At 70.3% G+C, this 102,262-nt stretch carries 87 protein-coding genes, 1 rRNA gene and 1 pseudogene; 52 read left to right on the top strand and 37 right to left on the bottom strand.

Annotation, left to right across the window (positions count from 1 at the left end):
* The 7 genes from rrf to IEY56_RS23950 form a co-directional block, all read left to right on the top strand.
* Window positions 1–70: ribosomal RNA gene (rrf, locus tag IEY56_RS29220) — 5S ribosomal RNA — on the top strand; the annotation flags it as partial.
* Window positions 71–145: 75 nt separating this feature from the next.
* Entirely contained in the window at window positions 146–799 is a 654-nt protein-coding gene (locus IEY56_RS23925; RefSeq protein WP_189039344.1) for an HAD family hydrolase, read from the top strand.
* Between the two features lie 47 nt (window positions 800–846).
* Window positions 847–2,028, top strand: coding sequence for an acetoin utilization protein AcuC (locus tag IEY56_RS23930; protein ID WP_189039345.1), 1,182 nt, complete (start codon window positions 847–849; stop codon window positions 2,026–2,028).
* A gap of 751 nt (window positions 2,029–2,779) precedes the next feature.
* On the top strand, window positions 2,780–2,989 hold the full coding sequence (locus IEY56_RS23935; RefSeq protein ID WP_158677109.1) for a helix-turn-helix domain-containing protein: 210 nt from the start codon (window positions 2,780–2,782) through the stop codon (window positions 2,987–2,989).
* A gap of 152 nt (window positions 2,990–3,141) precedes the next feature.
* Window positions 3,142–3,240, top strand: coding sequence for a 30S ribosomal protein bS22 (locus tag IEY56_RS23940; RefSeq protein WP_003948845.1), 99 nt, complete (start codon window positions 3,142–3,144; stop codon window positions 3,238–3,240).
* Between the two features lie 233 nt (window positions 3,241–3,473).
* On the top strand, window positions 3,474–4,562 hold the full coding sequence (locus IEY56_RS23945; RefSeq protein ID WP_189039417.1) for an NAD-dependent epimerase/dehydratase family protein: 1,089 nt from the start codon (window positions 3,474–3,476) through the stop codon (window positions 4,560–4,562).
* Window positions 4,555–5,631 (top strand): lysophospholipid acyltransferase family protein, encoded by a 1,077-nt coding sequence (locus tag IEY56_RS23950; RefSeq protein WP_189039346.1) that lies wholly within the window; start codon window positions 4,555–4,557, stop codon window positions 5,629–5,631. The genes IEY56_RS23945 and IEY56_RS23950 overlap by 8 nt, the downstream gene beginning before the upstream one ends.
* Window positions 5,632–5,803: 172 nt before the next feature.
* Here IEY56_RS23950 and IEY56_RS23955 read toward each other — a convergent pair whose 3' ends face one another.
* From IEY56_RS23955 to IEY56_RS23965, 3 genes are all read right to left on the bottom strand, one after another.
* Window positions 5,804–7,108, bottom strand: a complete 1,305-nt coding sequence (locus IEY56_RS23955; protein ID WP_189039347.1) for a DUF5667 domain-containing protein — start codon at window positions 7,106–7,108, stop codon at window positions 5,804–5,806.
* A gap of 301 nt (window positions 7,109–7,409) precedes the next feature.
* Window positions 7,410–8,276: an ECF subfamily RNA polymerase sigma factor, BldN family gene (locus IEY56_RS23960; protein ID WP_189039348.1), complete on the bottom strand. Its 867-nt coding sequence runs from the start codon at window positions 8,274–8,276 to the stop codon at window positions 7,410–7,412.
* A gap of 422 nt (window positions 8,277–8,698) precedes the next feature.
* On the bottom strand, window positions 8,699–9,655 hold the full coding sequence (locus IEY56_RS23965) for an HAD family hydrolase (protein ID WP_189039349.1): 957 nt from the start codon (window positions 9,653–9,655) through the stop codon (window positions 8,699–8,701).
* Window positions 9,656–9,934: 279 nt separating this feature from the next.
* Between IEY56_RS23965 and IEY56_RS23970 the strand changes: the two genes are divergently transcribed.
* The 6 genes from IEY56_RS23970 to hemB all read left to right on the top strand — a co-directional run bounded on the left by IEY56_RS23970 (window position 9,935) and on the right by hemB (window position 16,511).
* The gene (locus IEY56_RS23970) at window positions 9,935–10,171 is read left to right on the top strand and encodes a glutaredoxin family protein (protein ID WP_189039350.1); all 237 of its coding nucleotides are present in this window, start codon (window positions 9,935–9,937) and stop codon (window positions 10,169–10,171) included.
* A gap of 240 nt (window positions 10,172–10,411) precedes the next feature.
* Entirely contained in the window at window positions 10,412–11,194 is a 783-nt protein-coding gene (locus IEY56_RS23975; protein WP_189039351.1) for a redox-sensing transcriptional repressor Rex, read from the top strand.
* Complete coding sequence (locus IEY56_RS23980; protein WP_189039352.1) at window positions 11,191–12,696, top strand: glutamyl-tRNA reductase; 1,506 nt, start codon at window positions 11,191–11,193, stop codon at window positions 12,694–12,696. The genes IEY56_RS23975 and IEY56_RS23980 overlap by 4 nt, the downstream gene beginning before the upstream one ends.
* Window positions 12,697–12,853: 157 nt before the next feature.
* Window positions 12,854–13,855, top strand: a complete 1,002-nt coding sequence (gene hemC / locus IEY56_RS23985; protein WP_189039353.1) for a hydroxymethylbilane synthase — start codon at window positions 12,854–12,856, stop codon at window positions 13,853–13,855.
* Window positions 13,852–15,513, top strand: coding sequence for a bifunctional uroporphyrinogen-III C-methyltransferase/uroporphyrinogen-III synthase (locus IEY56_RS23990; RefSeq protein ID WP_189039354.1), 1,662 nt, complete (start codon window positions 13,852–13,854; stop codon window positions 15,511–15,513). The genes hemC and IEY56_RS23990 overlap by 4 nt, the downstream gene beginning before the upstream one ends.
* On the top strand, window positions 15,510–16,511 hold the full coding sequence (hemB, locus tag IEY56_RS23995; protein ID WP_268241344.1) for a porphobilinogen synthase: 1,002 nt from the start codon (window positions 15,510–15,512) through the stop codon (window positions 16,509–16,511). Before IEY56_RS23990 ends, hemB begins: the two co-directional genes overlap by 4 nt.
* A gap of 84 nt (window positions 16,512–16,595) precedes the next feature.
* On the opposite strand, the gene IEY56_RS24000 is transcribed toward hemB, so the two are convergent.
* From IEY56_RS24000 to argS, 4 genes are all read right to left on the bottom strand, one after another.
* Window positions 16,596–17,399 (bottom strand): SAM-dependent methyltransferase, encoded by an 804-nt coding sequence (locus IEY56_RS24000; protein WP_189039355.1) that lies wholly within the window; start codon window positions 17,397–17,399, stop codon window positions 16,596–16,598.
* Window positions 17,400–17,677: 278 nt separating this feature from the next.
* Window positions 17,678–18,358 (bottom strand): nucleoside/nucleotide kinase family protein, encoded by a 681-nt coding sequence (locus IEY56_RS24005; RefSeq protein WP_189039356.1) that lies wholly within the window; start codon window positions 18,356–18,358, stop codon window positions 17,678–17,680.
* 16 nt (window positions 18,359–18,374) lie between these two features.
* The gene (locus IEY56_RS24010; RefSeq protein WP_189039357.1) at window positions 18,375–19,844 is read right to left on the bottom strand and encodes an FAD-binding protein; all 1,470 of its coding nucleotides are present in this window, start codon (window positions 19,842–19,844) and stop codon (window positions 18,375–18,377) included.
* A gap of 261 nt (window positions 19,845–20,105) precedes the next feature.
* A complete protein-coding gene (gene argS, locus IEY56_RS24015) occupies window positions 20,106–21,881 on the bottom strand; it encodes an arginine--tRNA ligase (protein ID WP_189039358.1) in 1,776 nt (591 codons plus the stop codon).
* Between the two features lie 167 nt (window positions 21,882–22,048).
* On the opposite strand from argS, the gene lysS reads away from it, so the two are divergent.
* Window positions 22,049–23,797 (top strand): lysine--tRNA ligase, encoded by a 1,749-nt coding sequence (gene lysS, locus IEY56_RS24020; RefSeq protein WP_189039359.1) that lies wholly within the window; start codon window positions 22,049–22,051, stop codon window positions 23,795–23,797.
* Window positions 23,798–23,922: 125 nt separating this feature from the next.
* On the opposite strand, the gene IEY56_RS24025 is transcribed toward lysS, so the two are convergent.
* The 3 genes from IEY56_RS24025 to IEY56_RS24035 form a co-directional block, all read right to left on the bottom strand.
* Window positions 23,923–25,473, bottom strand: a complete 1,551-nt coding sequence (locus IEY56_RS24025) for a DUF2637 domain-containing protein (RefSeq protein ID WP_189039419.1) — start codon at window positions 25,471–25,473, stop codon at window positions 23,923–23,925.
* 109 nt (window positions 25,474–25,582) lie between these two features.
* A complete protein-coding gene (locus IEY56_RS24030; RefSeq protein ID WP_189039360.1) occupies window positions 25,583–26,287 on the bottom strand; it encodes a DUF3558 domain-containing protein in 705 nt (234 codons plus the stop codon).
* 36 nt (window positions 26,288–26,323) lie between these two features.
* A complete protein-coding gene (locus IEY56_RS24035) occupies window positions 26,324–27,292 on the bottom strand; it encodes a hypothetical protein (protein ID WP_189039361.1) in 969 nt (322 codons plus the stop codon).
* A gap of 313 nt (window positions 27,293–27,605) precedes the next feature.
* Between IEY56_RS24035 and IEY56_RS24040 the strand changes: the two genes are divergently transcribed.
* Window positions 27,606–28,799 (top strand): RtcB family protein, encoded by a 1,194-nt coding sequence (locus IEY56_RS24040; RefSeq protein ID WP_189039362.1) that lies wholly within the window; start codon window positions 27,606–27,608, stop codon window positions 28,797–28,799.
* Window positions 28,800–28,897: 98 nt separating this feature from the next.
* Here IEY56_RS24040 and IEY56_RS24045 read toward each other — a convergent pair whose 3' ends face one another.
* From IEY56_RS24045 to IEY56_RS24060, 4 genes are all read right to left on the bottom strand, one after another.
* On the bottom strand, window positions 28,898–29,659 hold the full coding sequence (locus IEY56_RS24045) for an SDR family NAD(P)-dependent oxidoreductase (protein WP_189039363.1): 762 nt from the start codon (window positions 29,657–29,659) through the stop codon (window positions 28,898–28,900).
* A gap of 134 nt (window positions 29,660–29,793) precedes the next feature.
* Complete coding sequence (locus IEY56_RS24050) at window positions 29,794–30,480, bottom strand: TetR/AcrR family transcriptional regulator (RefSeq protein WP_189039364.1); 687 nt, start codon at window positions 30,478–30,480, stop codon at window positions 29,794–29,796.
* 431 nt (window positions 30,481–30,911) lie between these two features.
* Window positions 30,912–31,247, bottom strand: a complete 336-nt coding sequence (locus tag IEY56_RS24055) for a YnfA family protein (RefSeq protein ID WP_189039365.1) — start codon at window positions 31,245–31,247, stop codon at window positions 30,912–30,914.
* Between the two features lie 9 nt (window positions 31,248–31,256).
* Window positions 31,257–32,840 (bottom strand): FAD-dependent monooxygenase, encoded by a 1,584-nt coding sequence (locus IEY56_RS24060; protein ID WP_189039366.1) that lies wholly within the window; start codon window positions 32,838–32,840, stop codon window positions 31,257–31,259.
* A gap of 100 nt (window positions 32,841–32,940) precedes the next feature.
* Between IEY56_RS24060 and IEY56_RS24065 the strand changes: the two genes are divergently transcribed.
* Both IEY56_RS24065 and IEY56_RS24070 read left to right on the top strand, forming a co-directional pair.
* On the top strand, window positions 32,941–33,579 hold the full coding sequence (locus IEY56_RS24065; protein ID WP_189039367.1) for a TetR/AcrR family transcriptional regulator: 639 nt from the start codon (window positions 32,941–32,943) through the stop codon (window positions 33,577–33,579).
* Between the two features lie 175 nt (window positions 33,580–33,754).
* Complete coding sequence (locus IEY56_RS24070) at window positions 33,755–34,192, top strand: SRPBCC family protein (protein ID WP_045866825.1); 438 nt, start codon at window positions 33,755–33,757, stop codon at window positions 34,190–34,192.
* 211 nt (window positions 34,193–34,403) lie between these two features.
* Here IEY56_RS24070 and IEY56_RS24075 read toward each other — a convergent pair whose 3' ends face one another.
* Window positions 34,404–34,958: a hypothetical protein gene (locus IEY56_RS24075; RefSeq protein WP_189039368.1), complete on the bottom strand. Its 555-nt coding sequence runs from the start codon at window positions 34,956–34,958 to the stop codon at window positions 34,404–34,406.
* 192 nt (window positions 34,959–35,150) lie between these two features.
* Between IEY56_RS24075 and hemL the strand changes: the two genes are divergently transcribed.
* From hemL to ccsB, 6 genes are all read left to right on the top strand, one after another.
* Window positions 35,151–36,467 (top strand): glutamate-1-semialdehyde 2,1-aminomutase, encoded by a 1,317-nt coding sequence (gene hemL / locus IEY56_RS24080; RefSeq protein WP_189039369.1) that lies wholly within the window; start codon window positions 35,151–35,153, stop codon window positions 36,465–36,467.
* Window positions 36,468–36,571: 104 nt separating this feature from the next.
* Window positions 36,572–37,216 (top strand): histidine phosphatase family protein, encoded by a 645-nt coding sequence (locus tag IEY56_RS24085; protein ID WP_229712164.1) that lies wholly within the window; start codon window positions 36,572–36,574, stop codon window positions 37,214–37,216.
* 192 nt (window positions 37,217–37,408) lie between these two features.
* A complete protein-coding gene (locus IEY56_RS24090) occupies window positions 37,409–38,011 on the top strand; it encodes a TlpA family protein disulfide reductase (RefSeq protein ID WP_189039371.1) in 603 nt (200 codons plus the stop codon).
* A 37-nt stretch (window positions 38,012–38,048) separates the two neighbouring features.
* The gene (locus IEY56_RS24095; protein WP_189039420.1) at window positions 38,049–38,825 is read left to right on the top strand and encodes a cytochrome c biogenesis CcdA family protein; all 777 of its coding nucleotides are present in this window, start codon (window positions 38,049–38,051) and stop codon (window positions 38,823–38,825) included.
* Window positions 38,826–38,828: 3 nt separating this feature from the next.
* On the top strand, window positions 38,829–40,766 hold the full coding sequence (gene resB, locus IEY56_RS24100) for a cytochrome c biogenesis protein ResB (RefSeq protein ID WP_189039372.1): 1,938 nt from the start codon (window positions 38,829–38,831) through the stop codon (window positions 40,764–40,766).
* Complete coding sequence (gene ccsB, locus IEY56_RS24105; protein ID WP_189039373.1) at window positions 40,763–41,857, top strand: c-type cytochrome biogenesis protein CcsB; 1,095 nt, start codon at window positions 40,763–40,765, stop codon at window positions 41,855–41,857. Before resB ends, ccsB begins: the two co-directional genes overlap by 4 nt.
* Before the next feature lie 86 nt (window positions 41,858–41,943).
* Here the strand turns inward: ccsB and IEY56_RS29130 are convergent, their stop codons facing one another.
* Complete coding sequence (locus IEY56_RS29130) at window positions 41,944–42,495, bottom strand: PLD nuclease N-terminal domain-containing protein (RefSeq protein ID WP_373292178.1); 552 nt, start codon at window positions 42,493–42,495, stop codon at window positions 41,944–41,946.
* Window positions 42,496–42,657: 162 nt separating this feature from the next.
* Between IEY56_RS29130 and IEY56_RS24115 the strand changes: the two genes are divergently transcribed.
* Window positions 42,658–44,109 (top strand): menaquinone biosynthesis decarboxylase, encoded by a 1,452-nt coding sequence (locus IEY56_RS24115; protein ID WP_189039374.1) that lies wholly within the window; start codon window positions 42,658–42,660, stop codon window positions 44,107–44,109.
* A complete protein-coding gene (mqnP, locus tag IEY56_RS24120) occupies window positions 44,106–45,062 on the top strand; it encodes a menaquinone biosynthesis prenyltransferase MqnP (protein WP_189039375.1) in 957 nt (318 codons plus the stop codon). The genes IEY56_RS24115 and mqnP overlap by 4 nt, the downstream gene beginning before the upstream one ends.
* A gap of 101 nt (window positions 45,063–45,163) precedes the next feature.
* On the opposite strand, the gene IEY56_RS24125 is transcribed toward mqnP, so the two are convergent.
* The 3 genes from IEY56_RS24125 to IEY56_RS24135 form a co-directional block, all read right to left on the bottom strand.
* Window positions 45,164–45,796, bottom strand: coding sequence for a rhomboid family intramembrane serine protease (locus IEY56_RS24125; RefSeq protein WP_189039376.1), 633 nt, complete (start codon window positions 45,794–45,796; stop codon window positions 45,164–45,166).
* A 91-nt stretch (window positions 45,797–45,887) separates the two neighbouring features.
* The gene (locus IEY56_RS24130; RefSeq protein WP_189039377.1) at window positions 45,888–47,159 is read right to left on the bottom strand and encodes a hypothetical protein; all 1,272 of its coding nucleotides are present in this window, start codon (window positions 47,157–47,159) and stop codon (window positions 45,888–45,890) included.
* Between the two features lie 145 nt (window positions 47,160–47,304).
* A complete protein-coding gene (locus IEY56_RS24135) occupies window positions 47,305–47,976 on the bottom strand; it encodes a UbiX family flavin prenyltransferase (RefSeq protein WP_189039378.1) in 672 nt (223 codons plus the stop codon).
* Between the two features lie 323 nt (window positions 47,977–48,299).
* Here IEY56_RS24135 and IEY56_RS24140 point away from each other — a divergent pair, with 323 nt between their 5' ends.
* The 3 genes from IEY56_RS24140 to IEY56_RS24150 all read left to right on the top strand — a co-directional run bounded on the left by IEY56_RS24140 (window position 48,300) and on the right by IEY56_RS24150 (window position 50,742).
* Complete coding sequence (locus IEY56_RS24140; RefSeq protein ID WP_189039379.1) at window positions 48,300–48,755, top strand: Lrp/AsnC family transcriptional regulator; 456 nt, start codon at window positions 48,300–48,302, stop codon at window positions 48,753–48,755.
* Window positions 48,756–48,840: 85 nt separating this feature from the next.
* Window positions 48,841–50,007 (top strand): aminofutalosine synthase MqnE, encoded by a 1,167-nt coding sequence (mqnE, locus tag IEY56_RS24145; RefSeq protein ID WP_189039380.1) that lies wholly within the window; start codon window positions 48,841–48,843, stop codon window positions 50,005–50,007.
* A 48-nt stretch (window positions 50,008–50,055) separates the two neighbouring features.
* Entirely contained in the window at window positions 50,056–50,742 is a 687-nt protein-coding gene (locus IEY56_RS24150) for a UdgX family uracil-DNA binding protein (protein WP_189039381.1), read from the top strand.
* 70 nt (window positions 50,743–50,812) lie between these two features.
* Here IEY56_RS24150 and IEY56_RS24155 read toward each other — a convergent pair whose 3' ends face one another.
* The gene (locus IEY56_RS24155) at window positions 50,813–52,105 is read right to left on the bottom strand and encodes an NAD(P)-binding domain-containing protein (RefSeq protein WP_189039382.1); all 1,293 of its coding nucleotides are present in this window, start codon (window positions 52,103–52,105) and stop codon (window positions 50,813–50,815) included.
* Window positions 52,090–53,496, bottom strand: coding sequence for a carboxylate--amine ligase (locus IEY56_RS24160; protein WP_189039383.1), 1,407 nt, complete (start codon window positions 53,494–53,496; stop codon window positions 52,090–52,092). The genes IEY56_RS24155 and IEY56_RS24160 overlap by 16 nt, the downstream gene beginning before the upstream one ends.
* 144 nt (window positions 53,497–53,640) lie before the next feature.
* On the opposite strand from IEY56_RS24160, the gene IEY56_RS24165 reads away from it, so the two are divergent.
* Complete coding sequence (locus tag IEY56_RS24165) at window positions 53,641–54,867, top strand: glycoside hydrolase family 26 protein (protein ID WP_189039384.1); 1,227 nt, start codon at window positions 53,641–53,643, stop codon at window positions 54,865–54,867.
* Window positions 54,868–54,890: 23 nt separating this feature from the next.
* On the opposite strand, the gene IEY56_RS24170 is transcribed toward IEY56_RS24165, so the two are convergent.
* The 9 genes from IEY56_RS24170 to IEY56_RS24210 all read right to left on the bottom strand — a co-directional run bounded on the left by IEY56_RS24170 (window position 54,891) and on the right by IEY56_RS24210 (window position 67,381).
* Complete coding sequence (locus IEY56_RS24170; protein ID WP_189039385.1) at window positions 54,891–56,144, bottom strand: GNAT family N-acetyltransferase; 1,254 nt, start codon at window positions 56,142–56,144, stop codon at window positions 54,891–54,893.
* A complete protein-coding gene (locus IEY56_RS24175) occupies window positions 56,141–57,772 on the bottom strand; it encodes a hypothetical protein (RefSeq protein ID WP_189039386.1) in 1,632 nt (543 codons plus the stop codon). Before IEY56_RS24175 ends, IEY56_RS24170 begins: the two co-directional genes overlap by 4 nt.
* Before the next feature lie 8 nt (window positions 57,773–57,780).
* Window positions 57,781–58,986, bottom strand: coding sequence for a glycosyltransferase (locus IEY56_RS24180; RefSeq protein WP_189039387.1), 1,206 nt, complete (start codon window positions 58,984–58,986; stop codon window positions 57,781–57,783).
* Window positions 58,983–59,834 (bottom strand): polysaccharide deacetylase family protein, encoded by an 852-nt coding sequence (locus IEY56_RS24185; RefSeq protein WP_229712166.1) that lies wholly within the window; start codon window positions 59,832–59,834, stop codon window positions 58,983–58,985. The genes IEY56_RS24180 and IEY56_RS24185 overlap by 4 nt, the downstream gene beginning before the upstream one ends.
* 109 nt (window positions 59,835–59,943) lie before the next feature.
* Window positions 59,944–61,791 carry a lipid II flippase MurJ gene (locus tag IEY56_RS24190; RefSeq protein WP_189039388.1) on the bottom strand — a complete coding sequence of 616 codons (1,848 nt, stop codon included), beginning with the start codon at window positions 61,789–61,791 and terminating at the stop codon, window positions 59,944–59,946.
* A complete protein-coding gene (locus tag IEY56_RS24195) occupies window positions 61,788–63,119 on the bottom strand; it encodes an O-antigen ligase family protein (RefSeq protein WP_229712159.1) in 1,332 nt (443 codons plus the stop codon). The genes IEY56_RS24190 and IEY56_RS24195 overlap by 4 nt, the downstream gene beginning before the upstream one ends.
* A gap of 251 nt (window positions 63,120–63,370) precedes the next feature.
* Complete coding sequence (locus IEY56_RS24200) at window positions 63,371–64,978, bottom strand: sugar transferase (protein WP_189039389.1); 1,608 nt, start codon at window positions 64,976–64,978, stop codon at window positions 63,371–63,373.
* Window positions 64,975–66,174: a glycosyltransferase gene (locus IEY56_RS24205; RefSeq protein WP_229712160.1), complete on the bottom strand. Its 1,200-nt coding sequence runs from the start codon at window positions 66,172–66,174 to the stop codon at window positions 64,975–64,977. The genes IEY56_RS24200 and IEY56_RS24205 overlap by 4 nt, the downstream gene beginning before the upstream one ends.
* 73 nt (window positions 66,175–66,247) lie before the next feature.
* Window positions 66,248–67,381: a DUF3344 domain-containing protein gene (locus tag IEY56_RS24210; RefSeq protein ID WP_189039390.1), complete on the bottom strand. Its 1,134-nt coding sequence runs from the start codon at window positions 67,379–67,381 to the stop codon at window positions 66,248–66,250.
* Between the two features lie 176 nt (window positions 67,382–67,557).
* Here IEY56_RS24210 and IEY56_RS24215 point away from each other — a divergent pair, with 176 nt between their 5' ends.
* The 4 genes from IEY56_RS24215 (at window position 67,558) to IEY56_RS24230 (ending at window position 71,174) form a co-directional block, all read left to right on the top strand.
* Entirely contained in the window at window positions 67,558–68,082 is a 525-nt protein-coding gene (locus IEY56_RS24215) for a GNAT family N-acetyltransferase (protein ID WP_189039391.1), read from the top strand.
* 164 nt (window positions 68,083–68,246) lie between these two features.
* A complete protein-coding gene (locus IEY56_RS24220; protein WP_268241345.1) occupies window positions 68,247–68,537 on the top strand; it encodes a DUF4229 domain-containing protein in 291 nt (96 codons plus the stop codon).
* A 187-nt stretch (window positions 68,538–68,724) separates the two neighbouring features.
* Entirely contained in the window at window positions 68,725–70,077 is a 1,353-nt protein-coding gene (locus tag IEY56_RS24225) for a dicarboxylate/amino acid:cation symporter (RefSeq protein ID WP_189039392.1), read from the top strand.
* A 176-nt stretch (window positions 70,078–70,253) separates the two neighbouring features.
* The gene (locus IEY56_RS24230) at window positions 70,254–71,174 is read left to right on the top strand and encodes an aminoglycoside phosphotransferase family protein (protein ID WP_189039393.1); all 921 of its coding nucleotides are present in this window, start codon (window positions 70,254–70,256) and stop codon (window positions 71,172–71,174) included.
* Window positions 71,175–71,181: 7 nt separating this feature from the next.
* On the opposite strand, the gene IEY56_RS24235 is transcribed toward IEY56_RS24230, so the two are convergent.
* Window positions 71,182–72,555: an NsdA family TPR-like regulatory protein gene (locus tag IEY56_RS24235; protein ID WP_189039394.1), complete on the bottom strand. Its 1,374-nt coding sequence runs from the start codon at window positions 72,553–72,555 to the stop codon at window positions 71,182–71,184.
* Between the two features lie 219 nt (window positions 72,556–72,774).
* Between IEY56_RS24235 and IEY56_RS24240 the strand changes: the two genes are divergently transcribed.
* The 3 genes from IEY56_RS24240 to IEY56_RS24245 all read left to right on the top strand — a co-directional run bounded on the left by IEY56_RS24240 (window position 72,775) and on the right by IEY56_RS24245 (window position 74,655).
* Complete coding sequence (locus tag IEY56_RS24240; RefSeq protein WP_189039395.1) at window positions 72,775–73,314, top strand: ATP-binding protein; 540 nt, start codon at window positions 72,775–72,777, stop codon at window positions 73,312–73,314.
* Between the two features lie 411 nt (window positions 73,315–73,725).
* Window positions 73,726–73,944 (top strand): DUF7848 domain-containing protein, encoded by a 219-nt coding sequence (locus tag IEY56_RS29225; protein WP_444544896.1) that lies wholly within the window; start codon window positions 73,726–73,728, stop codon window positions 73,942–73,944.
* A gap of 417 nt (window positions 73,945–74,361) precedes the next feature.
* Window positions 74,362–74,655 (top strand): hypothetical protein, encoded by a 294-nt coding sequence (locus IEY56_RS24245; protein ID WP_189039396.1) that lies wholly within the window; start codon window positions 74,362–74,364, stop codon window positions 74,653–74,655.
* Window positions 74,656–74,667: 12 nt separating this feature from the next.
* On the opposite strand, the gene IEY56_RS24250 is transcribed toward IEY56_RS24245, so the two are convergent.
* Window positions 74,668–76,017, bottom strand: coding sequence for an SNIPE associated domain-containing protein (locus tag IEY56_RS24250; RefSeq protein ID WP_229712161.1), 1,350 nt, complete (start codon window positions 76,015–76,017; stop codon window positions 74,668–74,670).
* Between the two features lie 687 nt (window positions 76,018–76,704).
* Here IEY56_RS24250 and IEY56_RS24255 point away from each other — a divergent pair.
* Window positions 76,705–77,496 (top strand): protein NO VEIN domain-containing protein, encoded by a 792-nt coding sequence (locus IEY56_RS24255; protein WP_229712162.1) that lies wholly within the window; start codon window positions 76,705–76,707, stop codon window positions 77,494–77,496.
* 86 nt (window positions 77,497–77,582) lie between these two features.
* Window positions 77,583–79,436 (top strand): DUF2075 domain-containing protein, encoded by a 1,854-nt coding sequence (locus tag IEY56_RS24260; protein ID WP_229712163.1) that lies wholly within the window; start codon window positions 77,583–77,585, stop codon window positions 79,434–79,436.
* A 3-nt stretch (window positions 79,437–79,439) separates the two neighbouring features.
* Here the strand turns inward: IEY56_RS24260 and kilB are convergent, their stop codons facing one another.
* Complete coding sequence (kilB, locus tag IEY56_RS24265) at window positions 79,440–79,955, bottom strand: plasmid transfer protein KilB (RefSeq protein WP_189039400.1); 516 nt, start codon at window positions 79,953–79,955, stop codon at window positions 79,440–79,442.
* A 285-nt stretch (window positions 79,956–80,240) separates the two neighbouring features.
* Window positions 80,241–80,372 (bottom strand): hypothetical protein, encoded by a 132-nt coding sequence (locus tag IEY56_RS28905; RefSeq protein ID WP_268241346.1) that lies wholly within the window; start codon window positions 80,370–80,372, stop codon window positions 80,241–80,243.
* A gap of 442 nt (window positions 80,373–80,814) precedes the next feature.
* Here IEY56_RS28905 and IEY56_RS24270 point away from each other — a divergent pair, with 442 nt between their 5' ends.
* Together IEY56_RS24270 and IEY56_RS24275 are read left to right on the top strand one after the other, a co-directional pair.
* Window positions 80,815–81,333 carry a hypothetical protein gene (locus IEY56_RS24270; RefSeq protein WP_189039401.1) on the top strand — a complete coding sequence of 173 codons (519 nt, stop codon included), beginning with the start codon at window positions 80,815–80,817 and terminating at the stop codon, window positions 81,331–81,333.
* A gap of 547 nt (window positions 81,334–81,880) precedes the next feature.
* Entirely contained in the window at window positions 81,881–83,539 is a 1,659-nt protein-coding gene (locus IEY56_RS24275) for a P-loop ATPase, Sll1717 family (RefSeq protein ID WP_189039402.1), read from the top strand.
* 1,212 nt (window positions 83,540–84,751) lie between these two features.
* On the opposite strand, the gene IEY56_RS24280 is transcribed toward IEY56_RS24275, so the two are convergent.
* Complete coding sequence (locus tag IEY56_RS24280; RefSeq protein WP_189039403.1) at window positions 84,752–85,528, bottom strand: GntR family transcriptional regulator; 777 nt, start codon at window positions 85,526–85,528, stop codon at window positions 84,752–84,754.
* A gap of 190 nt (window positions 85,529–85,718) precedes the next feature.
* On the opposite strand from IEY56_RS24280, the gene IEY56_RS24285 reads away from it, so the two are divergent.
* The 4 genes from IEY56_RS24285 (at window position 85,719) to IEY56_RS24300 (ending at window position 89,271) form a co-directional block, all read left to right on the top strand.
* Window positions 85,719–86,066 (top strand): SCO3933 family regulatory protein, encoded by a 348-nt coding sequence (locus IEY56_RS24285; protein WP_189039404.1) that lies wholly within the window; start codon window positions 85,719–85,721, stop codon window positions 86,064–86,066.
* Entirely contained in the window at window positions 86,066–87,373 is a 1,308-nt protein-coding gene (locus tag IEY56_RS24290; protein ID WP_189039405.1) for an FtsK/SpoIIIE domain-containing protein, read from the top strand. The genes IEY56_RS24285 and IEY56_RS24290 overlap by 1 nt, the downstream gene beginning before the upstream one ends.
* Window positions 87,370–87,558 carry a hypothetical protein gene (locus IEY56_RS24295; RefSeq protein WP_189039406.1) on the top strand — a complete coding sequence of 63 codons (189 nt, stop codon included), beginning with the start codon at window positions 87,370–87,372 and terminating at the stop codon, window positions 87,556–87,558. Before IEY56_RS24290 ends, IEY56_RS24295 begins: the two co-directional genes overlap by 4 nt.
* Window positions 87,559–87,861: 303 nt before the next feature.
* Window positions 87,862–89,271, top strand: a complete 1,410-nt coding sequence (locus tag IEY56_RS24300; protein WP_189039407.1) for a replication initiator — start codon at window positions 87,862–87,864, stop codon at window positions 89,269–89,271.
* Between the two features lie 129 nt (window positions 89,272–89,400).
* Here the strand turns inward: IEY56_RS24300 and IEY56_RS24305 are convergent, their stop codons facing one another.
* Window positions 89,401–90,837 carry a recombinase family protein gene (locus tag IEY56_RS24305; protein ID WP_189039408.1) on the bottom strand — a complete coding sequence of 479 codons (1,437 nt, stop codon included), beginning with the start codon at window positions 90,835–90,837 and terminating at the stop codon, window positions 89,401–89,403.
* Window positions 90,838–90,886: 49 nt separating this feature from the next.
* Here IEY56_RS24305 and IEY56_RS24310 point away from each other — a divergent pair.
* The 7 genes and pseudogenes from IEY56_RS24310 to IEY56_RS24340 all read left to right on the top strand — a co-directional run.
* Window positions 90,887–91,073 (top strand): annotated as a pseudogene (locus IEY56_RS24310) (dicarboxylate/amino acid:cation symporter); the annotation flags it as partial.
* Between the two features lie 874 nt (window positions 91,074–91,947).
* The gene (locus IEY56_RS24315) at window positions 91,948–92,967 is read left to right on the top strand and encodes an ArsR/SmtB family transcription factor (protein WP_189039409.1); all 1,020 of its coding nucleotides are present in this window, start codon (window positions 91,948–91,950) and stop codon (window positions 92,965–92,967) included.
* 268 nt (window positions 92,968–93,235) lie between these two features.
* Window positions 93,236–94,162 (top strand): hypothetical protein, encoded by a 927-nt coding sequence (locus tag IEY56_RS24320; RefSeq protein WP_189039410.1) that lies wholly within the window; start codon window positions 93,236–93,238, stop codon window positions 94,160–94,162.
* Between the two features lie 113 nt (window positions 94,163–94,275).
* Window positions 94,276–94,752 carry a hypothetical protein gene (locus IEY56_RS24325; RefSeq protein WP_189039411.1) on the top strand — a complete coding sequence of 159 codons (477 nt, stop codon included), beginning with the start codon at window positions 94,276–94,278 and terminating at the stop codon, window positions 94,750–94,752.
* Window positions 94,753–95,215: 463 nt separating this feature from the next.
* On the top strand, window positions 95,216–97,057 hold the full coding sequence (locus IEY56_RS24330; protein ID WP_189039412.1) for a sugar-binding protein: 1,842 nt from the start codon (window positions 95,216–95,218) through the stop codon (window positions 97,055–97,057).
* Window positions 97,058–97,466: 409 nt separating this feature from the next.
* The gene (locus IEY56_RS24335) at window positions 97,467–97,832 is read left to right on the top strand and encodes a PadR family transcriptional regulator (RefSeq protein WP_189039413.1); all 366 of its coding nucleotides are present in this window, start codon (window positions 97,467–97,469) and stop codon (window positions 97,830–97,832) included.
* The gene (locus tag IEY56_RS24340) at window positions 97,829–99,202 is read left to right on the top strand and encodes a permease prefix domain 1-containing protein (RefSeq protein WP_189039414.1); all 1,374 of its coding nucleotides are present in this window, start codon (window positions 97,829–97,831) and stop codon (window positions 99,200–99,202) included. The genes IEY56_RS24335 and IEY56_RS24340 overlap by 4 nt, the downstream gene beginning before the upstream one ends.
* 85 nt (window positions 99,203–99,287) lie before the next feature.
* Here IEY56_RS24340 and IEY56_RS24345 read toward each other — a convergent pair whose 3' ends face one another.
* Window positions 99,288–99,953, bottom strand: a complete 666-nt coding sequence (locus IEY56_RS24345) for a snapalysin family zinc-dependent metalloprotease (RefSeq protein WP_189039415.1) — start codon at window positions 99,951–99,953, stop codon at window positions 99,288–99,290.
* Window positions 99,954–100,976: 1,023 nt separating this feature from the next.
* On the opposite strand from IEY56_RS24345, the gene IEY56_RS24350 reads away from it, so the two are divergent.
* Complete coding sequence (locus tag IEY56_RS24350) at window positions 100,977–102,188, top strand: PucR family transcriptional regulator (protein ID WP_189039416.1); 1,212 nt, start codon at window positions 100,977–100,979, stop codon at window positions 102,186–102,188.
* Window positions 102,189–102,262 lie beyond the last annotated feature (74 nt).

The following is a 102,262-nucleotide window of genomic DNA, read 5'->3' on the forward strand; positions in this document are numbered from 1 at the left end:
GGAAGCTAAGCCTTACAGCGCCGATGGTACTGCATGCGGGAGCGTGTGGGAGAGTAGGACACCGCCGAACTAACATTAAAAATAGCCCCGTTGACGGATAACCCCGCCAACGGGGCTATTTTCATGCCCGCGTACAGTTGCCGGCATGGGCAGGTACGACATGGTCGTCTTCGACAACGACGGTGTGCTGGTGGACAGCGAGCCGATCTCCAATCGAGTTCTCGCGGCCTGTCTGACGGAATCGGGACACCCCACCACGTACGAGGACTCGATCCGCGACTACATGGGTGCCGCTCTGCATCGCGTGCACGACGTCGTGTTGGAGCGGTCCGGTAAGCGCCTCCCCGACGACTTCGACGACACCTTCCACGCCCGTGTCTTCGCCGCCTTCCAGCGGGAGCTGCTGCCGGTGCCGGGCGTCCCTGAGTTGCTGGCGAAGCTGGACGCGGAGGGACAGCCGTTCTGCGTCGCGTCGTCGGGGAGTCACGAGCGGATCCGCGTCACGCTGAGGAAGACCGGCCTGTACGAACACTTCGGTGAGCAGCGCATTTTCAGCTCGCAGGACGTGGGACGGGGAAAGCCCGCTCCGGACCTCTTCCTTCACGCCGCCGATGTGATGGGCGTACCCCCCGAGCGGTGTGCCGTGGTCGAGGACAGCCCGCTGGGGGTGCGTGCTGCCCTCGCCGCCGGTATGGATGTCTACGCCTTTGCCGCGATGACTCCCCGCGATCGGCTCACCGCTGCCGGTGCGGGTGTGATCTTCGAGGACATGGGCGAGTTGACCCCGCTGCTGGCGTAGAGCCGGGCAGCTTCGGTGCCTGCCGCGGCCCCCGGTACGGTGGCGGGATGAGCGGTGGCGCGCAGTTGATGTGGGACGAGGCAGTCACGGGGTACGACTTCGGTCGCGGGCACCCGATGGATCCGATTCGTCTCGCCTTGACGATGCGGCTCGTCGAGGCGTTCGGGCTCGACGACTTGAAGGACCTGAAGGTCGTCGCGGCCAAGCCGGCGGGCGATTCGACCTTGCGGCTCGTACACCGTCAGGACTACATCGACGCGGTGCGCAGGCTGTCGGCCGACCCCTCGGCTGCGGACGGCGAGTACGGGCTGGGCACGCCGGACGATCCCGCGTTCGCCGGTATGCACGAGGCGTCCGCGCTCATCGCGGGACAGTCCGTGGCTGCTGCCGAAGCGGTCTGGCGCGGCGAGGTGAAGCACGGCGTGAACTTCGCCGGCGGACTGCACCACGCGATGCACGCCTCTGCCGCGGGGTTCTGCATCTACAACGACGCCGCGCTCGCCATCGCACGTCTGCTGGAACAGGGCGCCGAGCGCGTGGCGTACGTCGACATCGACGTCCACCACGGTGACGGCGTCCAGGACGCGTTCTGGAACGACCCCCGTGTGCTGACGATCTCGCTGCACGAGCACCCCCGGCTGCTCTTCCCCGGGACGGGCTGGCCCGAGGAGAGCGGCGGCCCCGAGGCCGAGGGCGGCGCGGTGAACCTCGCCCTCCCCGGCGGGACGGGCGACGAGGGCTGGCTGCGTGCCCTGCACTCCGTGGTCCCCCAGCTCCTCGCGGAGTTCCGGCCTCAGGTGCTCGTGACCCAGCACGGCGCGGACACGCACTTCGAGGACCCTCTCGCGCATCTCGCCGTCAGCGTGGACGCCCAGCGCATCGCAGCGGAGTCGCTTCACGGCTGGGCCCACGAGTTCTCGGACGGGCGGTGGCTCGCCCTGGGTGGCGGCGGCTACGCGGTGGTCGACGTCGTACCGCGGACGTGGACGCACCTGGTCGCGATCGCCGCGGGCGCCTCGTTGCCGCCGGAGACCGAAGTGCCCGATGAGTGGCGGCAGTTGGTGTACGCGAAGACGGGAAGCCCGGACTCTCCCCGCAGGATGACCGACGGACGCGAGATCGCCGTACGCAAGTGGGAGGAGACGGGGTACGACCCCGCCGACCCGCTCGACCAGGCGGTCCGCGCCACACGTAACGCCGCTTTCCCCGCGCGCGGGATGATGCCCTGACCGGTCCGGGTCGGAGGGACGCCTGACGGGGGAGACCGGTCGGGTGCGTCCAACAGGCCTCGCGTGTCCGGCAGTCGGCTCCCCCTCGTGAGGGACAGAGGCCCGTGCGGCCGGGGTGATCCGGAGGTCCGGAGCCAGTGCACCCGAGCCGACTCCTGGATCTCTACGCCTCATTCGTCCCAGGGTCCTCGTCGGTGTCGTGCACTTCCCTCACATCAGCGCAGTGGAGACGTGTCGACATAACGACCCGGTTCGGCGTACGCCATCTCATCCCCGCGGAGACCCCAGGGGTCGTGTCGACTCCCGGCGCCGGCGCGCGTTCTCCCCGTCGTGCGCCGGTAGTTCACGCCTCTTCATGGGGTCGCTTCGGGAAGATGCGGAGCAACGTGAGGACGGTGTACCGACCGTCGCCGCGACGGTGCCGGTGTCGCGTCCAACGGGTCTGCGCAGCAGGTCAGTTGGGTAGGCATAGGCGCAGGGCCTCCTGGACGCGCGGTGCTCCGTCGGCGGCGATGGGCGCGTAGGAGGGCTCGCGGCGGTGCTCGCCCATGACGCTGCGCGGTCTGCCTACTACCGTCCGCAGACGCGCTATGTACTCAATCGGGCCCGTCTGTCACAGTAGGAGGCCGATCGCTACTCCTCTTCCCCACTTGCATCACCCGCCCCTAATCTGGGGAGGAGCGCGCATGCGAGCGGGAGTCGCCGGAAGGGGAAGCCGGTGACCGACATGTGCGGAAGGTTCAGGTGTGACATGGCTGCTGGCAAGGGACCTCTCAACGAGGTCAACTTTCTGACCGTGGCGGAAGTCGCCTCGGTGATGCGAGTGTCCAAGATGACCGTGTACCGGCTGGTGCACAGCGGTCATCTGCCGGCGATCCGGGTGGGAAGGTCATTCCGGGTCCCAGAGCAGGCCGTCCATGAATACCTCCAGGAGTCGTACGTGGGGGTGGAGACCGCCTGACGGTCGCCCGCTGACACCACCCTCGGATTACGAGCTGCCCCCCGCGGCGGGTAGGCTGAACCTCATGTAGGTCGTGTGGGCTCGGACGCCCCGCGCCGAGTGAAGGCAGTTCCCTCCGCGTCGGCGGGGATGATTTGTGAGCGAGGGTAGTCGTGGGCTCTGTTATCAAGAAGCGGCGTAAGCGGATGGCCAAGAAGAAGCACCGCAAGCTCCTCAAGCGCACGCGTGTTCAGCGTCGCAACAAGAAGTGAGCGAGCGCCGGGTACGTAAGGGACCGCCGTTCTGCCGCCCGCACCGAGTTGTGCGGGACGGCAGGGCGGCGGTTTCGTGTGTGCGGTCCCCCTTCTCCCGCGGTTTCGCCGAGGTAGATGCCGTGCGGACCGGTTTCGGGCGCGGGAGCGAGGACAGGCGGTAGACGGACGGCGCGGCCGCGTCGTCGAGCCGCGGTACGGACCGGCCGTGTGCGTGCGGCATGGGAGGAATCTTGGGCAGGGTCGTGCTCGTCACCGGGGTCGCCCGCCAGCTCGGCGGCCGCTTCGCCCGGCGGGTCCAGCGCGAGCCCGACGTGGACCGCGTCGTGGGCGTGGACGTGCTGCAGCCCGCGGACGACCTGGGCGGTGCGCAGTTCGTCCGTGCGGACATCCGGCAGCCGGAGATCGGCAGGGTGCTGGCGGAGTACGGTGTCGACACCGTCGTGCACATGGACATCCACGGCAGCCCCCTCGCCGTGCCGGGGAGCGGCAACCGCAGCTCGGTGAAGGAAACCAACGTCATAGGGACGATGCAGCTGCTCGGCGCCTGCCAGAAGGCGCCCTCGGTGCGGCGGCTCGTCGTGAAGTCGACGACCAGCGTGTACGGCGGGGCGCCACGGGACCCGGCGCTCTTCGACGAGTCCACTCCCGCCAAGTCCCTGCCCAGCGGCGGCTTCTCGAAGGACGCCATGGAGGTCGAGGGATACGTACGGGGGTTCGCCCGGCGCCGCCCCGACGTGTCGGTGACCGTGCTGCGGTTCGCGCACGTGCTCGGCCCGTCGGCCGACTCTCCCCTCGCTGCCTACTTCGCGCTGCCGGTACTGCCGACGGTGCTGGGTTACGACCCCCGTCTGCAGTTCGTGCACGAGGAGGACGCCGTCGAGGTGCTGCGGCTCGCGGCCCGCGAACCGCGGCGGGGCACCCTCAACGCGGGGACCTTCAACATCGCCGGGGACGGCACTCTGCTGCTCTCCCAGTGCGCGCGGCGGCTCGGCCGGCCGACGGTGCCGCTGCTGCTCCCCGCGATCCGCTGGGGCAGGTCGCTGCTGCAGACGGTCGGGGCGACCGACTTCTCGCCGGAGCAGGTGCGGCTGCTGACCCATGGGCGGGTCGTACGTACGGTGCAGATGCGCGAAGTGCTCGGCTTCGCACCGCGGTACACGACGGCGGAGACGCTGGAGGCCTTCAGCCGCAGCAAGGGCCCCGGCCTGCTGCCGCCCGAGACTCTCGCGCGTACGGTCGACAGGCTGGCGGGGCTGGTCCGTCCCGGGCCCGCGGGGGACGGGGAGCGAGAAGGCGAGGAGGCCGGAAGGCATGGGTGAGGCGAAGGTCATCCCGTTCGGCTCGCCGGACGACGGCTCCGGATCCGGCCGCCGCGGCAACAGGCAGGGCGGGCACGGGAATCCGGGCGGCAACGGCGCGTCCGCTTCAGGCGCCGGCGGGCACGCGCCCGGGCAGGCGGCGGCCGCCTCCGGTGCGGACGCCTCCGGCGCGGACGATCCCGGTACGGATGGCCCGGGTGAGCAGGCCGGGGTCCCGGGGCAGGGCGGCGGGAGCTGGGAGCAGAAGGTGGCCCAGGGCCTCGCGTTCCTGCGCCGGCGGGTGACGGGGGAGTACGAGGTCGACGACTTCGGGTACGACCCGGAGCTCACCGACCAGGTGCTGATGTCGCTGCTGCGCCCGCTGTACGAGAAGTACTTCCGCGTCGAGATGCGGGGAGTGGAGAACATCCCGGACGACGGTTCGGCCCTGGTCGTCTCGAACCACTCCGGCACCCTGCCCATGGACGGGCTGATGCTGCAGGTCGCCGTCCACGACAACCACCCAGCGCAGCGCCATCTGCGCCTGCTGGCCGCGGACTTGGTGTTCATGCTGCCGGTGGTCAACTCCATCGCCCGCAAGGCCGGACACACTCTGGCGTGCGCGGAGGACGCGGAGGCGCTGCTGGGCAGGGGCGAGGTCGTCGGGGTCATGCCCGAGGGCTTCAAGGGCCTTGGCAAGCCCTTCTCGGACCGCTACAAGCTGCAGCGGTTCGGGCGGGGAGGGTTCGTCTCGACCGCGCTGCGGGCGGGGGCGCCCATCGTGCCGTGCTCCATCGTCGGGGCTGAGGAGATCTACCCGATGGTGGGCAATTCCCGTACGCTCGCTCGCCTCTTGGGCTTCCCGTACTTCCCCGTCACGCCGACCTTCCCCTGGCTGGGGCCGCTGGGCGCCGTTCCGTTGCCGACGAAGTGGACGATCCAGTTCGGTGAGCCGATCGAGACGGACGGATATCCGGCGGGGTCGGCCGACGACCCGATGCTGATGTTCAACCTCACGGACCAAATCCGGGAGACGATCCAGCACACGCTCTACAAGCTCCTGGTGCAGCGCAGGTCCGTCTTCTTCTAGGTCTGGAACTGACGGACGGGCCCCGTCCACGCCGTGGGCGGTGCTCGCGGGCACGGTACGGGGCAGCGAGCGGCCGAGAGAGCGGGGTGAGACAGAGTGAGGCAGAGCGAAGGCCCCTCCCGTACCCGGCGCGTACGTCCGGGCATACGGGAGGGGCCTCCGCTTCGCGAGTTCAGTCGTCCGCCGACAGGTTCCGCAGGTCGGGGAGGACGTCCGGGACGATGGGCGGAAGGGTCACCTCCGAGCCCGGGAACGGGCGCCCGTCCTCGCCGGAGCCCGGACGGTGGGGATCGCCCTGCTGGTTCTCCTCCGGGTCCAGGAGGCCGCCGCCGCCGATGAGCCCGCCCGTGTGCGGCGTCGAACCGGACGGTGAGGGGGAGTCGCTCTCCGTGCCGTCCCGCTCGCCGTCGTTGTCGGAGCCGGAAGAGGAGCGCGGCTCGGGCGACTCGCCCTTTTCCTCACGGTCCGAACCGCCCTTCCGGGGGGTGCGCGGGGCGTCGAGCGCGGGGTCGGTGAGGAGCCCGCGGATCGGCTCGATGTCGTCGTCCATGGCAGCGAGGACGGAGTTGACCTCGTCACGCACGTCCGAGAGCTGAGGCGGCAGCCGGTCCTTCATGCGGGCCCAGCTCGCCCCGTGGTCGGCGCGGAAGGAGGAGAGCGAGCGCATCGGCTCGATGCTGCCGTCCCGGGCGTACGCGGCGTTGAGCGCCCTGTGGCCGTCGGCCGCCTCGTTGCGCATGCCCGACAGGGCGCGGCGCACTTCGGCGAGCGACTCGTAGTCCAACTCGGCGCCGCCCCTTGCCCGTTCCATGAGCCGGCGGGCCTCCTGCATACGCGTCGAGGCATGGGCGAGGTGGACGTCGCCTCGTTCCGCCTCGTCGTCGGCCATGTCCAGGCGGAGGTCCTCCATGCCGCGCTTGAAGCCGTACAGCGAGTCGCCCGGAAGGGCGTCGCTGCTCGCGGCGGCGACGCCGCCCAGAGCGGAGGCCGCCACACCGACACCGAGCCCGCTCGCCGCGAGTCCCTTGGTCAGCCGGGAGCGCGGACGGAGCCTGCCCACGGGGCCGGGAGCGCGGTGCGCCCCCTTCCTGCCGCGGCCGTCGCGCTGCTCGGGGACCTGGCGGGCGCGTGCCTCCGGTGAGGCGAACTCGGCCTCCATGGCGGCCATCAACTGCGCCCGCTGGACGGTCTTCACCTCCGGGTCCAGCGCCGGCCGCGGCAACTCCGCGAGCTGCCCGGCGACCTGCAGGAGGTCGGTGTGCCCGGGATCGCCCGCGCTTTCGCACGGGGTGCCGGTTTCACCTCCGCCGTTCTCGCTCCCGCCCGTCCGGGGCGGAGGTTCAGGGGCGGGCCGAAAGACACGTGCGCCCCCGTCTTCCGCCGTTCGGTCGGCCGCCGCCGCCTCTTCGAGCTCCTGCTCGTCCAGGGCATCGGCGAAGGCGGTTGCCCGCCTGCTCGTTGCTACGGAACCGATCACGGGCGGCACCTCCTCTCGTCAGCACGGTCCACTCCCCGGCACGGTCGGAAGGTCTTCGGCAAAACCGCTCGTCTTCACTCGGAAGGGTGAGTGACTACTTGCGCGCCACGGTTGCGGGGAGTCTGCAACTCCCACAACGAGCCGCAAGCCAGTCGGGTTACGGACTCACGATGATGTGACCGCACGCGTCCCAGGAGTGACTGAACGTCACTGAACTGCCGCTGCCGGCAAGGCCGTTGCAGCGGCAGTTCAGAGTTCGTGCCCGGGGTCGGTCAGCGTTCCCGCGAGAGGCGGTGCCGGGTCAGCGGGCGTCCTGCGGGAGCAGGCGCGCGAGGGTGCGGACAGCCCTGTACTGCAGGGTCTTGATGGCTCCCTCGTTCTTGCCCATGGCGCGTGCCGTCTCGGCGACGGAGAGGCCCTGCAGGAACCGGAGCGTCACGCACTCCTGCTGCTGCGGGTTGAGCCGGCGTACGGCCTCCAGCAGCGCGGCGTTGGAGAGCGACTCCAGGACGGAGTCCTCGGGGCTCCGCTCGACCTCGTTGGCGTCGAGCATCTCCCCGGTGGTCACCTCCAGCCGGAACCGGCTGGACTTGAAGTGGTCGGCGACGAGGTTGCGCGCGATGGTGACCAGCCACGCGCCGAAGTCGCGGCCCTGCCAGGTGAAGGTCCCGATCCGCCGCAGCGCCCGCAGGAACGTCTCGCTCGTGAGGTCCTCGGCTGTCGCCTTGCCGCCGACGCGGTAGTAGATGTAGCGGTACACGGTGTCGCTGTACTGGTCGTAGAGGCGGCCGAAGGCCTCGGACTCCCCTGACTGCGCGCGCTCCACCAGCTCCATCATCCGGCGGCTGTCGGTGTCGCTCGCTGCCGGACGTGCCCGGCGTGCGGTCGAGGTGCCCGCGCCCCCGGAGGCTCCGCCGCGGGTGCGTCTGCCGATGTTCCCGGCGGGGGCCGCGGCTGCGGTGGACTGTGCCGCGCTCGCGGGGGCCGCGGCGGCCGGGGAACGGTTGCCCAGCGCGTGGCGACGGCCGGCGGGGACGGGCGCGGCCATGGCGAAGGCGGGGACGGCGTACGTGTGGGGGACGAGTGTGCGTAGCCGGCCGACAGCGGCAACGACCGTGCTGCGCAGCGTAGCCAGGCCCGAGGCGTCAACCCCGACGTGTGGGTACACGGGACTCCCAGAGGCAGAGCTTCCATCACGTGCAGTACGGAACCGTTCGACCCGGATTGGGGCGTGTGGGTACCGATTGCGTCTGAGGAGAATAACGCTTCGTACAGACAGTGCTACGCCTAGTTGCTGAAATCGCCGGTTCAGTCGGTTGTGTTACGCATTGGTGCCCGGTCGGGCACCGACTGTGATCGGTTCTCGGACCGCTTCCTGTCCGCAACTTGTCGTTTGGGTGACGTCTTGTGCTCGAACGTCCGAAGCGTGACTGGCGGGAGCGGGGGCCGGGCGGGATGCGTGAATTGCCTCATCGCCCGGGCGCGCAGCGTGAGTTCAGCGGGCGGGGGGAGCGGCACCGAGGGGCGGAGAAGCGGCGCGACAGGGGGAGTCAGGGCCTGCAACGGCCGTGGACGAGGCCCCAGTGGTGCTCAGCGCCGCCGTCGCTGGATGGCGACCGCGGCGACGGCGCCGCCCGCCACCGCGCCGACTCCGGCCGCCGCGGGGATGCCTGCCTTGGCCGCCTTGCGTGCGGTGCGGTAATCCCGCAGTCGCCAGCCCATTTCGCGGGCGTGACCGCGAAGCCGGCTGTCAGGATTGATCGCATATGGATAGCCGACGAGCGAGAGCATCGGTATGTCGTTCGCCGAATCGCTGTAGGCGGCGCACCTGTCCAGCTCCAGGTCTTCCGCGGCGGCGAGCGCCCGTACGGCCTCCGCCTTGGCCGGGCCGTGCAGCGGCTCTCCGACGAGCCTGCCGGTGTACACGCCGTCGACGGACTCCGCGACGGTGCCCAGTGCGCCCGTCAGGCCCAGGCGCCGGGCGATGATCGTCGCGGTCTCGACGGGAGCGGCCGTGACGAGCCAGACCTTCTGGCCGGCGTCGAGGTGCGCCTGGGCGAGGGCGCGGGTGCCGGGCCAGATGCGGCCGGCCATGTACTCGTCGTAGATCTCCTCGCCGATGGCGGTGAGTTCGCTGACGCTGTGGCCCTCGACGATGGACAGAGCGCTGGAGCGGACGTCCTCCATGTGGCCCGGGTTCTCGCTGCCGGCCACCCGGAACCAGGCCTGCTGCCAGGCGAACCGGGCGAGTTCGCGCTTCTCGAAGAAGTCCCGCTTGTAGAGGCCCCTGCCGAAGTGGAAGAGGGCCGCGCCCTGCATGACCGTGTTGTCGAGGTCGAAGAAGGCGGCCGCGCGGGTGTCTCCGACGACGGGGAAGACCTCCTCCCCGGGCCCGGCGGCGGCCAGTTCGCGGCCGACCTGCTCCAGCTCCTTCTTCCGGGCGGCCTCCGCCGAAGCCTCGCCCGCCAGCACGCTGCGCGCGGTCGCCGAACGGCTGCGGTGCGCGAGCCAGGCCCAGGCGCGTCGGGGTGAGGGGCGGGAGAGCATGCCTTGAGGATATCCACCGGATGCGCCGGTCCTGTTACGGCAGGGTGTCCGGTTGTGGGCGATCGGGAACACGGCCGGGACGTGCCTGCCGCATCGGAGTGCCGGGCTCGTGGAGGGCCAACTCGGCGGCCCGGCCCGGGTGTCGGGCTCCTGCGCTGGTCGGTGCGTCGACGTGGTGCGGGGGCGGCGTGGCCGCGGGTGTGTCCGGAGGCGCGGATGCCGGATGTGAAGCGGGACGGACATGCAGTGTGGTGCCCGCGAAGCGTGACAATGGTGCGCATGAGGACTGTCACGCTGATCGGGAAGCCCGGATGCCATCTGTGCGACGTCGCACGGGACGTGATCGTCCGGGTCTGCGAGGAGACCGGGGCCGCCTGGGAGGAGAAGGACATCAACCAGGACGAGGAGCTGTACCGGAAGTACTGGGAGCAGATCCCCGTCGTGCTGGTGGACGGTGCGCAGCACGACTTCTGGCGCGTCGACCCGGACCGGCTGCGGAAGGCCCTGGCGGGCTGAGCCGCGGCGTCCGGCGGCGGCGCCGCGCGACCGGTCCGGAGCCCCGTCCGTCACGGGCGGTGCACGAGGAGTGGTGCGTGGTGCTGTCGTGGCGTGTGGCGCCGGTCACGTTGAACGGACAAATCGGGCACCAGCTTTGTGCACGCGTTCACAAAGGCATAGCCTGGTTCGCGATGGAGCGGTCCGGGCGCGTACCCGGCGAAGGACCGCTCACCGCTTCGCGCAACCGGCAGGAGCACCGTGGCAACTGGCCGAAACCACCGACCGGCGACGAGCCGGAGCCGAGGAATCCCCGAGGCCACCGTCGCCCGGCTACCGCTGTATCTGAGGGCGCTCACGGCACTGTCGGAGCGCTCGGTGCCCACGGTCTCCTCCGAGGAGCTGGCGGCCGCCGCCGGGGTCAACTCCGCCAAGCTCCGCAAGGACTTCTCCTACCTCGGCTCGTACGGCACCCGCGGCGTCGGGTACGACGTGGAGTACCTCGTCTACCAGATCTCCCGTGAGCTGGGGCTGACGCAGGACTGGCCCGTCGTCATCGTCGGTATCGGCAACCTCGGCGCCGCGCTCGCCAACTACGGGGGCTTCGCTTCCCGCGGCTTCCGCGTGGCCGCGCTCATAGACGCCGACCCCACGCTGGCCGGCCGCACCGTCGCGGGCATCGAGGTCGAACACGCCGACGGCCTCGAGCAGATCATCGCCGACAACGGCGTCTCCATCGGCGTCATCGCCACCCCCGCGGGGTCCGCGCAGCAGGTGTGCGACCGGCTCGTGGCCGCGGGCGTCACGTCGATCCTCAACTTCGCGCCCACCGTCCTGTCCGTGCCCGAGGGCGTGGACGTACGCAAGGTCGACCTCTCCATCGAGCTCCAGATCCTCGCCTTCCACGAGCAGCGGAAGGCCGGCGAGGAGGCTCCCGAGGAGGAGGAGACCGCGCCTCCGGCGGCTCCGCCCGCCGCCGCCGTCACCAAGAAGCGCTCCGAGCCCGGACCAGACGGGGACGTCCCCGCCGTGATGCCCGCATGAGTCTGCTGGTCGTCGGATTGAGCCACCGCAGCGCGCCGGTGAGCGTGCTGGAGCGGGCCGTGCTCGCCCCGCAGGTGCGAGGGAAGCTGCTGCAGGAGGCGATGAGCGCCGAGCCCGCGGCGGAGGCGGCGGTGCTCTCCACGTGCAACCGCATCGAGCTGTACGCCGACGTGGACAAGTTCCACGCCGGCGTCGCCGAACTCTCGACCCTGCTCGCCCAGCACAGCGGCGTCGGACTGGACGAGCTGACCCCGCACCTGTACGTGCACTACGAGGACCGGGCGGTCCACCATCTGTTCTCCGTGGCCTGCGGCCTGGACTCGATGGTCGTCGGCGAGGGGCAGATCCTCGGCCAGATCAAGGAGGCGCTGGCCCTCGCGCAGGATCAGCACACCGCGGGGCGGCTCCTGAACGACCTGTTCCAGCAGGCCCTCCGGACGGGGAAGCGCGCGCACAGCGAGACGGGCATCGACAAGGCCGGCCAGTCGCTGGTCACGTTCGGCCTCGAACAGCTCGCCGGTTCCATGCCGGTCGAGGAGTGGGTGCGCGGGAAGCGGGCCCTGGTGATCGGCGCGGGTTCGATGTCCTCCCTGGCCGCCACGACGCTCGCGCGCGCGGGTGTCGCCGAACTGGTGATCGCCAACAGGACGCTGGACCGCGCGGAACGGCTCGCCACAGGCCTCACGTCCGGGCTCGCCGCGGGCGCGGCACCGGCCGCGGCCCTCAGTGGCGGCGACGGCCCCCGCGCGCACGCCCTGCCCATGGACGGGATCACGGCGGAGCTGCCCCGCGCGGACGTCGTCGTCTCCTGCACCGGGGCGACCGGGCTCGTCCTGACGCTCGACGCGGTGCGCGAGGCGCTCGCGCGGCGGGCGGAGAAGTCCTCGCAGGAGCCCTCCGAACCAATGGCCCTGCTCGACCTGGCGATGCCGCGCGACATCGACGCGGCCCTGCACCGCTCGGAGCCGGGCGGAGTACGCCTCGTCGACATCGAGTCGCTGGCCGAGGCGGCCGCGGACGCGCCGCTCGCCGCCGACGTGGACGCCGTACGCGGCATCGTCGGCGAGGAGGTCGCGGCCTTCGGGGCCGCGCAGCGGGCGGCGACGATCACACCGACCGTCGTGGCCCTGCGCACGATGGCCGCCGATGTCGTCGCCTCGGAGATGGCCCGGCTCGAAGGACGGCTGCAGGGGCTGGACGACAAGCAACGCGCGGAGATCACCCAGACGGTGCGCCGCGTCGTGGACAAACTGCTGCACGCCCCGACGGTGCGCGTGAAGGAGCTGGCGGGGGAGCCCGGCGGTGCGGGCTACGCCGACGCGCTGCGCGAGCTCTTCGACCTCGATCCGCAGGCGGTCGCCGCGGTCAGCAGCAGTCCCGCGCCCGGGTCCGCGCCGAAGGGCGTCCCAGGGCCGGCCGGACCGCCGGAGCGCACGCCGCAGCACGCCCCGGAACGTTCGCAGGAACGTCTTCCGGACCCGACGACGGGCGGCCGGCCATGAACGGGCGGACGGCCGTGAGCGAGGCCCTCGTGGAGAGAGGCGGGCGTCATCAACCGGCCCGGCACGGGCCGGGCGGGGGCCGTCCCCGCGGGGCCGGGCAAGTCAACGAAGGACGCGTCCCGCGCGGCAGCGCGGACGGGCACGACGAGGTGAGCGCATGACCCACACGCCAGAAGCACCGGCCCTCCGGCTGGGCACACGGCGCAGCAAGCTCGCCATGGCCCAGTCCGGCCTCGTGGCCGAGCAGGTGCGCCGGGTGACGGGGCGTCCCGTCGAACTGGTCGAGATCACGACGTACGGAGACACCAGCAGGGAGCATCTGGCCCAGATCGGAGGCACCGGCGTCTTCGTCGCCGCGCTGCGCGAGGCGCTGCTGCGCGGCGAGATCGACTTCGCGGTGCACTCGCTGAAGGACCTGCCGACAGCGCCGCACGACGATCTGCTCATCGCGGCGATCCCACCGCGTGCGGACGCCCGCGACGTGCTCATCGCCCGCGACGGGCTGGACTTCGAGCAGCTCGTGCGCTCGTCGCGCACCGCCGGGAAGGCCGCGACCGTAGGCACGGGCTCGCCCCGCCGGATGGCGCAGCTCAACGCCTGGGCGCTGTCTCTGGGAGGCCGGGTCGAGACGGTGCCCATCCGGGGGAATATCGACACGCGCATCGGGTATGTGCGCTCAGGCGAACTCGACGCAGTGGTGCTGGCAGCCGCCGGGATGGAGCGCACGGGCCGTCTCGACGAGGTCACCGAACTGCTCAGCCCCGACGCTGTACTGCCCGCCCCCGGCCAGGGGGCACTGGCCGTCGAGTGCGCGTCCGCCAACGCGTATCTGGCTGTCCAGCTCGCCGAGCTCGACGACCCGTCCACACGGGCCGCCGTGACCGCTGAGCGAACCCTGCTCGCCGCCCTGGAGGCCGGCTGCAGCGCGCCTGTGGGCGCGCTCGCCGACCTGCGGGGCGACGGGCAGGCTGTCACCGAAATGCGCCTGCGTGGCGTCGTCGGAACCACCGACGGCGAGACGCTGGTGCAGCTGTCCACCACCGGTCCCGTACCGGCATCCGACGACGGCACGACGGTCCCGCAGAACATGGGCCGTGAACTCGCCGACGAGATGCTCGCCAAGGGTGCGGCCGGTCTGATGGGGGAGCGAGCACTTTGAGCCCCACCACTGCCCATAATTCGACAACTCAGCACCTCTACGGTGCACACGGACACGTCACCTTCCTCGGTGCCGGGCCCGGAGATCCGGGTCTGCTGACGCTGCGCGCCGTCGAGGCACTCGCGCACGCCGATGTGCTTGTGGCCGACCCCCAGGTGTACGACGTCGTCCGCACCCACGCTCGGGCAGGGGTGGACACGCCGCTTCGAGATGCTGACGACGCGTCAACTCCCGCCGCGCCCGCGGGCGGTGCAGCAGATCTTGCCATGGCTGCCGCACGCGCGGGAAAGCGGGTGGTGCGTGCGGTCACCGGTGATCCGGGGCTCGACGCCGACGCCGCGAGGGAGATGCTGGCGTGCGCGGGGGAGGGCATCCCCTTCGAGGTGGTGCCGGGTATCGCGACCGCCGTGGGCGTCCCCGCGTACGCGGGTGTGCCCCTCCGGAACGGCCAGGGCACCGACGTCCGTTTCATCGACGCGCGTACAGCGGACGACAGATGCTGGACGGAGGTCGGGGCGAGCGACGCCACGGTGGTCGTCTCGACCACGCTGGAGTCCGTCGTCTCCGTCTCGGGTGATCTGGTCTCCGGCGGCCGCAAGCCGGAGACGTCGCTGACGGTCACCGCCGCCGGCACCACGACCCGGCAGCGCACCTGGACGGCGACGCTCGGCACCATCGGACAGGTGCTGAAGTCCGCGAAGGTCCTCCCGTCCTCCGACGGCGCTCAGCCGGTGATAGCCGTGGTCGGGGAGCACAGCACGGCGGCGGAGCGTCCCCAGCTGGCGTGGTTCGAGTCCAAGCCGCTCTTCGGCTGGCAGGTCCTCGTACCGCGTACGAAGGAGCAGGCCGAGTCGCTCTCCGACCAGCTGCGCAGCTACGGCGCGGTGCCGGCCGAGGTGCCGACGATCGCCGTCGAACCGCCGCGCACGCCGCAGCAGATGGAGCGGGCCGTGAAGGGCCTGGTGACGGGGCGGTACGAGTGGATCGCCTTCACCTCCGTCAACGCGGTGAAGGCCGTGCGGGAGAAGTTCGAGGAGTACGGCCTGGACGCCCGCGCCTTCGCCGGGATCAAGGTCGCGGCGGTCGGCGAGCAGACCGCCAGGGCGCTCGTCGAGTTCGGCGTGAAGCCCGACCTGGTGCCGAGCGGTGAGCAGTCGGCAGCCGGGCTGCTGGACGACTGGCCGCCCTACGACCCGGTCTTCGACCCCATCGACCGCGTCTTCCTGCCGCGGGCCGACATCGCGACGGAGACCCTCGTGGCCGGGCTCATCGAGCTGGGCTGGGAGGTCGACGACGTCACCGCCTACCGCACGGTGCGGGCCTCGCCGCCCCCGGCGGAGACGCGCGAGGCCATCAAGGGCGGCGGTTTCGACGCGGTGCTGTTCACCTCGTCCTCGACGGTGCGGAACCTCGTCGGCATCGCGGGCAAGCCGCACAACGTCACGGTGATCGCCTGTATCGGGCCCGCCACCGCCAAGACGGCGGAGGAGCACGGCCTGCGGGTCGACGTCATGTCCCCCGAGCCGTCGGTGCACAAGCTGGCGGAGGCGCTGGCGGACTTCGGCGCCAAGCGGCGCGCGGAGGCAGTCGCGGCGGGCGACCCGGTGAAGCGGCCGAGCGAGAAGCGCCCGGCCCGGAGGAGGGCACGTACATCTTGAGCAGTGAGCGTTCCCTGGCGGGCGGCTTCCCCGGCGCACGTCCCCGCAGGCTGCGTACGACGCCGGCCATGCGCCGCATGGTCGCCGAGCACCGGGTCCACCCGGCCGACCTGATCCTTCCCGTCTTCGTGCGGGACGGCATCAGCGAGCCGGTTCCGGTCTCCTCGATGCCGGGCGTCGTGCAGCACACGCGGGAATCGCTGAAGGAGACCGCCGCCGAGGCCGTGCGGGCGGGCCTGGGCGGGATCATGATCTTCGGGGTGCCGAAGGACGAGGACAAGGACGCGGTCGGCAGCTGCGGCACCGATCCCGAGGGCATCCTGCAGGTCGCGCTGCGGGACGTGCGCTCCGAGGTCGGCGACGACATCGTCGTGATGTCGGACCTGTGCCTGGACGAGACCACCGACCACGGCCACTGCGGCGTGCTCGACGCGGACGGCAGGGTGGACAACGACGCGACGCTGGAGCGGTACGCGGAGATGGCGCGCGTCCAGGCGGAAGCCGGTGCCCACGTGCTGGGTGCCAGCGGCATGATGGACGGCCAGGTCGCTCACGCGCGCAGGGCGCTGGACGCGGCGGGCCACGAGGACGTGTCGGTCTTCGGCTACACCGCGAAGTACGCCTCCGCCTTCTACGGGCCGTTCCGTGAGGCCGTCGGCTCGTCGCTCCAGGGCGACCGCCGGACGTACCAGCAGGACCCCGCCAACTCCCGCGAGTCGCTGCGCGAACTGTCGCTCGACCTCGCCGAGGGCGCGGACATGGTCATGGTCAAGCCGGGCCTGCCGTACCTGGACGTGCTGCGGGACTTCGCCGAGCGGGTCGACGTGCCGCTGGGCGTCTACCACATCTCCGGTGAGTACGCGATGGTCGAGGCGGCCGCGCGGAACGGCTGGATCGACCGGGACGCGGCGATGATGGAGACCCTGACCAGCTTCAAGCGCGCGGGCGCGGACCTGATTCTGACGTACTGGGCGCTGGAGGCGGGGCGCAAGCTCTGACCGGTCCCGTTGCCGTTGCGGCGGCGACCGGGGGCGGGGCGGGCCGCAGGTGCGGCGCCCCCCGCCCGCGTTCCGCCGCCGGCCTCAGGACTTGCGGCCGATGCCCGCGTAGAAGAAGGCGTCGGCGTCGGTGATGCCGGAGTCCCCGTCGGGGCGCCAGCGGTGCGTCGACGTCAGACCGGGTTCGATCAGCTCCGTGCCGTCGAAGAAGCGCTCGATCTCCGCCCTGCTGCGGATCTGCGCGGGCGTGCCGCTCTGCCGGTAGACCGCGACGGCGTCGTGGGCCGCGGGGTTGAAGTCCGGTGTCGCGTGCGAGAGGACGAGGAAGCTGCCGGGCGCGAGCCGCTCCACCATGGACCGGACGATCTCGTACGGCCCGTACTCGTCCGGCAGGAAGTGCGTCACGGCGAGCAGCGACAGGGCCACGGGCTCGTCCAGGTCGACGGTGGCGCGCAGCCGGGGCGCTTCGAGGACGTCGTCGTGGCGCAGGTCGGCGTGGACGTAGGCGGTGCGTCCCCGCGGGTGGCTGAGGGTCAGCGCGTCGGTGTACTCCAGCACCGTCGGGTCGTTGTCGGCGTAGACCACGCGCGCCTCGGGCGTGATCTCCTGGGCGACCTGGTGCAGGTTGGGCGACGTCGGGATGCCGGTGCCGACGTCGATGAACTGCCGCACTCCGTACTCGGCGGCGAGGGTGCGCGTGGCCCGGTGCATGAAGTCGCGGTTCGCGCGGGCGCCGGTGACGATGAAGGGGAAGACCTCCTTCACCTTCTCCGCGGCCTCCTGGTCGACGGGGTACCAGTCCTTGCCGCCGAGGTAGTAGTCGTACATCCGGGCCGAGTGCGCTCGGCTGGTGTCGATCGGGGGAGGCTGTGCGCCGGAACCGGTCATGGTCGCTCTTCCGTTCCTCGTCTTCCGCCGGCCGTGCGGTCCGCTCGACCGGGCGGGCGCGGCTGTTCGGCCCGTCGGGCGTCAACATGCCTTCAGGGCGGGCCAGTTGAACGTACCAAGGAGGGTGCGGCAGCTCGCCGCCCGCACGGGAGCCCTCACGTGATCGCCGCTTTTCGGGCGCGAATCCCGCGCCGGCCGTCAGGCGGCGTGCCCGGCGGGGTGCCCGAGGCGTACGGGACGTATGCGGTGCCCGTGGCGCGCGGGGTGCACGGCGGCGCTCACGCGCCCGTGTCGTTCTCCGTCCCGGGAACGGGCTCGCCTGGACCGAGTTCCACGACGAGGTCGGCGGCGTCCCGGCACGGCGCGATCCGCCGGGCGTTGGCCTCGTCGGAGCGGTGTACCCAGCTCTCGGCCTCCGCACGGCTCTTGCCGTACCGCACGTGGCGGTCGACCAGCCTGCGCAGACGTACGCCCTCGGCCGGGCCGACCCACCAGCACGTGTCCAGCATCGCCCGTACGGGCCGCCACTCCGGCTCGTCCAGCAGCAGGTAGTTCCCCTCGGTGACGACGAGTGGCACGTCCGGCCACACCGGCAGCGAGCCCGCGACGGGCTGCTCCAGTTCGCGGTCGAACGCCGGGGCGTAGACGGTCTCGTCGCCCTGGCTCCGCAGCCGGCGCAGCAGAGCGGCGTAGCCGTGCGCGTCGAACGTCTCCGGGGCGCCCTTGCGGTCGAGCAGCCCGAGGCGGCGCAGTTCGACGTCGGCGAGGTGGAAGCCGTCCATCGGGACGTGAACGGCCCGGGCGGGGCCGAGCGCCTCGGTGAGCGAGGCGGCGATCGTGGACTTGCCCGCGCCCGGCGGCCCCGCGATCCCGAGGATGCGGCGGCCGCCGGCGCCGGCGAACTGCTGCGCCCGCGCGAGCAGCTCGCCGAACCGGTGCGCGGTTTCGCGGCGTGTCACGGCAGTCCGAAGGCGGTCAGAAGACGCCCTGGCCGGGAGTGAGGATGCCGGACGGGTCGTAGCGGTGGCGGGCCGCCTTGAGCGCGGGGAACGCGGGGCCGAAGTGGTCGCGCCAGTCGGCCCGGTCGAAGGGGACGGAGCCCACCGGGTACTGCTTTCCGCCCGCGTCGCGCACCTGCTCGTACGCCGCGCGGTTGTCGGCGAGCAGGCGCTTCACGGTGGCCGGGTCGCCGGGCGGACCGGTGCGCAGCACGGCCAGCAGGTACGGCACCGGGTCGGAGGGCATCCGCAGCAGCGGCGTGCGCAGCACCTTCCGGCGCAGCGGGTAGAGCAGGACGACGCCGCTCGACCCGATGTCCTCGGGGCGGAGGTCCCCGAGGATGTCCGAGGCCAGCGCTTCGACGGAGGAGGAGGGGAGCAGGAGGTTGAGCCAGGGGTGCGGGTCGTCCCAGACGCCGGACTCCTTCTGCTCCTCGACGGAGGGAGCGAGCCTGTCGAGGAAGGTGTAGTAGTCGAGCGTCTCGGCGGTCATGCCCGCCTGCTCGAACCGCAGGCCCCACAGCAGCTCGCCGTCGTCGGGTTCCGGGCCGGCGGGCGGGCCGTACGCGACGGCTTCCAGCACGTGGACGCGGAAGGCGCCCGTCTCGTCGGGGAAGACGAGGCCCTCGACGTAGTCGAACCTCCCGTCGGTGACCAGCCGCCGCTGGTCCTCCAGGTACGTTCCCAGCTCCGCGTACGGCAGCTGGAAGTGCCGCACGGTCTCCGGCGCGCGTACGAGGCGGATCGTCGCGCTGACGACGATCGCGCACTGGCCGAGGCCGGCCCGTACGGCGTCGAACAGGTCCGCGTGCCGGGCCGGCGAGCAGCGGACCAGCTCACCCGCGCCGGTGACGACCTGGAGCTCGGTGACGTTGTCGGTCTGGGCGCCGTGCTGGTGCGTCTGGCCGCCGAGGCCGCCCACCGAGAGGGTGCCGCCGACGGAGAGCTCGAGGTAGTCGGTGAAGACCGGAGGCGTGAGGCCGTGCCGCAGCGTGGACTTGGCGACGCTGCTCCAGCGGGCGCCGGCGCCCACCGTCACGGTGCGATCGTGGACGTCGCCGATGTGGTCCAGCGGGGTCGTCTCGACGACGAGGCCGCCCTCGACCTGTGCCTGGCCGAACGTCGTGTGCCCCTGCCCGCGCGGGGCGACGGGGATGCCGTGGCTGCGGCAGAAACGCACCATCACCACGATGTCCCGGACCGAACCGGGACGTAGGACGGCGGCGGGCCTGCGGTGGACGATGTGCCCGAAGTCCTCGGCTGCGGCGTCACGTGACGCGTCGTCGGTGAGCAACGACCCGTCCAGCGGCGGGACTTCGTGGAAGGGGGAGCGGGAGGCGGCCGGCCGCTCCGTCGCCCACGCCCTGGCTGCGGGGTCGAATCCGACGACGGCGGCTGCCGTGGCCAGGCCGTACAGTGCGGTCCGTCTGGTGGGTTCCGGGCGCATGCGTGTCCTCCTGGGGCCGGCGGGTGATGGAGTCTCAGGCGGTGGATGCTACTTGCAAGCACCTGCGCCGGGCTCGCGGTCGGGCGGGCCGGCCCCCGGGAGGGTGAGCGGCGGGCGAGATTCCGGGACGCCGTGCGGTGCCGCCCAGGCCCCGCGAAGCGGCGCCGGGCTGTGCTGCCGCACCGTCAGCCGGAACCACCGCACTGTCCGGACGGGATCCACCGCACTGTCCGGCCGGAGCCGCCGCCCGGCCGGAGCCGCTCAGAGCCGCTCGGGCGTGCGGATTCCCAGCAGCGTCATGCCCTCGCGGAGGGTGCGGGCCGTCAGGTCGCAGAGGAAGAGGCGGTTCTCGGCGGTCTGCTGCGAATCGGCCTTCAGCACAGGGCAGTTCTCGTAGAACGGGCCGAAGAGCGTGGCCAGTTCGTACAGGTACGCCGCGAGCTTGTGCGGTTCGTAGTTCTCCGCGACGGCCGTGAGGGTGTCGCCGAACTCGTCGAGGTGCAGAGCGAGGGCGCGCTCGGCGGGCTCCAGCGTCAGCATCGGATGCACCTGCGGCCGCAGCTCTCCCGCCCGGCGGAAGATGGACCGCACCCGCGCGTACGCGTACTGCAGGTAGACGCTGGTGTCGCCCTGGAGGGAGACCATCCGGTCGAGGTCGAAGACGTAGTCGCGCGTCATCGAGTTCGACAGGTCGGCGTACTTCACGGCGCCGATGCCGACCTGGGCGGCCCGCTCCTGGATCTCCTCCTCGGTGAGGTCCTGCGCCTTCTCCCGCACGACGACGGCCGCGCGCTGCTTCGCCTCGTCCAGCAGGTCCACCAGGCGCACGCTCTCGCCCTCGCGGGTCTTGAACGGCTTGCCGTCCTTGCCGAGGACCGTGCCGAACGCGAGCTGCCGCGCCGCGCCCTCGGGGAGCCAGCCCGCCCGCCGGGCCGTCTCGAAGACCATGCGGAAGTGCAGCGCCTGCCGGGCGTCCACGACGTAGAGAATGGTGTCCGCCTGGAGCTCGCCCACCCGGTCGCGGATGGCGGCGAGGTCGGTCGCGGCGTATCCGAAGCCGCCGTTGGACTTCTGGACGATCAGCGGGGTCGGAGTGCCGTCGGGGCCCTTGACGTCGTCGAAGAAGACGCAGAGGGCGCCCTCGGAGCGCACGGCCACGCCCGAGGACTCCAGGTCCTTCACGACCTGCTGGAGGTCGTCGTTGTAGGCGCTCTCGCCGACGATGTCCTTGTCGAGGATCTCCACGTCCAGGTCTTCGTAGACGGCCTGGAAGTACGTCTTGGACTCGTCGACGATCTTGTGCCAGAGGGCGAGGGTCTCCTCGTCGCCGGCCTGCAGGGCGACGACGCGGTCGCGCGCCCGCGTCTTGAACTCCTCGTCGGAGTCGAACAGCGAGCGCGAGTCCTTGTACAGCCGGTTGAGGCGGGCCATGGCGGCCTCGCCCTCGTCCCGCCCGTCCGCGGCGTCCGACGCGTGGTCCAGCTCGTGCGGGTGCTCGATCAGGTACTGGATGAGCATGCCGAACTGGGTGCCCCAGTCGCCGATGTGGTGGCGCCGGATCACCGTCTCGCCCCGGTGTTCGAGGATCTTGGTGACGGCGTCGCCGATGACGGTCGAGCGCAGATGGCCGACGTGCATCTCCTTGGCCACGTTCGGCTGCGAGTAGTCGATCACCGTGACGCCGGGGGACTCCGCGTACGGCACGCCCAGCCGCTCGTCGTCGGAGCGGGCCGCGAGGTTGCGCAGGACGGCCGCGTCGGAGACGACGATGTTGAGGAAGCCCGGACCGGAGACCTCGACCGAGGCGATCTCCTCGTTGGCCGGGATGCTCTCCACGACGGTGCCCGCGAGCTCACGCGGGTTGGTCTTGAGGCGTTTGGAGAGCGCCAGCATGCCGTTGGCCTGGAAGTCGGCCCTGTCGCTACGTCGCAGCATCGGGTCCAGCCAGTCGGCGGGGGTCTCCTGCGGCACTGATGCCGACAGGGCCTCCGCGAGGCACTGGTGGAGCGTGGCGGCGAGCGAAGGGACCGAGGCCATGTGTGCGAGCCGTTCCGTACGTGGGTGGCTGGGTCAGCAGGCCCGAGTATCCCACGCACCGGCAGGGCCGGGCACACGAGTATCCCAGGGGCGGGCGGCACCCCGGCAGTGGGAGAATGGGCCCCGCAGACACGCCTCACCGGAGCAGAGAGAAGGAAGTGCCGGAAGTGGATCGCACCACCAGCGAGACCGACTGGGTCTCCCGTATCGCGGATGACGTCGTCGCCGAAGCGGAGCGTCGTGCGCCCGGGAAAGCAGTGGTCTGCGCCTCCGGGCTCTCCCCCTCCGGCCCCATCCACCTGGGCAACCTGCGCGAGGTGATGGTCCCGCACCTGGTCGCCGACGAGATCAAGTGTCGCGGCGTGGAGTGCGAGCACATCATCTCCTGGGACGACTACGACAGGTTCCGCAAGGTCCCCGCCGGCGTCGAGGGCGTCGACGAGTCCTGGAACGAGCACATCGGCAAGCCCCTCACCTCCGTGCCCGCCCCGCCCGGGAGCCCGCACGAGAGCTGGGCCGCGCACTTCAGGTCCGCGATGGAGGAGTCCCTCGCCCAGCTCGGCGTCGAGTATCGCGGCATCAGCCAGACCGCGAAGTACACGGCGGGCGCCTACCGCGAGCAGATCCTCTTCGCGATGCGCGAACGCGAGCGCATCGACGCCGTGCTGGAGCGGTACCGGACGCTGGACAAGGCCGCGTCGGGCGGCAAGAAGCAGCAGCAGAAGAAGAAGCAGGGCGAGCCGGACGCCGCCGAGCTGGAGGCCGCCGAGGGTTCGGGCGCCGCATCGGAGGACGACGGCTCGGGCGCCGGCGGCGGGGCGTACTACCCGTACAAGCCGTACTGCACGGCCTGCCTGCGGGACACCACCACGGTCACGGCGTACGACGACGCGACGACCGAGCTGACCTACAGCTGCCAGTGCGGGCACAGCGAGACCGTCCGGCTGGAGGAGTTCGACCACGGCAAGCTCGTCTGGAAGGTCGACTGGCCGATGCGGTGGGCGTACGAGGGAGTGGTGTTCGAGCCGAGCGGCGTCGACCACCAGTCGCCGGGCTCGTCGTTCGTCGTCGGCGGCCAGCTCGTCAAGGAGATCTTCGACGCCGAGCAGCCCATCGGGCCCATGTACGCGTTCGTCGGCATCAGCGGCATGGCCAAGATGTCGTCCTCGAAGGGCGGCGTACCCACGCCCGCCGACGCGCTGGAGATCATGGAGGCGCCGCTGCTGCGCTGGCTGTACGCGCGCCGCCGTCCCAACCAGTCGTTCAAGGTGGCCTTCGACCAGGAGGTCCAGCGCATGTACGACGAGTGGGACGCCCTGGAGCGGAAGCTCGCGGCCGGCCAGGCCCAGCCCGCGGACGCCGCCGCACATCTGCGGGCGTCCACCACCGCCGCGGGGCCGCTGCCCTCGACGCCGCGTCCGCTTCCGTACCGGACCCTCGCCTCCGTCGTGGACATCACGGCGGGGAACGACGAGCAGACGCTGCGCATCCTCAGCGAGCTGGACCCGGAGCGTCCCGTCAGCGCGCTGGACGAGGTGCGGCCGCGGCTCGACCGCGCCCAGCGCTGGATCACCACGCAGGTGCCCGCGGAGCAGCGCACCCGCGTGCGGGAAGAGCCGGACACCGCGCTGCTGGAGTCGCTCGACGACGAGCAGCGCGAGTCGCTGCGGCTGCTGCTGGACGGCCTGGACGACCACTGGTCGCTGGAGGGCCTCACGCAGCTCGTGTACGGCGTCCCGAAGGTGCAGGCCGGTATCGAGCCGGACGCCAAGCCGACGCCCGAACTCAAGGTGGCGCAGCGGTCGTTCTTCGCGCTGCTCTACAAGCTGCTCGTCGGGCGTGACACCGGCCCGCGGCTGCCGACGCTGCTGCTGGCCGTGGGGTCGGACAGGGTGCGCAAGCTGCTCGGGGCGTGACTCCCCACGGGGTGTGATGCCGGGGCGGTGCCGGGGAGACCGTGCGAGCGGGCGGCCCGGCGTTCCTCCGGCCGCGCACGAGCCTGTGTCGCGGCGGGGGCCGGCGGGGGCCCGGGGCGGGCGCGTCAGCCCGCGAGGCCCATCTCGGTGTTGTAGCGCTCCCGGAACTCCCGCATGTACGAGCGGAGGTAGCTCTCGCTCAGCAGCGATCCGTCGGCGTTCGTGACGCCGTGCCGCTCGTGCAGGGCGCGGGAGAGCTGGCGCGCGTTGGGGAAGCTCGCCTGCGAGGCGACGAACTGCCGGTAGGCGTTGAAGTAGAACTCGTCGCGCGGCACCCCGTCGGGTATGCCGACGGGCTCGGTGTCCTCCGGCAGGGAGCCGGACGCCGGGGCGGCGGGCGCCTGTTCGCCGGGCTGCCGCTCCGGCGCCAGGTCGTAGTCGTAGTCGAACTCCTGCTGCGCCTGCTCCGCCGCCCGGGCCTGCTGCTGGGACGGAGGCGCTGGCGCGGGCTCGACGAACAGCTGCTGCTCTTCGGCGCGTTGCGGGGGCAGATAGGCGGGCCCGCCGTTGACGGGTGCGTTCGAGTTGCCCAGCGCGCGTCGGCGGCCGGGGCCCACGGGCACGGTCACCTGCGGGTTCGGGGGCTGCGCCTCGGCGTACGTGTACGCGGGGGCCTGCTCCTGCGCCGCGGCCGGTGCGGGCTCCGGTACGGCCCCGGGGACAGGTTCGCCGGCCGCGACTCCGGCCTCCCGCGCCGGCGGTCTGCGGGGCGGCGCCTGCGGCGCAGGGTCGGCGGCCGCCTCGCCCACGTGGTCGGCCTCCGCGGCGAACTGCCTGTCGCCTACGGCCTGTTCATGCTGCACGGCGGCGGGCGGCTCCGCCGCGCGCGAGGGTGCTCCGGCCGCTCCCGCGGTGAGTTCCGGACGCCGCCGCTCCTGCTCCGCCCGCTCGCGTAGGGCCCCTGCACCGCCGGCCGCCGCCGGGCGGGCCGCCACGGCGGGCGCGTCGATGCCGGCCGCCGCGAGGCCCTGCGGCCCGGTCTCCGACAGCGGTACGCCGTAGCGCGCGAGCTTCAGCGGCATCAGGGACTCGACGGGGGCCTTGCGCCGCCAGCTGCGTCCGAACCGCGCCTGCAGCCTGGCCTCGTAGACGAGGCGGTCCTGCTCCATGCGGATCACTTCGTCGTAGCTGCGCAGCTCCCACAGCTTCATCCGGCGCCACAGCCGGAACGTCGAGGGGAACGCCAGCAGCCAGCGCGAGACGCGCACGCCCTCCATGTGCCTGTCGGCCGTGATGTCGGCGATCCGCCCGATCGCGTGCCGGGCGGCCTCGACGGAGACGACGAACAGGACGGGGATCACCGCGTGCATCCCGACGCCGAGCGCGTCGGGCCAGGCGGCGGCGCCGTTGAAGGCGATCGTCGCGGCGGTCAGCAGCCACGCGGTCTGGCGCAGCAGCGGGAAGGGGATGCGGATCCACGTCAGCAGCAGATCCAGGGCGAGCAGGACGACGATGCCCGCATCGATGCCGATGGGGAAGAAGGGGGCGAACGCGCCGAAGCCCTTCTTCTCGGCGAGGTCGCGCACGGCCGCGAACGAACCGGCGAAGCCGATCGCGGCGATCGTCACGGCACCGATGACGACCACCGCGACCAATATGCGGTGTGTACGAGTCAGTTGTACGGCCTGCACTGGAGTTGTCCCCCACCCTCGGAAACCGGCGCGGCGCACCAGACTGGCACACGCGTCAAGTCCCCGCCGCACGGAGTACGGCGGGGCCGCGGCGTCACTTCAGGGACGCGACCGCTTCCTTGGCCGCCGTCTCGGCGTTCTTCTCCAGGTCGCCGGCCTTGGGGAGCTTGGCGTCCTCGAACCCGGCGCCCGAGTAGTCGACGGAGACGACGACGTTCGCCTCGCGCACCACGAGCCGCTGCTCGCGGAAGGCCTCGGACTTCTCGCCGTCCTTCTTGTCGACCTCGTAACTGACGGCCGTCGCCTGCTCCCCGATGCCCTTGACCGGCTCGGTCTTGAGGTCCTTGTTGCCCTTGTCGGTCTTGAGACCGTCGACCTGCTGCTGGACGAAGGCGGTGGCGAGCTTGTCGCCGGAACCGCGGGAGGCGTCCGAGTCGAAACGCTTGAGGGAGACGGTCAGCTGCCGGTAGTCGAACTTGTCGAGGCCGCTCCACAGGCAGCTTCCCGAGTCCTGGGTGTTGCCCGTGCCGATGCGCTTGCCCGAGGCGTTGTCCGTCTTCGGCGTCAGCTTCTTCACCGTGTCCTTGGAGAGCGTCTTGCACGCGTCCGGCAGCTCCTTGAACTTCACGGGAGCCGCGCTGGGCGACTTCTCGCCCTGCTCGGAGGAGGCCGGCTCCCCTCCGGAGTCGGAGGAGCAGCCCGCGACGAGGAGGGCCGGAAGAACGAGGGCCGCGCAGGCGAGCGTACGGGCGGAACGCGTGGCGCTTCGCGATGAGGTTCGCTGAGCTGTACGGGGCATGGTTCCTTCGCTTCCAGTCAGTCTGCGTCTGCGTCGTCAGTTGTCGTCGAAGTCCGCGGCGAGCTCTTCCGCGACGCTGCGGGCCTTCTCCTGCAACTCGGCGCTGTCCGGGGTGCGCCGCTTGTCGGTCAGCCACTGGTCGTAGGTGACCGTGGCGATCACGTTGGCGCTCCGGAAGACGAGCGTAATGTCCCGGTGGACTCCCGAGTCACCGGTGTCCAATTGGTCGTCGATGTAGGCGTTGTCGCCGATATCGTCGAGTGTCCGCGGGGAAAGGTCCGCGTCAGAGGAGGGGGAGGGGTCGTCGCCCGGCTCCTCGGACGCGTCGGAACCGCCGCCGCTGTCGGATTTCTCACCCTCGCCGCCGGGGTCGCCGCCGCCTTCGCCGCCGCCCTTGCCGTCCGAGCCGGAGTCCGCGGCCTCGCTTCCGCCGTCCTCGCCGGAGCCGCTCTTCTCGCTCTCGCCGGCGGGGTCGCCGCCCTCGCCGCCTTCCTCGTCGGCCGGGGGCTCGCTCTCGGTGGGGATCTCCGCCTGGCCGGCGCGCTCGTCGTAGAGCAGCTGCGCCTGCTCGTCGTCGCTGACCGCCGGGTCGTAGGAGACGACGCGCTCGAAGTCGACGGTGAGGTGGCGGGTGGCCAGGCTGTTCGTGCTCTTCCAGCGGCAGCCGGCGCGGCGGTCGGTGTCGTACGTGGCGATCGGCTGCCCCTCATACGGCGATTTCCCGTCGCCGCTCGCCGTCCCCTTGCCGGGGGCGCTGCTGCCCTGCGTGGAGTCCTCGGCGTCCGGGAGGAGCTTCTTGAGGGTGCCCAGGCCGACGGCTCCGCAGGGCTCCGGGAGCGTGCGGTACCTGCCGGGCGGGGCCGAGGACTCGGGGGCTCCGGAGCTGCCCGCCTTGGTGTCCTCGCCGCCTTCGTCCTCCGGGGAGCCCGTGCAGGCCGTGAGCCCGCCGGAGAGCATGACGGCCAGCGCGACGCCGGTGAGGTACGTCCTAGCCCTCCGCTGCACTGTCCTGCCTCCTGGTCCGGCACTGCCGTCGGTGATGGTTGCTTCGTCCTGGAATGCCGGCCGCCCGCCACGGGTGGGGCCGGCGGGCTCCTGCGGGCGGCGCCGGCCGTCCGGGGGCCCGGCCGGAGGGGCCGGTGGCGCTGCGTCGCCGGAAAAGCGTTGTCGCCGTGGCGGGGCCACGGAACACAATGTCTATCGCACGCACGGCTCGGCCGTCCGGTCGGCCGGTGCTTATGTTGCGCAAAGTCCTCTTTTTCCTTTTTCTGGGCTTGATGCGCTTGTCTTTGCTTCGTCCACGGGGGAGTTGAGTGAGATGTCCTACACCGAGGTAGCCGGCGCGCGGGTGCCCATCCGGATGTGGGCCGACCCGGCGACCGTGGAGGCCGGGGCGATGCAGCAGCTGCACAACGTGTCCACGCTGCCGTGGATCCAGGGCCTCGCGGTGATGCCGGACGTCCACTACGGCAAGGGCGCGACGGTCGGCTCCGTCATCGCGATGAACGGCGCGGTCTGCCCGGCCGCGGTCGGCGTCGACATCGGCTGCGGTATGTCCGCGGTGAGGACCTCCCTCACGGCGAACGACCTGCCGGGCGACCTGTCCCGGTTCCGCTCGAAGATCGAGCAGGCGATCCCCGTGGGCCGCGGCATGCACGGCGAGCCCGTGGACCCGGGCCGTCTGCACGGCTACCCGACCGCGGGCTGGGCGGACTTCTGGAAGCGGTTCGACGGCATCGCGGAGGACGTGAGGTTCCGCCGGGAGCGGGCCGTGAAGCAGATGGGCACCCTCGGATCGGGCAACCACTTCGTGGAGGTGTGCACCGACACCGAGGGCGCGGTGTGGCTGATGCTGCACTCCGGGTCCCGGAACATCGGCAAGGAGCTCGCCGACCACCACATCGGTGTCGCGCAGAAGCTCCCGCACAACCAGGACCTGATCGACCGGGACCTGGCCGTCTTCGTCGCGGACACCCCGCAGATGGCGGCGTACCGGCAGGACCTCTTCTGGGCGCAGGAGTACGCGAAGCACAACCGCGCCGTCATGATGGGGCTGCTGAAGGACGTCGTCCGCAAGGAGTTCAAGAAGGCGAAGCCCGCGTTCGAGTCCGAGATCTCCTGCCACCACAACTACGTAGCGGAGGAGCGGTACGGAGGGCTGGACCTGCTGGTGACCCGCAAGGGCGCCATCCGGGCGGGCTCCGGCGAGTACGGCATCATCCCCGGCTCGATGGGGACCGGGTCCTACATCGTGAAGGGGCTCGGCAACGACGCGTCGTTCCAGTCCGCTTCGCACGGTGCGGGCCGGAGGATGAGCCGCAACGCAGCGCGCAAGCGCTACTCCGCCAAGGACCTGGAGGAGCAGACGCGGGGCGTGGAGTGCCGCAAGGACTCCGGGGTCGTCGACGAGATCCCGGGCGCGTACAAGCCCATCGAGCAGGTCATCGACCGGCAGCGCGACCTCGTGGAGGTCGTCGCGAAGCTGAAGCAGGTCGTCTGCGTCAAGGGGTGAGGGGCGGACGGGACGGCCCCCGGCTGTGTGCGCCGGGGGCCGCCTCCGCGACTTCTGCGGCTTCCCGAACCTCCGCGGCGGCGCGGGGCCGCCAGGCGTCAACGCTCCCGGTGCACCTTGGAGTTGGACGCCTGGGCGCGGGGACGCACGACGAGCAGGTCGACGTTCACGTGCGGCGGGCGCGTGACCGTCCACGCGATGGTGTCCGCGACGTCCTCCGCGGTGAGCGGCTCGGCCACCCCCTCGTAGACCTTGGCGGCCCGCTCGGCGTCTCCGCGGAAGCGGGTGAGCGCGAACTCGTCCGTCTTCACCATGCCCGGGGCGATCTCGATGACGCGCACCGGCTTCCCGCACAGCTCCAGGCGCAGCGTCTCCGCGAGCACGTGGGCGCCGTGCTTGGCCGCGACGTAACCGCCGCCGCCTTCGTACGTGGCGTGCCCGGCCGTGGAGGAGACCACCACGACCGTGCCGTCGCCCGAGGGGGATCCGGTCAGGGCGGGCAGCAGCGCCTGGGTGAGGTGGAGTACGCCGAGGACGTTGACCTCGTACATCGTGCGCCAGTCGGCCGGGTCGGCCGTGGCGACGGGGTCGGTGCCCAGGGCGCCGCCGGCGTTGTTGATCAGGACGTCGCAGCGGTCGAGTCCGGCGGCGAAGGCGTCGACCGCCGCTCTGTCGGTGACGTCCAGCGGGGCTGCGACGGCTTCGTGGCCCGCGCCGGTCAGCTCCTCGGCGAGGGCGTCGATCCGGTCGCGCCGCCGGGCGGTCAGGACGACCCGGTAGCCCGCTTCGGCGAGCTGGCGTGCGGTGGCGGCGCCGATACCGCTGCTGGCGCCGCTGATGACAGCAGTGCGGTTGGTCATGGCTGAAGGCTACGTGCGCTGTCCAGAGGGGCCAGGGGAGGAGCGGCCCAGGGGCGACGGGCAGCGGGGGACGGCACGGCGTGTGGGCGGGCGGCGAAACGGCCACGCCTCTGCCGAGCGGAGGCCGCGGGCGCTCAGCGGGCGGTGAGGACGCCCTCGACCACGGCCCGCAGGCCGGACGTGAAGGCGTCCTCGGCGGTCAGCGAGGTCCAGCGGTTCCCGACGCGGGCCAGGTGGGGGAACTTCTCGGGGTCGAGTCCGCCGAACACCCGCTCCCGGTACGTCGTGCGGTCGTGATCCGCGCGGCGCTTGGCGGCCGTCGCCCGGACGACCATCTCCCCGGCGGTGTAGTACCAGATCGTGCGGTACCCGTGCACGGCCTGCTCCAGGGTCAGCCCGCACTCGACCAGGCTGCCCACGATCTGCTCGACGTGCCACAGAGCGGACGTGGACATAAGGTCGTCGGCCGTCAGCACCTCCACGATCCAGGGGCATCCGGCCAGCGCCTCATGGATCGCGGCCGCGCAGACAGTGACCTTCTCGCGTGGGTCGGCGGGCAGTTCGGGACGGCGCAGCGTCCGCGTGGCGTAGTCGTCCAGCAGCAGGACGAGCAGCTCTTCCTTGTTGCGCACGTGGTGGTACAGCGCCATCGGGGTGGTGCCGACCTCGGTGGCGAGGCGGCGCATGGTCAGCCGGTCCACGCCTTCCTCGTCCACGATCCGGCGGGCGGTTTCGACGACTTGTCCGAGTGAGATGCGAGGGGGCCGGCCCCGGGCCTTTCGCGGTGCGGGCGGCTGGGACGGCTGGAACGGCTGGGGCATGGCCCCATCATCACGCAGGACTCGACAGCGCTGACCTCTCTCGCCCGTTGTCTTCCTGAAAAAGAATCGAGAGGTGGACCGGACCGATCCGGGCGGCGACCGCCGTCGCGGAGTTCGTCCTCGTCCTGGACATCTCGGTACGCGATCTCGTCCTGCCCGCGATCCGCGCCCCGCTGGGCCTCGCACCGCCGACCTGGCGTGGGCCGTGCACCAACACGCCCTGACCTTCGCCGGATCCCCGCTGCTCGGCGGGGACGCACGCGAACAGCGCGGCCGCCGCCGGGTGATCGTGCTCGGCCGCGGGGTCTCGGGTTGCGCTTCCCGGTCGGCGGACTCGCCCGGCAGCCCCGGCAGTCGAGCCCCGTCAGGGCCGGACCGCACGGACCGTGACGCAACGTTCGCTGATACAGCCGCCCGAGGAGGCGCGGCCGTCAGTGACCGCGCGGCGCGTACATGATCACGGCCACCCCGGCGAGGCAGATGAGGGCACCGGTCACGTCCCACCGGTCGGGGCGGAAGCCGTCCACGACCATGCCCCAGACCAGCGAGCCCGCGACGAAGACGCCCCCGTACGCCGCGAGGATCCGGCCGAAGTCCGCGTCGGGCTGCAGCGTGGCGACCAGACCGTAGAGCCCCAGGGCGACGACGCCCGCCCCGATCCACGCCCACCCGCGGTGCTCGCGGACGCCTTGCCAGACGAGCCAGGCGCCGCCGATCTCCAGGAGTGCGGCGAGAGCGAACAGGGCGATGGAGCGGCCGACAAGCATGGCCGCAGGCTACGCGGCACGCGGCGCCGTGGCACCCGCCCACTGCCGCAGAGCGCGCCGCAGGCCCTCCGCGTCCGGTGTGTCGCTTGCCCAGGCGATGTATCCGTCGGGCCGTATCAGCAACGTCTGGGTTCGCTTCCCGCTGCTTCCGCACGCCGACTGGACGTGTACGAGGCGCTCTTCGTCGGCCGCTTCCGGGCAGGACGCGGCGCCTGCCGGTGTGACCAGCACGAACTTGCCCTCCCGCAGAGCCTCGTAGAGCCGTTCGCGACCCGGCACGGGTTCGAGCGCGAGGTCGGGAGCGCGCTTGCCGACGAGGGGGTGGGAGCCGCGCGGAGACGGGTAAGAGACGCCGATGCCGGAGACGGTACGCACGGCGCGCCGGCCCAACGGGCGCACCCTGGTGAGGAGTTCGGCGCCGGCTGCGCGCAGGGCGCGCAGCGCCGGGGTGCGGGTGAGGGCGAGCCGGATGATGGCTCCGCTGGCCCGCAGCGCCTGCTTGCCGACCGGGTGGCGCTCCCTGTGGTAGCTGTCGAGCAGTTCGGGGGAAGCCCGGCCGTGCAGCACCGCGGAGAGTTTCCAGCTGAGGTTCGCCGCGTCCTGCAGCCCCGTGTTCATCCCCATGCCTCCGGCGGGGGAATGGACGTGTGCGGCGTCCCCGGCGAGGAGTACCCGGCCCACGCGGTAGCGCGGCACCTGGCGTTCGTCGCTGTGGAAGCGGGAGACCCACCGGGCGCCGTGCATCCCGAAGTCGGAGCCGAGCGCCCGGCGGGTGAAGTCGCGGACCTCGTCGAGATCCGCGGGCTCGCTGTCCGGGAGCTGCCGCTTCCGGTTCCATCCGCCCACGCGGTACCAGCCGTCGCCGAAGCCGGCGACCAGGGCGAACGCGTCGCCGACGGCGTTGAACAGGAAGGGTTCCAGCGGGGGTTCGGCCAGCCGGACGTCGGCGAGCACGATGGAGCGGATGACGGACCTGCCGGGGAAGGGGAGCCCGAGCGCCGAGCGGACAGTGCTGCGCACTCCGTCGCAGCCGACCAGGTAGGAGGCGCGCAGCGTGCCCGTGGAAACGGCAGGGGCGGCGACGCTCTCCGATCCCGGCCCTTCCGACCCGCCCGGCTCATCCGGCGCTTCCCGCACCGCGACGTCCACCTCGACGCCCGTCCCGTCCTGGCGGAGACCCGTGACCTCGGTGCCGTACAGGAAGTCCGCCCCCGCCTCGCGGGCCCGCCGCTCCAGCAGCCGCTCGACCTCGAACTGGCCGACGACGAGGATGTACGGATAGCGGCTCGGCAGCGTCGTCGGATCGAGCACCGCGCGCCCGAAGACCCCGAGCCCCTCCGCGTGGGCGCCCCGCTCGGCCAGTTCGTCGCCCAGGCCGCGGGCGTCGAGCTGTTCCAGGGTGCGGGCGTGCACCACCAGGGCCCGGGTGAGGTTGCTGATGCCCGCTTCGCGCTTCTCGACGACCGTCACCGTGTGGCCGGCCGCCGCGAGATCGCCGGCGGTCAGCAGGCCGGCGGGGCCCGCGCCCACGACGATCACGTCCGCCGCCCCCGGCGTGCCGTCCGCCTGAACCTGTGCACTGCTGCGAGCCATGGCGCCTCCCCGAATGCCAACGCTTGTTGGTCAACGCTTGTTGGCAACGTTAGGGACCTCGCCCTGGCCTGTCAACACGCGTTGGCCTACAGTCGTTGGCATGGACGCTCAGAAGTCAGCCGAGGGCAACGCGCGTGCGGACGCGGACGCGGCGGGGAACGTCGCCGCCGCCGGGGCGGCCGGCCGGCACCGCCGCTCGGAGGCGACGAGGGCCGCCATCCTCGAGGCCGCCCGCGACCGCTTCGCCGCCGACGGCTACGAGCGCGCGACGATCAGGGCCATAGCGCGTGACGCGGGGATCGACCCTTCGATGGTGATGCGCTACTACGGCAACAAGGAGGGCCTGTTCGCCGCCGCGTCCGAGATCGACCTGCGGCTGCCCGACCTCAGCGGCACCCCGCGGGAGGAGGCCGGAGTCCGGCTCGTACGCCACTTCCTCGACCGGTGGGAGGGCGACGAGACGCTGAACGCGCTCCTGCGCGTCAGCGTCACCAACGCCGTCGGCGGCGAACGCCTGCAGGCCGTCTTCCGCGACCAGGTGGCTCCCGTGGTCGCCGCCGTGTGCCCCGACCCGGCGCAGGCTCCCACCCGTGCCGCCCTGCTCGCCTCCCAGGTCCTGGGGATGGCCCTGACGCGGTACGTGCTGAAGCTGCCTCCGGCGGCCGCCCTCGGCCACGAGGAGATCGTCGCGTGGCTCGCACCGTCCGTGCAGCGCTACCTCACAGCCGAACAGCCGTGAATCGAGCGGCCGTTGCGGAGCTCTCCCCGCCTGACGGCCCGCCTCCGCACCCGTGGCCGGACGGCATGCGGCACGGAGCCGCGCCACCGTCGCCCGGGTTCCGATGAGTTGACCTGGAACGCGTGGGTACCCGGGAGGCCACGGACGCAATTCCAGCTGATGAGAGGTGTCATACGTGTCGTCCTCCCTCGTAGAGACCGTGGATGTCGAAGCCCCCGTCGGCGTGACATGGGCCCTGTGGCACGACGTGGCGGAGTGGCCGAAGTTCCTGCGGCACGTGAAGGACGTCGTACGCATCGACGACCGCTCCTTCTCGTGGTGGCTCGATCTCCCGGGAGCGGACAAGAGCTTCACGGCCGAGATCACCGAACTCGTCCCGCAGGAGCGCATCGCGTGGAAGACGACGGACGGCGTCGAGCACGCCGGGGTCGTCACCTTCCACCGCCTCAGCGACACGTCGAGCAGGGTGACGCTGCAGATCGAGTACAACCCGCAGGGGTTCGTGGAGCGGCTGGGCGCGCTCACCAACCTCGACTCCGCGCTGACCAATTACGACCTGGGCGAGTTCAAGCACAAGGCGGAGTCCGCCGCGGGCAACACCGCGAAGCTCTGAACCCGCAGCCGTGGCCGCGTACTCCGGAGGCCCCGCGGCTCCCGCGCGCCCTCAGCGCGGTGCGGCGGAAGCACGGGCAGCACAAAGCCCGCGTGGCGGCGGTACGCCCCGAACGGGGGCGCCGTCACGCGGGCCGGAGTACGCGGCGCGGGCCGCCTGTCGGGGCCGCGGCGGCGGGCGGGTCGGCGCGGGACCGGGCAGTGCGGCGGGCTCAGGGCCAGACCAGGCAGTACGGCTGGTGCCCCGCCATGTGCAGGCGGTCGGAGAAGTCCTGCCACTCGTGCAGGAGTTGGTACACGTTGTAGGCGTCCTGGGGGCCGGAGCGGTCCGGGACGGTCGACCAGATGAAGGCGGCCGCGCCGACCGACTCCTCGCCGATGCCGCGCAGCGGGTCGACCACGGTCATCGGAAGCTTCACGACCGCGTAGTCCGGGTGCAGCACGACGAGTTCGAGCGGAGGCACCCGGTGCAGCGGTATGCCCTCGATCCCGGTGAGCACCATGGCGGCCATCGTCTCCGGCTTGATCTTGGTGAACATGCCGTGGCCCAACTCGTCGCCGCCGAGCTCCTCCGGGCGCATGGAGACGGGCACCCGTGCGGCAGTCGCGCCGTCCGGGGCGCCGAAGTACTTGTAGGTCACCCCCACTCGGCCGCCACCCTTGCTGCTTCCAATGTCCTTCGCCACCGCGTCTCTTCTGTGGCGTCCCCTTGCGCGCTCCGGACCGAGGTCCCCGGTGCCCTCGCCCAGTCCTCCACCGCGCTGCATGTCACCACCCGACCACTCGCGGCTACCGCCGCGCAACCCGATCATCGTGTCAGAGACCTCCCCGCCTCACGGGTCGTGAAACGCCCCGCAGCGTCCGGGTAATCCCCGCGTTACCCGGCCCGTACCGCTCGGACCGCCCATCCCGCACGTACCTCCCGGTGGGACGCCGTTCGGCCGGGACGCTCTGACACCATGGCCCTCGTGACTTACTCGTACGAGGCCCCAGTATCGCAGTCGCTCTTCGACCGTGCCGCCGCTGTGACACCAGGAGGCGTGAACTCTCCGGTGCGCGCTTTCCGCGCCGTGGGCGGTACGCCCCGGTTCATGGTGTCCGGCGCCGGTCCGTACCTCATCGATGCGGACGGGAGGGAGTACGTCGACCTCGTCTGCTCGTGGGGGCCGATGATTCTGGGTCACTCTCATCCCGAGGTGATCGCGGCCGTTCAGGAAGCGGTGGCGCGCGGCACCTCTTTCGGCACGCCCGGCGAGGACGAGGTGCGGCTCGCGGAGGAGATCACCGACCGCATCGAGCCGGTGGAGCAGGTGCGTCTCGTCTCGTCCGGCACGGAGGCGACGATGTCGGCGATCCGGCTGGCACGCGGCTACACCGGGCGCGCGAAGGTGGTGAAGTTCGCCGGCTGCTACCACGGGCACGTGGACGCGCTGCTGGCGTCGGCCGGTTCGGGCGTCGCCACGTTCGGGCTCCCCGACACCCCCGGGGTGACCGGTGCGCAGGCCGGCGAGACGATCGTCCTGCCGTACAACGACATCGAGGCCGTGCGTGCGGCGTTCGCCGCGCAGCCCGACGAGATCGCGTGCGTCATCACCGAGGCGGCCCCCGGAAACATGGGCGTGGTGCCGCCGCTTCCCGGGTTCAACGCCCAACTGAAGGAACTCTGCGGGCAGTACGGCGCGCTCTACGTCTCCGACGAGGTGATGACGGGCTTCCGCGTGGGCAGGCAGGGCTGGTACGGCATCGACGGAGTGGCCCCCGACCTGATGACGTTCGGGAAGGTGATGGGCGGCGGCTTCCCGGCCGCGGCCTTCGGCGGGCGGCGCGACGTGATGGACCACCTCGCCCCTTCGGGCCCCGTCTACCAGGCGGGAACGCTGTCGGGGAACCCGGTCGCGACCGCCGCCGGCGTCGCACAGCTGCGGCTGCTCGACGACGCGGCGTACGCGGCGGTGGACACCGCGTCCGGGCAGTTGCGCGACGCCGTCACGGGCGCGCTCGAAAAGGCGGGCGTCGCACACCGGTTGCAGGTCGCGGGCAACATGTTCTCGGTGTTCTTCACCGATTCGCCGGTCACGGACTACGAAGGGGCCAGGTCCCAGGAGGCCTTCCGCTTCACGGCGTTCTTCCACTCGATGCTCGCGCAGGGGGTCTACCTGCCCCCGTCCGCCTTCGAGTCGTGGTTCGTCTCGACCGCGCACGACGACGGAGCGCTGGAGCGGGTGGCCGACGCGCTGCCCGCTGCCGCACGAGCCGCAGCGGAGGCGACGGCATGAGCACAGAGGGCAGAAGAGCCGGGGAGGCACGTCCCGGCGACGAGGCGCGGGGAGCCGCCCGCCCGCGGGCGGGAGACGAGGGGACCGTCACCGTGGTGCACGTGATGCGCCACGGCGAGGTGGAGAACCCCACCGGCATCCTGTACGGGCGGCTCCCCGGCTATCACCTGTCCGAACTGGGCCGCCGGATGGCCGACCGGGTGGCCGAGCATCTGGCGGGACGCGACATCACGCATGTCGTCGCCTCCCCTCTGGAGCGGGCGCAGGAGACGGCCGAGCCGATCGCCAAGGCGCACGGTCTGGACGTCTCCACGGACGGGGACCTGATCGAGGCCGACAACGTCTTCCAGGGCCGGACGGTCGGCGTGGGGGACGGCGCCCTGCGGAGGCCCGCGAACTGGAGGCACCTGTTCAACCCCTTCCGGCCTTCCTGGGGGGAGTCGTACGTGCACCAGGTCGTGCGGATGCGTGCCGCGATCGACGCGGCACGCGACGCGGCGCGGGGGCACGAGGCGGTCTGCGTCAGCCACCAGCTTCCGATCTGGACGCTGCGCAGCTTCGTCGAGCGGCGCAGGCTCTGGCACGATCCGCGCCGCCGCCAGTGCACCCTGGCCTCGCTGACCTCCTTCACCTTCAACGGGGACAAGATCGTCTCCGTCGGCTACACGGAGCCGGCGCGCGACCTGGTGCCGCCGCACCTCCGCGCGGGAGCGCGGGGAGGGAAGGGCGGCGGGGGCCGGGGAGCCTGAGCCGCCGCTGCGCCGCACACGCCGCGGCCCCGGGAACGCACCGGGGCGCTTGCACGGACGGCGCCCGACGTCGTGCGTGCGGGGGTGCCGGACGTCGTGCGGGCGGGCCTCCGCGTACCGGCCGAGCAGGCCGTGCGCACCGGAGACGGGGGCCGGGAAAGATCCCTTCGAGAGCCATGCGAAACTTTTCACATGAGTAGGATCCGCACCTTCCGCCGACGCTCCGCCCCGCTGGTCGCCACGGTCGTGGCGGGTGTGGCCGTGCTCGCCGGGTGCGGTGATGGAGAGACCGGATCGTCGTCCGGCGACAAGAACTTCGTGGAGGGCACCGGCCAGATCACCAAGGTGCCCGGCGGTGAGCGGCAGGCGGCCCCGGACCTCTCCGGCAAGGGCGTCGACGGCGAGCGGCTGGACCTCTCCGACTACAAGGGGAAGGTCGTCGTACTCAACGTCTGGGGCTCCTGGTGCAAGCCCTGCCGCGACGAGGCGCCGAACCTCGCCAAGGTCGCGCGGGAGACCGACGACGAGGACGTCCAGTTCCTCGGCATCAACACCCGCGATCTGGACCGCGCCAACGCGAAGGCCTTCGAGCGCAACTACGAGGTCGACTACCCGAGTTTCTACGACCCCAGCGGCAAGCTGATCCTCCGCTTCCCCCGCGGCAGCCTCTCCCCGCAGGCCATTCCGTCGACGCTGATCCTCGACCGCGACGGCAAGATCGCCGTCCGGGCGCTCAAGGAGCTCAGCGAGCGGGAGCTGCGCTCCGCGCTCGACCCGCTGACGGCGGAGAAGTGACCGCGGCATGAGCGAGTTCGCCGAAGCCGCCGCCCAGATGACGGCGGCCGCCGCCGGCCCGGGCGGGGTGAACCACACCGTCCTGAGCGGTGCGCTGCTGCTGGCGGTTCCGATCGCGGTGCTCGGCGGTCTGGTCTCCTTCTTCTCCCCGTGCGTCCTGCCGCTCGTCCCCGGCTACCTCAGCTACGTCACGGGGGTCAGCGGCACGGACCTCGCGCAGGCGCGCCGCGGCCGGATGCTTCTGGGCGCGGGTCTCTTCGTGCTCGGTTTCACCGCCGTCTTCGTCTCGGGCGGTGCCCTCTTCGGAGGCTTCGGGGCGACCCTGCAGGAGCACCGGACGGTGATCTCCCGGGTGCTGGGGGCGCTGACGATCCTGCTGGGCCTGGCGTTCATGGGAGCGCTCGGCCCGCTGTCGCGCTTCACGTCCCGCGAGTTCCGCATCCACCGCAGGCCGGCTGTCGGCCTCGCGGGGGCGCCGATGCTCGGCGTGCTCTTCGGCATCGGCTGGACGCCCTGCATCGGGCCGACGCTCGCCGCGGTGCAGACCCTCGCCTTCAACGAGGCCAGCGCCGGACGCGGCGCCCTGCTGACCGTGGCGTACTGCGTCGGCCTCGGCGTCCCCTTCGTCGTCGCGGCCATCGCCTTCCGCCGGACGCTCGGCGCCTTCGGCTGGGTGAAGCGGCACTACGCGTGGGTGATGAGGACGGGCGGGGCGATGCTGGTCGTCGTCGGGCTGCTGCTCGTCACGGGGGCCTGGGACCGGATCGTGTACGACCTGCAAGTCTGGTCGTCCGACTACACCGTGGGAATCTGAGCTATGCGTACGACGTCCACCGACTCCGGCGACAGCGGTGCCTCCGGGCACGGCGGCGGCGACGCCGCGGACACGGCCGGGGACGAGACCCGGCTGGCGCGCGAGGCCGCCTCGCAGCTCGATCAGCTGGACGAGCAGTCGCAGCGTTCGACGCTCTCGACAGCTCCCGGCGAGGACAGGCTCAACGTCCCCTCCATGAGCGCCCTCGGCTGGGCCCGCTGGATCTGGCGGCAGCTGACCTCGATGCGCGTCGCCCTGATCCTGCTCTTCCTGCTCTCCCTTGCCGCGATCCCCGGCTCGGTCATCCCGCAGACCGACGTCGACAGCGTCAAGGTCGAGGAGTTCAAGCAGAAGCACGACGTCATCTCGCCCGTCTACGAGAAGCTGCAGCTCTTCGACGTCTACACCTCGGTGTGGTTCTCCGCGATCTACATCCTGCTGTTCGTCTCGCTGGCCGGCTGCATCGTGCCGCGCACCTGGCAGTTCGTGGGCCAGCTGCGGGGGAGGCCGCCGCGTGCGCCGCGGCGCCTGCACCGGATGCCGGCCTACACGACCTGGCACACCGGAGCCGAGCCGGACGCCGTGCTGGGCAGGGCCTCGAAGCTGCTGGGGAAGCGGCGCTTCCGGGTGCAGCGCGACGGTGACGCCGTCGCCTCGGAGAAGGGCTACCTGCGCGAAGCGGGCAACCTCGTCTTCCACGTCGCGCTCATCGTGCTGCTGCTGGCGTTCGCGGCCGGGCAGCTGTGGAAGTCCGAGGGCGGCAAGCTGATCATCCAGGGCGACGGCTTCTCCAACACCCTGACGCAGTACGACGACTTCAAGTCCGGCTCCCTCTTCGACACCAGCGACCTGGACTCGTTCGGCTTCACCCTCGACCGCTTCCACGCCACGTACGAGGAGAGCGGTCCGGAGAAGGGCACCGCCCGCGACTTCCGCGCCGACGTCTCGTACTGGAAGGGGGCGGACGGCAAGGAGCGGCAGAGCACGATCGAGGTGAACCATCCGCTGGAGGCGGGCGACACCAAGGTCTACCTGAACGGCAACGGCTACGCGCCCGTGGTCTCCGTCAAGGACGGCGAGGGCAGGACGGCCTACCGGGGGCCCGTCCCGTTCCTGCCGCAGGACGGGAACCTGACGTCGTCGGGGGTCGTGAAGGTCACCGACTACCGCAACGCGAAGGGGTTTAAGGACCAGCTCGGCTTCCAGGGCTTCTTCGTGCCGACCTTCGGCGGCTCGGGCTCCGGCTCGATGTTCTCGCAGTCCCCTTCGCTGAAGTACCCGGTGCTCTTCCTCACCGCCTACCACGGCGAACTCGGGTACGAGAGCGTCTACCAGCTCGACACCGAGCCCATGAAGCAGTTCAAGGGGAAGGACGGGAGGCCGCTCGCGAAGAAGATCCTCCCGGGCGAGTCCATGAAACTCCCGGACGGGAAGGCCTCGCTGAAGTTCGAGGGCGTACGGAAGTGGGCCCAGTTCCAGATCGTCCATCAGGTCGGCAACGGCTGGGCGCTGGGCGGTGCGATCGCCGCGATCGCCGGGCTCGCCGGTTCGCTGTTCGTCCAGCGGCGCCGCGTGTGGGTGCGAGCGGTCGCGGGGCCGGACGGCCGTACCGTCGTGGAGATGGCCGGGCTCGGCCGCAGCGAGTCCGCGAGGCTCCCCGAGGAGCTGGGCGACCTGGCGTTCGCCCTGCAGTCCGACGCCCCTCCGGTGCACGAAGACGACGCGACAGACGCCGCACCGGACGCCGCTGAGGACGCCGACGCCGCGGGCGCCGGCGAGACCGAGAAGACCGAAGACGCCGACGGCACCGGCACCGGGGGAGCGGACCAGAGCCCCGCTCCTGAGGTTCCCCCGTCCCGCGCCCCGACCCCGCCCGGCAAGACCACCCAAGACAGCCCCCAGGACGGCGCCGAAGCCTCGCCGCGAGGAGAACGCCAGTGAACATCGCTGCCGCAACCAACGAGAGTCTCGCCGAGATCAGCAACTACCTGATCTATTCGGCGATGGCCGTGTACACGCTCGCCTTCGGCGCGCATATCGCCGAGTGGGTCTTCGGCAGCCGCAGCAAGGTCGCACGCACGGCCGCGGCGCTGAGCGGCAAGGGCGAGAAGGAGAGCGGGGACGCCGCCGCGCCCGCGGTCAAGGTGCGCGAGGGCGGGAGCACTTCGGTGCTGGAGCGCCCCAAGGTCGTCGTACGCTCCTCGGCGGGCCGCCGCGGCGACCTCCCGGACGGCCCCGGCGCCGCGGGCGGTGACGAGCAGGGCGACCTGTACGGCCGGATCGCCGTCTCCCTGACGACGCTGGCCTTCCTGCTGCACGTGGCGGGCGTGCTCGCTCGCGCGCTGTCCGTGCAGCGTGCCCCCTGGGGCAACATGTACGAGTTCTCGACAGCCTTCTCGATGGTCGCCGTCGGCGGCTACCTCGGGTTCCTCGTCGCGAAGAAGAACGTCCGGTGGATCGGCCTGCCGCTGGTCACGACGGTCCTGCTCGACCTCGGGCTGGCCGTCACCGTGCTCTACACCGAGAGCGACCAGCTCGTGCCCGCGCTCCACTCCTACTGGCTGTGGATCCACGTCTCGCTGGCCATCTGCTGCGGCGCGCTGTTCTACCTCGGCTTCGTGGCGACGGTGCTCTACCTCTTCCGGGACCGCTACGAGGTGAAGCTGATGGACGGGGGCAAGCCCGGCGGCTTCGCCACGTCCGTCCTGGAGCGGCTGCCGTCCTCGACGTCGCTGGACAAGTTCGCGTACCGCATCAACGCCGCCGTCTTCCCCGTGTGGACGTTCACGATCGTCGCCGGCGCGATCTGGGCGGGCGACGCCTGGGGGCGCTACTGGGGCTGGGACCCGAAGGAGGTCTGGTCCTTCATCACGTGGGTCGCGTACGCGTGTTACCTGCACGCCCGCGCCACCGCGGGCTGGAAGGGCCGGAAGGCCGCCTACCTGGCGCTGCTGGCCTTCGCGTGCTTCCTCTTCAACTACTACGGCGTGAACATCATCTTCAACGGCAAGCACAGCTACGGCGGGGTCTGATCCGCGCGGCCCGTCCGGGCCGTCGGCCGCCTCACTCCCGCCCGCCGTCGTGCCGCGTCAGCCGCCGCGCGCCCCGGCGGGTGGGCTCAGCGGGCCTGAGGCGGCTCGTCCGAACCGTTGTCCCGCTGCCGTGCTTCCTCTTCGCGGCGGTGCAGCTCCGCCTCCTGCCGCGTCGGCTCGGCGGGCGCGCCGTCGCCTGAGGGGCCGCCTTCCGCCGGCGCGGAACCCGCGGCGGGCTCGGCGTTCTTGCCGCGCTCGCCGCCCTCGGCCCCGGCGTCCGGACCGGTCTCGAGCGGACGGTCGGCCTCCGCGCCGTCCTCGTCGCGCTGCTCACCGTCGGACCGCGGATCGTCGGAAGGCGTCCCGTCCTTGAGCGACTTCAGGAACTCCGGGTTGTCGTCCGGGGCGACCCACCGCCGCTCGTCGGGGCGGGTGGCGCCGTAGGGGGCGTTCCGGCGGGGGCGTCCGACCGCGAACCAGGCGATCGGGCCGAGCAGCACCTGGCCGAAGAGCAGGATGATGAGGACCCACGCCACCTTCGGCAGCTTGCGGACCTCTTTCTCCGGTGTGTTCAGGCAGTCGATGAAGGCGTAGATCCACACCGCCAGGACGAGGATGAACGGCAGGTACCTCAGCATGTGTGACGCCCCCTAGGCGAGCTGACTCGGCGCGGCGGGCCAGTAGTGCGGTTGGCGCGGTTCGCGTTGCGGTTCACGTACGTAGGCCAAGCGTAACGGGGAGCTGCGCGGCCCCGGGGGCGGGCGGCGAAGGCCGCGGGGCCATACCCGATACTGGAGCGCATGGCTTACGACGATCTCCGCTCGCTGCTGCGGGCGCTGGAGCGGGACCGGGACCTCAAGCGCATCAAGGCCGAGGTGGATCCGTACCTCGAAGTGGGGGAGATCGTCGACCGGGTGCAGAAGGCTGGGGGCCCGGCGCTGCTCTTCGAGAACGTCAAGGGTTCGCCGCTGCCGCTCGCGATGAACGTCTTCGGGACGGACCGCCGCCTGCTGAAGGCGCTCGGGCTGCGCTCCTACGACGAGATCAGCGAGAAGATCGGCGGACTGCTGAAGCCCGAACTCCCCCAGGGGTTCGTGGGGATGCGCGAGGCGTTCGGGAAGCTCGGCGCCATGGCGCACGTACCGCCGAAGAAGGTCAAGGACGGTCCCGTGCACGACGTGGTCGTGCAGGGCGACGACGTGGACCTGGACCAGCTGCCCGCCCTGTTCACGTGGCCGGAGGACGGCGGCTCCTTCTTCAACCTCGGCCTGACGCACACGAAGCACCCGGAGACGGGCGTACGCAACCTCGGCCTCTACCGGCTCCAGCGGCACGACCGCCGCACCATCGGCATGCACTGGCAGATCCACAAGGACAGCCGCAACCACTACCAGGTCGCTGCCCGGCGCGGTGAGAAGCTGCCCGTCGCCATCGCCTTCGGCTGCCCGCCCGCCGTGACGTACGCCGCGACGGCGCCGCTGCCGGGCGACATCGACGAGTACCTGTTCGCGGGGTTCACCCAGGGCAAGCGCGTCGAGATGGTCGACTGCAAGACCGTGCCGCTGCAGGTGCCGGCGAACGCGGAAGTGGTCCTGGAAGGCTGGCTGGAGCCGGGGGAGATGCGCCCGGAGGGTCCGTTCGGAGACCACACCGGTTTCTACACGCCGCAGGAGGACTTCCCCGCGCTGACGATCGACTGTGTGACGATGCGGAAGCGCCCCGTCTTCCAGTCGATCGTCGTGGGACGGCCGCCGACGGAGGACGGGCCGCTCGGCCGGGCCACGGAGCGGTTCTTCCTGCCGCTCTTCAAGATCATCGTTCCGGACGTCGTGGACTACCACCTCCCCGAGGCGGGCGGGTTCCACAACTGCATGATCGTCTCGATCGACAAGAAGTACCCCAAGCACGCACAGAAGGTCATGCACGCGATCTGGGGCGCGCACATGCTCTCCCTGGAGAAGCTGATCATCGTCGTGGACGCCGGGTGTGACGTACGCGACCTCCACGAAGTCGCGTGGCGGGCGCTCGGGAACGTCGACTACTCGCGTGACCTGACCGTCGTCGAAGGACCGGTCGACCACCTCGACCACGCCTCCTACCAGCAGTTCTGGGGCGGCAAGGCGGGCATCGACGCCACCGCGAAGCTGCCCGAGGAGGGCTACACCCGCGACGGCGGCTGGCCGCAGATGATCGAGTCCGACCCGCGGATCGCCGAACGCGTCACCGCGCGCTGGAAGGAGTACGGCCTGTGAGCGGCGAAGCAGTCGCGGGCGGCGGCGCAGCGGGACACGGGGAGACCGCCCGGCCCGCGTCCGCGGGGAGCCCGCACCCGCAGGGCGGCGTACGGGCGTTCCTGCGCCTGGTGATGATCGAGCACTCCGTCTTCGCGCTGCCCTTCGCCTATATCGCCGCGCTCACCGCGATGTTCGGGGAGAGCGGAGCCGTTCAGTGGCGCGAGCTGCTGCTCGTCACCGTCGCGATGGTCGGGCTGCGCACCTTCGCCATGGCCGCCAACCGGATCATCGACCGCGAGATCGACGCCCGGAACCCTCGCACGGCCGGACGCGAACTCGTCACCGGCGCACTGTCGGTCCGCTCGGCGTGGGCGGGCGCCCTCGTCGCGGTCGTCGTCTTCCTCGGGGCGTGTGCCCTGCTCAACCCGCTCTGCCTCGTGCTGGCTCCGGCGGCCGTGCTCCCGATGGTCGTCTATCCGTACGGGAAGCGCTTCACCGACTTCCCGCACGCCATCCTCGGACTCGCGCAGGCCATCGGCCCGGTCGGCGCGTGGATCGCGGTGACCGGCGCCTGGTCCTGGGACGCGGTGGTGCTCGGGCTCGCGGTCGGCGTGTGGATCGGCGGCTTCGACCTGATCTTCGGCTGCCAGGACGTCGCGGCCGACCGCGCCCACGGGGTGCGCTCCGTGCCCGCCCGCTTCGGGATCGCGGGGGCGCTGTACGGGGCGCGCGTCAGCCACGTCGTCACGGTGCTGCTGCTGTTCTGGTTCGGCTGGCTCACCGGCGCGGGGGCGTTCTACTGGCTGGGGCTGGCGATCGTGGCCGGCGCCTTCGTCTATGAGCACTCCATCGTCAAGCCCGGTGACCTGTCCCGCCTCAACCGGGCCTTCTTCAGCGTCAACGGCTTCATCGGCATCGCGCTGTTCGTGTGCGCGCTGCTCGACCTCGCCGTCCGCGGGCTGGGCGTCTGACGGCCGGACGCCCCGCGCCTCCCGTGCCCCGCGCCTCCCGTGCCCGGTGCCGACGGCCCGGCGTCAGTGCCCGGCGTCGTTCAGCGCGGAGGAGACGGCCGTCAGTGCCAGGCGGGCTTGGCCCCGCCGGGCGCGCGCCGGGAGGACGTGAGGAAGGCGGCCACGATCCCGCCGACCAGCCCGAACAGGTGCCCCTGCCAGGAGATGCCGCCGTCGGTGGGCAGCACACCCCAGAGGATCGAGCCGTACAGGACGGCGACGACACCGCCCAGCGCCACGTCGGTGATGCGGCGGTCCACGAAACCGCGCACCAGCAGGTAGCCGAAGAGGCCGAAGATCAGGCCCGACGCCCCCGCCGTGTTGCTCGCCGGCGGGGCCACCAGCCACACGCCCACCCCGCTGACCACGATGATCGTCAAGGCGACGGCGAGGAACCTCGCCGTCCCGCGCAGCGCGGCGAGGAAGCCGAGGACGAGCAGCGGCAGCGTGTTCGCCACGAGATGGCCGAAGCCGAAGTGCATGAACGCGGCCGGCACGACGTCGACCAGTTCGCCCTGCTGGCGCGGAACGATCCCGAAGGTGTCCAGAGCGTGACCGGACGCGTAGTCGACCGCCTCCAGCACCCACAGCAGCGCGACCCAGGCCAGTATGAGCTTGGCCGCCGTCCTGGCGCCCCCGCTCGTGACCTTGCCGCTGCTGGTGCTGTCGGTGCCGGACCCTGATCCGTACGCCATCGAGTCTCCCCTTGAGAAGAGTGGGCGGAGCCGATGCCTTTGCAGTGGGAACGTGGCAGACGGCGCGCGTGTTCCGTACTTCAGGATGGCGTCAGAAATGCTCCGTGCCCAGGGCGCCGTACATCAGCGCCGCTACGAGGTCCTGCGGCTCGAGCTCCTTCGTCCCGCCGGGTGCGGTCACGGGCACGGCGTCGCCGCCGCTGAACTCCACGCGCATCGGCAGGCTCCTGCCGGTGCCGGTGAACTGGTCGAGGTCGAGCGTGAGCGTCGTCAGCTGGCCGCGGCGGATGTCGAGGTCGGCGGTGACGTCGCGGTCCGGCACGCGGTCCGGGTCGATCTCCGCTCCCAGCGGCTTCAGCGCCGAGACGAGGTCGTCGGCGGCCTTGTCACCCGGAAGCGTGAGCCGGACGCGCTCGGCTCCGTCGTGCTCGCCACGGTCGGAGAATTCGGCGTGCTCGCGCAGCAGTTCCTGCACTCCCGTCACGAACTCCCGCTGGGACTGCCCATCGAGCGCGGAACCGATGGTCACCGCGTCACGGATCTCGCGGGTGCGCCGGGCCTGCTCGCTCTTCCGCTCGGCCTCCGCCCTCTCCGCGTCCTCGCCCCGCCGGGCCTTCCCCGACTTCTCGCCGTCCCCGCCGTCGTCGTCCCCGGCCTTGCCGTCCGGACTCTCCGCGTCCCCGGACTGCTTCTTCTCGCTCTCCGTCCGGTTCTTCTCCCGGTCGGCGTCGAGCGACGCGCGGGCCGCGAGCATCTCGGCGGTACGGGCGAAGTCGTCGAACGCCTCCGGATCCACCCGCACCCATTCGCCGTCGAGGGCGTCCTTGGCCGCGCCGAGCGTGGACGGCAGATCGTCCGTGAGCCCGACGATCTCCGACGCCGTGCGGCGGGCCTTCGCGGAGCCGTCCGCCTGGCGCACCAGCGAGCGCAGGCTCACGCGCAGATAGAGCTTGTCCTGCACGGACTTGACGGCGGCGATGTCCTTGCCGCCGAAATTGAGCGCGGCCGCCACGTTCGCCGCGTCCGACCCCGGCATCTCCTTCAGCGGCACCTCCTCGTCCCCCGAGCCGGCGGCCACGGTCAGCTCCGCGCGTGAAAGGCGGAGGGCGTCCCGCCGCGGAACCGGCTTGCCCCGCGCCGCCTCGAGGAATCCGCGGGCACGCTCGGGCGAGCCGTCCACGGAGACGGTGACGCTGGCCGCCGACTGCTCGCCGAGTTTCACCACCGCGTTGCGGACCTTCATGCCCGTCGTCAGCTGCTCCGCCGCGCTGCACGCGGCGGCCGAGACGGCCAGCAGGGCGGCACACGAGGCGGCGGCGGTGAGCCGCAGCCGGGAACGCGGGCGCGGGCGGGAGGACTGCATGCGGAAAGCCAACCGCATCACGTGCCTCCGGCGCCAGTCGGTACCGGGCCACGGTGCTCAGCCCTGGAGCCGGCCGCGGGCCGCACCGTCCGGGCTGCGCCCCCGGGGCCCGCTCCGGTGAGGAACTGGTTCCGCCGAGCCGGTCTCAGGCCCCGCGCCCGGGCCCGGCCAGCTCGCCCTCCCAGCGCCGGTAGAGCTTGTGCGGCACGCCCGCCGCGTCCAGCGCACGACCCGCGACGAAGTCGACGAGCTGCTGCACGGTGCTGCCGCCCGCGTAGAACGCGGGCGACGCCGGCAGGACGACGGCGCCCGCCTCGTCGAGCGAGACGAGGTGCTTCAGCGTCTGCCCGTTGAGCGGCGTCTCCCGTACTCCCACCACGAGGGGGCGCCGTTCCTTGAGGGTTACCGAGGCGGCGCGCTGCAGCAGGTCCTTGGAGAGGCCGAGCGATACGCCGGCGACGCAGGCCGTGCTGGCGGGCACGATCAGCATCCCGCGGACCGGGTACGACCCCGACGAGGGGCCCGCGGCGAGGTCGCCCGCAGGCCAGTGCCGTACAGCGCCGACGTCCGGATCGAACGCGTCCGGGGTGCCGTCCGCGCCGCGTGAGAGCCAGCGGTGCAGGTCCTCGTCGGCATGGCCGTCGCGGAAGGCGTGGCCCGTCTCGTCCAGGATCGTCAGCCGTGCCGCTCTGCTGACGATGAGGTCGACGTGCTCGCCGGCGTCCAGCAGCGCCCGGAGGACGGCGGCGGCGTACGGCGTTCCCGAGGCGCCGGACACCCCGACGACCCACGGGCGGCGATCGGTCGTTGCGGTCACGCCACCGAGCGTACGCGGGGCCGCCGCGGCCCCGGCCGCCGGGACGGACGGACGGGCACGGGCGGGCACGGTCCCGCGCCGTACGGGCCGCTGCGGCGGCCACGCCCCCGGCGGGAAGGCTCCGCAGCGGCACAGCGAGGGCCTCCGGAGGCCCTTGAGCAGAGGTGTCTGAGGGCGAGCGAGCCCCATGCCTTAGATTCGTTACCGGAGAATTCGCAGAACCACGCTTCCCTGCCGGGAGGACTTCCCCTGCCTCGGGCGGGAGGACGCGCCCCGCGGCGGCGAGGACAGTCCAGGCATTCGGCGACGGAAGGCACCAGGACATGGACGCGGTCGACAGGCAGCTCATTCAGGCCCTGCGTGAGAACGGCAGGGCCTCATACGCCGAGCTGGGCCGGCTCGTCGGCCTCTCCGGCCCCAGCGTCACCGACCGCATCAACCGTCTGGAAAGCGCGGGCGTGATCACCGGCTACCGCGCCACCGTCGACGCCCGCTCGCTCGGCCTGGGCGTCACCGCCCTCATCGGCATCCAGCTCAGCGACGCGACGGATCACGAGGACGTGGCGGGCCGCCTGCGGAGCCTCACCGAGGTCGAGGACTGCTGGTTCATCGCGGGCGACGACTCGTTCATGCTCAAGGTGCGCGCCTCCGACGTCGACGCCCTGGAGACGCTCATCCAGAGGCTGTCGGGCACGAAGGGCGTCTCGAGGACGCGTACGACCGTCGTCCTGTCCACGAAGTGGGAGAACCGGGTCGGCGAACTGCCCCAGGAGGTGTGAGCGCGGCAGACCGGCCGATCGGTCCGCGCCCTCGGGGAGTAGGCTCCAGAAGGCGCTCGAAGCACACATCCGAGGAGGGCGACGCATGGACGCTGGGCTCAAGCGCGAGCTGGAGGAGAAGGTCCGCGCAGGTGAACGGCTTACGCGTGAGGACGGCCTGGCCCTCTACGACAGCGACGACCTGGCATGGCTCGGCGGTCTCGCCCACGAGGTGCGAACGCGGAAGAACGGCAACGTCGTTCACTTCAACATCAACCGCCACCTCAACATGACGAACGTGTGCACGGCCTCGTGCGCGTACTGCTCCTTCCAGCGCAAGCCCGGTGAGAAGGACGCGTACACGATGCGCATCGAGGAGGCGGTGAAGCTCGCCAAGGCGATGGAGGGCGAGAACCTCACCGAGCTGCACATCGTCAACGGCCTCCACCCGACGCTGCCGTGGCGCTACTACCCGCGGTCGCTCAGCGCCCTCAAGGAGGCGCTGCCGGACACCGTGTCGCTGAAGGCGTTCACGGCCACCGAGATCCAGCACTTCGAGAAGATCTCCGGGCTGGACGCGAGCGAGATCCTCGACATCCTCATCGAGTCCGGCCTCGAGTCGCTGACGGGCGGCGGCGCCGAGATCTTCGACTGGGAGGTCCGCCAGCACATCGTCGACCACGACACCCACTGGGAGGACTGGTCGCGCATCCACCGGCTCGCGCACCAGAAGGGTCTGAAGACCCCGAGCACGATGCTGTACGGCCACATCGAGGAGCGCAGGCACCGCGTCGACCACGTCCTGCGGCTGCGTGAACTGCAGGACGAGACGGGCGGGTTCCAGGTCTTCATCCCGCTGCGCTACCAGCACGACTTCGTCGACATGCAGGACGGCAAGGTCCGCAACAGGCTCCAGGCGCGCACCACGATGGCGTCCGGCGCGGAGGCACTGAAGACGTTCGCGGTCTCGCGGCTGCTGTTCGACAACGTGCCGCACGTGAAGGTCTTCTGGGTGATGCACGGCGTGCAGACCGCCCAGCTCGCACTGCAGCACGGCGCGGACGACATGGACGGCTCCGTCGTCGAGTACAAGATCACGCACGACGCCGACAACTACGGGACGCCCGACAAGCTGACCCGCGAGGACCTGCTGGAGCTCATCCGGGACGCCGGCTTCCAGCCCGTCGAGCGCAACACCCGGTACGAGATCCTGCGCGAGTACGACGGGCCGGACCCGGAGCGCCGCGAGTCGCCGCAGCCGATGCGGATCTGAGCCCGAACGGCCGGGTGGCCGGCGCGGGCCCCGGGGTACCCGGGGCCCATGCCAGCCACTGACGGAGCTGCCGGCCGGGACAGAGGGCCGGAGGACGACTACACCGCCGAGCCCTTCCTGCCGGACGGCGAAGCCGGACTCGCCGCTCTGCGCGAGGCAGCCGCCGGATGCCGCGGCTGCCCGTTGCACGTGGACGCGACGCAGACGGTGTTCGGCAGCGGTGACGCCGGTGCACGCGTGATGCTCCTCGGGGAGCAGCCCGGCGATCAGGAGGACAAGCGGGGCGAGCCCTTCGTGGGCCCTGCGGGCCGGATCCTCGACGAGGCGCTGGAGGAGGCCGGGATCGACCCGGCGCAGTCCTACGTCACCAACGCGGTGAAGCACTTCAAGTTCGGCTACGCGTCCGGCGGGCGCGGCAAGCGCCGCATCCACAAGGCGCCCGGCCTGCGGGAGATCACGGCGTGCGGCCCCTGGCTCCGCGCCGAACTCGCCCTCGTACGGCCGGAAGTGATCGTCGTCCTGGGCGCGACGGCGGGAAAGGCGCTGTTCGGTTCCTCGTTCAGAGTCACCAGGGAACGCGGATCGCTGATCGAGCAGGACGTGCACGGGCGGCACGAGCGGGTGGTCGCGACCATCCATCCGTCCGCCGTGCTGCGCGCCGACGACCGGGAGGCCGTCCGGGCCGGGCTGGTCTCCGACCTCGAGGTGGCCGCCGGCGCGCTGCGCACGTCCTGAAGCGAAGCCTTTTTCAAGGGCCCCTGATCAGGGACTTCTGATCAGGGGCTCCCGAAAGCGACTGGACGGATCAGCGCTGTCCCGCCTGCCCCGCCAACTGCCCTTCCGCGCCGCGGTGCTGCTCGACGGTGCGGGCGCGCGCCGCGTGCGGGACGGTCGCCAGCCGCGGTGCCGCCAGCCGCCGCTGCACGCCCTGCACGAGCCGCGAGGCGGTGAACGTGGCGCCGTAGACGAAACGCATCGAGGGGCCGTACGCGGGTGCCGTGAGCAGCCCGGCGAAGAACAGGCCGGGATGTGAGGACTCGAAGCGGGCGTTCAGCTCCGGAGCGTCACTGCTGCCGACGCGGTGCAGGATCGCGCGCACGGAGTCGTCGAGCATCGACAGCCGGGCGAGCCGGGGGGCGAAACCGGTCGCCGCGACGACGTGGTCCGTCTCGACGGTGCGCACGATGCCGTCGGTGGACTCCAGCCGCAGTCGCACCTGGTCGCGCACCAGCTCGGCGGCTGTCAGGCGGCTGCTGAGCAGGACCGGCACCGCGAACTCGAAGCGGTCGCGCAGCCACCAGGCGCCCGCGGGCCCGAGCGCCGTGCGGGCGATGTGCACGCGCAGTCCCGCCGGCAGCTTCCGCACCGCCCACGGGATCTCCGACCACGCCCAGCTCGGCCAGCCCGTGCCCAGCCCGCAGTGCGGGTCGCGGATCGCCTTGAACAGGGAGCGCTCCAGCGGCTGCGGCGGTGTGTTCCAGTTGATGCGGTCCGCGCGTGCCACGACGCGTACGTGGGCGCCCTCCTCGGCGAGCAGCGCCGCGGACTCCAGCGCCGCCTGCCCGGCGCCGACCACTGTGACGTCCTTGCCCTTGAAGCGGGACAGGTCGCGGTGGTGGCTGCTGTGGGAGACGAACTCGGCGGGCAGCTTGCGCAGCGGTCCCGGCTTGTGCACGAAGGGCATGACGCCGACCGCCAGCGCCACGGTGCGCGAGACGAGCACCTCGCCCTCGGCTGTCTCGACGCGGAAACCGCGAGCGCACGGCACGACGGAGGTGACTGTCTGCTCGTCCGCGGGCGGAGCCGCCCGTTTGCCGAACCACTGCCCGTACTCGGTGAACGTGCCGATGGGCAGGGGCCGTCCGTGCTCGACGGTGATGCCGCGTGCGGCGCAGTACGCGGCCAGCGTGTGAGTACCGGCGGGGTCGGAGAGGTTGGAGGACCACGGCTCGGACTTGAGGAACATGCCCTGCGGCATGTGGTCGCGCCACGAGGCCATGGGCCTGCCGAGGACGCGCAGATTGAGTCCGGAGGCGGCGGCGTGCGAGGCGATGGAGAGGCCGTAGGGCCCTGCGCCCACCACTACGAGGTCGTACATGCGTTTCCTTCTCTCTGATCATTCACTGATCGCTCATCACGAGGGGTGCGGAACCGCGGCGCCGGAGGCAGCGCCGCCGCAGCGGACGACGGCAGCTTCGACAGCCGGCGCCGGACGCCCCGCCCGACCTTCGACATGCAGCGGACGAACCACGCCGCCCCCATGGCGAAGAACGGGCGGGGGTCGTCGAGGGAGAACCAGGCGCCCTCCACCCGGCCGCGCCGTTCCCGCACCCCGTGCTCCCGGGCGTCACCGCGGCCGCGTCCGCGGCCGGAGGCGCGGCCGGGAGCACGCCAAGAGCCCCGGTCCCGGTCACCGGTCCGCAGCCCGAGGGAGGCGGTGGTGGCCAGCGCGGACAGCAGGGCGTAGTTCTCCGCGACGAACACCCGGCCCGGCCTGCCGCGTTGAGCGGGCACGGCACGCCCGGTGAGGTGCAGGTGCTGTGCGCGTACGACGTCCGTCCCGGCAACGTCGGTGAACAGCCGGAACTGGGCTCCGGGGCGGGGGTTGAAGTCCAGCAGGTGGTAGGTGCCCGTCAGCGGGTCGAGTCTGAAGTCGAGGTCGAGGATGCCGCGGTAGTCGACCTCGGCGGCGAGCCGCGACGCCGCTTCCTCCACCTCCCGGTTGGCGAGCCAGGTGCCGACGGCGGTCAGGCCCGTGCGAGGCGGCCACGACATCTCCTTGCGGCCCGCGCCTCCGGCGAGGAAGCGGCCGTGCTCGGCCGCGTAGCCGTGGAAGAACCAGTCCGTCCCCCGGCCGCCCGGGAGGCGCTGCTGCAGCAGCAGCCGGCTGCCCGCCTGGGCGCTGCGCTCGAACAGCGCGCTCGCGTCGTCGGGCGTCCTCACGAGAGTGGTGCTGCGCATGCCCTCCGGGAGCAGCCACGGGCGGCTCCACTTGGCCACCACCGGGAGCCCGAGTGCGACGGCCTGACCGGCCGCGTCGACGGCGCTGCGCGGCGTGACCGTCGTGGGGTGGGCGATGCCCGCCTGCTCGCACAGCAGGGAGAGTTCGGCCTTGTCGGCGACGCGCGCGGGCAGCTCCGGCGAGATTCCGGGCAGCATGTAACGGCCCGTCAGGCGGGGTGTGAGTGCCGCGACGGCGAGTGCGCTGCGGTCGTCCAGCGCGATGAGCACGGCGGGCCTGCCGATGGAATCGGAGATCCGCAGGAGCGCCGGTTCGAGCCCCCTTTTCGTGGTGCTTCCCGGCGGCAGCGTGTGCACGCGGTGCAGGAATCGGCTGCTTCCCAGCGGCCCTTGTGCGGAATCCAGCGCGACATGGACCTTGATCCCCGTGCGACCGAGCGATCTGACAGCCCCCAGCGTTCCGTGGTGGAACGGATTGGGATCGAGCCGGAGCAAAAGGACGGGGACTTCCGTGTCGAAGGTCGGCATGGGTATGTCCTTGCGTCATGAATGGGGCGAACAGGGAGAAAATCTCTCCATTGGGATATCAGATCGCACTACGCCGTTCCGGAGGGTGAGGTCTGAAATGCGTGTTTCGCGACGCGCCGACGTCGCCGACGGATCGGAGGAACGATGGGGAGCCCCAAGCGCCGCAGAGTCAAAGGGGTTTGCGGCGTCATCGCCGGAGCGGGGCTCTTGGCCTCCTGTAGCGTCATTCCTGTGGGATTGCCTGAATTTGAACCGCAGTCGTTCATGCGTGGCGCCGCACAGCCCGTCGGCAGCACCGAGTCAAAGAAGCGCGAGCCCGCCACGGCGCCGTCACCCTCCACGGAACCGGTGCCGATGGTGGGCGCCTTCCTCCGGTCCGACGAGCGGGGCGTACGCGCGATCGACGGCTTGCAGCGCTGGCTGGGCGGCACGGACCTGCGCGTCGGGCACACCTACCTGCCCGGTGACCTGTGGTCCAACATCGAGGGCCGGCCCCGCTTCCTCGCGCCGTGGGCGCGGTGGCGCAACGCCGAGCGGGACCGCATGTTCGTGCTCAACGTGCCGATGCTGGAGCGGAACGAGGAGCGGCTCTCCGACGGCGAGGTGCGCGGGCTGCTCCGCGCGGGAGCGTCCGGACGGTTCGACTCGCACTACAGGACGCTCGCCGAGCGGCTGGTGCGGATGGACCTGCAGGACACGGTCGTCGTGCTCGGCTGGGAGATGAACGGCACGACGTACAGCCACCGTTGCCGCCCCGAACCGCAGGCGTGGAAGCGGTACTGGCAGCGCATCGTGCGGACGATGCGCTCCGTCGAGGGGCAGAAGTTCAAGTTCGACTTCACCCCGAGCCGCGGCCGGGACGCGATCCCCTGGCCGGAGTGCTACCCGGGCGACGACGTCGTCGACATCATCGGCATGGACACGTACGACCAGCCCGAAGGGGCGCCGTTCGAGACGCACGTGCACGAGGCGTACGGGCTGCAGGCGCAGGTGGACTTCGCCGCAGAACACGGCAAGGAGATCTCGTATCCGGAATGGGGCCTCTTCCGCAACGGCGACAACCCCGAGTACATGAACCGGATGATCGACTGGTTCGAGCGGCACAAGCCCCTCTACCAGACGATCACCGACTACTGCCCGCACGGCGTGTGGCAGTGCTCGCACAACCCGGACTCGGCGGAGACGTACCGCGGGGCCTTCTTCGGACGTCCCGAGAACGGACAGGCACCCGCTCCGGCACCGGAGCCGGAGCGGCCCGCGGAGCCCGCCCCGTCCGACCGCCCGACGCGGAAGCCGCTGTTCGACAAGTGCTTCAGGGGCAACGACATCTGCGTCCGGATCGACAACAACCTGCCCGACTGGATCGGCTGACCCCCCCCCGGACGGCGGGGTTCTCACCCCGCCGTCCGCCGGGCTCCCCCTTCAGCCGGACGCCCGTTCCCGGACCGCTGCCCCGCGGTCCGCGTCCGCCACATCCATCCGCCTCCCCCCGCGTACTGCCGGACCAGTTCGGCGGCGAGGGACCGTCCGAGGATCTGCGCCGTGTGCAGCGCCAGGCCCGGCGCCATCTCGCGGCGGGCGAGAACGAACCGCTGGTTCGGCACGGGGTGCGGCTGCCAGCGCAGCTTGTGGGGTTCCGTGCCGCGCAGCAGGCTCAGCGTTCCGCGGCCGCTGCTCTCCGCGAACGCCGCGTCGTGCCGCAGCAGCATCGTGGTGATGTCGAGCCTCGCGGCGCGCAGACGGGGGTGGGCGCCGTAGAGGTAGCCGCAGACCATGTCTTCGGAGCTCAGGCTGATGTCCGAGGCGACGGTCTCGCCGCCGATGCGGTATTCGGTCAGCACGGCATCGCCGCTCGCCACCAACTTCCGCACAGTGCGCTGCAGATGGGCGCGGAAGCGGGGGAGCAGGTGCTCCGGCGTCACTCCGCGGCCCTCCCACTGCAGTTCGTGCAGTCTCAGCATCGTCCGTACCGCGGCGGTCGCCTCCGCGGGACCCACCAGGTGCTCGGTGACACCCGCCTTGTCGATCTTGCGCAGCTTCTGCCGGGTGCGCTTGGCGCTGGGTGCCGGCAGCCGCTCCAGCATCGTGTCCATGGACACGCCCGGCAGCTCCAGGCACACCGAGTCCCGGAACTTCCGGCGCGGGCCCGCCCACGCGTCGTAGAGCCGCTCGGCAGCAGCACCGGGACGCACCTCGCGGAGGTCCACCACCGCGCCCCGTGCCACCCGGTGCAGCGCTCTCGCCAGGGCCGGGGCGGCATCGGGGTCGCCGTCGTCCAGCAGCACGTCCGAGAAGTCGGTGATGCCGCCGCCGAGGGCGACCAGCGTGGGCAGGGGGGTGTACGTGAGCATCATCGGTGCGGCGCCGACGAGTTCGCCGCTCCTGCTGACCAGCACGACGCGGAGCCGGCCCGGGAGGCCGTAGGAGAGCCACCACGAGTGCAGCCACGCGTGGCTCTGGAACGGGGTGGAGGACCTGCTGCGGCGGCGCAGGCCGTCCCACTGTCCGGCGAGTTCGCCAAACACTTCGGGATCGCGGACGAGCCTCGCGGACGTCGCCGTTCCCTCAGGGGCGGCCGGGGCCTTCGCGGAGGCGGGCGCCGCCGTGGCGGTGCCCGCGCTCGCGGGTGTCCGGACGGCGGTGCTCATCGCACCGGCTCCGCACGCTTGCCGGTGCCGCTGACCTCTGCGGGCAGGGGTGCGGGCGCGGCGGCGGAGGGGGCGTCATCGGCTGAGGAGGCGGCTGAGACGGCGGCCTCGTCGAGGCGGTGCGCGGGGGAGGCGCCCGGAGCGGCGGCGGGCGACCAGTCCGCCGGGTGAGGCCGGCGGCCCCGCTGCGGACGTGCGAGCAGCACGAGGCCGCCGATCAGTCCGCCCGCGCAGCCGCCGACCCCGACCGCGACGGAGGAGGACGGCGAGACGGGCGCGGCCGGAGCCACCGCGTCCGAGAGGACGGTCAGCCGGGCGCCCGTCCGCTTGACGCTCGCCTTGGCCGTCCGCGCGAGGGCCTTGGCGACGGCGTCGGCGTTCTTCGCCGCCTGCTTCGGACGGGGCGACGAAGCGGTGATCTGCACCATCGGGGCGTCGGGCGAAGTGGTGGCCTGCACGGTGTCGTTCAGCGTGCCCCGGCGGAGCTTCGCCTTGGCTTCGGCCTCGGCGAGGACGACCGGGTCGGTGGCGACCTTCCCGTACGCCTGCGCGTATCCGAGGGCCGACGCCGCGTCCGAGCGGCCGGCGGGGGAGACGACCACGTAGCTGATGGCCGCGTACTGCGGCGGAGTCGCCGAGGAGTAGACCGCGCCGCCCGCGGCACCCAGCGCGATGCACAGCGGCAGCGGCCACCACCTCGGCACGCGGCGAAGGGACGCGGCGAGGCGGCCGGGACGGCGGCGCTCGCCGCGGGGCGCAGCCTCGGGCGCACCGCGCCGGGCGGACTTCGTGCGCTCGGCGGGCTTGGTGCGCTTGGCGGACTTGCGCGTCCTCCCGGCCTTACGGGGCTTCTCCGTCCGCGAGTCGGTACGGGACGGCTCGGCGGCGCGGTTCTCCCGTGTGCCGCTCGCCGTCCCGGCCTCAGCGCCTACGGCGTCTTCAGCGTCCGCGGTGTCCGTGCCTGCCGTCTCCGGGTCTGCGCTCTTCGCGTCGGCGGTCTCCGTGTCCACCGTCTTGGCGCCGTCCGCCGCCGTGTCCGCGGCCTGGGCGTCTCCGGCCTTTCCGGCGTCACCCTTCGGGGCGTCGTCTTCCGCGGACTCGGCGGGCTCCGTGCCGGGCCCGCCTCTCGCCCGCACGGTCCGTTCCGCGTCGCGCGGTGCCGGGGGAGCGGCGGGCGCCTCCGCGTCCTCGGTGCCGAGGGCGATGCTCTTGGTGCGGAGGCCCTTCGCCGCGACCGCCTGCTTTTCGGAACCATCGTCCCGGGACGCTGGCTTCTCCTCTGCCGGCTCGCCCGCGACGTCGCCGGTCCCGGTCCCCGCCGCTGATCCCGCGTCAGCTTCCGCCTGCGCTCCGGAAGATGCGGGGTCCTCCGACTTCCCGGCGGTGGCGCGGTCCTTCTCGTCGACCGCCCCGGTGGCGCCGTCCTTCGCGGTGGCCTCCCCACTCGCGCCGGTGTTCCCGGAGCCTTCGGCGTCCTTCGCGGGCGTCTCGGCTTCGGCGGCAGCGGCCGCCTCGGCCGCCGGCCTGGCCGTGCGGCCCGTCGCGCCGCGACGCGAGGAACGGTTCGTGCGTGTCGAACGGGAGGCCGGACCGGTGGCCGACTTCGCTCCCTGTGCGGCTTTGGACATGGCAGTGCTCACCTCGTTGTCATGGGAAGGTTCGTCGGCGCCGGGGAGGGAGCCGGGGCCACCGCGGGCGGTGCCGGGGCGGGCAGTTGCGGGGCGGTGCTCGTCGCAGCGCGGTAGAGGGCCATCAGACGTTCCGCGCTGTGCGCGATGTCGTAGCGCTCCACGACCGGGGGCACGGGCAGCCGCCCGGCTCCTGCCGTCTGGTACTCGCGCAGCAGCGCGGTGAGTTGGGGCACGCCGGTGCCGATACGGCGGGCGCCGGGCGCCTCCTCCGGCAGCAGGTCCTCGACGGCGGGGCAGGTGACGTACAGCGCGGGCAGGCCCGCGGCGAGCGCTTCGAGCACGGCCAGCCCGAACGACTCCTCGGACGACGGCGACACGAAGACGTCCATGGCCGACAGCACTCCGGGGATCTCCCACTCGCCCCCGGCGCCGGAGGCGGCGACCGTCCCGTCGCACTCCCCGAGCAGATGGATCCGGTCCTGCGCGCCGAGCGCCTCGACGATGGCCCGCAGGTTGCCGTGCTCCGGGCCGTCACCGGCCAGCAGCAGATGGGCGTCCGGGAGTACGGCCACAGCGCGCACCAGCGTCTCGAAGTGCTTGCCGGGGACGAGCCTGCCCACGCCGCCCACCACGAAGGCCCCCTCCGGGATGCCGAGCCGCGCCCGGGTGCCCGCGCGCAGCGCCGCGTCGAAGCGGAAGCGGCTCGCGTCGATGCCGTTGGGCACCGTGTGCACGCGTGACGCGGGGACGCCCCACCTCCGCAGCCGGCGGGCCACCGTCTCGGAGACCGCGACGGTGGAGCAGCCGAGCCGTTCGGCGGCCAGGTAGAGCGCTCTGACGCCGAAGTTGAGCGGCCGTCCCTCGATCTCCTTCTCACCGAGGGAGTGCTCCGTGGCGATCACGGCGCGTACGCCGGCGAGCCGGGCCGCGAGTCGTCCGTAGAGGCAGGCGCGGTAGAGGTGGGTGTGGACGAGGTCGTATCCGCCGTCCCGGATGAGCTGCACCAGGAGGGGGAGGACGGTGATGTCGCAGTTCCCGCCCATGCCGAGGTGGGTGACGCGGTGCCCGTCGGCGAGGATGCCCTCCGCGACGGTGCCGGGCGCGGTGAGGGTGAAGACGTCGCAGCGCGCCGGCAGGTGACGCAGCAGCAGACGCAGTTGCTGCTCGGCGCCCCCCACGCCGAGTCCCGTGATGATGTGTGCGACCTTCACCGCTTGCTTCCGCTCTCGTCGTCCGTCTGTCCGGCCGTGGAGGCGCCTTCGCCGGCCCGGTGCGCCTGCGAGGTGGCGTCCTGCGGGACGGCGTGCGGCCGCTTCGGTCCGAGGGCCGCGCTCTCGGAGACGGGCAGCGGCTTGCGGCGCAGCGGGTGCAGGGCTCTCTTGAGGAACAGCCGCACCGAGTTGTCCGACGCGTCGACGTGCACTCTGGGCAGGGCGTGTACGCCGGTGAGCGGGCCGGGGTCGATCGCGCAGGCGTAGCCGTAGCCGGCGGTGCGCACGGCGTCGACCGCCCGAGCGTCGACGGTGCCGTACGGGTAGCAGAACCCGGCGGGCGCGGTGCCCGTGATGTCGGCGATCAGAGTGCGGCTGTGCCTCGTCTCGCGTTCGAGCGTCGCGTCGTCGGCGGTGGTGAGGTCGGTGTGGAGCAGGCCGTGCGAGCCGATCTCCATGCCCTCGGCCTCGGCCGTCCTGATCCCGTCGGCGCTCAGCAGCGGTTTGCGCGGCCCGAGTTCGTCCCACGCGTTGTCGCCGCCGAGCCGCCCCGGCAGGACGAACACGGTGGCGGTGCAACCGTGCCGGCGCAGCAGCGGCAGCGCGGTGTCGACGAAGTCCGCGTAGCCGTCGTCGAACGTCAGCCCGACGAGACCGGCGCCGCGGCCGGACGCCCGGGCCCGCATCAGCTCCCCGACGCTCACGCCGGTCAGGCCGCGGCTGCTCAGCCACCGGAGCTGCCGGTCCAGCCGGTAGGGGGAGACGGTGATCCGGTACGGGTCGTCGGCGCAGGTGGAGACCGAGTGGTACATCAGCACCCAGGGCGGGCGGCGCCGCTGCATGATCATCGGTGCGGTGGAGGGGGCCGTCACCGGCTTACGGGACGCGGCCGGCACGGGGACGCGGCGCTGTGGCTTGGGCAGCGCGGACGGGACGACGGTCTGGCGGGCGCGGAGTTCACTGGACATGGGCGAGCCTTCGTTTGACGGTGGCGAACAGCTGCGGCACTTCCGGCGCCCGTACGAGGTGAGCCACGGACGCGAAGACGACGAGCACGGCGACGCCGCCGGCCAGCACCCCGGCGAGCGGGTCGTGGACGAGCTGGGCGGCGCCCCAGCCGGCTCCCGCGGCGGCGGCACAGGCCGCCGCCAGCCGGGCGATCCCGGCCGCGACGCTGCGCACGTCGATGGCGACCACGCGGGCGCCCAGTCCCCGCAGCAGCAGCAGGGCGGCGAACGTGATGCCGAGGGCGTTGGCTGCGGCGATGCCGTGCACCCCCCAGAAGCGCACCGCGACCGCCCCCGCGATCACGGTGACGGAGAGGCCGGCGCCCATGACCGCGGCCGGGTACCACGGAGGCCGGTCGCCGGAGAAGAAGGGGCGCACGAGCGCGCCCACCATGCTGTGGCCGAGCAGGCCGCAGCTGTAGACCCGCATCACCGACGCGGTGTCGCCGGTGTCGCGGGCGTCGAACGCGCCCCGCTGGAAGAGGAGCTGGATGATCTGCGGGGCGCAGGCGGTGACGAACGCGGTGCCCAGCAGCACGACGATCGCGACCAGCGCCAGGTCGCGTTCGACGCGGCGGCGGGCCCGCTCCCTGTCGCCGTCGGCCATGGCCCGTGCGACGACGGGGAAGGTGACGGTGCACACCATGAGGGAGAGCACCATCGGCATCTGCGCGACTTTCTGCGCGTAGTTGAGGTGCGAGATGGCGCCGGCGGGCAGCGGAGCGGCCAGGAAGCGCTCGAAGAGCACCTGTCCCTGACGTGTCAGGGCGAAGCAGAGCACAGGGGCGAGCACTCCGAAGCTCAGCAGTACGACGGGCCGGCGCGCGACGCGTCCCCCGATGCGCTCGCGCACGCCCTCCCGGAGCCCCGGCCCGGCGCCCGCGGCGTCCCCCGCCGGAGTCGCGTCCGCGGCGGACGGGACGGTGCCCGGCGTGCTCGCGGCGCAGGCAGCGGGAGCGAGAGGGTCGGAGTGCCCGCGGCGGGCCGCTCGTCCCGGCAGCCGCGCGAGGAACGGGGGAAGTTGGACGAGGACCATCAGCAGCCCGCCGACGGCGACCCCGAGCGCCGCCGCCCGTACGCCCATCTCTGCGTGCCCGGCGAACATCACGGCGATGATCGCCACGTTGTAGGCGACGTAGATCGCGGCGGGGGCGACGAAGTGCCGGTGGGCGCGGAGGGCCGCACTGCAGTATCCGGCCAGGCCGAACGTCGCGACCGTCAGCGAGGTCAGGCGCATGCAGTCGACGGCCGTTCCCTCGTCGGGGAGCCCAGGCGCCAGCAGCCGCACCAGCAGCGGCGCGGCCCAGGCCAGCAACGCGGCCGCCACCGCCAGCCCGAGCGAGAGCCGCGGCAGCGTCGCCGTCACGACGGCCCACACGGGGTCGGGCCCGCCGGGGAGCTCCTCGCCGTCGCCGCGGTCGCGGGCCGCGCGCTGTGCCAGGGCCAGACTGAACGCGGGCACCAGGACGAGCGCCATCGCGTCCTCGATGAGGAGCGTCGACGCGAACTCCGGCACGGTCCACGCGACGAGGAAGGCGTCGGTGTCGGCGTCGGCGCCGAAGAGGCTCGCGATGGCCTGGTCGCGCAGGAGGCCGAAGACGGCGCCCGCCGCGGTGAACGCCGCGGTGACGGCGGCCGCCCTCGCCAGGAACCGGTTCAGCCGAGGGGGCTCGCCGGTCTCCGGGCCGGTGCCCGTCCCGGGGCCGCCGCCGTCCGGCGCGGTCGTCTCCGGGCGGACGCCCTTCGAGCCGGGCAGGGGTGCGTCGCCGGCCGAGCGGGAGGTGTGCGTGTCCGTCATGGGAAGGACGTCCCGCCGTCGGCTCCGGGGCGGACCGCCAGCGCCCACCAGGCGACCGCTCCGAGGACGACGGCCGTCAGCACGGTGGAGGGCCCGCCGATGTCGGCGTAGAGGAAGTCGACGGCCTGCCAGACCAGCAGTCCGGCGGCGACGAGTCCGCAGTCGGCGGCGCCCGGCGCGCCTGACGTGTGCTGCTCCCCGGCGGCCGCAGGGTCCGCGGCGTACCCGCGGCCGGCCCGTCGCGCGACGTGCAGACGCCGCATGCAGCACAGGCCGAGAGCGGCCCCGCCGCCGACGAAGGCCACGCTGCCGACGAGGCCCTGCTCGCTGAGGACCAGCAGATACATGTTGTGCGGCGAGAGCAGCGGCTCCCGCTGGAAATGCATGCCCGCGCCGGCCGTGTCGCTCCCGGAGGACAGGCCGAGGGAAGCGTGCCCGTCGCGGTGGGCGGGGAAGTTCTTGGGGCCGACGCCCGTGGCGGGGTCGGACTGCCAGATGCTCACCGCGGCCGCCCAGAGGCTGTAGCGGTCGGTGACGGACCGGTCGGGCGCGGAGTTGACCTCGAAGATGCTGCTGACGCGCTCCTCGAACATCGCGGAGCCGACCCCCGCTCCGCCGACCACCACCACCGCGGCGGCAGCCAGCGTGACGAGGACCAGCAGCGCCCGGCGCACCCCGGAGAGCAGCAGCACGGCCGCGCACGCCAGAGCGGTGGCGATCCACGCGCCGCGGCTGAAGGAGAGGACGAGCGGTGCCGTCAGCGCCGCCGCGCACCACAGCGAGCAGACGCGCATCCGCCGCGACGTCGTACCGGCCGGGGCGACGCCCAGCGCGAACGCCGCGACCAGCGCGTACGAGACGACCGTGGACATCCCCATGACGTCCAGCGCGCCGAAGGTGCCGACAGCGCGGATGTCCTGACCCATGTAGGAGGCGCCGGTCCCTGTCAGGTACTGCACGACGCCCACCGCGCCCTGCACCAGCCCGAGCAGCATCATCGCGCCGCACAGGACGCGGAAGTCGCGGGCGTCGCGCATCGTCAGCAGCAGCGCGGCGGGGACCACGACGAAGATCTGCAGGTAGCGGGCGAAGCCGGTCAGGCTCGCGGAGGGATCGGCGGACGCGGCGGTGGTGACGGCGAAGGCCACGGCCGGTGCCCCGAGCACCAGCGCCGCCCTGCCAGTCAACCGGCCGCCGCGTCCGCGCAGCAGCCTCACCAGGCACCACACCACCAGCACCAGTGAGGCCGCGTCTGGGACGGTGACCTTGCCCGACGCCGTGACGTCGCCGGTCTGCACCGGCGCACACAGCACGAGCACCGTTGCCACCGCGGGAAGCATCGGAGCCCAGCGTTTCCAGAACCCGCTCCGCGTCCAGGACTTCGGACCCGCGCGGCCCGTCCGGTGGTCGCGCAGGTCCCGCTCGTCCCGGAAGCGGGGGTCGTGGGGCGCGGGCGGGCCCGGCGGACCCGCCGGGGGTTCCGGGGCCGGTCCGTCCGCGCGGTACGGCTGCCCGGCCGTCCGCCGCCCGTCCCCGTTCGGCGGACGCCGGCTCTCCGGCAGCAGGACGGTCACCGCGCTCACCGCCCTTCGAGGCGGAAGAACGACGTCACGGTGCGGCACATGATCTGGACGTCCTGCCACAGCGACCACGTCTCGATGTAGTGGTTGTCGAAGCGGGCCCGGTCCTCGATCGAGGTGTTGCCCCGCAGCCCGTGCACCTGGGCCAGGCCCGTGATGCCGACGGGGGAGCGGTGGCGCTCGGCGTAGCCGGGGAGCTCGTCGCTGAACTGCTGGACGAAGAAGGGCCGTTCGGGACGGGGGCCCACCAGGCTCATGTCGCCGCGTACGACGTTCCACAGTTGTGGAAGCTCGTCCAGGGAGGTGCGGCGCAGCAGCCTGCCCACGGTGCTCATCCGGTCGTCGCCCGCGACGCTCCACAGCGTCGCCGCCTCCGTGGCGTCGGCGGGCTTGATCGTGCGGAACTTCAGCAGCGTGAAGGGACCGCCGCCCAGTCCGACCCGCTCCTGACGGAAGATCACACCGGGCCCGTCGGAGAGCCGCACGGCCAGCGCACACGCCGCCAGCACGGGCGCCGCGACGATCAGCGCGGGCACCACCAGGACGAGGTCCAGCATCCGCTTCCGCCAGCTCCAGCCCGAGCGCGGGCACTCCAGGGAGAGCCGCCGGCAGGAGAAGCCCCACACGTGCGCGGGGCCCGCCCCGTGCGTGCCGTGGGCGCCCACCGCGCAACCGGGCCGCACCAGCCACCCGGCGACGCCCCGCTCGCCGAGCAGCCCCGCGAGCAGCGCGTTCTGCGGCTGCTCCCAGGGGGAGTGCAGGAAGACCGCGTCCTTGACGGTGTTCTGGATGACCGCCCGGGTCACGTCCTCCAGGGTGACGACCACCGGCAGCGGCGCTTCGCCGGCGGGCGCGCCGCCGCCCGTCCCGCCGTTCTCCGCCCCGAGGTCGACGAAGCCGACCGGCCGCAGTCCGTAGCGGGGCTGCTGCGCGAAGATCCCGGCGACCGTCCGCGCCAGTTCGCCGCTGCCCACGACCAGAGCTGGACGCGGACTCCGCCGTGCCCTGGCGTGCCGCAGGCCGTGCACGAGGGCCCGCGCCGTCGCGGTGAGAAGGGAACCCGCCGCGATGGCGGCGAGGAGCACCATCCAGTGCAGCCCCGCGGGACGTCCGAACGCCGCGAGCAGCGTCGCGGCCACGCACCAGGCGACGGCGGTGCGGGCGGTCAGGGCGGGCAGTTCGTCCAGCGCGTACGTCTGGAGGCCCGGCTGGTAGAGGCCCTTGCGGGCGTTGAGGGCGAGGACTCCGCAGACGACCGCCCCCAGCAGGAACGGGTCGGCGGTGCCTTCGCCCACGGCGAGGACGACGGCCGCCGAGGACAGGGCGTCGGCGGCGGCGAGCGCGCCACCGCCGCGGTGACGCAGCCGCAGCAGGTTCTTCCGCCGCCGCAGCCCGCCGACGGGCGGCGGCGGGGGCGACGTCTGGGACACCCGGGGGGCGGCCGGGGCGAGCGTGACGGTGCCGTCCGGCAGGTCGCCCTGCCCCGGCCGGGGGCCCGTGCCCCGGGTGCCGTTCGCCGCGCCGTCGCGTGCGCTGCCCTTGTCGGAGACCGTCCTCGTGGCGACGCCCGCGCCCCGCGCCTTCTCCTCGGCGCTGTCCGTCGTCATCGGGTCTGCCGCCGGCCGTCCGCAGGGGCGTGGGAGCCGAGCACTTCGCGGTACAGGTCCAGCACGGAGGAGGCGGTACGCCGTACGTCGAACTCGGCCGTCACATGCTTGCGGGCGGCCTCCCCGAGGTGGGCGCGGAGAGCGTCGTCACGCAGGATCCGGGTCACGGACGCGGCGAGAGCCTCGGGATCGTCCGGCGGCACGAGGCACGGATCCTCCTGCCCGGGCGGCAGGCACTCGCGGGCGCCGCCCACATCGGTGACGACCACGGGCCGCCCGCAGGCCATCGCCTCCAGCGGCGTCAGCGCCATCCCCTCCCAGCGCGACGGCAGAACGGTCACGTCGGCCGCGGCGTACCACCGGTCCACCGCCTTGCTCGCCCCGGCGAAGAGCACCTGCCGCGGCGCACGGGCCTCCAGCGCCGCGCGGTCCGGGCCGTCGCCGACGAGTACGAGCCAGGCGCCGGGCACCTGCTCGGTGACGTCCACCCACGCTTTGAGCAGCGACTTCTGGCCCTTCTGGGGGCACAACCGTCCGACGCACACCACGAGCGGGGCGTCTTCGGGGAGGGCCCGGAGCTGCGGGAGAGCCGCCCGGCACGCGGCCCGCGCGGCCTCGTCGTCCCCTGGGGAGACGCCGTCCCCACCGCCCCCGGAGGAGACGGTGAAACGGCCGAGGTCCACGCCGTTGGGCACGACGGCCCACCGTCCGTCGACGCCCGCCCGCTCACCCGTGCGCCGTTCGGCCTCGCTCACGCACAGCAGACGGTCCGTCCAGCGGGCCGCCGACCGCTCCCACGCGCGCGCGAGCAGCGCCGTCGCGCCGTGTACGGCTTCGAACGACCAGGCGTGCGGCTGGTAGACCGTCGGGACGTGTCCCCGCAGCGCGAGGCGTGCAGCCAGCCCCGCCTTCGCACTGTGCGCGTGGACGATGTGCGGGCGCACCCGCCGGATCAGCCGGTGCGCCCGCACCGTCTCCGCGGCCACCTGCGGGCCCAGCTCCCGGACCGCCGCCCAGTGCTCGACGTCGGCACCCGCCGCGAAGGCGTGCCCGCCGAGGCTTCCGCCCGCCGGGCAGCCCACGACGACGCGCACACCGTTCCGCACCTGCGCCCCGACCAGGTCGCTCACGACCCTGGCCACCCCGCCGTCGACCGGCTGAGCCAGGTGGAGAACCGTGAGACGGTCCTTTCTCACTTCGCGCTGGGAAAGCACCCGAACGTCTCCTCAAGCGTCACTGCCGAATACGTGTCCGGCGGGGTGGGGAAGGTCAGCGCCTGGTGCCGAACTGGGCGAACACGGCACCGAGCAGGTAGTCGTCCTCGGGCGACGCGAACCGGAGAAGGAGATTTCCCGCGCCGGAGCGCAGCGCCTCGCTCGCGTCGAATACGTCCGAGTCGTATCCGAGCGTGTTGCGGTGGGCGGGAACCCTGCCCTGTACTTCTTTTCCGCGGTCGGTGATCGTCGAATTGAAGGTGTCTCCGGCCGGGTTGGCGGAATTCGCCAGCGGAACGCCGGCACGCTTGTTCGGGGCGAGGGTGAGGGACTCACCGCCTGAGCCCCGGTCCCCGTCGTAACCCACGACGCCGACGGATCCCTTCGCGTTCGCCGGCACGTTCGTGCGGCGCGTCGCGATGGGAAGCCCTCCGGGGTGTTTCTCCGTCGCCGCGAATCCGTCCCAGACGGTCATGTCCCGAAGCGGCGAACCGCTGTTCTCGTAGGCCACGACGAGCGTCCAGCCGCCCCACGCGCCGGCCTTGGAGTGCCCCATCGCCACGTTGAGCTGCGCGACCGTGTACGCGCCCGGGCCGTGGTTCCTGACCAGGGACGTCACGTTCGCGGACGCCTGGTAGGCGTCGGCGCCGTCCTGACGGCGGTGCTTGTGGACGGTGTCCGCCTTGACCGCGCGGTAGCTTCCGCCCGGCTCGGCGAGCAGCACGCGGCCGTTGTCCTTCGCGGGCTTGACCTCGCCGACACGGAGGTTGCCGCCCCAGTACAGGCGCGCGTAGGACACCTTCGACTTCTTGGGGAGGCGCAGGACCGCACGGGTGGAGTTGTACGTGTTCTTGTCGCGGTCGATGTCGGAGTAGAACATCTTGTAGCCGTCATTGCGGCTTTCTCCGCCCCGCTGCGCGGAAGCGCACGGTTCCGAATTGCCGACCGCGCTGCGGCAGGTGATCGCGGAGTTCGCCGCGGTGGCGATTCCGCCGTGCTTGACGGCGTGGTAGCGCTCCTTGAGCGCATTTCCGGAAGGGGCTTTCGTGGAAACTCTGTGCCCGGACGCGCCCTCCTTCGCCGCGGTGTGCGTCGCGGAACTCGCGGGCGCCGTGAGTGACACCGTCGCCGCCGCGCACAGGACCGCGCACCACAGACCGTGAGCCGCAGTTCTTCTCTTGTCCACCATGGATGGTTCCGCCTCCCGTCAGAAAACAGAGAGACCTTGACAAAGGCGCTGACGGATTCCCGAGCGGCTCGCCGGTCATTTTTCCTTTTTCACTGACTAGCGGACACTCGATGGGCGCTACGGAGCCGAACGGAGCACGGAAAGAGCAGGAACCGGCCGTGGGCTAGTGTCGGAGCATGCCGCTGAGCTTCGAGACGGACCCGGCGATCACGCGTGAACTCAGCGACGGGCTCAGCTCGTTGTGGGCGGACGTCACCAACGCGGACGGCGCGGTCGGCTTCCTTCCCCCGGTCACTCCCGAGGACGTCCGCCCCGACCTGCTCACCCACCTGGCGGCCGTCGACTCCGGCCGCACCCGGATGCTGATCGGCCGCGACGGGACGGGCGCGGTCGCCGCCAGCGCTTTCCTGGCCTTCAACGCGCACCGGCTCAAGCGCCACTGGTGCTCCGTCTACACGGTGATGGTGCATCCCGGCTCGCAGGGCCAGGGCCACGGGCGGGACCTGATGTCCGCGGTCGAGAAGGCGGCGCGCGACATCGACGGCATCACCGCGCTGCGGCTCAGCTGCCGCGGCGGGCTCGGTCTGGAACGCTTCTACGTCAGCTGCGGCTACCGCGAGGTCGGACGTCTGCCGGGGGCGATCATGGTCTCCGACGACGACTTCAGGGACGACGTCACGTTCTGGCTGTCGCTCACCTGAGTCCCGGGAGCGGCGACGTCCACCCCCGGGAGCCCCGGGAGCCCCGGAGGGCCCAGGATGATCGCCTTCAGCGCTGTGTTTGACTGGAATGCGAGCCGCCGGCGCCCGTACGCACTCAGGCCGGAACCGGCGCCGTCCCGTCAGAGAAGCCCGGAGAAGATCTCGTGAGCAGCAAGTCGCACGCAACGCTCCGCTACACCGCCATGAGGGCCGGAATCTTCGCCGGCTGCTTCGTGGTCGTCGCCGTCCTGGCCTACGTGGGGATCATCCCGGAGGGCATCGGCAAGTCGAACCCGCTGTGGGTCGTGCTCATGGCCCTGGTGCTCTCTGCCCCGCTCAGCTACGTGCTGCTGCGCAAGCAGCGCGACGAGATGTCGGCGCAGCTCGTCGAGGGCGTCGACCGTGCCAAGCAGCGCATCGCGGCCAACCAGGGCCAGGAGGACGGCGCGGCGTAGCGACGGGCGCGGCCTCCGCGTCACCTCCCCGCAGGCGGCGCCCGGACTGTAACGCGAGTCACGCTCCGCTCCCCGGTGCGCCGGGAATGACCGTCATGCACCGGTGCGTTGTGGGTCGTCGTACTCCGCGAAGGAAGAACCTTCGGGGAGCCGCATTCCACGACCCTTCGCCGAGCGGGAGCGCGACGTGACCTCGTCCCCAGACACCTCACCGGAGACCCCGGACGCCTCGCACACCGCGGCACCCGGCCGGAGCCGAATACCCCGCGTCCCGTTCTGGGCGCAGATACTGCTGGGCCTGGTCCTCGGCGTAGCGCTCGGCTGGGCGGCACGGAGCGGCGACGTCTCCTGGCTGGGTACCGCGCTCACCAAGACCGGTGAGATCTTCGTCCAGCTGCTGAAACTGGTGGTCGCCCCGCTCGTCTTCTTCGCGATCACCATCTCGATCACCAACCTCCGCAACGTGCACAACGCCGCACGGCTGGCCACCCGGACGCTGCTGTGGTTCATGGCCACGTCGCTCATCGCGGTCGCCATCGGACTCGTCATCGGGCTGCTCACGCACCCCGGTTCGGGCACCGGACTCTCCGCCGGAGACGCCGCCAAGCCGGAGGAGGCGGGCAGTTGGCTGGACTTCCTCACCGGCATCGTCCCGACCGACATCGTCACGCCGTTCACCGAACTGCAGGTCCTGCAGATCGTGTTCATGGCCGTGGTCGTCGGCGTCGCCGCGCTCAAGCTCGGCGAGAAGGCGGCACCGCTGCTCACCTTCGGGGAGGCGGTGCTCGCGCTGCTGCAGAAGGCGCTGTGGTGGATCATCCGGCTCGCGCCCGTCGGCACGGTCGGCCTGATCGGTACCGCCATCAAGGACTACGGCTGGGACCTCATCGGCAAGTACGCGACGTTCACGGCCGACGTCTACATCGGCTGCGCCGTCGTCCTCTTCGGCGTCTACCCGCTGCTCCTGGCGACCGTCGCCAAGGTCAACCCCCTGCAGTTCTTCCGCGGCGCGTGGCCGGCCATCCAGCTGGCGTTCGTCTCCCGCTCCTCCGTCGGCACGATGCCCGTCACGCAGAAAGTCACCGAACGCCTGGGCGTGCCGCGGGACTTCGCGTCGTTCGCCGTGCCCTTCGGGTCGACGACGAAGATGGACGGCTGCGCCTCCATCTACCCGGCCATCGCGGCGATCTTCATCGGCGAGTTCTACGGGATCCAGCTGGGCCTGCGCGAATACCTGCTGATCGTCGTCGTCTCGGTCATCGGCTCCGCGGCCACCGCCGGGCTCACCGGCGCCACGATCATGCTGACCCTCACGCTGTCGACACTGGGGCTGCCCCTCGCCGGCGTCGGACTGCTGCTCGCGATCGACCCGATCCTCGACATGATGCGCACCGCGACGAACGTGGCTGGACAATCAGTATGCACGTTGCTCGTCGCCGCGCGTGAGGGCATCCTCGATCGCGACAAGTACGCGAGTGCACGGGGCGCTGACCTGGACTCCTTCGAGCCCGAGGGGCAGCCGGCGACTGCGGCGGCGTAGTCACCGCGGGCCGACTCGACAACTCCCCTGGTCTCTCTGGAGGTCGGGGGAGTTGCCGTGTTCTGGCGCCATGGCGTGGGCGCTCGGTGGGTACGGTCGATCTGGTATCTGCTGTGCTGCATCGTCTGCCTCGATGTGGCCCAGCACGCGTGCGTGATCGAGGGGAGCGATGCGGCATGCCGTCGGGCGATGCGCAGGGCCTGGAAGAGGGATTCACGTCGGCCGGGACTGCGGCGGTCATGGCCGCGGCATGCCGACAGGTTGGCCTCGACAGCGAGAGTGCGGAGCTGATCCGCTTCGGTGAGAACGCCCTGTTCCGGCTCTCGTCGCACCCGGTGATCGTTCGCATCGCACGGTCTACGGACTATCTGCCGTCGGTCCGGAACGAGGTTCAGGTATCGCGGTGGCTGTACCGCGAGGGGTTCCCGGCTGCGCGCGTCCTGGAGGACATCGAGCAGCCGATCGTCGTGGACGGGTGCCCTGTCACGTTCTGGCACCTCATTGAGGAGGGCGACCGCAAAGCGACGTACGGGGAGCTGGGCGGCCTCCTCCGAGACCTGCACGCCCTGCAGCTCCCGGAGGGGCTGGAGCTCCCGCCGTTCACGGTGTTCGGCAGGACGGACCTACGCATCAAGAAGGTCGCTGAGATCTCTGAGGACGACCGCGAGTTCCTGCGGAAACGTGGGCGCGAGCTGCGCGACCGGCTGGCCGAGCTGCGTTTCGAATCCCCGCAGGGCCCGGTCCACGGAGACGCTCATGTGCAGAACCTCATGGTGGACCGCAGTGGGAAGGTCCTGCTCATCGACTTCGAGGGATTCAGCTTCGACCACCCGGAGTGGGACCTGATGGTCACCGCGACCGAGCACCACAGCCTCGGCTGGCAGACAGACGAGCAGTACGCAAGCTTCGTCGGCGCATACGGGCGAGACCTTCGTGACTGGCACGGGTACTCGACCCTGCGCGGCATCCAGGAGTTCCAGATGACGACCTGGCTGATGCAGAACATCGGTGAGAGCCAGAAGGTCGCCGACGAATACGCGCGACGCATCGCCTCACTGCGCGACGACGACGCTCCACGGAATTGGCAGCCCGGGTGAGGCCCGCCTACTCATCGTCCAACTCGGCCATGGCTTCGTGCACTCGGTCGTTGAACTCCTGCACCGCTGGACTGGTGGCGTGTACGGAGACCTCGCGCTGGAAGTCCGTGACGTAGCGCTGAAAGCGTGAAGACTGGAGCGCGTCTCCACCGTCCACGGCCAGGCCGGCGGTTGTCACAGCGGCTTCGAGCTCGCCGTTCAATAGCTGACTCTGCGCGAGCACCATGCGGCAGAAACCCAGCGTGCGGGCGTACTTGGGGTCGGTAAGTTCGACCGCACGTTCTGCGAACCGTATGGCCTCTCTGCCCTGTTTCAGGTCGCGGAAGCAGTGGCAGAACTCTCCGACGAGTTCGGCCTCGTCCATGTACGCCAGCCAGTCCGGGTCGTCGGCGGTCTCCGCCCGCTCGAAGAAGCGCTCTGCCTCGTTCATGGCGTGCGTCGCGCCCCTGGCGTCCCCAGCTGTGGACAAGGCGCGGGCTTCGTGAGCAGAGAACAGAGCCATGGCGCGAGGTGTCGAGCGGCCCTTCCCGCCCTCGACGGAAGCTCGGGCAAGGCGCACAGCTCTCGGGGCTTGGCCCAAGTAGTTCGCCTGATGGCTCATGTTCGTGAGGATGCGAGCGCCCATCATGCGGTCATCGACCACTTGAGTGAGTCGCAGTGTGGCTATGAGGTAGCGGTCGGCTAACACGTGGTTGCCCGTGTCGTACGCGGTCCACGCGAGGAGTTGGGAGATCTCGGCTGCGGCGCCGAAGAGAGCGTTGCCCACCTTGTCGCTGTAGCTGGCGTTGAGCAGAGGCAGTACGTCCTCGCGGAAGTAGTGACGTAATGGACGGTGCCCATGCCCACCGCCGAACTTGAAGTCGAGATGCATGAACATCTCGGCGGCCGTTCGCATCGCTGCGACGTCCCTCATTCCGACACGGCGGGAGCTTGCGTCCGGTGGGGTGAGGCCGTCCGGACGGGAGACGAGCCACGACAGTACAGCTGAGTTGACCTCACCTTCGGGCAGGAGCAGGTCATCCGTGGACTGGTCCTCCGGACGGAGTTGGGTCAGCGCGTCCATGACGCTCAACGCTTCTGGAAGCGAAGCGGCGTAAGTGGTGCCGATGCTCGGGGCTGTTGCCGTGGCGACTCCGGGAAAGCCGAGGTCGCTGGGCGTGACTCTCCGCCGCAGCTTCTCGCCGAGCGCCTCTGCCAGGAACCCCGCGGTCTGCGGCTGGATGCCGCTGCCATCGAGCCAGCGCTGTACGGCGACGTGGGTCGTGCCCACGTGTGCGCCACGTCGGCGTGCAACGCCCTGGATCCGTCTCGCCAGCCCCTTGTTGGAGACGCCGGCCTCTGCCATGAGTGCGGCCAACCGGTGATTCGGTTCCTTGCTCATGATCCCCCTGCTACCGCGCGGGATGACACTAAGTGTTCATGGTGCCACGGACCACGGACACAGACGGAGGGGGTTCACGAGTGAACCCCCTTGCGATCCCCGTGAACCCTGGTGTGCACGTGAACCCCCTTGTGAACACTCCCCGTTACGTCTGAATCGCCCTTCACTGGTCTGCACACAACAGCGGGAGCCCTCCCGCTGGTGACCAAGGAGTGAGCGATGAAGTCCAGTGAGGTGCGAGAGCTACCGCTGCGAGCGGCCGGGCTCGCTCCGCTGGAGCCGGTCACGCTGGCGACAGCAGAGCGCTTCCGCTCGATCATGCTCGTAGCCGAGTCTCCCGAGGCCGCTCGAGTTGCACGGCAAGCGGGGCGGGAGGTCGTCCGGGACTGGGAACTGCCGTTGTCGGCCTGCGACGTAGAACTCTGCGTCTCAGAGCTCGTCGGCAACGCGGTCCATCACGCCACCCCGGACGGACGACTCACTGCCTTCGGCGGGAAACGGCATGTTGCTGTGGCCTTCCGGGCGTGGTCCCACTGGCTTTTCGTCGAAGTGTCCGATGAGGACTCAACTCCTCCGATGCTTCCGATCGGAGAGCTCCTCGAACCGGACCTCTCGCTCCTCGAGTCGGACGATGTGCTGCCGGACAGCGGTCGTGGCCTCTTCCTGGTGCAGAGCGTCGCTGACGCCGTCTGGTGGGCACCTCGCCACACAGGGGGCAAGAGCGTCTTCTGCCGCTTCGACGTCAACGAAGCCGCCTGAGCATGAGAGGCGGTTCGCAGACTCTGGAAGAGCACAGGCAGCCGACACCCGTCGTCAGGCGGGTCGCGGTGACTCTTCCAGGGACCGGGCGGAGACCAGCAAGGACTCCGTTGCGGTGGGTGGCCTCCCGATCTCCTCGTACGCCGAACGGGAGGTCACCCGAATACCAGGAGGGACACAGGTGGTTGGAGTGTCGAGCAGAAGTCGACGGATCACCGCGGTACGCGTGCGGCGAGGCGACCTCGTGAGCGTGCGCGGGCGTTGGCTGGAGGTGAAGGCGGCCCGGCTTGAGCGTTACGCGACTGGAGGGCCGGCGGTGGTCCTCATCTTCCAAGCCTTCCCGGCTCTTCGCGTACGGGCTGGCGAACGCGTCCCCGTACACAGGAGGGGGTGCCGATGAGCGGGTCTGTGATGCGCTTCGCGGATTGGGGCTTGACCGTCGACCAACACGGAGGGCCACCCATCTACGTCACCGAATGCACCACCTGCGCCGAAGAGTCAGCAGCCTCGAACGACAAGGGCGACCCGGAAATCTGGTGCCTGCGGCACGCCGGTCGCACTGGTCACACAGGCTTCCGAGCGACGTCGATGACCTTCTTCCGGGCTTCTCTGATCGAGGGCGTGCGGTGATGTTGCTACCTCGGCGTATCTGCTGGCGCCAGCCGCTCCTGCTCTCTCGACAAGACCGGGTGCGGTGCATAGGGCGCGGTGGCGATAGCCGACTTCGACGGAGCGGTGTGCGGCAGGCCCGCGACGCCCCTGTGCCGGACTACTGGTGCACTCCCGAGTACGCCCGACGGGAACTGAGCCGCCTGGCCGAATTGGCCGAGCAGCGGAATCTCATGCCGCCGTAGCGGCGAGAACGCGCGCAACAACCTCAGACACGAGACCGGGCCACCCCGCGAACCCTGGCAGGCAGGGGGTGACCCGGCAGAGATCCCGCAGGACCTCGATGCCGATGGTATCGGGGCTGCGGGCATGCTCATGTCCCCGCGGCTCGCACAGAGAGATCTGAGCAAGTCACTGCGAAAGGTGGGGAGTTGAGCCGTGTACGACTCGCATGAAGCTGGCTCGGCAAGCGACGAGATCGATCCCGACTCGGTCTTGTGGGTACGCGGGGTCGACTACGTCGCCGGCTGGCGCGATGCACGAGACGCTGGGACGGAACTCCTTGATGCGATGCAGGCGGCAGGAATGGACACCCACGGGCTGACCGTGCAAGCCGACGCCTATGCAGACGGCGGGGGCATGGTCCGACTTTCATGCTCCCCGGCGCTGGCAAGGGAGCTGGCACTGCTGTCCAGAGTCAAGGCCTTTCGCTTCCGTAGGCGCGTCAGTTGACGTTCCGGAGGGTCACGAGGGGGTCGTGCTTGCTCTCCACTCCGGTGCTTCGGGGTCCTCCCTGAACTCCAGCAGGTGTTGTCCTGCAAAGCGCTCGAGTGCCTCGCGGACCTCTGATGGGCGGACGTAGAAGAACTCCCGGCGGACGTTGACCCGGTTGACCCGGCGGTCCTCGAACTCCTCGTGGAGTTTGCGCTCGAGGCCGACCGCATCTTCGCTGAAGATCAAGGCGTGTACGTCGAAGCGGAACGGTACTGAGGCGTCGCCGAGTTCGTTGACGCGGTCCATGGGTTCCAGCCGGCGGGTCAAGCCGATCTTGACCATGCGCTCGCCGAAGGCGCCGATGTTGGAGATGACGTACACGTAGCCGGCACGGATGTTGGCCTCCCGGGCGTCCACCGCGGCCATTGAGGCTTCGATTTCGGCGAGCTTGTCTCGCAACTCCGCTGCGCCTGCGCTGTCATGTGTTCCTGAGGCGCGCAGTCGCTCGAGTGCCGACTGATAGTGCTGCCGTTCCTTGTCCAGACGGCTCCGCTCGCGATCCAGCTCTCTCTGAAGTCGCTCTTCTTCGCGCTGCTGCTCTCGCAGTTCACGCCGCCGCTCCTTCTCCTCCTCCTGCTTGGCGAGATGGTCGGCAGTCAGTTCCAATTCGCGCACGCGGAGACGGTGGTACTCGTCCGAGATGCGGATGTGCATCGTGGCACCAAGGCGGGCGATGGTCTGGCGGGACTTCTCGAGCCGGTCGATGAGGGAGGCCAGGCGGTGCGGGCGCATGGTTCGCACGGCGTTGTCGGCTTCGGCGTTGTACGCGCGCAACATGAGCTTGGAGAAGTCACGCACCATCTTCCTGCCCTGGGACAGCGACCCGTTGACGTGCCAGTCCGTAGCCGCCAGCACCGCACGGTTGTCCCTGGCCAGGGTCTTGACCTGGTCCTTAAGGGTGCTCAGCGCGGACTTGTAGGCGACCGCGTCCGCTAGAGGATGCCGGTACTCGTAGATCCCGGCTTCCTGAAGCATGGCTGCTTCTTCGGTGTGTACCACCTGGCCGCGGAGTTGATCCAGGCGCTCCTGGGCCCTCGATGTCTCTGCCTGGATGTCCGCGGCCCGGCGCACCAGGTCGTCATACGTCTGCCGTTCGCTGGCGAGCGCCTGATGCAGCTGATCGGAGGCTCGGTCGATCTTGGCGAGCAGCAACTCGTCTGCCTCCTGGTAGGAGGCGCGAAGACGTTCGGTGTCGACGACAAGAGTGGCCGCTTCTTCGCCCTGCACGCGCGAGAGTTGCTGGTACAGGGCGTTCTTCTCGGAGCCTTGCCGGGCGTGCTCGGCCTGTAAGCGCTGCAACTCAACCGTGAGTCGCTCCACCTCGGCTTCCGCCTGCTTGCGCTTCCTGCCGAAGACGCCCGGACTGCCGTTAGATCTTGCCGGGGGAACAGGCGATCCGCCGTACGGAGAGGCAGCAGGGGACTGCTGTGGGACCGGCTGGGGAGGACCGGTCGCAGATTCCACGGGTACCCATAGTTGCCAGCCCTCAGGCGGCGCAGGCCAGGAAGGGTCTGGTTGCCAATCGGCTGGCGGCACCCAGCCCTGCGGGGGTTGAGGCCAGGAAGGTGGTGGGTTGAAGCGAAATGACAAAGGATCTCCCACAACATCGAGATGGTTGACTAATGTATCAACTTGCGACATGTGAGAACTTAAAAAGGTTGTAGGAGCATATAAGCAGAAGCATGGCGTATGCCGTCTGGGATCACTGGCAGGCGACGATCGAAACCAAGAGGGTCGCAGCGTCTCGCGCTGTGGGTTGCCGCAGACCGGACTCGAGTGCAGCGGCCGACGAGCCCTGCAAAGCACCAACTGTCGTACGCCACAGCTAAGTTGGGCCGCATGGAAACGGCTTCCTTCCTGATGGTCCACGTCGGTCAGAGCACCAAGTCCCAGCGGAACCTGCAACACGGGATCGATACGTGCTCTTGGGGGTTTCCTCGATGGAAGCCGGAGTATCGCTCGGCCCGTCCGCGGTTTGCTGTGCTTGCCACAGGTGTGGCACCTCGCATGCAGCTCGAGGAGTGGGTAGCCCAGAAGATCACGGTGTATCTCTTCGAGGTGCGTGAGAGCTTCTATGCGGCAGAGGCGCCGCACTGGCCCGACGAGGAGGCCGAGCGCGTCATCAAGTACCCCGTGCGCTTCGGCATCGAACCGTTGGTGGTGATTGACGACGTCCGGCTCGATGAAGACGGGCCGCTGGGTCTTGCCGGCAGTGACGCCGTGCGGCGCTCAGGGACCCAGCAGGGTATCGGGATGCTAGTCGACATGAACCCTCAACCGTTGCTAGATGCGGCTGGGATCCATGCGGACTGGGCGGAGCGGCAAATGGTGCCTCTCGGTAGCACGCCAGGGGTCACAGCGGAGCAGGTGGAGGACCGCAAGCCCCCGAAGCGTAGGCGCCACGGAGCCGGCTTCGTCTCCGACCCGAAGAAGCGCAAGGCCATCGAACTGCATGCGGAAACCATGGCAGTTGCTCACTACGTCTCGGAAGGGTGGGCTGTCGAACGGCTCGGCAAGCCCTACGACCTTCACTGCACTCGCGGCAGTGAAGAGCGACGCGTCGAGGTGAAGGGGACGACGGGTGCCGCTACGAACGTCGAACTGACGATCAACGAAGTCGAACATGCGCGGAATCCGCTCCACACGGTGGACCTGTACGTGGTGAGCGACATCAAGGTGGATGTGCGGACCGATCCCTATGGGACGGCTGGGGGCAGAGTGTTGCACCTTCACGACTGGCAGCCGGCTGACGAGGACCTCAGGCCGAGGAGCTTCGAGTACCGGCTGCCCCTCTCATAGGTCCGCGGCTCGCTCAGCCGGTTTCCGCTGGGGCCGCATGTCGTCCACCACGGCTCGTTTGGAGATTTCTCTTGCCCTTCCTTCGCATGTCTGCACGCACGCTGTTCGAAAGAGGCAATGGTGGTGGCCTCGCCGATGAGCTCGCCCAGCAATACCGCTCCGCTCTCTATCGACTCCCCTCGCCAGGGGAGTACCGCTCATGGGTGAACAGCCTTCCGGCGTTGGCAGCGGTCCTGCGCGATGCCGAGCTTGATGACGTCGAAGTTCTCATCGAGCAGAAACTGCCCCTCACCAGTTTGCGTGCGGATGCCATCCTCGCTGGCTCCCATCCGACGACTGGAAGGCCTTCCTACGTCGTCGTCGAGCTGAAGCAATGGAGTGCGGCGCGACTCGTCCCAGAGGCTGACGACCTCTGTCTGGTCGAGGGCAGTCGCAACCACGCGTCGTTGCATCCCGTCGCCCAGGTGCGTCGCTACTGCGACTACCTACAGGACTTCACGAACCTGCTCAGCGATGAGGAAGACGTTGTGACCGGTGTGGCTTACCTGCACAACGCTGCCGATCAGGACGTCGATGATCTGTTCACCATGGCTGAGGCGAAGGCTCAGCTCTTCACGGAGACAACCCGCGGCGCACTCATCCGCTACCTGCAGACCCGACTGTCCCCTCAGAGCGGCTCTCTGGAAGCGGACGATCTGCTGAACAGTCCCGTCGCTCCGGGTAGACAACTGATGCGAGTAGCCGCAGACGAGATCATCCGAGGTGACAACTTCCGCCTCATGGATGAGCAACAGATTGCCGTGTCCCTGGTCAAGCGAGCGGTGGACCGGTCGCGCACATCCGATCAGAAGGAAGTCATCGTCATATCAGGGGGCCCAGGTTCGGGCAAAAGCCTCATCGCTTTGCATCTCATGGGCCACCTCTTCCGGAACCTCCGCACTGCTTTCCATGCGACCGGGTCCAAGTCCTTCACCACCACGCTTCGACACGTGGGCGGTCAAACGAACGACCGAATCCCCAAGATCTTCCGCTACTTCAACGACTTCGAGCGGGCAGAACGTAACGGTCTCGACGTCCTGATCTGCGACGAGGCACACCGCATGCGGTTGCGGTCGTCAGGATCCAACGCACCGGCTTCAGACGGGAACCATCGGAGGCAAGTAGAGGAACTCATAGACGCCGCCAGAGTTCCCGTTTTCCTGCTCGACCAGCACCAAGTGGTGCGGCCCGGGGAGATGGGAAGCGTCAAGGACATCGATCGGGCCGCACACGCCCGGGGATGCCTTGTTCGCCACGTCGATCTCAACAACCAGTTCCGGCTCGGTGGTAGCCGTGCCTACGAGCACTGGGTTCTCCGCCTCCTTGGGCTGGAGGCTGGCGGCCCTGTCCCTTGGGAGCCCGACGGCAACTTCAACGTACTGATCGCCGACTCACCACAGGAGATGGAGCAGTACCTCCGCGCTCAGCACGACGCAGGGTATGCGACTCGCATGACAGCCGGCTTCTGCTGGCCGTGGAGTGCTCCGCGGAATGACGGCAGCCTTGTCGAAGATGTGGTCATCGGAGACTGGCGTAAGCCCTGGAACGCCAAGACGATCGCCCCCGGAGCGCCCGCATCTTCGCTATGGGCGACAGAACAAGGAGGCTTCGGTCAGATCGGCTGCATCTATACGGCGCAGGGGTTCGAGTACCCCTGGAACGGCGTGATCTTCGGCTCAGACCTGGTATGGCGCAACGACAGGTGGGAATCCAACAAAGCTGAAAGCTGGGATGGCAGCTTGACGAGAACCTCTCCCCAAGAGTTTCACCAACTCGTGCGCAACACGTACAAGGTGCTGCTCACACGCGGCATGGCCGGCACCGTTCTGTACTCAACCGATCCCGAGACCCAAGCCAAGTTGCGGAGCCTCGTCGCTGCAGGCACCGCGGAAAGTTTGTAAGCATCACCCCTCCGCTTCCGGAGGGCGGATGATGGGTCGGCGAGCAAGCTGTCCACGCACGTGGTGTGCAGCGACTTCCAGGTACTTGTCGATCGCTGTCCGGGCCATGTCGTCTCGCGACTCCAGGTCCGCCTTATCCACAGCTCGATGCATGTCGCCTGCGCAGTCGAAGGCGGTTTGTGCGTCGTGTAGGAGGTCGACATCGTTGAAGAGCAGTCGAACGTGCGCGAGAGCTTGCCAAGCGACGGTACGCCGCCGGTAGGACTCGGTACGCGCAGCCAAGGCGGCAGGGCTATCCCAGTCCTCGTGAGCCCGGTGCCATCTTGCGTGCTGAGCCGACCGATACTCGTGCAGAGCCGTGGCGAGGTCCTTGCTCGACGTCAACTGCTCCTGTCGGAGCCTCTCTTCACGCTGAAACTGCTCGCTTCGCTCAGCTGTGCGCTTCTGGATGAGGAAGGACGCGCCAGCTCCCAACAAGGTCCCGATCACGGCGATGAGTGAGGTCAGCACAGCCTGCATAGCCGCCAGGACAGCAAAGCCCTGTGCCTTCTGACACCAGAGGCAGGGCAGTTGGCGCATATCCGCTGCCCGATGGCCGGAGAGGAGCGGCGCTGCACGCAACGATGTGCGATCACAATGACTCCTCCGATTCGAAACCTGTCGCTTCGTGCCATGGGTCTCGGCGCTCTGAGCTTGGGAATCACTGGCGGTTAGAAGGCTTTGGCCGCCTGGCCAGGCGGAATGGTTGTCCGCAGCCCGCCCTGCGCTCGGAAGATTCACCGTTGTTGACCGCTGTTCTCCGCTCTATCTGGTGCGCTTCTGGTCCAACAGCCGTGCGGGGAACTGGCGTTGCACCTCGCCCACTTCTCGGGAGAAGCCCAGAGCGAGGGCCGCAGCGAGCACTACGAGCAGATTTGCGATTACGGCAACGATCACCGGAACCACCTCCCCTTCAAGCCAAACGGCGAGGGCGAACAGCCAACTCATGGTGAACAGGCCAAACGCGACTTTCCGAAGCCAGGGTGCCCAACTGCGGCCTGCGATTCCGCCTTTGCATCGCCCCGACATCGGATGGTTCCGAGAGGCCGGCGAAGCGCAACGCCAGCCAACACTGTACCGGGGACGGTCACACGACCCTGACAGACCTCCGGCCGTTGGATCGCGGCACGCGAGCCTGCCAGGTGAGTCCTCCGGGCGCAGGCACGGCGGTACCAGCGTCGCCGATCAACTGCAGCACCCCCTGGCCAAAGCCGTGCAATGACAGTCACCATCCAGCATCGACTGTCAACAGCGGCCAACCTCGCAGGGCCCAGAGACGGCCCGAGGATCGAACTTGTGGTCTGGTGACGTCAGCCCTGAACCTCCACACTTCAATGACATGGGGGACAACGGATTGTGGATCGCAACGCTCACGGGCTTCACGGCTGTGCTAGCGAGCTGGGTGACCAGCCGCGGGCACACGCGAGCCGCACAGTTGCAAGCCGAGGCAGCAGCATCCATTCAAGAGAAGGCGCGACGAGACGAAGTGAGACGGACGTCGTACCTCGCCTTCCTTGAGCAAGCCCACCTCATGGGCAGTGAGTACCGCCGTACTCCAACCATCCTCAGCGTTGAAGATCACCAGGAACGCAACGGGCGCCTTACCGAGCATCGGGCACGCTTACGCGAGCTCTATGGATCCTTTACCAAGAGCTGCGACACAGTGACCGTCTACGGCCACACCAGCGCGATCCTAGATGCATGCGACGGAGTCTCTACTGCCTCGACGGCGGTGTACGTGGCCGTCGGCGAGATCGCGGAAGGAACACGGCCCGCCGCATCGTTCTCCGGAGTTCTTAACGACTACTGGTCAGCGGTTAGCGTCTTCATCGATGCTGTGCGCCAGGACGCGCCGTGATGCGCCGGCATGTCCAGTTGGCCCTCATCCAAGCTCCGTGCGTTCTGCACCGCCCTTGACTCCATGCGGCGGCCAGGGCCTCAGAGCGACGTTCTGTTGGGCGTTGAGCTGCTGTTGAGGGCTATTCAAGAACGTCACTGTCCGGCCTCGTTGGCGTCAAAATGGGCGTCAGCATCGCCAGGAGAGCCCCCCGCCGGCCGCTTGCTCCCCCCCAGAAAAGGTAGCCGAGTCTGCAGGTCAAAGCTGAGGTGGTGCACGCGTGCCTGCTCCAGTGAGCTGCCGGTGTTCGGGGGCGTGCATGGCGTGTGGCCCCCGGTAGGTCCCAACACCTCGACGATCTTCAGGTCTCGCGAATCCCACGTGTCGGACCCGCCATGAGGTGCAACCTCAGCGCCGTAACGGCCGTGTCGCAATTGACAGATGCGGTGCGACCTGCATGAACCAGTCTCTGCTAGTGCCCTCTTCGCTACGGGGGCCGCTTCAGGTAACTTGCGATACAAGTCACATTGCACCTGGGGGCGAGGTGCCCTGACTGAGGGGAGTCGCGTTGCAGCAGAACGGACGGCCACGGCGAAGCTCGAATTTCAACCTGGGGGCAGAGCAGGCGGAAGCGGATACCTTGCTGCGTTCGGCGTTTTACCAGTCGGACGATTATCTAACTGTGGCGGATCAAGAAGACTCCCGCTGTTTCTTAATTGCCCGCACAGGCAGTGGCAAATCTGCGCTCTTGCAGCAACTGCAAGAGCAAAACCCCGAACACGTCGTCAGGGTTGTTCCAGAAGACTTATCGCTCACCTACATAACAAATTTAGATGTCATGCGATTCTTGGATGAGTTGGATGTGCACTTAGATCCGCTTTTTATCGCCCTGTGGAAGCATGTGCTGCTGGTGGAATTAATTCGCCATCGATACAAGGTTGATTCATACGAGGCAAAAGTCAACTTCCTCACCACGTTAAGGGAGAAAATCAAGCGCGACCCTGCAAAGCGAGCTGCGTTGGATTACCTGGAGGACTTCCAGGATAGGTTCTGGGTTGAGGCCGATCAAAGAGTCAGGGAGATAACAGAGAAATTCGAAGAGAAGATCACTACGGAAGCCAAGAGCAAGATTGGGTTTTCGTCAAATACTGTGGCCAGCGTTGGCGCAGATTCGGGTGACACGTATAGCTCTGAAGTTCGCTCAGAATGGGCTGGCCGCTTTCAGCGCATTGTGAATGAGCAACAGATGGCTCGTCTCAATAAGATGTTGAAGGTGTTGGATGAGGATATCCTCGACAGTCGACAGCATTTCACGTATGTAGTGATCGATGACCTTGATCGAGATTGGGTCGATGGGAGGCTGGCTAATGCACTGATCAGGTGCCTTTTCCGTGCGGTGCTGGATCTGCAGAGAGTAGAAAATCTCAAGGTGATAGTTGCCTTGCGTACCAACATTTTCGAGCACCTCGATTTTGGCCATCGTTCTGGCGGACAAGAGGAGAAATTTCGTTCGCTCGTACTCCGCATGCGCTGGACAAAGGTAGAATTAGAAGAGCTGGTTAGTGAGCGCCTTCGCGTGTCATCTGCGCGACATGGGCAACAGATCAACTCGGTCAATAGACTCCTTCCCCGAAGCGACAGGGTGGCAGGAGACGCCTTTGACTACATGATCGACAGGACTTTGATGCGCCCAAGGGACATCATTGCCTTCTTGAATGAAACTCTTGCAGCTTCCTCCGGAGTCGAACGGTTGACGTGGGAGGACGTCTACACTGCTGAGGACACGTATTCGCCGAAGCGTCTGCTTGCACTGCGTGATGAATGGAAGAATTCCTACCCCGATATTGACCGGGTTTTCAGCCTATTCAGCGGGGTGACCCTGCCCATGACCCGGGAGCAATACACGCGGCGACTTGACGACGCTGCCTTACTAACACCGGACCCTGCTTTTCGTGGATCAAGATGGCTAGACCGGATGATGAGCGCTGTCTGGGACTCTCGCCCACAGAGTTGGATCGATTGGTATGGGCCGATTACATCGATGTTATACAACATCGGTTTCATCGGATGTCTATCGCATAGGTTAGGAAAATTCTGTTACGCACATTCGTCACCCGATTTTGCTGATCGTGCGAGTAATCTAGAAAGGGCGACGCATTTCACTCTCCATCCTGCGTTCCATGCAGGGGTGGATGCCCGCTGGGATGAGTCTTGGCGTCAGCGCTGAGATGTCGAAGAAGTGATGCGCCAGTTCTCCGGCCTGCGGACGGACGAGAGGCCAACAGCCTGACCTGCGAGTTGGCTGTTGGCCTCTGTCGTCGTCTGTCACCGTTGGGCTCCCTCGCACGGCCCCACGACGGCCCGAACCTCACTTGCCGGCCTCTCGTTGGGAACATGGGCACGACGGTCGCTGAGGTCATCTCGGCTGGCCCACAGGTTGCGTCGAGCCATCTCCGTCCTGCTGCGGTCGCCGTGGTTGCTGTACTTCGCTGCTGTACAGCAACCACGGTGCGGGGAGCACCGCTTAGGAGCGAGGCAGGGCACCGTTGTTGTGACCTGCACGTCTGCTACCTGGGCCGTAGCTCGATCCGTGCCCGCTGTGCGCCCTGATTCCCCGTGGTTCCCCCTCTGTTCTGGCACGGGTGTGGCACGACCTGCGCTGCTGGCATGTCACTTGAGAGCTGTGATTAGTGCGCCGATCCCCGCTAGCAGAGTTCCCGCTCCCGTCAACAGAGATGCCCAAGCGACTTTGCGGCTTTGTTGCCCTCCGCTAGGCTCAACACCGGTGGGAGTGTCAGACATGCCATTCCTTCCCTGCGCGCCTCTACTGAGGTTCGTTTTGGCCCCGTCCCAGTCTGGCGAGACACGGTGGACGGGGCCTTCCCTTGACAAGGGAACGTACTGCACCTTTGACCTGCCGCGATCTCTGACGGATTTCATTCAGCTGGCGTGAGCCGCTTAGTTGACGCCATTCGTCAACCGGCTCTGAAGTCGGAATGTTGCATATAGGCAACATGGCAATTCAGGCAAAGCAATGCAAAGTCACCCTCGCAGAGCACGGGTAAAGGTGGCTGAAAATCATCCGTGCCCGCAGCACGCACCTAGGTCGGTGGAGCGGCTTTGGGCTGGAGCTGCCTTGGGGCGAGAGATCAGGGGCTCGTAAGCTTTCCGCGACTCGGGCAGTCTCCTGACCTGCCCGCAATAGCCCGAAGTGAGCCCCTGATCTTCGAGGCTCGCCCTAAGGTGGCTGCCTAAAGCCGCGGAACCGACCGACCCCGCCGGCACCCTTCCCCTCTTCCGGGTCGCATCCGCGCGTGGTCCCGGCGGCCGGGCCGGAGCGGGGCGGAGACATGAGCGTCGGCCCGGCGGCGAGCCGGGCCGCGCGGCGAGCGGAGCGAGCCCTTGAGGAAGTGAAGAAGAGTTTCGACAAGCTGGGCCGTCAGTCCGGGACTGCGGCGAGTTGGCGCGGCGTTGTGGCAGTGATCCGGTAAGCCGCCTGCGCGAGGTTGCCGTTGGTTCGGAGTTCTTCGAGGAGCAGTGGGCGGTTCTCGCGGCCGTAGGTGATGCGCGTGGTGTGCAGCACCGGGGTTGCGTCGGGGAGCTGCAGGGCTGCGCGCTCGTCGGGGAGAGGCATCCGTGCGCTCGCCCTCTCTGACCAGGCGAGTTCGTGACCGGACTCCGCGAGGATCGCGTAGGCGCGTGCGGGGTCGGTGTCCGGGCTCTCGGCAAGCTCGGTGTTCTCGGCGGTCGCGAAGGGGATCAGGATCCGATGTGCGAGGCGCACGCCGGCGCCCGTGATCTCCCAGAGGCGGTCGACGACGAACACCGCCTCTCCCTCATCCAGTTCGAGCAGTGGTGCGCTGGCGGAGTCCGTGTGGGATCGGGACACGCTGGGCTCTTCGAGGAGCTTCCAGGCTTCGAAGCCAGCGTAGAAGTTGCCCTTGCAGTCTCGCGTAACGGTGCGGTCGACCGTGATGCTCGAGACCGGTGCGCTGCGGACGAAGCTGCCCTTGCCATGGATGACTTCGATGAGTCCTTCCGCCCGTAGAGCAGCGATGGCATTGCGCACGGTCGGGCGGGAGACCTGGTAGCGGTCGATGAGTTGAGACTCGGACGGCAGCGGGGTGCCCGACGGGTATTCGCCGCCCGCAATGCCGTCGCGGATCGCCGCGGCGACCTGGCGGTAGAGCGCCCCAGGGCGCTGGATCTCTGCCATGGCAGATGCCTCTCTTCGGCTTGTGCGTACGGCCGGTCCGTTGAGTGCGGTCCCGAACCGCTACTCGTGAGCCTCACGTCACTCGTCAGCATAAGTTGTTGCGCTCAGCCGTCAAGACGTGCATAGTCGTCACTCGTCAGTACGAGTGACGTCAGCCAATGACGTCTGATGGCCAGGGAGGCCAACAACCATGCAGTCCATACCTGTGGACGTATCCCGGCTCGGCGTGCTCCGGTGCGCCGTCGCGCCGGAGAAGAAGCTCAGCAACTACGAGACTCAGGAGGTCAAGAAGGACCGAGACGGCAACACGGTCTACACCGTCGCGGTGATGGTGCGTCAGGACGGTCGGCGGGTTTCGGTGATCGAGGTCGCTGTATCTGGGGAGCCGAAGGGCGTCATTGAAGGTGCCGAGGTCCGGTTGACGGGCCTGGAAGCCTTCGCGTGGTCGATGGGGGACCGGCACGGCATCAGCTTCCGGGCATCTGCCATCACGCCGGTTCCGGCCTCGCCGGTCAGCGCGAAGGGCGGGGGCGTCTGATGGAACGGCCCATCCTGCTTGCCTTCGCGCTGGCCCTACTGGCCTGGTTCCTCGTCCTCGGTGACCGGTTAAGGAGCCAGCGTCCGGACTGGCAATGGTACTTGACCGGGTACCCGCGAACGCTTCTCAGGATCGTGTCCACCTGGCGCAAGGTGGCGCTGATCAACGACCTGAGCGTTTCCTACGGCAGTTCCCGGCGCGTCGTCGGGGACATGGCAGTCAAGGGGATGCCGCTTCGGCGACAGGCTCCTCGGATCACCTTCCCGCGTCCGGTACCCGGCGGCCTGGTGCTGAGGGCTCGGCTTCGTCCCGGACAGACTCCGGCACCGTTTCTGGAGGCTGCCGAGGCTCTGGCGCACGCCTGGCGCGTGTACGCCGTGCGCATCGTTGCTCCGGAGCGGGGAGAGGTCGTCATCAGCGTGACGGCCCGCGATCCCCTGGAGAAGCCCTTCATCTCTCCGTCTGGGGACGGGTGGGTGCTGCTCTCCGCTGTGGTCGGAGCGCTGGAGACCGGTGGAACCTGGGTCCTGGACTTCCGGCGCATCCCACACTGGCTCATCGTCGGCGCGACACGATCCGGCAAGTCCACGCTCCTGGCGCGGCTCGTCACGCAGCTCGCTCCGCAGCCTGTCGCCCTCGTCGGGATCGACTGCAAGGGCGGGATGGAGCTTGGGCTCTTCGGTGAACGCCTTGCGGCGCTGGCGACCTCCAGGAGCGAGGCGGTAACAGTGCTCGGCGGGCTCGTGACAGAGCTTCAAGAGCGAATGCACAACTGCCGTTTGGCAGCGGCCCGTTCCATCTGGGAACTGGACGAGGAAGAGCGTCCCGTCCCGGTGGTGGTGCTCGTCGACGAGCTGGCCGAGTTGTACCTGAGCAACGGTTCCAAGGAGGACAAGGCCGAGGCTGAGCAATGCTCGACCTACCTCCTGCGCTTGGCCCAACTCGGTGCCGCGCTGGGTGTCTACCTCGTCGTGGCCGGCCAGAGAGTCGGTTCGGACCTGGGCCCCGGCGTGACTGCCCTTCGTGCTCAGCTCGGCGGCCGGATCTGCCACCGCGTGAATGACGGCGCGACCGCGGAGATGACCCTGGGGGACATCCACAAGGATGCCGTCGTCGTGGCACAGAGCATCGAGGCGAGCGAACAGGGTGTCGCGGTCATGGCCTCTGACTCCGGTGGCTGGGTTCGAGGACGCTCGCACCTGACGACCCCTGCCGAAGCCAGGGACACGGCATCGCGCCATGCCGAAAGCGCCCCGGCGCTGCTGTGCCTCACGAAGGTGGCGGCAGCCAAGGGAGGTGCGGAATGAGCACCGCCATGCCGCTCGTGGTGGTCCTCGGCATCATCACCGTCCTGCTTGTCCGCGGTCGCGATGTACGCGCCTGGGAAGCCGTGATCATCGGCTTGTTCGGCTTCTACACAGCCATGACACCCATCGGCTGGGCCGTGGTCGGCCTCGTGAACTGGCTGCTCGGCGGCTTCATCGGTGACTGAGAGGGGGCCTGCCTGATGCCGATGCGACGCGTGAGATGCCCCCACTGCAAGGGCGAAGGGAACCGCACCACATGGACCGGCCGACGCCGCCGGTGCCGAGTCTGCCGGGGAGCCGGAATGGTCCGCTGAGCCCCGACAACCGCCATCAGAAAGGAGTGACCGCATGGACGCACCGCACCCAGCCTCATCCATCCGTCCCCTCGGGACTTCGCCCCGGGGGAGCTCCCAAGCCGCTTCGGCGGCCCACCCTGGAAGGGACCCACCACCATTCCCGCCGAGATCACCTCGGCCGACGGACGCGCCGTGCTGGAGCGTGCGGCGCGTCTTCGTCGGCTTCCCCCGATCGACCAAGAAGTCATAGGACTCGCTCAACACCCCTTGTTCGACGGGTGGTTGGCACAAGTCACCGCCACAGGCGGCTGCGCCCACCCCATACATCTGACCGGCTCCACCAGCACCCGTGACGCCTCCTCCGGAGAGTTGCTCCACCACTACGACACATCCGAGGAACTCGGGGAACGCCTCCTCGTCAGGTGCCGCAATCGACGCGACTCCGTATGCCCGCCCTGTTCGCGGCTCCACGCCGGCGACACGTTCCACCTCGTTAGCGCCGGCCTTCTCGGGGGCAAGTCGGTGCCGGAGGACGTACGGGATCACCCTCGGCTCTTCATCACGCTCACCGCGCCCGGGTTCGGCCCGGTGCATCGGGTCAGTGACGGACGACCGTGCCGGCCCTGGCGGGCGACTGCGCTGTGCGAGCACGGGCGCGCCCGTGGCTGCCTTGACGTGCACGACTCCGCTGACTCCGCCGTGGGACAGCCGCTCTGCAGGGACTGCTACGACTATCCGGCGCATGTCCTCTGGCACGCCAACGCCGGACGGCTGTGGAAGGCGTTCACCGACAACCTCTACAACCACCTGGCCGCCAGGAGCGGGCGCACACGCAGCGGACTCCGTCGGGCGGTACGCCTCTCGTACGCCAAGGTCGCCGAGTATCAGCGGCGCGCGGCGGTTCATGTGCACGCCGTGCTCCGCGTCGATGGCCCCTCGGGTCCTGACGATCCGCCGCCGCTATGGCTTTCAGCAGGAGCGTTGAGGGAGTGCGTCGTCTCCGCGGCTGCTGCCGTCCGGCTCAAGACGGACTTCGCCCCTGCTTTGGGTGAGCACCAACTGCGCTGGGGCTCCCAGCTCGACGTCCGGCCGCTTCGGAGCTTCGACACGGCAGACGGGCTGACCGACGACGCCGTGGCCGCTTACGTGGCCAAGTACGTTACGAAGGGTGCCGCCGAGACTCATGCCGGTCTCGACCACCGCGTGACTAGCAGAGAAGACATCCTGTGTGCGTCTGTCTCCCCTCATGTCCGCCTGCTCATGTCGACATGCTGGCGTCTCGGAGGGTTGCCTGAGCTCAGCGAGCTGCGGCTGAGGGCATGGACGCACTCGCTCGGCTATCGGGGCCACATCCTCACCAAGTCCCGTGCGTACTCCACGACTTATGCCGCCCTACGTGAGGAACGAGCCCGTCACCAGCAGGGCGTGCTCGACAGCGGTGACAGTGACGAAGGCACCGTCACGGACTCGAGTTGGCGCTACGTCGGATCCGGGCACAGCCCTGGAGCCGCTCTCATTGCGGCTGGCATAGCCGCAGACCTCCAGCAGAACCGCGAGGTGGCGCGAGAAGCAGCGGCCGACGAACCGGGTGGCCGCCGTTGACCGAACTTGATGAGACTGCGTCCGCCGCGTGGATATCGGCCATTCTCGACCGATGGGTTCCGCCGGAGGACTACGACGAACGCATGGCGGCAGTCGTGGATGGCTACCTCGCCGATCGAGGCGACGAACCTACCCGGTGGGTCCCTGAGGCTCATCGCCGATCGGCGTGACCTTGATGGAGTCCAGTTCGGGAGGCTTCCTGCGACCCCTTCCGACGCTGTACACGGAGACCTCGCGGATCACCGAGCTCACGATCGCACGGCGTCGCTCGAGATTCGTCATGTCGTCGTCCTGCCACACTGCCAGCGCGTCCTTCTCGGTGCGGGACTGCCGAACAACAGCGGCCGACTCACTGGCTCGCAGCGAGTCCAGCTCTGACCTGAGATGCGACAGCGAGTCGAAGTAGTCCTCGTCGTCCAGCGCTCCCTCCTTCCACCGCCTGCGCAGGTTGCGGATGCGTTCTTCCAGGACGTTGATGGCGTCACTGAAGTCTTCGTCCGATGCAGCGGGAGGCGTGGGCTTGCGCCTCCGAAGGGCTGCCTCGACGAGCTCGTTCAAGCGCTCCTCGATCCACGCGTACGAGCGGTTGACCTTGCCGCAGCCCAGCTGGCCGACAGCGCCCACCTGACTGGAGTTGCAGAAGGTCCGGCGGAAGGTCCGGCCCTGGATCGTCGCCCACTGAACGCTCATGACCGAGCCGCAGTGTCCGCATTTGAGAAAGCCTGAGTACAGGTGCTTCCGCTTCCCGGAGCCCTTGCGGGCCGGGGTGCTGCGGCTGTCGAGAACCGTCTGCACGTTCTCCCACTCCTCACGAGTCAGCGGGTGCGGGTAGATGCTGTCGCCGACGCTGTCCCCTCTGTACGTGACGATGCCGCCGATCCGCTCGGACCTGTAGACCCTCTTCACCTTCTGGATCGACCAGGCGGTGTCCCCAACCGTTCGGGAGCCCGCCGCGTTCCATGCGCGGGCCACGTCGCCCGTCGTCTGGCGGTCCATGAGCATCCGGTAGCCCAGCCTGATCAACTCCACCTCTTCGGGCACGACGCGCTGGAAGTTCGAGCCCGGTTCGAAGCCGAAGACTCGGGGCCCGCCGGCGTGCGGCTTGCCCTTCTCCCGTCGCTGCCGGAGGGAGCTGTTGATGCGCTCCGACATGCGCTCGGTCTCCTGCTGGGCCACCGCACCCTTGATGGTGAGCACCATCCGGCCGTTGGCCGTCGCGGTGTCCTCACCCTCTGTCGTGGCGAACTGGAAGCCGTGCTCCTTCTGAGCTTCCAGGAACGAGGTGAGCTCGGCGATCCGCCTCGTGAGCCGGTCGATGGAGTAGACGACGATGCCGTCGATGAGCCCTTCGCGGGCGTCCCGCAACATCTGTGTGTACATGGGCCGCTGCTTCTTGGCCGTGGTCGACGCGGACGTGTCGTTCTCGGGGTAGACCTTCAGTACGCTCCAGCCCAGGCGCTCGCAGAGTTCGCGGCACGCCTTCTCCTGGCGTTGGATGCCCAGCTCCTGGCCCTTGCGGTCCTTGCTGATGCGGACGTAGATCCCAACTCGCTTAGGTTTGACCATGACGTGCCCCCTCAGTCGGTCAACCGCACCGGCCAACATACATAGTTGGCGCACGGCGACGAACGTGGCGGGTCAGGCCGTCGTCCCGGTGCTGGTGGCTGCGCGGGAGAAGGTCCTGGACCGCGAGAAGTTCGCGGGGGCGCGCAGCTTCGACCTGGATTCATTCGAGGCGGAGCCCGAGCGTGACGCGGCCGCAGCCGTGGCCTGAGGGGCAGTCGGCGACCGTGGCGGCGTAATCGCCCCTCCGGTCGGATCGTCAACTCCCCTGATCTCCAAGGAGGTCGGGGGAGTTCGCGTTCCGTGAGTTCGCGGCCCTGGGATCGGTGAGGTTCGACCGGGTGGTTCTGGTGGGACGGGGAGGCATCGCACGCTGCCGTCGGGGGCCCGAGAGAAGTCCGGAATCGTGGGATCTACGTCCTTCGTGGGGAGGGGCCGGCGGGGGCACGTCGGCATAGGGTCGCGTCATGAACCAACTGCGTGTGTGCGCAGCCGAGTACGACGCGGCGCGGTCGCCGGACGTCACCTGCACGACGCCGAGCCGTGCCACGGGGGACCTTCCCGGTGCCGCCCCGCCCTGAGAGCGGCCGGGCACCGCGAACGAAGCCGGTATCACCCAGGACGACTGGGCACGGGGGCACGGGGATGGCACGGGGGCAGGGGACGGGGACGCGAGGAGGGGCGGGGCAGGTGCGTCCGCACGTACGGGGGGCGGTCGTCCCGCACCCGCCGGCCCGCTGAGGAAACCCATGTCGTGACCGGTCCAGGGGGCCGCCGCGGCCTGGGCGTCCCGGGCGGCCCGAGCTCTGCTCCCCGGGGAGCAGTCCGCGTGCATCTTCGCGGCTGACGCTTCCCGACGCGCTCTGCAGCACCGTTGGCGCGTGGCGGGCGGGCATCACCCGCTTCCGGCAGGGACGCGGCGGATGTACCGGCCGTCGCACGACAGGGACGGCGTGGCTTCACGGGGGGCTACCGCGCCGTCCCGCAGCCCGCGGACACGCCCTGCGGCCTCGTCCCGTACCGCATCGCGCCCGGCGCGGCTTCCGCACGCAGCCCTGGCCGCGACGCCGCAACCCAGCTCCCCACTGCCGTCGGACGGTCATTGGAGAGCCCATGCTGCGGGTGCAGTTCACCAGCGAGGACATCACACGTATCCGTGTAGCCGCCGAACCCGACCCGCTCTGGGAGATCACCAACAGCTTCCAGATTCTCGGTGCCAGGGGAACCCCCATGGTGTTCGCGGAGTGGCGCCGGTCAGTCCGGCCCTCCCTGCCCGCGGCAAGCCGGCTGCTGGCCGAACTGCTGCCCGCGTCCGGCTACTCGCCCGATTTCCTCACCCCCGACCTCGGGGGCCGCTTCGATCTGCCGAGTGCGGTGGAGACCGTGCTCGGTACGGCGAAGACGGACCTGCGGAAGGACCTGGAGAGACTGGCGGTCTCACGGCCCCGATTACGTCCGGTGCCGTCCGACGTGCGGGCCCTGGCCGCCGGGGACACGGCGGCACTGGGCCGGCTGCGGGCAGCTCTGTGCGGATACCACCGGCATGCCCTTGCCCCCTTCTGGCCGCAGATCCGGGCCCGGGTGGACGCCGACCGCGCTATCCGTACCAGGGCGCTGCTGGAGGGCGGTATCGACGGGCTGCTGGCGAGCTTCAGGCCCCTCCTGCGCTGGAAGCCTCCCGTGCTCGAGGCCGACTATCCGGTGCGGCGCGTCCTGCAGCTCGACGGGCGGGGGCTGCTGCTTCAGCCGTCCTTTTTCTGCACGCGAAGACCCGTCACGCTGGCCGACCCCCGCATGACTCCGACCCTCGTCTATCCCATCCAGCACACGCTCGGCTGGGCCGCAGCGTCCCGGAAGGGCACGCCCGGGACAACCGCGGGGGGCGCCGAGCTGGCGGCCCTCATCGGCCGGACCCGCGCCGCCGTGCTGGAGGACCTCACGGACGGGCGTACCACCGGCGAACTCGCCGAGCGGCTGAGCATCTCCGCGCAGGACGTCAGCTACCACACCGCGGTCCTGCGGCGGGCGGGCCTGCTGCTGAGCGTGCGGCGCAGCAAGAACACGCTGCACACGATCACGCCCGCCGGACGCACCCTCCTCACCAGCCCGTCCGGTACGTCGATCAATGGATAAAAGGAGATTTTTAGCGTGTAGCGGCGATAGGTGCGCCTCGGTCACGCTGGCACAGCCAACGGGGGACGGCTGACAGGCAAGGGCCGACAGCCAACGACTGACAGGTAACGGCCGAAAGCTGACAGGTGGCGGCTGACAGCCAACGGCTGACGGATGACAGATAACAAATGACAGCAAACGGTCAACCGACGACAGCTAGCAGCTAACTGCTAACAGCTAACAGCTAACAGCTAACAGCCAACAGCCAACGGGGAATCACGGGGGAACGATGCGAGGCCGCACCACTGCGCTGACCGCCATAGCCGTCGCGGTCCTGACGGTGCTCACCGGCTGCTCGGAGGGCTCGGCGCCGGAGAATCAGGCGCCGCCGGCCAAGGGCGAAGGTCCGTCCCGGGCCCTCACCCGGAGCGAGCAGACCCGCGTCGAGCAGGCCGAACAGCGCCTGATCCAGGGCTGCATGAAGCGCAAAGGTTTCCGCTACTGGGTGGGGCCGCCGGCTGACGCCGACACCCTCCGGGCCTTCTCGAACCGCTTCGTCCAGGACGACGTCGGGTGGGCGCGTGAGCACGGGTACGGAGGGCGCCTCAAGAAGGCGTTCTTCGCCGACAAGAAGCGCGACCCGAACCTCGCTTACCGCGAGCGTCTCTCCCCCTCGGAGCGCCAGCGCTTCTCCGACGCGCTGGACGGCGGGCCGAAGACGCCGATGCTCTCCGTGCGGCTGCCCGCCGGAGGCGCCGTCAGATCCCTGGACGGCGGCTGCCGCCACTCCGCCCGTCAGCAACTGTTCGGCGACACGGAAGCCTTCTTCCGCGCCGACAAGACCGCCGCGAACCTCGTCGCGGTGTACACGCCGAAGCTCAGGCGGGATCCGCGCTTCACCAAGGGCCTCGACGCGTGGTCCCGGTGCATGCGCGACGCGGTGGGCCGCGACTTCGACGATCCGGGCGCGGCCCGCGCCCATGCGGACGAGCGGGTCAAGGGGCTCAGCGCGTCCGAAGCTCACGCCGTCGAGGTGGAGTTGGCCGTCGCGGAGGCCGACTGCGCCCGCAGCACCGGCCTCCCCAGCACCCTGTCGCGGCTGGACCGCGCGTACGGAGACCCCGTACGCGACCGCTACGCCGACGAGATCGCCGCCAGCAACCGGATGAAGCACGCGGCTCTCCGGAAGGCGAAGCGGCTCGGCCGCCGCGACTGAACCGGCCCCGGGCGCACCGACCGCGCCCGGACCGCACGACCGGCGGACCCGGTCATGCGGACCTCATTGACCGGCAGACCGGTCACTCATGGAGAACCAACGAAGGAGACACCATGCGCAGAATCCGTGCGTTCCTGATGGTCGCGGCAGTCACCGCGGCGGCGGGAACCATGTTCGCGGGCTCGGCCCAGGCGGCGCCCGAGCGGGTCACGGGGGCCAACTGCGACGCCCTCTACCGGACTCACAAGGACGACGGCTACTTCCGGGCGTTCGACGCGGTGGACTGCCGCGAGCTGCTCGGCGCGGCCTCGGGCAACGACTCCAACTGGGTCGACGGCACAGGGCCGTTCACAGGCTCGGACAACGACAAGGCGACGTCGGTGCTGAACACCGGCACGTACGCGGGCGGCGTCAACAACGTCCTGCTCTACCAGGGTGCGCAGGGCGGCAGCAACGGCGTGGGCTGCCTGGCGCACGGCGAGCTCTACGTCGACGACCTGCGCGACAACACCTTCACGGGCGGGGCGAACGCCAACAACAAGATCAGCCGCCACGTGTGGTCGAGTTCCTGCACCAACCCCTGGACCTGATGGGGGACTTCCCGGCTCGCCGACCGCCTCCTGGAGAGAGTGGGACGTGAGCACACCGTGAGGCGCCGAGCGGCCTCCGTCCTCGGAAGGGGCGGGGGCCGCTCGGGGCAGGTCCCACTCCGCCCCGCCGGGCTCCGGCCCGGCGGGGCCGAGTGCCGTCCGGCGAAGCCATATGCCAGCCATGCTCCTGACTGCCCCGAAACCTGACTGCCCCGAACCTGACTGCCCCCGAAACCCCGGAAGCTGCCCCGAACCTGACTTCCCCGAAGCCCCCGGAAGCTGACCCCGAAGCCGCTGCCGCCGTAGCCCCCTCCATTGAAGCTGCCCCGAACTCGCCTGCGGACGCGGTGAGTCGGCCGACGTGGTGAGCCGGCGGAGTGGCGCGCGGGACGGTTGCCATGGGGCGGTGGATGGCGAAGAGTTGCCGCCGGTGCGGTTCCGCGGGCTGAGAGAGGCGGTTCAGATGGTCGACGCGTACGACGAGGCCGAGGCGGCAGGGCCTTCCCGGCGGCATGTGACGGCCGCCATGGCTTCGGGCCTGGCGGGCGCGGTGCTCGTCGGGGGAGCTCCCGGCGCCCAAGCCGCCGAACGGCGTCCGGCAGGCGGCCGGCCCGACCCCGCGCACCACGACATCCTGTTCGTCAGTGCTCACCCGGACGACGAGGCGGGGAACCTGTCCACGTTCGGTCTGTGGCGCGAACGCCGGGGGATGCGTACCGGCGTCGTCACCGTCACCCGCGGAGAGGGCGGCGGGAACGCGGTGGGCCCGGAGGAGGGCGCGCCCCTCGGCGTGCTGCGCGAGAAGGAGGAGCGCTCCGCGACGGCGCTGGCCGGCATCGAGAACATCTTCTACCTCGACAAGCCCGACTTCTGGTACACCCTCTCCGCCCCTCTGACCGAGAGGATCTGGCACGAGCGGGACACCCTGGAGCGCATGGTCCGGCTGTTCCGCATGGCGACGCCGCACACCGTCGTGACGATGGACCCGCGCCCCTTCAACCAGCACGGCGCGCACCAGATGGCGGCGCGCCTGGCCATCGAGGCGTTCTTCCTCGCGGGCGACCGCAAGGCGTTCCCCGAGCAGTTGACGTGCGAGGGGCTGGCGCCGTGGCGGCCGCGGCGGCTGCTGGCGCAGAACTACGGCTTCTCGGATCTGCTGGGGCCGGAGGCGCCCGAGGAGCGGCACACCGATCCGGACACGGGCCTGCCTGTCGTGGGTGTCTGGTCCGGCCACGCCTCGCGCGAACACGGCACGTCCTGGGCGCAGGTGGAACGGGACGCGAGCCGCATGTACCGCAGCCAGGGCTGGGCGGCGATGCCGCCGGAGGTCCCGGCGGACCCCGAGAAGCTGGGGTCGGACTGGTTCAGCGTGCTGGCGGAGAAGGGCCGCGCCGTCAGGGCTCCGGTGAAGGACCAGGGTGAACTGCGGCCCGTGTACGAGGAGTTCCGCCGCTGGACGCGACGGGTCGGCCTGCCCTGGCTGGCCAACGGCGCGCAGCCGGACTATCCGGATCCGCCGTCGACCACCGTTCCCGAGGTCGCTGCGGCTCCCGTGCTGAACGGCGTCGAGGGCGACGGCGAGTACCCCGGCCCGCAGTTGGACCTCGTGCACTGGGAGGGCGACGAGGCGACGGACGCGGACTGCTCGGCGACGGCGAAGATGTCCAGGCACGGCGACGACCTGTTCGTACTCGTCACGGTGAAGGACGACCGGGACGGGACGCACCTGGAGGAGGACGACGCCAAGAGGCACTGGCGGACCGACGCCGTCGAGATCGCGATCGACCCGCGCGGCGACGCGGACGACACCTCCGTCACCTTCAAGACCGGCATCTTCCCCTTCACGGCCGGGGGCGGCGGCCCCGTCGCGGAGCGGGACGCCGACAACCGCCAGGGGCCTGCGGGGGAGACCGCTCCCGGGATGCGTGTCGCGGCGGAGGTCGACGAACCGTACCGGGGCTACACGGTCGAGGCGAAGATCCCGCTGGGGGAGCTGCCCGCGGCGGCCGACCCGGAGCGCTTCGCCGTGAACATCCTGGTCTACGACTCCGACACCAAGGACAAGACGGGTCAGACGCGTCTCGCCTGGTCGCCTTTCGGGAGTGCGCAGGCCGACCCGTACGTGTGGGGCACCGCCCGGCTGGAGGGCTACACGCCCCCTGCGGACCGTCCGACGGACCCGGCGGAGCCCGAGATCCCGACGGAGGCCGCACGCAGTGAGGACTCGCCGGCGTCCGTCGAGCAGTCCCGCCGCACCGGCATTCCCCTCGCGGGCGGCCCACGCCCGTGCACGCCCCGTCGCTGACGGCGGCACCGCGCCAGTCTCACGAGTCACGAGTAACGAGAACCGAGCACGCCGGGCCCTTCCCATGACGGGGAGGTTCCGGCGTGCTTCGCGCGTACGCAGGGCCATGCCCGGGTGGGTCGACTCGTCCGTGCAGGGCGGGACTTGAGCCTTCGCCTCCCGCTCGTTCCGTAACCCACGGCGGCTCTGCGGAAAGCCGCCGCCGCCCGTTCGGGCCGGCTCACGGCGTGTCTCGGCGCAGGGTGGACGGCTTTCGCGGCCCACCTCCCAACACGCCGTCGCTGCTCTCACCGGATCTGACGTGGGAGTTCGACGAGGACGTAACAGCCGGGCGGTGTTCCTTGTGCCGCGAAAATACCTAGGACTACTATGCATCACGGACCTAGGTATGGGGAGGCAGGGAGGTCTCGTGAAAGTCACCAAGGATCTAGTGGCCGCTTCGGCGACGCCGATGGTGCTCGGCATCCTGGCCGAGGGGGAGAGCTACGGCTACGCCATCCTCCGGCGGATCAGCGAGCTGTCCGGCGGCGAGCTGGACTGGACCGAAGGGCTGCTCTACCCGCTGCTGCACAGGCTGGAGCGCCTCGGCCACGTGGAGTCGAGCTGGCAGTCGGTCAAAGGGGAGCGGCGGCGCAAGTACTACCGCCTCACCGACAGCGGCGTCGCCGAACTCGCGGAGCAGCGCCGCCAGTGGGCCACGGTCGTCGAGGCGCTCAAGCAGGTCTGGCCCGGCGGCGGAACGCTGTCCGCGATACCGCTGGAGGGCATGGCATGACGGAGCCCGACGGCCACGACGAGCTGGAGACCCAGTTCGCCCAGTGGCGGCAGTACGCGGAGCGGCGCCCGGAGTTGCGCAAGGCCGACACCGAAGAGCTCGAGGACCATCTCCGGGGCTCCGTCGACGAGTTGACCGGACTCGGCCTGCGCGCGGACGAGGCGTTCCTGGTCGCGGTCAAGCGGATGGGCGGCCTGGACGACCTGTCCCGCGAGTTCGCACGAGAGCACTCCGAACGGCTGTGGAAGCAGCTCGTGCTCACCGGCGAGGAGGACGGCTCCGGCCCGGACACCCGGTCGCGGCGCGACATGCTCGCGATGGTCGTCTGCGCCGCCGGTGCGGCCGTGTCCGTGAAGGTGCCCGAGCTGGCCGGGATCGGATTCGACGACGACGGCGGCTTCTACGGACGCAACATCGCCCTGTTCACGCTTCCCTGGCTGGCCAGTCTCCTGGCCTGGCGCCGCCAGGCGGGGCGGGGCGTCATCGGGGCGCTGCTGGGGCTGTTCGCCCTCGGGGCCCTGGCGGCCAACGTCTACCCGCTCGCGGAGAGCTCCCAGTCGGTGGTGCTGACCGCGATCCACGTTCCGCTCGCGTTGTGGTTCGTGGTGGGGCTGGCCTACGTCTCCGACGACGTGCGCTCGTCACGACGGCGGATGGACTTCATCCGCTTCACCGGCGAATGGTTCGTCTACCTGGCGCTCATCGCGGCTGGTGGCGGGGTGCTGACCGCTTTCGTCTTCGGGACCTTCGAGGCCATCGGGATCAGCCCGGAGGACGCCATCGGGCAGTGGCTCGTCCCGTGCGGCGGCGTGGCCGCCGTGGTGGTGGCGGGGTGGCTCGTCGAGGCCAAGCAGAGCGTCGTCGAGAACATGGCCCCGGTGCTCGCTCGGCTCTTCACCCCGCTGTTCGCCGTGGTGCTGATCGCCTTCCTCGTGGCCTTCGGCTGGACGGGCGAGGGCATCGACATCGAGCGGGAGGCGCTGATCCTGTTCGACCTGCTGCTGGCCGTGGTGCTGGGGCTGCTGCTCTACTCGCTCTCCGCCCGCGACCCGCTGGCGCCGCCCGGCGTCTTCGACAGGCTGCAGCTCCTTCTCGTCGTGAGCGCGCTCGTCATCGACGTACTGGTGCTGCTGGAGATCACCGGACGCATCACGGAGTACGGCACCACGCCCAACAAGGCCGCCGCGCTGGGTGAGAACGTCATCCTGCTGGCCAATCTCGCCTGGTCGGCTTGGCTGATGCTGGGGTTCGTCCGCCGGCGCACGCCGTTCGCCGCGCTGGAGCGCTGGCAGACGGGCTACCTCCCGGTGTACGCCGGGTGGGCCTGGGTCGTCGCCCTCGCGTTCCCGTCGGTGTTCGGCTACCTCTGACGTGCTGTGCTGCCGGGTCCGGTGGACCCGGCAGCACCGCGTCGCGTCCCGTCGCGAACGCCCCTGCCGCTCGGCGTGGCCGGCGTTACTTCTCGGCGAAGTTGGCGTCCGCCGCGCGCGTCTCCGAGGAGTCCGGGTGCCAGCTCGGGCAGTCCTTGCCGCCCTTGTGGCCGGACATCAGGCTGGAACAGCCCTCGTTCCGCCGGTCGTCCAGGCCCAGGATGTGCCCGAACTCGTGGGCCGCGATCCGGGGGGAGGAGTGCCCCGCGTCGAGGGCCGCGCGGCCCATGACGATCGTCCCCGCGCCGATCTGCAGCGGCTTCGTCCTGGCCTCGGGCCACCCGTCCTCGACGACGATCCGCACGTCCGCCTTCTCGCCGGCTTTCGCGGGGCGGATCTCGACGTTCTCGAGGCTGTCGTTCCAGGCGGCAACCCCGACGGAGACCGGCTCGGCGTACTCGGCCGCCTCGCTCACGTCGTAGGTCACCGCGTCGCCCGGACCCCCCGGCGCGGGCTCGTCCGCGGGGAGGTCCGCGGAGGTCTCGTCGGGTTCGTCCGCCGCCGGGCCCTGCTCTCCGCCTCCTTCGCCCGTGGTCTTGCCCGCCTTGCCCGGCGCGTCGCTCTGACCGGAGGAGGCGGAGTCCGGCTTCCGGGCCGAGTCCGTGTCCTTCCCGGGTCCGCAGGCGGACAGCGCCAGCAGTGTCAGCGGTATGCAGGCGGCGGTCGCCAGCCGGCGACTTCCCTTGCGCATGATCGGTCTCCGTCGTGGTGTGGGGGGTTCCGTTCGGCGTGGCCGCCTGGGTGCCGCTACGGCTCGGCGGGCGGCCGGATCGCTGATCTGAGCATCCGAACTGCCCCTGTCAAAGGGGTAGTTGCAGAGGGCGGGTCGGGCCGCCGTGCGCCGCACGGGCGGCGTGCGGCACGGCGCCGGCAGCGGCGTCCGCGTCCCGGCCGGTCAGCACCCGGAGGCGGACGGGCCGCGCCATCCTGCCGTGACAGGCCGTCCTGCGCCGCTGCCGTGGGGTGCGCCGCCGGAACCGGCCCGGCCGCCCCCGCGATCCGCCCTTCGCGACCGGCCGCGTGTACGAGCCGTGCGCGTGGCGTCTCCCCGTCGGGGGCGGCCCCCGCGGCTCCGGCGGCCCGGCAGCCCGAACTCTTCCCCCGCGACTGTTCGTTCAGAACGTCGTACGGATCCGTTCGGGGCGCCTCTCCGCAACCCGTCGCCGGACATTCGAGCAGAGGGCCCAGACCGCCCACAACATCTACCGGGGGCAACACGGCTCCGGAGGCCGTTTTTTGCCACGGGAGGCAATTCCGGGCCCGCGGATTTCCCATCCCGGCGACCCGGTTTCGTGACCGGCCGCGAACTCTCCGTCACAGAGGAGAGGGGATCGCGTCGGTCGTTGGTGTGTGCATCCGAATTCCATGAGTGTCCGACGGTCCGCAAAAGGCGTGATCCGGTTCTCAGGTGACGCCTCGAAAGCCCGGCGGCGCCCTTTCCACTCGTAATCCTGAATCGCGGACGCCGACCGTTCGGAACGGTGGTGAGCCGGGGGCGGCTCGCAGACCGGGGCGGCGTCCCGAGGCTTGCGGGTCCGGGGCTGCCGCTGCCGGGCCGAACGGGCGTGCCGCCAGGCCGAGTCGAGGTCCCCGGGTGTCCGACGGAGTGGAACACAGGGGGCCCAGAGGCTGTATGCTCCCCGCCCTGGAACCGGTTTCATGGCTCTGTGAAGCGGATCGGACGGTTCGGGTCCCTGCGCGCGAGCGCCGGGGGATGCTCTGGCAACGCGACCTGGGAGTGACGATGGACAGGGGCTACTTCGCGCGCCTGGCGGCCAGGCGCGACTCCACCGCCCTGGCGATGCGGAACGCCATGGTGCGGCAGGTCCCCCTCTACGGCGCCTTGTCGTCGACCCGGCAGGTCGCGCTTCTGGGCGAAATCCACGACACCTGGCGGCCCGTTCTGAAGCAGGCGGCGAAAGACGAGCCGCTGACGGAGGCCGACCTCGAGCCGTACCGAATTCTGGGGCGGAACAGAGGAATGAAGTCGTTTCCCCTCGGTGAACTCCGGGCGGGCTTCGAAGTCGCCCATACGACGGGTCTCCGCGAATGCCTTTCCATGATCGAGCCCGGCGACGGCGGCGCGTCCATAGCCTTCACCGCGTGGGGCGTCAGGGAACTCCCGCGCATCATGAGCACCGTCGAGAGCGCGTACGCGAGAGCCTGCGGAACGGCAGGAGACCGCTCGCAGGCACGGCAGTTGCTGATGGACCGCCTGACGCAGGGCAGGCCGGCGGACGACGTGGCCTCCGCGCTGGGGACGGAGCTGCCGAGCGGGTACCTCGTACTGCTGTGCAAACCCCGCGGCGACGGGCCGGACTGCAGCTTCCGGGGCGGCCTGCCCACGGGTCAACTCGACTCTGTACCCGGCCTGTTGTGGCAGGCCGATCACGCGTCGGGCGGTCTGCTGGTCCTGCTGCCCGTCGAGGCGAGCGCCGCAGCGGCGCGAGCGACGGCGCGCGGTCTGGTCACGTCCCTCGCGAATGCCCTGGGCCGGCGCCTGAGCGCGGCGGAGGCGCACGGGGCGACGCTGGACGACGTCCCGGCGGCCGTCCACGACGCCAGGCAGTCACTCGCTCTCGTCTGCGCGATGCCGGACGCGGAGAGCCGGCCGTACGGTGCCGACGAGTTGCTCGTCGAGCTGGCCGTGGCCCGTCAGCCCGCCGTCCGGCGGAAGCTGACCGAGCTGCTGGCGCCCCTGCAGCGCGGCACCGACCTGCAGCGCACCCTCGAAGTCCTCTTCGACTGCGGGCTCGACAGGCAGAGGACGACGGCGGCCCTCCACATCCACCGGCGGTCGCTGACGTACCGGATCCAGCGCATCCGCGAACTCACCGGCCTCGACCCCACCACCGCCCACGGCATCCAGCTCCTCCGCGCGGCGCTCACCGCCACCCGTCTCCCGGCGACGCTGACTTCGCCTTAGGGCCTGTCTGACAAATCCCGCCTGGCTCGCGCCGCCTGGCACGCACGTCTGCTGCGTTGTCGGACCGACCGAGT

Source organism: Streptomyces daqingensis, from assembly GCF_014645895.1.
GTDB classification, from domain to species: Bacteria; Actinomycetota; Actinomycetes; order Streptomycetales; family Streptomycetaceae; genus Streptomyces; species Streptomyces daqingensis.

Coding starts and splice junctions, on each gene's coding strand:
- IEY56_RS23925 (WP_189039344.1), top strand. CDS start 146: ATGGGCAGGTACGACATGGTCGTCTTCGACAACGACGGTGTGCTGGTG.
- IEY56_RS23930 (WP_189039345.1), top strand. CDS start 847: ATGAGCGGTGGCGCGCAGTTGATGTGGGACGAGGCAGTCACGGGGTAC.
- IEY56_RS23935 (WP_158677109.1), top strand. CDS start 2,780: ATGGCTGCTGGCAAGGGACCTCTCAACGAGGTCAACTTTCTGACCGTG.
- IEY56_RS23950 (WP_189039346.1), top strand. CDS start 4,555: ATGGGTGAGGCGAAGGTCATCCCGTTCGGCTCGCCGGACGACGGCTCC.
- IEY56_RS23965 (WP_189039349.1), bottom strand. CDS start 9,655: ATGCTCTCCCGCCCCTCACCCCGACGCGCCTGGGCCTGGCTCGCGCAC.
- IEY56_RS23970 (WP_189039350.1), top strand. CDS start 9,935: ATGAGGACTGTCACGCTGATCGGGAAGCCCGGATGCCATCTGTGCGAC.
- IEY56_RS23980 (WP_189039352.1), top strand. CDS start 11,191: ATGAGTCTGCTGGTCGTCGGATTGAGCCACCGCAGCGCGCCGGTGAGC.
- hemC (WP_189039353.1), top strand. CDS start 12,854: ATGACCCACACGCCAGAAGCACCGGCCCTCCGGCTGGGCACACGGCGC.
- IEY56_RS24000 (WP_189039355.1), bottom strand. CDS start 17,399: ATGACCGGTTCCGGCGCACAGCCTCCCCCGATCGACACCAGCCGAGCG.
- IEY56_RS24010 (WP_189039357.1), bottom strand. CDS start 19,844: ATGCGCCCGGAACCCACCAGACGGACCGCACTGTACGGCCTGGCCACG.
- argS (WP_189039358.1), bottom strand. CDS start 21,881: ATGGCCTCGGTCCCTTCGCTCGCCGCCACGCTCCACCAGTGCCTCGCG.
- IEY56_RS24030 (WP_189039360.1), bottom strand. CDS start 26,287: ATGCCCCGTACAGCTCAGCGAACCTCATCGCGAAGCGCCACGCGTTCC.
- IEY56_RS24040 (WP_189039362.1), top strand. CDS start 27,606: ATGTCCTACACCGAGGTAGCCGGCGCGCGGGTGCCCATCCGGATGTGG.
- IEY56_RS24045 (WP_189039363.1), bottom strand. CDS start 29,659: ATGACCAACCGCACTGCTGTCATCAGCGGCGCCAGCAGCGGTATCGGC.
- IEY56_RS24050 (WP_189039364.1), bottom strand. CDS start 30,480: ATGCCCCAGCCGTTCCAGCCGTCCCAGCCGCCCGCACCGCGAAAGGCC.
- IEY56_RS24055 (WP_189039365.1), bottom strand. CDS start 31,247: ATGCTTGTCGGCCGCTCCATCGCCCTGTTCGCTCTCGCCGCACTCCTG.
- IEY56_RS24060 (WP_189039366.1), bottom strand. CDS start 32,840: ATGGCTCGCAGCAGTGCACAGGTTCAGGCGGACGGCACGCCGGGGGCG.
- IEY56_RS24065 (WP_189039367.1), top strand. CDS start 32,941: ATGGACGCTCAGAAGTCAGCCGAGGGCAACGCGCGTGCGGACGCGGAC.
- IEY56_RS24075 (WP_189039368.1), bottom strand. CDS start 34,958: ATGCAGCGCGGTGGAGGACTGGGCGAGGGCACCGGGGACCTCGGTCCG.
- hemL (WP_189039369.1), top strand. CDS start 35,151: ATGGCCCTCGTGACTTACTCGTACGAGGCCCCAGTATCGCAGTCGCTC.
- IEY56_RS24085 (WP_229712164.1), top strand. CDS start 36,572: ATGCGCCACGGCGAGGTGGAGAACCCCACCGGCATCCTGTACGGGCGG.
- IEY56_RS24090 (WP_189039371.1), top strand. CDS start 37,409: ATGAGTAGGATCCGCACCTTCCGCCGACGCTCCGCCCCGCTGGTCGCC.
- IEY56_RS24095 (WP_189039420.1), top strand. CDS start 38,049: ATGACGGCGGCCGCCGCCGGCCCGGGCGGGGTGAACCACACCGTCCTG.
- resB (WP_189039372.1), top strand. CDS start 38,829: ATGCGTACGACGTCCACCGACTCCGGCGACAGCGGTGCCTCCGGGCAC.
- IEY56_RS29130 (WP_373292178.1), bottom strand. CDS start 42,495: ATGCTGAGGTACCTGCCGTTCATCCTCGTCCTGGCGGTGTGGATCTAC.
- IEY56_RS24115 (WP_189039374.1), top strand. CDS start 42,658: ATGGCTTACGACGATCTCCGCTCGCTGCTGCGGGCGCTGGAGCGGGAC.
- IEY56_RS24125 (WP_189039376.1), bottom strand. CDS start 45,796: ATGGCGTACGGATCAGGGTCCGGCACCGACAGCACCAGCAGCGGCAAG.
- IEY56_RS24130 (WP_189039377.1), bottom strand. CDS start 47,159: ATGCAGTCCTCCCGCCCGCGCCCGCGTTCCCGGCTGCGGCTCACCGCC.
- IEY56_RS24140 (WP_189039379.1), top strand. CDS start 48,300: ATGGACGCGGTCGACAGGCAGCTCATTCAGGCCCTGCGTGAGAACGGC.
- mqnE (WP_189039380.1), top strand. CDS start 48,841: ATGGACGCTGGGCTCAAGCGCGAGCTGGAGGAGAAGGTCCGCGCAGGT.
- IEY56_RS24150 (WP_189039381.1), top strand. CDS start 50,056: ATGCCAGCCACTGACGGAGCTGCCGGCCGGGACAGAGGGCCGGAGGAC.
- IEY56_RS24155 (WP_189039382.1), bottom strand. CDS start 52,105: ATGTACGACCTCGTAGTGGTGGGCGCAGGGCCCTACGGCCTCTCCATC.
- IEY56_RS24160 (WP_189039383.1), bottom strand. CDS start 53,496: ATGCCGACCTTCGACACGGAAGTCCCCGTCCTTTTGCTCCGGCTCGAT.
- IEY56_RS24165 (WP_189039384.1), top strand. CDS start 53,641: ATGGGGAGCCCCAAGCGCCGCAGAGTCAAAGGGGTTTGCGGCGTCATC.
- IEY56_RS24170 (WP_189039385.1), bottom strand. CDS start 56,144: ATGAGCACCGCCGTCCGGACACCCGCGAGCGCGGGCACCGCCACGGCG.
- IEY56_RS24175 (WP_189039386.1), bottom strand. CDS start 57,772: ATGTCCAAAGCCGCACAGGGAGCGAAGTCGGCCACCGGTCCGGCCTCC.
- IEY56_RS24185 (WP_229712166.1), bottom strand. CDS start 59,834: ATGATCATGCAGCGGCGCCGCCCGCCCTGGGTGCTGATGTACCACTCG.
- IEY56_RS24190 (WP_189039388.1), bottom strand. CDS start 61,791: ATGACGGACACGCACACCTCCCGCTCGGCCGGCGACGCACCCCTGCCC.
- IEY56_RS24200 (WP_189039389.1), bottom strand. CDS start 64,978: ATGACGACGGACAGCGCCGAGGAGAAGGCGCGGGGCGCGGGCGTCGCC.
- IEY56_RS24210 (WP_189039390.1), bottom strand. CDS start 67,381: ATGGTGGACAAGAGAAGAACTGCGGCTCACGGTCTGTGGTGCGCGGTC.
- IEY56_RS24215 (WP_189039391.1), top strand. CDS start 67,558: ATGCCGCTGAGCTTCGAGACGGACCCGGCGATCACGCGTGAACTCAGC.
- IEY56_RS24230 (WP_189039393.1), top strand. CDS start 70,254: ATGCCGTCGGGCGATGCGCAGGGCCTGGAAGAGGGATTCACGTCGGCC.
- IEY56_RS24235 (WP_189039394.1), bottom strand. CDS start 72,555: ATGAGCAAGGAACCGAATCACCGGTTGGCCGCACTCATGGCAGAGGCC.
- IEY56_RS24240 (WP_189039395.1), top strand. CDS start 72,775: ATGAAGTCCAGTGAGGTGCGAGAGCTACCGCTGCGAGCGGCCGGGCTC.
- IEY56_RS29225 (WP_444544896.1), top strand. CDS start 73,726: ATGCGCTTCGCGGATTGGGGCTTGACCGTCGACCAACACGGAGGGCCA.
- IEY56_RS24255 (WP_229712162.1), top strand. CDS start 76,705: ATGCAGCTCGAGGAGTGGGTAGCCCAGAAGATCACGGTGTATCTCTTC.
- IEY56_RS24260 (WP_229712163.1), top strand. CDS start 77,583: ATGTCTGCACGCACGCTGTTCGAAAGAGGCAATGGTGGTGGCCTCGCC.
- kilB (WP_189039400.1), bottom strand. CDS start 79,955: ATGCAGGCTGTGCTGACCTCACTCATCGCCGTGATCGGGACCTTGTTG.
- IEY56_RS24270 (WP_189039401.1), top strand. CDS start 80,815: ATGGGGGACAACGGATTGTGGATCGCAACGCTCACGGGCTTCACGGCT.
- IEY56_RS24280 (WP_189039403.1), bottom strand. CDS start 85,528: ATGGCAGAGATCCAGCGCCCTGGGGCGCTCTACCGCCAGGTCGCCGCG.
- IEY56_RS24285 (WP_189039404.1), top strand. CDS start 85,719: ATGCAGTCCATACCTGTGGACGTATCCCGGCTCGGCGTGCTCCGGTGC.
- IEY56_RS24290 (WP_189039405.1), top strand. CDS start 86,066: ATGGAACGGCCCATCCTGCTTGCCTTCGCGCTGGCCCTACTGGCCTGG.
- IEY56_RS24295 (WP_189039406.1), top strand. CDS start 87,370: ATGAGCACCGCCATGCCGCTCGTGGTGGTCCTCGGCATCATCACCGTC.
- IEY56_RS24305 (WP_189039408.1), bottom strand. CDS start 90,837: ATGGTCAAACCTAAGCGAGTTGGGATCTACGTCCGCATCAGCAAGGAC.
- IEY56_RS24315 (WP_189039409.1), top strand. CDS start 91,948: ATGCTGCGGGTGCAGTTCACCAGCGAGGACATCACACGTATCCGTGTA.
- IEY56_RS24320 (WP_189039410.1), top strand. CDS start 93,236: ATGCGAGGCCGCACCACTGCGCTGACCGCCATAGCCGTCGCGGTCCTG.
- IEY56_RS24325 (WP_189039411.1), top strand. CDS start 94,276: ATGCGCAGAATCCGTGCGTTCCTGATGGTCGCGGCAGTCACCGCGGCG.
- IEY56_RS24330 (WP_189039412.1), top strand. CDS start 95,216: ATGGTCGACGCGTACGACGAGGCCGAGGCGGCAGGGCCTTCCCGGCGG.
- IEY56_RS24340 (WP_189039414.1), top strand. CDS start 97,829: ATGACGGAGCCCGACGGCCACGACGAGCTGGAGACCCAGTTCGCCCAG.
- IEY56_RS24345 (WP_189039415.1), bottom strand. CDS start 99,953: ATGCGCAAGGGAAGTCGCCGGCTGGCGACCGCCGCCTGCATACCGCTG.
- IEY56_RS24350 (WP_189039416.1), top strand. CDS start 100,977: ATGCTCTGGCAACGCGACCTGGGAGTGACGATGGACAGGGGCTACTTC.